A 115,343-nucleotide genomic window follows, 5' to 3' on the forward strand; every position below is an offset into this window, starting at 1 on the left:
CAGATCGCTCTTGATGGATAAAAGTTCTTCTACCCGCAAGCGCAACATGCGCAGGGTTTCATAATCGCGGCTCTCACCTGCGAGCCTATAAATTTCTTTGATCTCGTTCACATCTTTATCCGTAAGCATATTAACGGTTAGGAAAATGGGCTCATAGTCGTCTTTTACATCTTCCAATATTGTATGGCTAATTTTAGTTTTCTTGCGATTATCAATAACGATCGTGTCTGATGCGATATCGCCTAATCGCTGATTCTTGTCCGTAAAAATGATCGATAAAACAGCTGGACCAGGCATAAATGTCCATAAATCTACCAACCGCAAGACCCAACTCACTAAATAATCGCTCCATGTTGCGGGAGAACCATCAATTTTTACAACTTTAGTCTGGACGATAAATTTGCCCGGAGTCCTGCCGTTAAATATTATATTAAAGAATAATGAGTAAAAAGCAATCGGTAGAAAGAGCAGCTGGCTGATGCCCAATGTTGTGAATTTCTCAAAAATATTGTCCATCCCATCAACCAGGTATCCTATGATTATCAAGTAGATAAACATAATGATGAGGTCTATTACAAAACCTAACATGCGATACCCTAAACTCGCAACATTGTAATTAATGTTGACATTTTGAGCGGTATTGATAGAAGTGTTTGACATGCTGTAATTAGTTTTTATCTTTAGCCAAAATTTACTAAATGCGCGAGGCGGCTTTTGTCAAGCAAAATAAGGCAAAATGGATGGCATTTGAAAAAGCACTCGATGCAAATTCAAATATAAATGCAGATAGGTTAGCAGGTTTGTACATACAGCTGACTAATGACTTGTCATTTGCCCAATCTTATTATCAGGATAGCAAGACTTTACTCTATCTAAACTCGCTTGCAAGTCAAGCGCACCAGAAGATTTATGTCAACAAAAAAGAAAAGGGAAACAAGATCTTCAGGTTCTTTAAAACGGAATTCCCTTTGTTTTTTGCAGACTATCAAAAAACTTTCCTTTATGCGTTTGCCATTTTTATGGTTGCGGTAGGCATCGGGACGATTAGTTCGCTAAATGATGATTCATTCGTGAGGTTGATTTTAGGAGATTCTTATGTAAATATGACCCTCCAGAATATAAGAGAAGGAAACCCCACAGGCGTTTATCAGCAGGATGGTGCTTTCGGGATGTTTCTTGCAATTACCATAAATAACATAAAAGTGGGAATGCTCTGTTTTGCGGCGGGCCTGTTAACTTCCATAGGAACTAGTTATATTTTATTTTCTAATGGTGTGATGGTGGGTGCATTTTTCAGCATGTTTGCAATTGAAAATGTACAACTGGAATCCTGGAGTGTGATTATGTTACATGGTACGATAGAGCTTTCAGTCATTGTAATTTGTGGTGCCGCGGGTATGGTAATGGGAAATGCGATCTTGTTTCCCGGGACTTATTCTAGACGTGTTTCTTTTGTAAAGGGTGCAAAAGCAGGCCTTAAAATCCTGATGAGCACCGTACCTTTATTCATTATTGCCGGTTTAATAGAAGGTTTTGTCACTAGATATGCCTTTATGCCAGCCATTATAAAATATGCGATTCTACTAGTGAGTGCCACAATAATTATAGGATATTACGTCATCTATCCACAATACCTTAAAAAGAAGTATGAGCAATTACATAGAGCCTAGACTGCGCCGCGATTTTGGTGGGATAGTTACAGCTTTTTTCAACTTTATGAAGGCAAATATTAGAGGACTCATAAATGTCTTTATAGGCTATAATGGAGTGTTTTTCATTTTATTCTTGATTAGCGTTTACTTTGTAATCACTGGATTGGTGGATTATCTCATTCAAGAGAAACTAGGCAGTGGAGATACTGATGTGGCTGCTTTAACCATGGGTTTTGCGACGATCTTTTTAGTGTTTTTGATAGCTTTAGCAACCATTTTTAATTACGCCATAAGTAGCAGTTATCTGTCTATTTATGAACGCAGAAAAGAAAATAACCTGCCTAAGCGGGATGTTTGGTTGCTTGCAAAAAAGATGTTTTGGGGGATTTTACTGGTGGGTGTTTGTGCGATAGGTCTCTACGTGATTTATTTTATTGTTCAAATTGTTCTGGCGTTTATTCCCATTTTAGGTACCATAATTTCGCTGGTTCTTGGACTTGCTTTCAATGCCTGGATCAGTTTGACTATTTTCAGCTACGTTCATAATAAAGAGAAGAATGTTTTTGATGCTTTTGGTGAGGCTTGGCAATTGTTGTTTAGCGGGTTCTGGAAAACTTTAGGTGTCAATTTTGTCTTGGGTTTTTTAGTTCAGATCTGTTTGTTTTCCCTTCAAATCGTGCCTGCCATTATTGCTGGCGTCATCGCATTTCATGCCGTTCAAGATTCTGGTAGCTTTACAGACAGCACCTTGAGCCATATTTTAATTATCCTTATTCTGACTCTTTTATGTATCATGATCATGTTTATACAAATGATCTCTCAAATCATAAATGGCTTTTTGTACTTCAATCTGCACGAGTTCAAACACAATGAATACTTGCGCAGTCGAATTTCACAAATAGGAACTGCAGAATGAAGTTGAAAATTTTCATGCTATTCTTTTTGTGTTTCGCTTTCGCGAAAGCGCAATCCCTTCAAGATCTCGTTCCAGAAATAGAACAGCGCCCCAGACAGATAACGGACACGCTAGATCGGGACTATGATAACCGAAGTCTTACCGTAAACGAGCTTCCGGAGGATTTGAAGGAAGCTTATAATGGTGCTGATTTTGATTATGAGGAGACTACAAATGAGGTGGATAATATTTTTTCTAAATTTTTTGACTGGCTTTTAGGGAAGTTGGGATCATTATTTGGAATTGATATCAGTCCATTTTGGGCCATGGTGCTCAAATGGATAATCTATGGATTGTTTGCTGCAATAGCGATCTATTTTTTAGTGCGATTATTAGCAAATGAAAAGGCTTCAGGAATACGTTCCCGAGGTAAAACTACCAGAAACCAAATTAAAGTCCTGGAAACCCACATTGAAGAAATTGACCTGAACCAGTTCATTAAAGATGCTATTGCAAACAGTAATTATAGAAATGCTGTGCGTTACTTGTATTTGAATTCGCTCAAGAAACTAAGCGCTAGTGGTAAGATTGACTGGGACTTTCAAAAAACCAATAGTGATTACTACCGTGAACTCACCGACCAGTCGCTAAAAGAGCAATTTAAAAAAGTCTCTTATTTGTACGACTACATCTGGTATGGTGAGTTTCCTATTGACGAGCAGGCTTTCGCGAAAGCGCAAACCGAGTTTGAGATTTTGAATAAACAGGCAGCCTAATGGACAAAAGATCTAAAATCATCTTATATGCGCTGGGGGCAATTTTAATAGCATTATTTGTTTTAGAAAGCAACAGGCCTAAACCAGTGAACTGGAGTCCTAGTTACACGAGCGGAGATAAAGTACCGCTGGGTTCATATGTTCTCTATGATAATCTAGGGAAGATTTTTCAGGGATCTAATATTAAAAACATTGACAAGGTTCCTGTCGATTTTCTGATAGAAAACGATACAATTACTGACGCTACTTACATTTTCATCAATGATTATCTGTTCTTTGACAAAACAGAAACAGATTATTTATTGAAATTTGTGGAGCGAGGTAACAAGGTCTTTATCTCTTCCAACAATGCTGGTGGACCACTGGCGGATACCTTAAAGTTAGAAGTAAGTTCTAACAGTTTTTATGCAGGTGGCGGCGAGGATACCATTAGAACCCGATTGATTAATAAATCTTTTGAGGACCGCAGTTATGTTTACCATCGGGCTGGAGCTTACCGGTATTTTGAAAGTTATGACACCTTAAACACAAAGGTACTAGGAGAGGTGCTGGCCTTCAATCCAGGTTCTGGATATCTAGAATCTCTTTTTGAAGAGAAAGAAGAGATCGATGCTGTTGTGGATGAAGAGGTAGATGAAGAAAGTTATGCCTATACAAAAGCCAGAGAATTAAAAACCAGAAAGACGCCGCAAGTGGACTATGTAGAGGTAAAACGTGGTAAAGGTGCTTTTTACTACAACCTCAATCCAGTAGCTTATAGCAATTATTATATGCTTAATGGGAAACAGCAATATGTTGCAGAATCCCTTTCTTATTTAAATAAAGGTGACGTTTATTTTGATGACTATGGAAAGTCGGGTAAAAAGGTCGTGACGTCATCTATGCGATTTGTTTTGTCAGATCCATCCTTGCGATGGGCTTACTATATTGCGATAGGTGGAGTGCTTTTGTATATGATATTTGTTAGTAAACGAGAACAAAGGATAGTTCCAGTAGTTAAACCTTTAGAAAATTCTACAGTGGAGTTTACAAAGACTATTGGAAATCTGTATTTTCAAAGTGGTGATTTTACGAGCATTGTAGAGAAAAAAATCACCTTCTTTTTAGAACGATTGCGAAGCTCTTATTACCTAAACACAGAAAAATTAGACAGCGCTTTTATAAAAAGGCTGGCCACTAAATCTGGTAAATCTCTAGATCAGACTCAGGATCTCATTAATTACATTATTAATTTAAGGGCAAAACCTTTACATAACGAAAATGAATTAAAGCGACTCAATAAACGTATTGATGCTTTCTTTAAAGAAAACAAATAGATGGAAGAAAATAACAATAACACACCGGAGGATCACAAAGACAATCTTCCAGAACCAGCACAGAAGCAAAATATTCACAAAGCTACAGATGCCGCTGAACCTAAAGAAAACGTTGCTGATCAAGTAGTTTCTGATGCTGCGGCAATCTCAAATGATTCTGGTGATTTGAAATTCAATAATCGGGTAGATTTAACGGAGCTTTCCAGTGCTGTAGAACGAGTTAAAAATGAATTACGTAAAGTAATCGTGGGGCAGGAAGAAATGATGGATCTCTTGATTGTTTCCATTCTTGCCAACGGACATTCACTTATTGAAGGAGTTCCTGGTGTTGCAAAAACAGTTACTGCTAAATTATTAGCAAAAACAATGCAAGTGGGTTTCTCAAGAATCCAATTTACCCCAGATTTGATGCCTAGCGATATTTTAGGAACGTCCGTTTTTTCAATGAAGGATAATGAATTTGACTTTAAGAAAGGACCTATATTTTCTAATATCATTCTGATTGACGAGATCAACCGCGCTCCAGCAAAAACTCAAGCGGCACTGTTTGAAGCTATGGCAGAACGTCAAGTTACTATTGATGGAAAGGAATATACAATGGACAAACCATTCTTAGTATTTGCAACCCAGAACCCTATTGAGCAAGAAGGAACTTATAGATTGCCAGAAGCTCAACTAGACCGATTTCTTTTTAAGATTAATGTAAACTATCCTAATTTAGAGGAAGAGATTAAAATTTTAGAAGGAAACCATCACAGAAAAAATGCTGATCCAGAAAGTCTGATAGAAGGTGTAATGAGCGCTGAGCAGATCGTGAAGCATCAAGAAACCGTGCGTGGGATTGTGGTAGAAGACCATTTGATTAAGTACATCGCAGAGATCGTACTGAATACACGTAATAATGCCAATCTGTATTTAGGAGCTTCACCTAGAGCTTCTATTGCAATAATGAACGGTTCTAAAGCTTATGCTGCGATCATGGGAAGGGATTTCGTAACTCCAGACGACGTTAAGTATATCGCTAAAGCTGTAATGAGACACCGCATCATCCTCACACCGGAACGCGAGATGGAGGGCTTTACCGCTGACCGCGCCGTCAATCAGATTTTAGAAACGATCGAGATTCCACGATAGTGAAGAAAATTTATAAAGCTACCTTTTTAAGTAAACGATTTTTTCAGGTTCTGATCGTATTGGTCCTGTCATTTATCTTGGCGTTCTTTTTTGAACGTTTGCAAGGATATCTGATCATGGGATTTTTCATCTTATTAGGTTTACTATTTGTAGATTTCTTATTGCTGTATCGCTCTAAAAATGGCGTTGAAGCCAGTCGCGTTTTACCCGACAAGTTTTCCAATGGAGATGAAAATACAGTAGAGATCAAGCTGCGTAATAATTATGGTTTTAAGGCTCATTATAAAATCATCGATGAATTGCCTATTCAATTCCAGATGCGGGATTTTAAAATAGAAAAGCAGCTCTCGGCTTCAGAGGCGACAACCATGATGTACACGGCAAGACCTGTAGAGCGTGGAGAGTTTCATTTTGGATCTTTAAACGTATTTGTGAAATCGGGAATAGGCCTGGTATGGCGTAAATATATTTTTGATCACAATGCGATGGTTCCCAACTATCCATCTTTCCTTCAAATGAGAAAGTATGAGTTGATGGCTTTTACAAATAAGCTCAAGGATTATGGGATGAAGAAAATCCGCAGGATCGGGCACACCATGGAATTTGAGCAGATTAAAGATTACACTCTAGGTGATGATGTGCGCAATATTAACTGGAAAGCGACTGCAAAACGCAACCAATTAATGATCAATCAATATCAGGACGAAAAATCGCAACCGGTGTATTCGGTTATTGATAAAGGTCGGGTTATGAAAATGCCTTTTGAAGGATTGAAGTTGGTTGATTATGCGATTAATGCCACATTAGTCATTTCGAGCATCGCTTTAAAAAAGGGCGATAAGGCAGGGATGTTTAGCTTTTCGAGTAAAGTAGATAATCAAGTGATGGCTCAAAAAAGAGCCTCTCAAATGAACTTGATTTTAGAAACCTTGTACAACCTGGATACCGATTTTAGAGAAAGTGATTTTTCCAGACTTTATATTGACGTAAAAAGGAAAATTACGCAGCGAAGTTTATTGTTGCTCTATACAAATTTTGAGACACTGGATGCACTTCACAGACAATTGCCCTATTTACAAGCTATTGCTAAAAATCATTTGCTGGTAGTTATCTTTTTTGAGAATACAGAATTGACTGGAATGCTGGAAGAGAAAGTGGAGGATACTCAAGATATATTCACAAAGACGATCGCCGAAAAGTTTGCCTATGAAAAAAAGCTCATTGTAAATGAGCTTAATAAATTTGGTATTCAAACGATTTTGACAAAGCCTCAAGAGCTTACGGTAAATACGATTAATAAATATTTGGAAATTAAAGCTAGAGGATTATTATAGCGATTTTTTATTAAGCGTAGTTCAATACTTTTCTTGTATCCATAATTTCATCATACAAAGCTTCTGCCTTTTTGTGAAACGCACGAGCTTTTTCTCGATTGTTTAAAGAGACCTCAAATGATTTGCGCATTAGTTCGGTATACTTGCGTTCAATCATGTTTAGTTGCTTTTCCTTTTCGGCAATTTGTATTTGAGTCATTTTGAAGAGCTTCTGTAATTAGTAATAATACAAATTTAATGGAGCTGAGCAAAAACTATCCACAAGAACGTCTTAACAATTGTTAACGATTAATTAAAATATACGAACTATCTCCTTTAATCTTGTAAAGCAAAGACCCGTTTTAGTAAATCTGTAGTGCGTTGATTGACTTGGGTTCTGATTTGAGTTTCTTCTTTAGCAATCATTACAAAAATACCTTCTAAGGCTTTTTGAGTTACATAATCTCTCAAATCTGGATTTACATCATTCAATAAAGGGATGGTATTGTATTTAGTGATAGCATCAGACCATAGCTTTGTGGCACCTACTTGTCCTAAATTTTTATCTATGACCGGCGAGAATTTATCATATAGTTCTTTTTTAGTTTTTGATTGTAGGTAAGAAGTCGCGGCACGTTGATCACCTAATAGAATATTTTTAGCATCTGTAAATGTGATGTTCTTAACGGCGTCTATAAATATGGGTAGCGCTTCTTTTGTCGCTTCTTCTGCAGCGCGGTTTAGAAGTTTCAACCCTTCATCTGCCACGCTGCCCAATCCTATTTTACGCAAGCCGCTGTCCACATCTTGCAATTCTTGTGGTAGTAATATTTTAACGGCCTCATTGCGATAGAAACCATCCTTAGCCATCAAGGTAGTCACTTGTTGATTGATTCCCTTATCAAGGGCTTGACGTAAACCATTTCCTATGTCGGCTTGAGATAAAGGACCACTTTGTGGCAACTGACTGGCAATAGCTTGAAGCTCTGCACAACTTTGTAATGTGACAATGGCTATGACTAGAAGGATTACTTTTTTCATCAGGAAGTTTTTTCAAATATAGTTTATTTGAGGAGCCTGTTTTATAAGGCATTTATAAAACGGAATAAACCTTGATAAGAAATTACCAATTCATCCAACAACTTCAAATGAGAAATTCACTCTTATTAATCGCTCTTTCTATATTTACTACATCCTGTTTTAGCCATCGAGGTCTCGATCGTAAATCAGATTATACGGTGAATTCATTTTCAAATGATAAGATCAACGGTCTATACCAAAACCTAATTCCAGGAGATGATAGAAACAGTTTGTGGCAAGATCTCTATAAAAATAAATCGCATAAGGATCTTATATTCAATGCCGAAAGAACGCAAGTAGAACTTATTTTAATGTCAAAAAAAAGATTGAAAGCAAACCTTTACAGAAAGGGAAGACTAGAAGATTCTATAGAATTGAAAGGTAAAATAAGAAACGGATACTTTGTGATCAACAGGCGAGTGAGTACATTTCCATTACCTATTTTTTTCCTTTATGCAGAGAATAAGACCATCCTAGGAAATGATGATCTGGGCAATCTCATTCTTGTTCAAGGTCAAAATAACCAATTTCTCATCATGTTTGCATTATCTGGCGGTGATAGCGAGGTAATAAGTGCACGATACACCAGATTATAAAAAAAAAGTTCCGATAAAATTTATATCGGGACTTTCAATTCTGAACTTAGGGATATTCTTACTTATCTATGGATCCCATTACTTTTTGTGCAAAAGCATTTGCTGCTTCAATGCCGCTCATTCCTTGATTCACATTATTATGAACCTCTAGCGCTCCACAGATATTAGTTATCAACTCGCCTACCACGTCCATTTCCTCTTCAGATACAGATCTGTGTTCGACAAAGTATTCAAGAACTTCCAGGGTAGTTTCTAATTGCTCTGGTGTAGTTCCTTTTTGAAGGTGTCTAATTACTGGTAATTTCATTTACTAGGTCTTTAAGGTTTTCAAATTTGTTAGTCTGTACTTGATTGACAAAGCTTCCGCCCTTGAAAGTAGCAAATGTGGGTAGATTATCCACGCTAGCTAGTTTTCTAGATTCAGGGAATTTCTCTGCGTCTGCAAGGATAAATATGGTGTCCTCGTTTTCTGAAGCTAGTTTTTTAAACTTAGGCTTCATCACGCGACAGTTTCCACACCAGCTCGCCATATATTGTACTACAACTGTTGGATTGTTTGCTACAATTTCCTGTAAGTTATCTTGTTCTAATGTTTGCATTTTTCTAGTATTAAGTAGTCCATATTTAGTAGTTGGATCAAAGAAAATGTCTAGACATTTCTATAAGTTAAAACTACTAAATACTACTACAGATATTGATGATTTCTGAAATATTCAGTGCTAAATATGTAATACTTAGAAGGTGAAAATTAGCATTGTGCTAAGCTTTAAAACCTAATTATTACATTCTAACTACTGAAAATTAGTTCTGGGATAGGTATGCTGCAGTCGCTAGACGATCTGCTTTCATCGCATCTTTTCCTTCTTCCCAGTTTGCTGGACAAACCTCTCCATTCTTTTGAACGTGCGTGTACGCATCGATCATTCTTAAGAATTCGTTTACGTTACGTCCTACTGGCATATGATTAACACCTTCATGAAACACAGTTCCTTCCTCATCGATTAAGTAGGTCGCACGGTAAGATACCATGTCCCCTTTGAGTAAATAACCTTCTAAGTCGTCGTTATAAACTTCCTCTACATCAAGAATATCGAGCATATTTGCAAGATTTCTATTGGAATCTGCAAGGATAGGATAGGTTACACCTTCAATCCCACCGTTATCTTTTGAAGTATTTAACCATGCAAAGTGAACCTCTGCAGTATCACAAGATGCACCGATAACGATCGTATTTCTTTTTTCAAATTCACCTAGAGCGTCTTGAAAAGCGTGTAATTCAGTTGGGCATACAAAGGTGAAATCCTTTGGATACCAGAATAAGATTACTTTTTTGTTATTATTTTTTGCTTCTTCCAGAACGTTGATTTGGAACGTGTCGCCCATTTCGTTCATTGCATTTACATTTAAATCTGGAAATTTTTTACCTACTATGGCCATTATAATATCTTTTTTAGATTGTTTTAGTACTGCAAAGATAGGTTCCGCTTTCGCGAAAGCGAACTCATGTCAATCTAAACACTCCATTGCATGATAGAGTAAAGTTATGGTTATTTAATAAAATAATAGCTTTTGCTTATATTAATCCTCGTTAGGTTTAATCTCATTGAGCTCTGTATTCTTACTCGCCGCATAGTTGTAGCCGCTTTCCCACCATTGTGTCATCTTCTCTTGATTGAAAACGAGTGAGTTGGTCGTCAAAACAGTAGGCGTGTAATACAAATTAATAATCGCCTCTTTATTAGTGGCCACAAATTTACCGATGGATATATTCTGCTTTTCAATGCGATCCATCATAAAGCCATGTAGGTTTGTAAGAAGCGAAAATGCATTTTTAGAAGGCAGGTTATTCAAATGATTCAATTCTGTTTCTAAAACAATTACATCAACCGTTGTAGCACCGCGATCAATGGCTTCTTTTATGGGAACCATACTCCCGAAACCGCCGTCTGCATACTCGCAACCTTCTTTATAAACGATGCTCATAAATGGAACGTAATTACAGGAAATCCAGATCCAGTCGCAAAAATCCTCATAAGAAAAATCCTTGATGGATTTATACTGGGTCTCATGCGAACTCAAATTTGAAACAGTAACCACAACATCTTTATGAGATGTTTTGAGTTGGTTGAACTCTTCAATCGTCAGTACTCTACCTATTAGTTTTCTGAGGTTTTTACTTTCGCCAAAGGTCTTTTTACCTCTTATAAATCGTTTTGCAACATTCCAGTGATTGATACTGATTTGCTGGTTTCCTATTTTATCTTTTTTGATGATAAAAGGAGAGTCGTTAAAGATCGACTTCTGATTCACATGGGTATAGATCTCTCGTATTTTGTCAATTTTTTGTAAGGCAAGATGCGATATTAACAAACTTCCAGTGCTTGTTCCTAGATATAAGTCGTAATCATATTTCAATTCTTGAATGAGATATTGTGCCACGCCGCCGGCAAAGGCGCCCTTGCTACCACCTCCAGAAATAACGAGTGCTCTCATTTAAAAATCTTATTTATCTGTGTTGGGGTTTGTGAGGCTTTCATAAATGGTCGAACGGATGTTCTTAGAGTTTATAAATCCTGTGCCATAACCTAGATCATCATATCTTTTTGTGAGCTCTGTATTTGAAGCAACTTGCTCTAAACTGTTATTTCTACTAATGGCCAGTTGTATGGCAGCTCTCAAATCCTTCAACATATTGATGCTGTACTTTAAATCATCAATAGTTGCCAGTTTTCCATGACCGGGAATAATTCTAGTGTCTTCATTTATGGTATTCAAGATTAAAAGCTGCGCAGCAATATAACCATCAATAGACCCGCCAGAATTAAGGTCGATGAATGGATAGGCACCGTTAAAGAATACATCGCCCATATGAATAACATTCTTATCCATAAAGTAAACAAAACTATCGCCGTCAGTATGTGCATTATGGACATGTACGACCATGATATTTTCATCTTCTGGCAAGCTCAATTTAATTTCCTCGTCCAGGGTAATTTCTGGTAAATAACCTGGCGACTTACCCTGACTAGTCAATCTTTTTAGAACATTTTTCTGTGCAATTAACGTTGTTTCATCACTGTTGAAATTCTCATTTCCACCAGTATGGTCTCCGTGGTGATGTGTGTTGATTAAATAAGTGATGGGATTTGATGTTAATGCAGAGATCGCTTTTTTTATTTTGTTGCTAAGTGGTGCAAATTGAGAATCCACCATCAATGTTTCATCATCAGAAATTGCAATCATGATGTTCCCGCCGCTACCTTCCAGCATATAGACATTTTCAACGACTGCAGTAGTTTTAATGGTTACCGTTGATGGATCTACTTGAGCAAACGCTGCGTAGAAACTGAAGAGCAATAAGGATGCGGAGGTGATTATAGATTTCATATGAGCAGCAATTTAGTGATTTTATAAAACAAAGGTACCTGAATCTAAATCCGATTCAGGTACCTTATTATTTCTTGATATTGATGTATTATTCCTAGATCGCACTCACTCTCCAGAGTACACCACTATCATCATCATTGACTAATAAACTTCCATCTTTATGAACGGTAACACCTACGGGTCTTCCATACACATCTTTCTCTGAATCTGGATCTGTAAATCCAGTCAGGAAATCTTGTGGTTTTTGTGGTTGACCAGCCTTATCGAACGGTATGAATACTACTTTATAACCACTCAATGGTTTACGGTTCCAGGAACCGTGTTGACCTATAAACGCACCATTTTTATATTTAGTTGGAAACTGATCTGCCTTATAAAACTGGAATCCTAAAGAGGCTGTGTGATTTCCTAATGGTACATCTGGGACAATAGCATTGTCAACCAATTCTTGATGTGGGTCATCGCTCCATCGTGGATCATTAATAGCTCCATAATAGGAGTAAGGCCAGCCGTACCAACCGCCTTTCTTAACGCTTGTAGCATAATCTGGAACAAGCTCATTTCCTAACTTATCTCTTTCATTTACGGCAGTCCAGAGTTCTCCAGTAACAGGATTCCAGTCCATACCTACTGGGTTTCTCAATCCAGTAGCATATTCTATTTCTCCGGAACCATCTGGATTAATTTCTAAAATGGTCGCGCGGCGTTTTTCATATTCCATACCGTTTTCACCTACATTACTTCCAGAACCTACAGATACGTAGATTTTAGATTTGTCAGCATTGGTAATCAAGTTTCTAGTCCAGTGGTTGTTGTAACCGCCTGCTGGCAAATCGAGAATTTTAGTTCCTTTTCCAGTGATTTGATCCATCCCTTCCTTATAGGGAAACATGTAAAGACCGTCTGTGTTGGCTACATAGAAAGTGTCATCTATAATTAACATTCCAAAGGGCTGATTCAAATCTTCAATGAAAGCGTTCTTGTAATCTGCTGTACCGTCATTGTCAGTATCTCTCAATAAAACAACGCGATTTGCGCTATTGCGTGTATTAGATTCTACAACGAACACATCACCATTATCATGAACGTAAGTCCATCGTGGGTGCTGCAAATCTTTTGCGAAAGCATTTACTTTAAAACCTGCTGGTGCTTTAGGCATATTACCATTTTCCCAGCCAACTACATTACTCACCAACGCAACAGATTCTGATGCATAGGGAGGCGGTAAGGTTAAATCACCTATCGCAGTTTTTACTGTTGAATTAGCGTTGTCGCTTAGCTTTACTTTCTTTTCTTTAGGAACACTATCCTCTGCTGGTTTGCAGGAAAGTAATAATATGGGAAAAAGTAGAAATAGGTACTTGTGCATCGTATTTGGTTTAGGGTTTAAATCTAATACCTAAAATACTGAGATTAAGGATCGTTAACTACATTTTAAAAGAAATAAGTAGTTGCGTACCTACAGATTTACCCGCTCATCACTGGCAGCATTACCACTCAACTCCTTAATCTTGATGCGGAAAGCGGCAAAAATAAGTGTCATAAACGGTGATAAATAGTTGAATATGGCATAAGGTAAAAAGGAAATAACATCCACCCCCAGAGTCGTGCTATGATAAGCCCCACACGTATTCCATGGTATCAATACAGAGGTGACAGTTCCAGAATCCTCTAATGTTCTAGAAAGGTTTTCTGGTGCAAGTCCTTTGTCTTTATAAGCTTTGGCATACATTTTTCCAGGAACTACAATCGCAAGATACTGGTCACTTGCGGTAATGTTGATAGCAAGACAACTTACTACGGTACTCGCAAACAGACCGAAAACGGAATCAAACATATTCAATAGTGCTTTACTAATAGTTGCTAGCGCCCCTATCGCATCCATTACTCCACCAAATACCATGGCGCAGATGATCAACCAGATGGTTCCCATCATTCCTGCCATCCCACTCGCTTCAAATAAACCAGCAAGCTTTTCACCTATCTCTGCATTATCTGTGACGGGAGCAATCGAGGTATCTACCGTGATCGCATTCATAATGCCCTTGTAAGCCGAAACAAAATCCCATTTTTCCAGTCCACTAGCGGCGTGAACCAGTTCTGGTTGAAAAATCAACGCCGCTGCTGCTGCCAGTAATGTTCCTACTAGTAGCGCTATCAATGGAGAAACTTTTTTTACAATCATCGCAATGACAAGAACGGGAACTACAAATAGCCATGGCGAGGTATTAAATGTGCCATCTATAGCTGTTTGATAAGCAGAAATATCTGCTTTACCAGTATGATCGATTGAGAATCCGATAATTATAAATACAATTAAGGTCACAATTATAGTTGGGACTGTTGTCAAAAGCATGTATCTAATGTGAGTGAACAGGTCTGTTCCAGCCATGGCAGGAGCAAGGTTTGTAGTATCACTAAGCGGAGAAAGTTTATCGCCAAAATAAGCGCCACTGAGCACAGCGCCAGCCGTCATCCCTGCATCGATGTCTAAGGCTCCTGCTATTCCTATAAGTGCAATACCTACCGTTGCACTCGTTGTCCAGCTGCTTCCTGTAGCCACAGAAATCACTGCACAAATTACCACACAGGCGGCTAAAAATATTGTGGGGTTTAAAATGTCTAATCCGTAGAAAATCATGGTGGGAATGATCCCACTTATTAACCATGTCCCTGCTAACGCACCTACCATTAGTAATATAAGGATGGCTCCGGTTGTCGATTTTAAGTTTTGGGCAACTTCTTCCACCATGCTTTCATAAGAGATTTTATTTCTAAAACCTACTATGGCTGCTACCGCGGCACCTAATAAAAGTATGAATTGGTTGGACCCTGATAATGCATCATTACCGTAAACCAGCAACACGTTAAAGGCAAGCATACCTATTAATGCAGCAACTGGAATTAATGCTTCCCAGATGTTTAACTCTTTGTTTTCTATTATTTTTTCGTCCTCGTGGTTGATGTTTTGGCTTTCCATGTACAGATAAAGATGTCCGTAATGTTACGACATTGTTGTAGCAGTTGCAAACGCTAGGTGTGTCGCACGTATTTTTGAAGCAGTTTTTTTTCATATCCCAGCTTTCGCGAAAGCGAATAAACGACATTGAGTACTGGAAGAAAAAGTTTAAAGAACAAGGTATCTACCTGCGTATCACCCCATTTTAGTAAGATAACGGCATAAATAGGATTGAGCGGAATTTGATTTGCACCAAAAGTTTTACCAGCTGAAACCAGTCCAAAAAGTGCTGCCATAAAATTTTCAAAACCAGGCTGTCCCGGTTCTAATCGTGCACGGAATATAATAGCTGTCTGTCCGGGATTGTAAAATCTATGATTATCTCCAACGGGAACTTTAAACTTGCGACCCGGTTCTAATTGCAATTCCTTACCTAGATAATGAACCCCTAAAACGCCAGTTACCGGTTCAAATTCCTCGGTAAATTTATTATGGTAATGAATAGGATTACCGCCTTCTGGTTGCAATTCAACTTCAATATAGGTGTATTTGCCACCTGTGCCGTGACTGGTTTCTAACAAGGTTGCTTTTTCCTTAGTGATGGGATTTTTATAAATAACTGGCATATCCAAAGCTAAGTGTTGCAGCATCCATTTGTTTGATAAAGTAATAATAAATACCAATTGGCTAACTTTCTAGAAGCCGCTTTAAACCTTATTTTTGTACTCCAAAATTTTTATGATGGCAGAGCAAATTGAGAGAATAAAATGTTTGATCATAGGATCAGGCCCAGCAGGATATACGGCAGCAATCTATGCCGCTCGTGCAGACATGAATCCGGTTATGTATACGGGAATGGAGCCTGGTGGACAATTAACGACCACGACAGAGGTTGATAATTTCCCAGGATATCCAGATGGAATCGACGGTCCAGCCATGATGGTTGATTTGCAAAAGCAAGCAGAGCGTTTTGGAACCCAAGTAAGGTTTGGGATGGTGACTGAAGTGAATCTTGCTACTGAAAAAGGAGGCATTCATAAAGTTGTTGTGGATGGAAAAATCCATTTGGAGGCAAATACGGTAATTATATCTACTGGAGCTTCTGCAAAATATTTGAACATTCCCAGTGAACAAAAGTTACGCGGTGGTGGTGTAAGTGCTTGTGCAGTTTGTGACGGCTTTTTCTACAAGAACCAAGAAGTAGCGATCGTAGGAGCAGGAGATACAGCAGCAGAGGAAGCTTCATATCTCGCTAACATCTGTAAAAAAGTAACGATGTTGATCCGCAAGGATCATATGCGTGCTTCTAAAGCTATGCAACATCGTGTGAACCGACTAGAAAACATCGAAGTTCTTTACAACTGTGAGGTAGATGAGGTTCTAGGAGAGCAAGTGGTAGAAGGTTTGCGCATCGTTAACAATCAAACAAACGAAAAGCACGAGATTGAAATCACGGGATTGTTCATCGCTATAGGACATAAGCCCAATACAGACATTTTTAAAGGACAGCTGGACATGGGGTCTGATGGTTATTTAGTAACCACTCCAGGAACTACAAAAACGAATCTGCCAGGAGTATTTGCAAGTGGAGACGTTCAGGATAAAGTTTATCGTCAAGCAGTCACTGCAGCTGGAACAGGCTGTATGGCAGCTCTTGATGCAGAACGCTACCTAGCAGATATAGGCGTTGTCGACGAGGTGAAAGCTGGAGATTACAGTGTTTAAAAGTTGATTAGTTGCTATTAAAAACTTGTCGTTTTCCATAATTGATGGATATACGGAATTTAAAAAAACCTCCCTTGCTGGCGCAGCCAGCAAGGGAGGTTTTTTTTGAAACAGTGTCTAAGTTAAGTGTTGTGTAAAACAGTGAATTCAAGCATTTGACCTTACAATTTACAAATCCTAACCCTAAACTTGATTTATCCCTTCATCAACATTGCTTTATTAGCAAATTCTACCATGTTCATTTTTGGGTTATCATAAACCGTTAGCTTAGAATCACCAGATCCTTTGTATTCTAGGTTATTTCTAACATTCACGGAAGCCTCTGCATCTCTGGAGATTCTCAATTTAAGATCATTAATATCCAGTTTTTCTGAAACTAACTTGGCTCTTCCTTCCAAAACCATGGAAGAATCATCAGCATCACCCTCAATTTTAGCTTCTGCGCGGTCTGTCATCATAAAATCAATATTCTTAAATTTAAGAAGAGCTTCTGTATTAGAAGAACCAGTCAAATTAAGTTGGGCATTATCACCACTTAAATTACACTTTGATTTAGAATCTGCGGTAGCGTTAAAAATAAGTTTGCCTACACGTCCCGTCAAGAAAACCTTAGCATCGTCTTTTACGAGAACTTCTAGATCTTCCATTCTTAGATTAGTTAGTGAACTCAATTCTGCCTCATCAAAAGCTGTTATTTTTTTGAGTTGAGGTGTGTAAACAACGGTAATTTTCAAACGTTTACTTCTTCTGATGTCTGCTGTTGTTTTGATGGTTAAAACTCCACCGATAACGTCAACATTAATGTACTGATGTAGGTTTGAGTCTGTTGCAATGTCAACTTTAGCGGTTGAACCTTCTGCAAGAGAAACCTCAAAATCTTCACCTACTATGACTTCTTGAAAATCAGCTACGTCTATTATCCGAGTGGTTACATCCCGATTGCCTTTTACTTTTTGTGCTTTCGCGAAAGCGAAACTCATCAACAGTATCATTGCAATTCCTATATTTTTCATGTAGTATGGTTTAAGAACAAGAATAAACAAAAACCGCTCCACAATAGCGGAGCGGCTCTTAATGTCATGCCTAATTAATGAAGCAAGGCATCGATGAGGTAAAAGATAATTGCTATCATAATGACATGTTTTTAGAGGCCCATCGATAGGTCTTTGTTTCAGTTTTTGATGTCAACCACTTTTGATTCTTGTTTGACTTATCATTTTCCTTGTAGGAAACCCCATCGTTACCATCGTACTGCCACTCGCCATCATTTTCTGGAACGATGGTGTCGTTGTCGGGAATGCTGTCGTTCAATAGCTCTTGATTTTCTGGAGTCTTTTCAATTATAGGGCAATCTACACAAACGGCCTTGCCATCCTTAATCTGGTAAGTATATTCAATATTGTTGCCCAGATTGAAGGCATCGTTGCTTATGTACGATCTGTACCGTTCTCCAAAACGCTCATTGAACTTTGCGTTAGCACCTTCTGGTAGATAGATCATGATCTCGATATCTGGATCAATAAATCGATCTTCCTTAGGCAGCATAAAGAAGTCAGAGGCAACAAATGAGGAATCAGTCAGTTTATAATCGAACCGGATCGCTCGTGCTCGCTCTTTTGCCTCCTCAAAGCTGGCGCCTTTACCCTTGTAGGTAATCTCAACCCTCGCAACAGAATCGGTGGTGGAGCTTATGGCAAATTTAGTCTCGTAGTATTTAATCAATTCCTTACCATCAACTTCATCAAAGTCAAACTGAAAAGCTCTGCGATTACTATTAAAACGGCCAGATTCCCCAGAATCAATCAATTCTAACGAGAAGATCTTTTCTTTGTTAATGCCAAATTTCTCGGTTTTCTGTACCGTGGCTTCAATCGCCTGACTCGCTACAATTCTACCTATCATAATACTCAAGGCAATTACAGCGACAATCCATATAGCGCCTAGCGCGATGTAAACTATGGAACCTAGTGCTCTTAAATTACTAACTAATAATTTAAGTCCCAGAACGGCTAGAAGAAATAGCGGTATCCCTAAAGCAAGAATCATGGCTAGAATAAGCCAGAAGGTGGCATAATCAGAAGGAACAACCAGATCAAAAATATTAAGTAAGCTGTACCCATCAATGTTTACGGCACTTGCCGTGATCGTTGAAACAATCAACGCCACAAGAGTTATGGTGGAAGTTAAAAATAGGAGCAAACCGAAGGTTTTCATGATAAATTTCAACACTCCCAAAATGAAACGACCTATGAAACTAAAAAATCTCACGGTGCTACGTTTTTCTTTTTGACCTACAATACGGTAGTCGGCGTCAGTCTGCCCATCGACTACCGGCTCAAAACCCGACTTGAAATTCTCTTCAATGTTTGTGATATTCACTTCTTTGCCCATCATCGTCAAACGCTGATTTGTAGTTATGGCGTCTGGAACAAAAATCCATAGGATTATGTAAACGGGAATAGCCCATCCAGCGGTTAGCAATATCGCAAGAATCCATAAAACACGAACCCATACGGCTTCAATACCTAGATAATAACTTAAGCCAGAACTCACGCCGCCTATATAACCGTTGAGTGTATCCCTAAAAAGTTGTTTATTCTTTCCTTTGAAATTAGTGCTACTACCTCTAGAAGACTTTGAAGATTCCTCAAAAATTTCTTCGTTTACCTCATAATCCTCCGGTTGACCCATGATATCAATTACAGACTCAACGTGAATGATGGAAATAACCTGTTGATCGTTGGCTCTTTTTTCCAGAAATAATTCTGCAATACGGGATTCAATGTCAGACATGATTTCGTCTGCGCCATTAGTTCCAGCAAAGCTATTGCGTACAGCAGCTAAATAGCGCTGAAGACGTTTAAAAGCATCTTCATCTATATGGAAGAACAGTCCAGCGAGGTTGATGTTGATGGTCTTGTTCATGATTTTTGGTTTTTAGGTTTGGTAACTAGATTAACTGCATTTCTTAGGTCATCCCAGGTTCCCGATAGTTCGGTTAGGAAAATTTTCCCGGTTTCTGTGAGGCCATAATATTTACGTGGCGGCCCACCAGTACTTTCTTCCCACCTGTAATTAAGGAGTCCAGCATTTTTAAGTCGTGTTAACAACGGGTAGATCGTTCCTTCTACCACTAGAAGTTTAGCATCTTTCAATGTCTCAAGAATCTCTGCAACATAGGCATCTTCTTCTTTGAGAATGGATAGAATGCAGTACTCCAGTACGCCCTTGCGCATTTGCGCTTTTGTGTTTTCTATCTTCATTTTAGTTTGTATTAGTTGTTTCGCCTTCGAGAATCGCAGTATCCGGAATAAAATTGATCGTCAGCGGGTAATTATAAAGTCTACCCTCATGAGCACTGATAGCCGCTTTAATGGTGCACACTAAGTCTACAATAGCAAGAGCAAGAATCAAAGTCCCACAAATAATTCCACTGGTTACAATGGTGGAAAAGATTCCCATGTTCTCAGAAAACGGAAAATTACCATGATCAAATTGATCCCATAAAGCAGGACCACCAGAAATCATACTTCCTATAATAATACCGCCACCTACAAGTGCCAGAATCACCGTCCAAAGCGTGATGCTCAATTGAAAGTTGATTGCTTGTTTCCCATGCTTGTCAATAAAATTAGACTTCTTGGAATTTATCATCCATATTAAGATGGGTAGAATAAAGTTTCCCAACGGGAATACCCATTTTCCGAAAGTGGCTAAATGAATTGCCATAGCAATATTGCGATGGTTGAATTGTGTATTTTTTTCCATGACCTATTAATTTCTTATGCAAATATATATCTAAAAGATAGTATTATGCAATACAAAGTACCATATATTTTAAATACGCCTTTAAATGTGCCAAGTCCGCTTTCGCGAAAGTGTAATGAAATCAACTGTTCAGGAAGGTTTAGAGCAGCGTAATTTTTTTAATATTTCTGGAGGTTGAAATCGAAAATTGATCAAATTATGTTGCTTTTTATGTTGCTTTTTATGGTGCAGACAACTGTCAAATCTTATGAAAATCCTGTTCAATTGGACAGATTAGTATGATATTAGATCTATAACACCTTCACCCTATCCGTCTCCGTCGCTATCGCGCCTGGATCCACCTTTCCTATTTCTAGGAAAGGAGTTTTTTTTGAGAGCTCTGTTTACGTTAGGAGTACAAATACGGCTCCTCGCCTCAGAAGAGGAGAGGACAGATTGACTTTGCCATTCATGGCGATGCAATCAGGAGTGGTTGAAGGTGTTGTATTTTGATATTTAGCTTTACCATTAGAACAACGCCACTTCGGACTACCTTTTTTCATAGGGGTAGACTTCACTCTACTCGTAAGAAATGTCTATTGAGAAGTGGGACTATAAGTATTTATCCAAATTCACTACACCTTAAACCTATCCGTCTCCGTCGCTATCGCGCCTGGATCCACCTTTCCTTTTTCTAGGAAAGGAGCTTTTTATTGAGAGTTCTATTTACGTTAGGAGTACAAATACGGTTCCTCGCCTCAGAATAGGAGAGGACAGATTGACTTTGCCATTTATGGCGATGCAATCAGGAGTGGTTAAAGATGTTGTATTTTGATATTCAGCTTTACAATTAGAACAACTCCACTTCGGACTACCTTTTTTGATAGGGGTAGACTTCGGTCTACTCTTATGAAATATCTATTGAGAAGTGGGACTATAAGTTTTTATCCAAATTCACAACACCTTCAACCTATCCGTCTCTGCCGCTATCGCTTCAGATCTACCTTTCCTTTTTCTAGGAGAGGAGTTCTTTTTTGAGAGTTCTATTTACATTAGGAGTATAAATACGGCTCCTCGCCTCAGAAGAGGAGAGGACAGATTGACCTCGCCATTCATGACGATGTAATAATGAGTGGTTGAAGGTGTGGTATTTTGATATTCAGTATTACCATTAGAACAACGCCACTTCGAACTACCTTTTTTCATAGGGGTAGACTTCAGTCTACTCTTATGAAATATCTATTGAGAAGTGGGACTATAAGTTTTTATCAATATTCACATCACCTTCAACCTCTCCGTCTGCGTTGCCATCGCGTCAGATCCACCTTTCCTATTTTTAGGAAAGGAGTTTTTTGGCTTTTATACTATCGATATCTCTAGAATCTCATTCATCATTTAAACAAGTCTTTATTATTATCTAAAAACCAAATCGGTTAGTTTTGTTTAAAGCTCACGAACTCACGGACTCAACAATTCTCAAATGATCACGCCCTTTAAAATCAATACTTTCACATTTTTTAAACTACCCAGCTGCTGGTGGAGTGGTGTCCGGGTCAAAGAAATAGATATAGAAAAATGTGTGGTAACCGTTAAGCATAAATGGTTCAATCAAAATCCTTTTAACAGCATGTATTTTGCGGTGCAGGCCATGGCAGCAGAGCTTTCTACAGGAGCACTTGTAATGTCTTTTATTAAAGAATCTGATGCTACAGTGAGTATGCTTGTAGCTAACAATGAAGCGACCTTTACAAAAAAAGCTACCGGTAGAATTATATTTACCTGTAACGATGGGCTCGCAATTAAGGAAGCTATCCAGAAAGCGATAGAAACTGGTGAAGGCCAAACGGTCTGGATGGAATCCACCGGAATCAATACTGACGGGATTCAAGTGAGCAAGTTCAGGTTTGAATGGACCGTTAAACTTAAAGGGTAAGGATTTTAGTATATTTTCCAATTTTTCTAACAAAACCGCATTACTTCATATCCTATCTTGCTTACATGAAAGCAACCTATCAGAAACATAATCTAGAGTTCAAACAACCTGCAGGAACCTCACGTGGCATTTTAAAAACTAAGGACACCTATTTTTTAAAGCTCGACAACGGCAGTGAGAAAGGGATAGGAGAGTGCAATTTATTTAAAGGTCTGTCGAGTGATGATCGACCGGACTATGAAGAAAAACTGCAATGGGTTTGTGACCATATAGAAATGAAACCAGCCGAAATGATGGAAACTCTTCAGGAGTGGCCGTCCATTTTATTTGGTTATGAAATGGCAATGAAATCTATGCAATCAGCAGATCCATTTACCTTATTTCCATCGCCATTTACGGAGCAACAGGACAGCATTCCTATCAATGGATTGGTCTGGATGGGAGATCAGGATTTTATGATGAAACAGCTTGAAGAAAAACTAGCTTCAGGTTTTGATTGCATAAAATTGAAGATAGGCGCGATCAATTTTGAGGCAGAAATGAAGTTGTTGAAATCGATACGAGCACGTTTTCGCGAAAGCGAAATCACCATTAGAGTCGATGCAAATGGTGCATTTACGGCTGAGAATGCATTAAGTAAATTAGAGGAACTTTCTAAATATGATGTGCACAGTATTGAACAGCCTATTGCACAAGGGCAATGGGAGGAGATGGCACATTTGTGTGCTGACACTCCAGTGCCTATTGCACTTGATGAAGAACTTATAGGTATTTATAATTCTAGTCGCAGGGCAGAGTGTCTGGATGTTATCAAACCGCAATATATTATCTTGAAACCTGCGCTAGTGGGTGGTTTTGCAAATTCTAGAGAATGGATCAACCTTGCGGGTGATCGCAATATAAAATGGTGGATTACGAGTGCTCTAGAATCCAATGTGGGACTCAATGCTATTGCTCAATTTACATACACCCTAGGCTCCAGAATGCCCCAAGGTCTAGGAACTGGCGGTCTTTACACTAACAATATTGAGTCGCCCCTAGAGGTTAAGAAAGGGCATTTATACTGTAACGATGTAGCTGCATGGGACACTAATGCATTAAATTTTTAATATGTTTATAGAGAGAGCGGCTAACAAATATAATGAGGCGTGGCGGTGGTTGTTAGGGTTTATAGTGATTTTTGCTGGATGTCAGGTTTTAGGTGGGATTCCCTTCGTTATTGCCATTCTATTTAAATCTGTTGCTGAGGGTGATATGAACGTCTTAAAAGATGAAGCGGGTTTGATGTCGTATTTACCTTCAAATCTGTCTTTCTTTTTACTTATGCTCACTTTTGTTATAGGCACCATAGTCTGGTGGATCTGGATCAAATATGTTCATAATCTCACCTGGACTCAAGCTACAACCTCACGAGCTAAGTTTGACTGGAGTCGTGCAGGATTTGCATTTATGGTGGTAGGTGTTGTTTCCATTGTTACGACTATCGCAGGTTACTACTTGATGCCAGAGGATTTTATATGGAATTATAATCCTACAAATTTCTGGATATTAGTGGTAATTGCTATTCTATTAGTACCCATTCAAACAACTTGGGAAGAGCTGTTTTTCCGCAGTTATATGATGCAAGGATTGGGTCTCATGGCAAAAAATAGAGCGGTACCGTTTATCGTGACCTCTGTTGTTTTTGGAATGATGCACATTTTTAATCCTGAGATTGCAAAGCTGGGTTATATAATTATGTTTTGGTACGTAGGCACAGGATTTCTACTGGGACTTTTTACATTAATGGATGAAGGAACAGAGCTTGCCATAGGCTTTCATGCCGCAAACAATCTATTTATAGCTATACTGGTCACTGCCAACTGGACAGCTTTTCAAACTGAATCGCTGCTGATCGATATATCTGAACCCTCTGTGAATTTTGCTACATTTATCCCTTTATTCGTTTATTATCCACTGCTTGTTCTTTTATTTGCATGGAAATATAACTGGACAAACTGGAAGGAACGTTTATTCGGTAAGATTGAGCTTCCTCTTGATAACAACCACCAAGATTCAACATTTGAAAACCGATTAAACAGCTGATATGATTCCTGAAGTACACCCTAGTTTTAAACTTAATGGCGTTTCACTTGACCATAATGGATTAATGACGGTGGCGTATAGCTACGTGAAAGAGGGCGAACTATGGGAGCGTCAGGTAGGTGAATTTTTATTGAACTGGATGGACGATTTTTCATACCACACGGTTTTTTCTAGCGGTTCAACAGGCACACCTAAAGAATATAGACTAGAAAAACAACACATGATCAATAGTGCCCGATTGACGGGAGAGCGATTTAACCTGCACGCAGAAAATGATATTCTAGGCTGCTTGCCTTTGAGCTATGTTGCCGGTAAGTTAATGATGGTGCGGGCCATAGAATTAGGCTTGCATATTGATTTAGTTGCGCCATCTAAGAACCCGCTAGAGAAAGTAACTAAGCGATACGACTTTACGGCACTCACGGCATATCAAGTCAAACACTCTCTAGATCATCTTTATAAAAGTAGAAAAACCATCATAGGTGGTGGGCCAGTAGATGAAGCAATGGTGGAGAGTTTAAAAAACAGACATACCCGCGCTTATCATACCTATGGAATGACAGAAACGAGTACGCATATAGGTGTAAGGGAGTTGTACCCTAACTATGAAGAATACTTCACGGCACTTCCAGGTATTAAAGTGAGGTTGAATCGCGCTGACTGTTTGATCATCGATGCTCCTGAATTGACTAAGGAACCTGTAATTAGCAATGACCTGGCCGTTGTTAAAACAGAAAAAACTTTTAAAATATTAGGGAGAACGGACAATGTTATTAATACGGGAGGTGTAAAAATCCATCCGGAAAGTGTGGAGAACAAGCTGTCAAAACATCTAGACAGTCGTTTTTTCATCGCTTCAGAGCCAGAAAAAGATCTGGGGCAGCAAGTAATTCTTTTTGTTGAAGGAGAAGAGACCGATTTAAATTCCGCTTTCGCGAAAGCGAAATTAGATAGGTTTGAAAAACCCAGAAAAGTCATTTTTGTAAAAGAATTTGCGGAAACACACACCGCTAAAATTGACAAGAAAGTGATAATTGCAAAATACCGAAAAAATTAATTCTCTTTTGACTCCAGTTCTTTACCAATGGAAGTGGTGACTTGATCAAGCATCTTATATATATTGACAAAGCCTTGATCGCCGCCGTAGTAAGGGTCTGGAACATCTAGATCCTCGCCTGGAAAGGAAACGTCTAAAATCTTTCTAATTTTTTGACGTTGGGAATCTGTTGTTGTCATTCCCAGTACATCTGTTAGGTTAGAAGAGTCCATAACATAGATGTAATCAAATTCTTCTAAGTCCTCAACCGTCAATTTGCGACTGCGTTGTTGTGAAATATCTAGACTGTTTTTTGCAGCAATTTCAATGGATCGTTTATCTGGAGCTTCACCTTTGTGTCCACCACTAGTTCCAGCACTATCTACATTGAATTTAGTAAAGTTTAGTTTAGAACGCATCAAACCTTCAGCAAGAGGTGAGCGGCAAATATTTCCTAAACACACCATGAGTATGGAGGTTTTATCCTTCATACTAATTGGCTAATTTTTTTCTCAAATCTTCAACGTATTTATTGAATTGCTTATCGGTAGAAGCGAGGTTGTCAACTGTTTTACAAGCATGTAATACTGTTGCGTGATCCCGTTTCCCGATTTTAGAACCTATACTTGCAAGAGAAGCTTTGGTCATTTTTTTAGAGAAATACATCGCTAATTGACGCGCTTGTACAATGTGACGTTTTCTAGTTTTTGATTGAAGAGTCTCTACATCCATCTGGAAATAATCACTGACAACTTTCTGTATTTGATCGATACTGATCTCACGTTTGGTATTTTTTACGTAGTTCTCTACGATTTTTTTAGCTAGTTCAATTGTAATATCCTTGTGATTAAAAGAGGAATGCGCTATTAATGAAATGATCGCACCTTCTAATTCTCGAATGTTGGTTTTAATGTTATCAGCTAGATAGTTGATAATATCTTCCTCCATTTCTACACCATCGCGGTACAATTTGTTCTTGATGATGGAAACGCGGGTCTCATAATCTGGATGGTTAAGCTCAGCACTCAATCCCCATTTGAATCTTGAAAGTAACCTTTGTTCAATATCCTGCATATCTACAGGTTTCTTGTCACTGGTAAGAATGACCTGTTTGCCATTCTGGTGCAAGTGATTAAAAATATGGAAGAATACATCTTGAGTTCCTGCTTTACTAGCAAAGAATTGAATATCATCCACAATCAATACATCCACAATCTGGTAAAAATGAATAAAGTCATTGCGATTATTCTTACGAACAGATTCAATAAACTGCTGCGTGAACTTCTCAGCACTTATATAAAGAACCGTCTTATCTGGATAATTTTCTTTGATGCCTACACCTATAGCATGTGCAAGGTGGGTTTTACCTAATCCCACGCCGCCGAATATGAGTAAAGGGTTGAAAGAGGTACCACCTGGTTTGTTAGCAACTGCCATTCCCGCACTACGGGCAAGACGGTTAGAATCACCTTCTAAGAAGCTATCAAAGTTATACGACGGGTTCAATTGAGATTCAATCTTTACATGTCGTATTCCAGGAATAATAAACGGATTTTTAAGCTCTGGACTCTTACTGCGCACCGGTGCATCTACACTTTGTGAATTGCTAATAGATCTATTGCTACTGGGAATCTTCTCTGTAAACGGTTCCATACCATTCAAGGCATTTTCCATTTTAATAGCATAAATTAACTTAGCGCCTTCACCTAACTCTTTGGTTAGTGCGGTTTTAAGTAATTTAATATAGTGTTCTTCTAACCACTCGTAGAAAAAACGACTGGGTACTTGAATGCTTAAAGCGGTATCAGTGAGCTTCACTGCTTTTATAGGTAGAAACCAAGTCTTGTAAGCTTGTGGATTAATATTATCCTTTATAAACTCTAGACAATTTTCCCATACCGATTCTGCAGTCGATGTCATAAAACTCTTTTTTAATAGTTAGATTTGGCTCTTGTGAGTAGGAAAATATCACATAAAATGGATCCCTCAAGAGCGGTACAAATATGTGGATAAAAAACCTTAAAAAAAATTAAAAAAGGGTTTGATATTCTCCAAATATAGTCGCATGCAAATAAGGTTTTTATCTACCTAATATAAATTCACAATTTTAATGAAAACTTCCTACCTGAAAATCAAACCTAGATACTCAGAAACAGATCAAATGGGAATTATACACCATGCTAACTATTTGATATACATGGAACAAGCAAGACTGGAGTGGCTGAACGCTTTAGGATTTTCATACGAAAAAATGGAAGCCGATGGTATCCTTTTACCTGTCTATCAGATAGATATAAAGTATAAAAATCCGATCAAATTTGGGGATGAAATTTCAATCAAAACCACCCTTAAGAATATTCCTACAACCAGAGTTGTTTTTCAATATGAAATCTGTAAAAATCAGGATATAATTTGTGCTGTTGCCGAATTAACTCTGGTATTTACTGATGCCACTACTTTTAGACCCAGAAAACCAATTCCAGAATTTACTGCGATGTGTGAGAAATTGTTTACAAACTAATTCGACTGATTTCTATAATTAATAATTCTTATGCTAGACGATTACTTTTCTGATCTTAAACATGATTTGCGAGGCGCACTTAGTAAACGCAATCATCCATTCAAATACGCTTACTTATCTACGGTGGATGAAAACCTACAGCCACGGGCTAGAACAATTGTCGTTAGGGAGATTAGTGAGAACTTAGAGTGTACTTTGTTTACTGATTCCAGAACCACAAAAGTTCATCAACTCAAAAACATCCCTAAAGCGAGCTTGTTATTCTATAACAGCAAATCCTTACGCCAGATTAGAATTGATGGGGTTTTAGAACCCATCACAGATGAAAAACTAATCAAGCACTTGTTTTCTAAGGTGACCGATAAGTCCATTAAGGATTATACGACATCATTACCACCGGGATCAATTATTAAAAACCCGGATCACGTGGAATACATGGAAACTTCTGAGAATCATTTCTTGCCATTGCGGTTAGTTCCTGTTTCCATAGAATTGTTGCAGCTTAAAAGACCAAACCATTTAAGAGCACTTTACACAAGAATAGACGAGGAATGGCAAGGGCAATGGTTGGTTCCCTAAGATTTTGCAGTTATAGGGTACATTTTGTTCAATTCTACAACAATCTCTTCCACTTTTGATAACGGGACAGAAATGTCAATCTCACAATTTATCGTAAGACGCTGTTCTTTTATGGTATAATTATTTTCATCAATAAAGCGCATGACTTGGCTCATTTGAGGGTATTCAAAGAAAATATGAACGGTTCCCGTAATAACTCTCATGACAACGTCTGCTTGATCGAGGGCTTGTTTTGCGGCCTCGCGATAGGCTTGGATCAGTCCGCCTACACCCAGTTTTGTTCCGCCAAAGATGCGGGTCACTACCACTAATACATCACTCATTTCATAAGCATTGATTTGTGATAGAATAGGATCTCCTGCGCTATGACTCGGTTCGCCATCATCATTTGACCTGTAATTGTCATCGCCAGGACCTAATTTCCAGGCATAACAATGGTGATTAGCTTTTTGATATTTATTACGCAGTGGCTGGATGTAATCGGCGAGTTGTGATTCATCGGTAAATGGGAATGCAGTTGCATAGAATTTACTGCTGCGTTCTTTAAAAAGAATTTCTTCGGTAGGAGATAGAATGGTTTTGTAAGAATCTTTCATGGGAATGAAGCTTTCGCGAAAGCGATACAAACAATCGCCATCACTGCTAGCAATATACCCCAGTAATTTTGAGGAAGCAATCGCTCCTTAAATATAAGAACTCCCAAAAGTGCGGCAAATAAAACGGTACCCACGTGATTTATAGGGAAAACGACGCTGCTCTCCATATCTGTTTTTAAGGATTTAATTATAAAGTAAATGGAGAAGTAATTGGGAATGCCTAGCACCACTCCCGCAATCACAGACTTCCACTGTAAGAACCTGCCTTGAATCGCTTCATATATCAAGACTAGAAGTCCTATCCCAAAAGCCATGGAGAAACAAATCGCACTGAAAAGCGCTTCATCACCGCTGGGAACATGCAGTTTCTCTGCGTACTTGATCACGGTGTCGATCGTACCACTTCCTATAAAGAGCAGTACCGGGAGTATGAAATAACTTTTGACAAGTGGTAGTTCCTGTTTGGATTTAATGGTTACTAAATAAACAGAAATTAACGCCAATATAATTCCTATAATTTTGAGCCAATCAAGAGATTCCTCATACAACCAGATACCGAATGTTACTGGGATTACAAGGGACATTTTACTAGCAACGGCGGCAACGGAAACTCCATTGATTTGACTGGTTAAAGCAACGACATTAAAAACGCAAATGAATAGAGCTCCTAAAATAATAGAATACCAAATCCATGGGCTACTTACTATTTCAGAAGTTTGAACAGTACCTTGATAAGCAATAAATCCTGTGATGGATGCAATAAGATAATTTACAATGATTGCATGTAGCGTGTTTACCCTAAAAATGCTGAAATATTTGAAAATAACATACAGTAAACTTGAGGTGACAATGCTTAAGATCAACCAAATCATACTTTGGTAAATATTTTCAATACATCGTTTTGAATCAGCTCTCTACTTTTCATAGAGATATTAGAAGGCAATTGAGGCGCGGGAATTCCTTCTTTTAAATAAACTTGTGCACCCATATACTGGTGAATCTCGTCCCATGAACCCGCTTTTATAAATTCCTGTAAGGTTGTCAAACCACCTTCTACAATAACGGACTGTATATTCAAATGAAAGAGGTCCTCAAGAATTACCGAAACCTCATTACTTTTTCTGCGTAAGATTTGAGTTGTCGACTGATCATTAAAAACATTCAAATTTTCGGGAAGGTCATTTCTAGAATCCAGTATGATTCTGATAGGGTTTTCACCACACCAGTCTCTAACAGTTAAACTGGGGTTATCGTCCAGAACGGTTTTAGCGCCTACTAAGATGCTCTGCTCTTGAGCTCGCAGTTGATGAACGCGCTGTCGGGAGTATTCGTTAGTAATCCAAACTGGTTTTTGTTCTTCCTTCTCGAGCGGAGCGATAAAGCAATCGGCACTTTCTGCCCATTTTAGAATGATGTATGGGCGTTTGTGTCTATGATAAGTAAAAAACCGTTTGTTTAGTTCGTTGCATTCTGTCCTTAGAAATCCTACTTCGACAGCGATTCCAGCTTCTTCTAATAGTTGAACACCTTGACCTGCAACTTTTTCATGAGGGTCAAGTGTACCTACGATGACTTTTTTAAAACCTTTCTCTATAATTAGGGAAGCACAGGGTGGAGTTTTCCCGTGATGAGAGCAAGGTTCTAAATTGACATAAATGAAGGCTTTTGAAAAGTCAGAATGCCCGCAACTTTCAGCATGGGCAATAGCATTGACCTCCGCATGTGGCTGTCCTGCTTTAAGGTGAAAACCTTCTCCTATTATTTTGCCTGAAGCATCTACAATCACAGATCCCACGAGCGGGTTGGGATAACTGGTCCCTAATCCATTTGCCGCGAGCTGCAAGCAACGTTGCATGTAAATATTGTGATCCATAAGAGTTTGCAAATTTAGGTTTTGTGAATTTAAAGTGATGTCCTAATAATAAGTTTAGCTTAATAATAGAACTGCATTTTTACCGCATTGCTATCTTTGGAATATGAAGATTAGAAAAATTACTCCGCAAGATAACGCCGCTATTAAGGATATTATCCAAAGTACCATTTTGGAACACAACGCACCTAAAGAAGGAACAGCTTACAGCGACGCAGCAACTCAAAGCATGTATGCCACCTATCAAAAGCCTAGGGCGGCTTATTTTATAGTGGAAAGTGATGGAGTTATTTATGGAGGCGCTGGAGTTGCAGCCTTGGATAATTTTGATGGGAATATTTGCGAACTGCAAAAAATGTATTTTCTACCGGAAGCTCGTGGCAAAGGTTATGGAAAACAGCTCATGGAACGCTGTCTGGAAGTAGCTAGCGCTTTTAAATACAGTAAGATCTATCTTGAAACCATGGATAATATGTTTGATGCACAAGGTTTATACAAACGCGTGGGGTTCGAATTGCTCACACAACCGCTGGGAAATACGGGTCATTACAGTTGCCCAATCCAAATGATCAAAAATTTACAAGAATTATGATACTGCGACAAATCAGGGATATTTATGTAAATAGACTCCAGAATCTATATGTGGATCAGGAATCCATTTCGATTTTCAAGATTATCTGTGAGGATTTATTACACATGACAAAGTCAGAGATTATGATCAGTGGTGAAGAAAACCTCTCTCATCTAAAAGAAGGTATTCTACTTAAATCACTGGAATCTTTGACAGAAGGTAAGCCCTTACAACATATTACAGGAATCGCGCATTTTTATGGTCATCAGTTCAAGGTAAGCCCAGATACGTTGATCCCGAGACAGGAAACGGAGGAGCTGGTGCAGTGGATTCTAGATGATCATAAGAATAAATCGGTTAATAATTTGCTCGATATTGGTACGGGAACGGGTTGTATTGGGATTAGTTTAGGGTGCGCTTTAAATAATTCAAACCCTTCATCAAGTTCAATTAAGATAACGCTCATCGATATATCAGAGGAAGCTTTACAAATCGCAGCAGTCAATGCAGAGCAGATCGCCACAGGAATTCCCATCGTTTGCATGGAACAGGATATTTTAGCAACGGAATCGCTGGAAGAATATGACATCATCGTTAGCAATCCGCCATACGTGCGGGAGTTGGAAAAATCGCAACTGCATACTAATGTAATTGACCATGAGCCACACGGCGCGCTGTTTGTACAAGATAATGATCCGCTGGTATTTTACCGAAAAATTATGGAGCTCGCTTCCGCACAGGAAAAACCATTGATTTATTTTGAGATCAACCAATACATTCCGGAACAATTGAAAACACTTGCGAGCGAACTCGGCTATCAATCAGAGCAGCGCAAGGATTTGAATGGGAACTGGCGCATGATGAAATGCTGGAAGTAGCTCAATTTAAATCCCGAGTTTCGCTTTATGAATCAGCTCATTCAAGGTTTTGACTTGTAAAACACCACTTTCATTTGAAAAGCGTTTTAGGTAAATAATTTTTTCCTTGTTTGGTTCCAAGTCAAAAAAGTTATCAGAAAAATGCCCTTTGTCGCTGTAGATAACAAAAACGTCTTTAGCAAAAACATCGGTTTTCAATGTGATTTTATAACCGTCTTTTGTTTTTTTACTTTTCATTTGAATTTTTGGACTGGATAACTTCAAATCTTTTGGTTTTATGAGTATATCGATAACCTTTTTTGAAGCAAATTCGGTCACAACGTAAACTTTCTGTGGATCAAAGTCCAACTTGTCTAGATCCAATTGCATAATCACCTTACTTGCGCCGGCTTTTGCAGTTGCAGTAATCGTTTTTTTATGAATTTCTGTTCCATTGAAGTCTTTTATCGTGATGCTATAGTTTCCAGTTATGTCATTGAGATTGTCGTTTACAATGTAGCCGGAGAGCGTGTTTGCTTTTAGATGCGTACTTAATAAAACATTTTCAAAATCCCGCTTGACTTGATAATGCAAAGCTTTCCAGTTACCAAAATAATCGATGCTCGACCAGCTCACCGCCGGCCAGCAATCATTCAATTGCCAGTATAGGGTTCCCATGGACCGCGGTCTCGCTCTGCGTTGTGCATTTATCCCTTTTGAAACGCCGTAAGCCTGTAGCAGCTGGCTCACATAAACATAATCTTCATCATTATCAGGAACCGGAAAATCACGCTGCATATATTCCTGAATCAATGCTTTGCCTCGCGAGTGCTTTTGATGTGTAGAATAATCAACCGAATTAATATTAGTACTGCCATCCTCATTTATAAACCTGATCGTCTCATAGGAAGGATGCGATTGAAAGCCAAATTCAGCACTAAATCTAGGGACGTGCTCTTCATAATGTTCAAAGGGCAACCCGTCGTGCCAGACCCACCAGTCGTGGGAATTTCCATGTGTTTCATACCGCGCGTCGCCACGACCGTACATAGGTGAAGTCTCCCAGTAGGGAATGTCGCTGTATTGTTCTACGGCGTTGGGAAGGACCTCCTGAAATATGGTTTTGTAATCATTCCAGAGGTATTCCTTGTCTTCCGATGATCGTCCGTCCTGCCAGCCCCAGCGGTTCCAGCCTTCACTAATCTCATTATTTCCGTTGAACAAAACCAGACTGGAATGATTTCTCAATCGTTTTACTTGCTGTGAAGCTTCTGTTTTTACGCTTTCGCGAAAGCGTTTATCTGCAGGATACATGCCACCAGCAAACATAAAATCTTGCCAGACCATGATTCCCTTTACATCGCAGGTTTCATAAAAAATATCTTCCTCGTAATTCCCACCGCCCCAAACGCGCAGGAAATTCATGTTTGCAGCAACCGCATCTGACAACAATCGCTCATAATCTACTGGTTTCACCAGGTTTTGCATGCTGTTTTGAGGAATGTAATTGGCTCCTTTGGCATACACGGGAACGTTGTTGACTTTGAAATAGAAGGACTCACCTATGGAATCTTGCTCATTCACGAGTTCTATTGTGCGCAAGCCTTTCTTGAAATTCCAGTGATCTCGCTCAACGCCATCCTGATGAGCAACAACCTTGATGTCATATAAATAAGGGTCGCCCAGATTGTGCGGCCACCATTTTTTAGGATTCGGTATTGTAAACGGAAGATTAAAGGCTTGCGTTTTCTTAGTCGTTTTTTTAAAGTTTATAGTGCCTGATTTCGTCCCATTCACGTACACATCAAATTCCAAATCTTCATAAACATCAGACTCTACCAATTCAATCTGAGCTTCGAGCGATGCGATGGAGTCGGTCAAATTGTTTTGTTTCAAATAGACATCTTTAATCTTTAGACCGTTGTAAATGTCTAGATAAACGGGTCTGGAGAAACCCATGGTGTTCAATTCAGGTCCCCAATCCCAACCGTATTCAAATTGTCCTTTCCGTGTAAAGACGCGGTGATTGTTGTCTGCACTAGTAAGTGGTAACGTATATGGATGCGCCGAGTCTGCCGCAATTTCAAACGGAGTTGTGGGTTTGAAAGTGACTTTAAGTTGGTTGCTTTCTTTGAGAATTCTTTTAACGTTGATACGCGATTTTATGAAGGCGTTTGTGTTTTTTAGAACCAGGGAATCGTTTAAAAAAACATCGGCATAGGTATTCAACCCGTCAAAATTCAGATATAAATGATCGCTTCTTAGCTGCTCTCGACTTAAACCAAATTCTGTGGAATAAGTCCACTCTTCTTGTGCGACCCAACCCACTTTTTCTTCATTATTTGCCACAAACGGATCTGGAATAATCCCTACATCCAGCAAATCAGATTGCACTGTGGTGGGAATGCTGATATCGTCTGAAATCAATTTGAAACTTGATTCCTGAATCAAAGACCAATTTTCAGAAAGTTCCAACCTTGTGGGGTATTCTTTATTTTCAGAACAGTTGTAAAGCAACATCAAACTACTAAAAAGATAAAACAGCTTTCTAATCATTAAGGAGACTTAAAATGTTTTTGATATTGGTTTCTTTAGAAACGGCGATGCTGTTTTCTGCCATAAATTTAGGGCTGTTCATGGGGATCTTTTGGTGATCGGTCTGTTTCAAAACCTGGGTTGCTGATGCATGGATTTCTGAAAAACCTGCTTTCGCGAAAGCAGAACAATTCTCCGCATTGATTCCGCCACTTGGAAGGATCATCAATTTTTTACCCGCAACTTTCTGATATGCTTTCAAGTTATCTAGTCCATCAATGGCTTTCTCAGATTGCCCAGAAGTCAAAATCCTACTGACTCCCATCGCCGCCAATTGCTCCACAGCCACTAGCGGATTCACAGCATGATCAAAAGCACGATGAAAGGTAAACTCTAAAGGCTTTGCAGCTTCAACCAACAGTTTTGTACGCTCCACATCAATCGTGAAGTCCGAATTCAAAACACCCGAAACCACGCCGTGAAAACCTAATTCTTTACAGATCTTAATGTCTTTCAACATGATCTCAAACTCATCTTTAGAATATAAAAAATCACCAGATCGCGGCCTGATTAGTACCATCACTGGAATTTCTATTTGCTCTGCAACCTGCTTCATAAACCCATACGAGGGAGTGATGCCACCCATGGCGAGTTCGCTGCACAATTCAATGCGCTGCGCGCCAGCTTGCTGTGCATTTACAGCACTCTGAAAATTTGCGGTGCAGATTTCTAGGAGCATTATTGAATCGTGATTTCGTCGATGAAGGTCCATGCTTTATTTCCAGCGCCTTGAAGTCCGTCGGGAATGATGCCGTAGTTGGGAATTGTCAGTTTTAAAGAATTAACTAGGGTCGGCGGTATTTCTTTTTTATTATCCAAATGGAATTTTAGATACTCTTCAATGTATTTTTCAAGCGAAATAAATATTTTTTGAGCGCTATTTTTAGGATCAATAGTAATCGGTATTCTATCAATAATTGTCGCGGAATACTGTAATTCAATATAAATATCAACGTGTTTAGACACATACACCCATTGACCGTTTGCTTCAAAAAACCGCAGCTCTAAGCTCTTCAAATCTTTAGGTTCTTCAAACTCGATGTTGACCTCAATATCTTCTCCCCAAAATCCTAACCATTCACTATCACCAAATCGTGTATCACTTCCCTTAATTCCATTGATCAATCCTTGCGCACCGCTACCGGTGTAGGATGGGTGTGGTTCTTTGTTTATGGAGATCGTCGCACCCACAGCTTTATGAAGTGTTAACTCTTGCGCAAAAACATTACCTAGTTGTTTGTTGTCCTTAAAAACAGCCGCTTTAATTTTTAAGTTTTTATCAAATAGAATAGGAGCACTGTATAATTCAGAAGAGGCTGATAGCGCTGTGCCATCTATTGTAAAGCGTATTTGCTTGTCCTTCGTTAGGGTTGTAAGTGAATAGTTCTCAGCATCTGTGAACGCTCCTTTTACTTCAAATAGATGGTTTGCATAATTGATATCTAGCATATCTAGTCGGTTGTGGAAACCTTCTAAGCGTCCTATGAAATCTTCATAATTTCTAGTTTCTTGGGGCGACCAGGCGACCTCGCTCATCGCAATCATTCGTGGGAAAACCTGATATTCCACCTGCTTTTCTGATGTTACATATTCCGTCCATAGATTTCCTTGTGGGCCTAGGATGTGAGTGGCTTCTGCTTTTGATAGCTCTTTAGGAATAGGATTGAAGCTGTACACTTTTTCCAGCGGTAGGAACCCGCCTATGGCAGTGGGCTCGTCTGCGTTTTCGCTTTGATAGTAATCAAAATAGGCGTTAGAGGTAGGCGTCATAATCACGTCGTGTCCAGATTGTGCCGCAGCAACTGCACCGTCCGTTCCTCTCCAGCTCATAACGGTCGCGTTGGGAGCAAGGCCACCTTCTAGAATCTCGTCCCAGCCTATGATCTGTTTGCCTTTGCTGTTAATATACCGCTCTATACGATGTATGAAATACGACTGTAATTCCTCCTCGTTTTTCAAGCCGTTATCCTTCATGACTTGCTGTGCCACTAGACTTGTTTTCCATTGTGTTTTAGGTGCTTCATCGCCTCCTATGTGGATGTATTTTCCGGGAAACAGCGCTATCACTTCGTCCAGCACATTTTCTAGAAAGTTGAAAGTGTATTCGCTGGGGCAGAAAATATTATCAAAAACGCCCCATGTTCCCGCAACTTGTACCGGTTTGTCCGTGCAGCCCAATTGTGGGTAGGCAGCGATAGCGGCTTGTGCGTGACCCGGCAGCTCGATTTCTGGGATGATGTTGACATGTCTCGCTTTCGCGAAAGCGATAACTTCAAGAACCTCTTCTTGTGTATAGAAACCACCGTATTTATTAGTGTCATACTGCTGCGGTTGATCGTTATAATGACCGATGAGCGTGCTGTCGCGATAGGCCGCAATTTCCTGAAGTTTAGGGTATTTTTTAATCTCGATGCGCCAGCCCTGATCATCAGTGAGATGCCAGTGAAAATTGTTCATTTTGAGCATGGCCATCGCGTCGATGTATTTCTTGATGAAGTCGACATCAAACATATGACGACTCACATCCAGATGCATCCCGCGGTATGAAAACCTGGGTTCGTCCTTTATAATAAGTGTGGGAATCGGGAGGATTTGAGAGCCATTGCTGCGCTCCATTTCTGGTGAAGTGAGTTGGCGCAGGGATTGCACGGCATAAAAAGCGCCAGCATCTGTAGCTGCAATTATTGAGATTTTTTCTGGCGTAATCTTTAGGGTATAACCTTCTGGATTTGTGATGGTTTCATCCTTTTGAAACACAATTACATTTATTGTGGAAGTACCATCATGGAGTTCGATAGCAGAGTTCCCCAGAAAACTTTTTAAAAAGTCTGCGGAGATTTGAAAATCACTGGAAGCGTTCAAAACCGTATTTTGATTCAGCTCAAAAATACCGCTTGAGATTTCCTGAAAAACAGGCGCAGGAAGTATTTGCGGATTTTGAACTACCGCTATCATGGCGGGTTTTGAACAACCCGCCATTGCAGAGACGACCAGAAATATTAACGCGTACTTTACTTTCATAGAATCAAAATTAATGGATTAAGATACAAAGATGGAATTTAAGGATTGCTCATACTTGACGATGTAATCCCATTCTTAAAATAAGAGTGGTTATCTAGATTTAAGATCAATTTTTAGTAACTTGCACAGTGGATGTGCAAAATTCAAATTATGGCAACTAAAAACTTAACAATCAGACTATCAGATAAATTGATCGAGGCAAATAAGGAATATGCAAAAAATTTGGGGAAATCATTGAATGAAATAATTCGGGAATTTTTGCAGCGTAATGTTCAAAAGGAGTCATCTTACAGTTGGGTAGATGAGCTTTTAGAAGTAACCGAAGCCACCGCTAGATACGACATAGATTATAAGTTTGACCGAGACGAGCTACATGAAAGATAGAATTTTTGTGGACTCAAATGTGTTCATTTATCTCATAGATAGAAGAGATAGTTTCAAAACTAAAATGGCTGTTGCCTTTTTTAAGTCCATAGCTGAATCAGAAATAAATATTTCTACTCAAGTCGTTAAAGAATTTTGTCAAGCAGCGATAAAAAAGTTTCAATTTTCAGAGGCTGAGGTTTTAAGCAATCTTGCCGTTTTTGATCAGATATTAATCGCAGATACACCGAAAACAATAATTGAAAAAGCCATATCTCTTAAATTCAAACACCAATTATCCTTTTACGATAGTGTTATCGTTGCCTCGGCATTAGCCTCTAATTGCGATATTTTATATAGTGAAGACATGCAGCATTCGCAAAAAATAGAAGGTCTACAAATTATAAATCCCTTTGCAAATTAATGGATCCAAAAAATCAAATAGAATCCCTGCGCAACGAGCTGCGCGAGCACAATTACAATTATTATGTAAATGATGACTCTACCATAACCGATTTTGAATTTGATAAAAAACTGGAACAGCTTAAAGTTTTAGAAGCTGCACATCCGGAATTTCACGATGCTTCAAGCCCATCAGTGCGGGTAGGTGGTGAGATTACTAAAAACTTCAAAACCGTTAAGCATATCAACCGCATGTACTCGTTGGACAACTCCTATAGCAAGGAAGATCTAGAGGACTGGGAAAAGCGATTGCATAAGTCGGTTGGGGATGATTTAGAATATGTCTGTGAACTTAAATATGACGGTGCGAGCATTAGTTTGCATTATGAGAATGGAAAATTTGTTCAAGCAGTAACTCGCGGCGATGGAACTCAGGGCGATGACGTGACAGCAAATGTGCGCACCATCAAATCTGTGCCGTTGCAGTTGAAAGGCGATGACATTCCAGAAAAGTTTGAAATACGCGGTGAGATTGTGTTGCCCTGGGATGGATTTCACAAAATGAATGAAGAGCGCGAGGCGCAGGGATTGGAATTGTATAGGAATCCGCGTAATACGGCTAGTGGAAGTTTGAAATTGCAGGATAGTGCGGTGGTCGCGAGTAGACCGTTGGATTGTTTATTGTATCAATTGGTGGGTGATAACTTGCCTTTTAAAACCCAATATGAAGGACTGGAAGCTGCCAGAAGATGGGGTTTTAAAGTGCCACCACAATCAACACTGGTCAGCGGTATCGATGGCGTTTTAGGATTCGTTGATCAATGGGATGCCGCAAGAAAAGACTTGCCCTATGAAACCGATGGCGTTGTGGTTAAAGTTAACAAGCTCCAAAATCAAGACGAATTAGGTTTCACCGCAAAATCTCCACGCTGGGCAATGGCCTATAAATTTAGTGCAGAGCAGGTTTCCACTCGGTTACTAGAAATCACCTATCAAGTAGGCCGCACTGGAGCGATTACTCCGGTAGCAAATCTAGAACCGGTAGAGATTTCAGGAACCACCGTAAAACGGGCCAGTTTGCACAATGCAGATCAGATTGAAAAACTGGATGTGCGCGTGGGCGATGAAGTCTATGTAGAAAAAGGAGGCGAGATTATCCCTAAAATCGTGGCTGTCGAAATGCTCAAACGTCCAGCCGATTCAAAGCCGACGGTTTACGCCACAAATTGCCCAGAATGCGGGACCGCACTCGTTAGAAACGAAGGCGATGCAAAGCATTTTTGTCCGAACGATATGGAATGCCCACCGCAGGTAAAGGGTAGGATTGAGCATTTCATTTCCCGTAAGGCGATGGATATTGACGGCATAGGGTCAGAGACCGTGGATCAACTGGTGGAAGCCGGCTTGATCCACAATTATGCAGATTTATATGATTTGCAGTACGAGCAAATCATTCCGCTGGATCGCATGGCAGAAAAAAGTGCTAAAAATATGCTCGCAGGCATTGAGGCGAGCAAACAGATACCGTTTGAGCGGGTTTTGTTTGGGCTGGGAATCCGCTATGTGGGAGAAACGGTGGCTAAAAAACTAGCCCGACATTATAAATCTATGGATGCGCTGATGGCATTGCCAGAAGTTGCTGAAAATCCAGATACCGATTTGTTTAGTTCGATGGTCACTGAGCGGAGTCGAAGTGAAGCGGAAAAACTACAAGAATTAAGCACTGTTCCAGAAATAGGGGAACGTATTGCAGAATCTGTCGTGGAATTCATTACGGATACTGCACAGATACAACTGATCGAGCGATTGAAGGCGTCGGGAATACAGTTTTCGTTAAGTGACGAGGAACTTTCTACACGATCAGATGCACTGGCAGGGAAAAGCTTTGTGATCTCTGGAGTATTTGAAATGTCCAGAAACGACCTCAAAAAAGCGATCGAGGACAACGGTGGTAAAGTTAGCAGTTCTCTTTCTTCAAAAACTGATTATCTGATTCGTGGAGAAAATATGGGGCCGTCGAAATTGGAAAAGGCAGAAAAGCTGGAAATCGAGATGATTAGTGAAGCAGAGTTTCTTGTGATGGTTTGATATTGAAAAACACATAGCCAAAGAACAGCATAAACACAAAATCATTCAGTCCGTAAATGGAGTAGAATATTCCTGCAAGCAAATCCTGATCATAAACTTCTTGCAGACTGTTATTAGAAAACCAATACCCATAGGCAAGTACGTAAGCTAATTTCTCAAGGATAAATACTCCCACTAGCCATTTTACTTTTTCGTAAACTCTTGAAACTGCGATGTACGCGCTTCCCCAAACCGTGATCATAAAGAGTCCGAAATAGGACATAACTTCTGGATCAGTAGCAGGAATTACATCGTTTGTAAAAGCTTTAGTAAAAATGAGTACGCCTAAGGTGTTGATGATACCAGCAGCTATAAATCCTTTCGTGATGGTGTTTTTAGTCATGAATTTTTAAATTTTGGAATAACAAGGACAGTTGGTTAAGATAACCTACTATGAAGGCATTAGATAATTGAATTAAAATCACAGCGTCTTTGAGTATCTCCATCTTCTCTTCATTCACCTTTAGCTCGCGTCTCTATAAGATTTTAAAAACTACAAGTCTATAATCATCAATCCACGATCAGAATTTGTCACCTTCTAACCTCTAACCTCTAACCTCTACACTTCATAAACCACATTCTCACCACTCGCTAGTTTTCCTTTATGCATGTAGAAATCAATCCGACCTACATTGATACCATAGCAGCCTACCTGGTTTACCATAACGGTTTCTCCAGCAGCGTTAGTAACTAGATCTGGTTGATCTAGAAAAGTATGGGTGTGACCGCCTATAATCAGGTCTATCCCACTAGTCTTCTGAGCGAGCGAGATATCGCTAATTTTATCATTGCCGTATTTGTATCCTAAATGCGACATACAAATTACAATATCACAGTTTTCTTGATTGCGCAACACATTTACCATATCCTGAGTCACCGTGAGAGGATCCCGATATTTAGTTTCCTTGAACATTTCAGGAGCCACTAATCCTTCCATTTTAATTCCCAGACCGAACATTCCTATACGCACGCCATCCTTTACCATAATTTTATAAGGCTTGGTTTGACCATCCATTATGGTGTTGCTAAAATCGTAATTAGAGATAACGAAATCAAAACTAGCATTTGGAACTTGAGCATAAAGTCCGTCAATTCCATTATCAAAGTCATGGTTTCCTATAGTTGCTGCGTCATAGCCCATCATGGTCATGAGTTTAATCTCCAGCTCGCCACCATAAAAATTAAAGTAGGGAGTTCCCTGAAAAATATCTCCGCAATCCAACAATAGTGTATTAGGATTTTCTGCACGCACCTTTTTAATAAGTGCTGCGCGTCTGGCGACGCCACCCTTGCCATCATCACGACCGCCGCTTATGGGTTCAATGTGTGAATGAGTGTCGTTTGTATGAAGGATCGTGATTTTAGTCAAACCCTTTTTTTCTTCACGCTCAGAGAAAAATCCAGCGGCCAGTGCGCTATTGCTCCATAAAGCCGTACCAGCGATTAAACTTGCCGTTGTGGTATTTCTGATAAATTTTCTACGTTCCATTTTTAGTCTTCTTTAGTAAATCTATTATCGACGTCAAATCCCAGCGTGTCGTTTTCTTTAAAGTAATCGATCATGGCATTACGTATTTTGTAATCTATTCTCGTACTTGATATGGCTTTGGTAAAAAAGTCCATATTATCACCACCCGTCATTAAATAATCGCTGGTCATTACAAAATAGTTGCGGTCATAAGCAATTGGTTTTCCATCTAGAGTCACTGATTTAATTTCATCTCCTTTCAGGTGAATTTCCAGTCCATCAAAAGGATGAGCACGTTTGTGAAAAGCAAGATATTCCACGAGTTCCTTCATTTGAGCGGGAGCAAGCTCTGCTATGACCATTTCGTTATCAAAAGGCATCACTTCATAGGCAGTTCTTGTAGTCACATTTCCAGCAGGAATTCCTGCGCGTATACCACCATGATTAATAAGAACAACGTCGACGCTATTTCCAGTTCTTGATTTGAAAACTGGTTCTCCTTGAGCCCTTGATATTGCTGCCATCATGTTTCCTATGCGGGTGTTAAGCGGCGTGTCATTCTTGTACATGTCTGCTGGATTAAAGCTTAGCGGCATATCCAGCTGGGAATCCAGGCTTTTTTTATAGGGTGCGATATAGGCACTGATGCTTTCCACTTCGGCAATGGTGGAATCGACTCGGGTCTGGCTTGCAACCAGCTTTTCGGCGGTGTAGGACTCTGTCTTGCAAGAGGTTGTTATGAATAACGCTTCCGCGAAAGCGAAAACCATTAAACCTTTCCTGCAAGTAGCCGTCATAGATATTTTCATAGGTGATTGTTATACCTTTGTTGGGATAGTAAATATAAATGATTTTTAACGTTTTAAAGAGCCGGTGGCTGCGCAAACAGCAAGATAAATTGCAGAAAGGAACTCGGGATCGAAAGCCCACAACCCCTTCTTCAATGGTCGTGTTATATAATGCAGATGCAGAAAAATCTATTTTATTTCTTGAGAAATGGGCACAGGATTTAGGAGTTAAGAGACTTGTTACTTTAGGCTTCACAAGAGATGATAAAGCAGTTTCAACGGCTGATAGTATTATGATCAACTCTAAGACGATCAAGTGGTCTGGTGGTATTGCCGACGATAGTCTGTCCAAAGTTTTGACCATGCAGTTTGATCTGCAGGTGAATTACTTTGATGAGAAAGATGATTTGCATCATTATCTGGCAATGGCTATAAATGCCAATTTTAAAGTAGGTATTCCCAGACAGTCGGAAGAGATATATGATCTTGCAATAGAGGTGCGGCTCGAGCAAAAAGAAACGTTTATTAAAGAATTAAAAAAATATCTAAATATCATAACTCAATAGTATGCAGGAAATCATAGGAACAGGAGTCGCCTTAATTACACCTTTTGAAGAAAGTGGATGTGTAGATCATGCAGCGCTGACAAAGTTGGTAAATTTTCAAGTAGATAATGGTGTAGATTATCTAGTAGTTTTAGGTACTACAGCAGAAAATGTGACTCTTTCTACCGAAGAAAAAGAAGCCGTTGTTGCCACTATAATAAAAGCTAACGATAAAAGATTGCCTCTAGTGATAGGTATAGGCGGCAATGATACCAGAGTAGTAGTAGAGCAGATCAAAAACACAGATTTAACTGAGTTTGTCGCGATCCTTTCAGTTTCTCCTTATTATAACAGACCTACACAAGAAGGTATTTATGAACATTTCAAGGCGGTCGCACAAGCTACAGATAAACCCATTATTGTTTATAACGTTCCTGGACGAACGGGATCAAACATAGCTGTAAATACTATTGTAAGACTCGCCCATGATTTTGAAAATATTGTGGCTATCAAAGAAGCCGCTGGTGATATCGTTCAGGCGATGAAAATGATTCAATATTCTCCTCAAGAATTTTTGGTAATTTCTGGTGATGATATGATTGCCTTGCCTATGACACTTGCGGGTGGAGCAGGAGTTATATCAGTAATAGGACAAGCACTAGTTCAGGATTTTAGCGATATGATTCGTTATGCTTTGAACGGTGATGTGCAAGAAGCTTATGAATTACACTATAAAGTAGCTCCTAGCATAGATATGATTTTTGAACAAGGCAACCCAGCAGGAATTAAAGCGCTGTTGTCTCAATTAGATATTTGTGAGGAACACATACGTTTACCATTGGTACCTATAGACGACGACTTGCGGGATCGTTTGAAATCCTTTTTAGAAACATACGAGAATTAGAATTAACACGTTAACTATCAAAGCTCAAATGCTCTTTAAAATGTTACATTTGTGCCCCATTAAAACAATAAAATGAAGCAATTCACGATTCTAATTTTAATCGTTCTAGCAATATCAAGTTGTAGTAGCTATCAAAAAGCTATGAAATCTGAAGATAACCAACTCAAAATACAAGTGGCAGATTCTTTATATGCTGCAGAGAAGTATGGTAAGGCTATCAATCTTTTAGAAAAAATTGTTCCTCAATATCGAGGTACAGATAGTGCGGCGCCACTAGCTTTAAAATATGCAAATGCGCTATATTTTGATGAACGCTTTCCAGAAAGTGGTTATCAATTTGAAACCTATCGCAATAGTTATATAGGGGATCCTAATAGAGAATATGCAACATTTATGATAGGTAAAAGCTTGTATGAAATGGCGCCTATTTATTCTAAGGATCAGGAGCCTACTGAACGTGCAATGGCAAAATTTCAAGATTATATCAACATATATCCAAATGGTGAATATCTAGAAGAGGCTAATGCTTTTGTAGATGAGATGCGCTTCAAACTAGATAAGAAGGCTTATGAGATTGCAAAGAATTACCATAAGCGGGCACCATTTTCCCGCGGTGGTTTTGTGTCGGCGATCACAACATTTGAAAATTTCATTACAGACCATCCCGGATCAGAATTTCAGGATGACGCTCAGTTTTACCTTATTGATTCTCAGTATAGTTATGCGATCAATAGTTTTCCAAGCCTAATTCCCGAAAGACTTAAGATTGCTAAAGAATATTATGATACCTTTGCAGACCGTTTTCCGGATAGCGAGTACAAAGCTGAAGCAGACGAGTTGATGGCATTAATCAACGATTACAATAACTAAGAACACTATTTTCATGGATACTAAAAACCTTAAAGCACCCAATACTTCTGTTACTTACGATAGAGACCTATTAACGGCTCCAACTGGTAACATGTATGAGGCAATTTCCATTATAGCTAAACGCGCAGAGCAGATCAATACTGACATTAAGGAAGAATTGATCGAGAAATTAGAAGAGTTTGCAACTTACAATGACTCTCTTGAAGAAGTCTTTGAAAATAAGGAGCAAATTGAAGTTTCTAAATTCTATGAGCGTTTGCCTAAACCACACTCCATTGCCGTACAGGAATGGATGGATGGCAAGATTTACTTTAGAGACACAGGAGTTACTGAATAAATTTTCATGAACATATTCAGCGGGAAAAAGATATTACTAGGAGTTACTGGTGGTATTGCCGCTTACAAATCTACATTCTTGACGCGCCTGCTTGTAAAAGCAGGCGCTTCTGTTAGAGTGATATTGACACCCGCAGCACGTGATTTTGTAACGCCATTAACCTTATCCACACTTTCTAAAAACCCAGTCTTATCTTCATTTACAAATGAAGATGATGACAATGATTTGTGGAACAACCATGTAGATCTAGGGCTGTGGGCAGATCTTATGATTATTGCCCCAGCTACAGCAAATACCATGAGTAAAATGGTCACGGGCAACATTGATAACTTGTTACTAGCCGTTTATTCTAGTGCTAAATGTCCGGTTTATTTTGCTCCAGCCATGGATCTTGATATGTACAAACATCCATCAACGACGGCAAATTTTGAAAAGCTTGCCAGCTATGGAAACTACATGATTCCTGCTGGAGATGGTGAGTTAGCCAGTGGGCTTTCTGGTAAAGGGCGCATGGCAGAGCCAGAAGAAATCATGTCTTTTGTAGGGAAGCAACTGGAACAAGACTTGCCATTATTTGGTAAAAAATGTTTGATCACTGCTGGACCTACTCATGAATCCTTAGATCCAGTGCGGTTTATAGGAAATCACAGTACTGGTAAAATGGGAATGGCGCTGGCACATAATCTTGCTAATCGTGGAGCTCAGGTAATTTTAATTATGGGACCTAGTTCGGTTAATTCTGAGCATTATTTCATCCATAGAATTGATGTTACCAGTGCGCAAGAAATGTATGATACGGTTCATAAGCATATTGCTCATCAGGATTATGCTATTTTTAGTGCTGCCGTTGCAGACTACCGACCCGCAACTACTGCAGATCAGAAAATAAAGAAGAGTGCTGACACGTTAACTATAGAACTGGTTAAAAATCCTGATATTCTGGCAAGTGTGGGAGCGATGGAAAACCGACCTTTTTTGGTAGGGTTTGCATTAGAGACCGAGAATGAGCTGGAGCACGCTTTCGCGAAAGCGAAAAAGAAAAACACCGACTTGCTCATCTTAAACTCCATGAAAGATAAAGGAGCAGGATTTGGAACCGACACAAATAAAATAACCATGATCGATCGATTGGGAAATGCAGAAGTATTTCCGCTAAAATCGAAGGAGCTGGTTGCAAAAGATATAATTGATGAAGTTATTAAACGTACGCAATAGCGCTTTAGGAATTCTAGCCTTGCTGTTGGGAGCTGCTTCCATGGCTCAGGAGTTCAACATGACCGTCCAAGTCAATGTTCAAAATATTTCCCAGCCGGACAGAACGATTTTCAAAACATTAGAAACCTCGCTTCAAGAATTTATCAATAATACAAAATGGACAGAAACCGATTTTAGCGATGAGGAGCGTATTAATGGAGCGCTAATTTTTGTTGTTACTAATTTTGACAATAATAGATTTCAAGGCAATTTCCAATTATCTGTTTCAAGACCAGTTTATAACTCTACTTACACGTCTACCATCTTTAACTATAAAGACAACGATATCAATTTTGAATATATAGAAAACGCTCCATTTTTCTATAATGACAATCAGTTTGAAAGCAATATAACGTCACTGGTAACTTTTTATATGTACACCATTCTAGGACTAGATGCTGATACGTTTGAACTTAAAGGCGGTCAGCGTTACCATGAAGAAGCACAACAGATCGTAAACCTAGCGCAATCCTCCAGAAACATAGGTTGGAATCCTAATGATGGAAATGGGTTGATTTCTAGATATCGATTGAATAATGATCTTTTGTCAGAAACTTTTAAAGAGTATCGGGAAATTATGTATGAGTATCACATCCATGGGATGGACAGATTTGCCCTCAATCCTAAACAGGTAAAGCAGGACCTGCAAGGTTACATTATGAAGTTTGAGGATTTGAATTCCAGACGGCCTAATAGTTTATTGCAACGCACATTTTTTGATGCAAAAGCTGATGAAATTTTGAGCATTTACAGCGCGGGTCCATCAGTTAACATCGCAAAATTTAAGGAAAGTTTGCAAGGGCTTGCACCTAACCAGTCCACAAAATGGAGAAGTATTAAGGTATAAATGACTAGGCCATACAAGTCTTTTTTCATTAGCTTTGAGTACGTTCGAATAATAGGATTTGCACTCATTTAAAAGGTGTTTTGAATCGGTTATTTAAATATATTTCGCTCATCTTTTCATCAATTAATATCGAGAATTAGTATTGCTTAAAGAAATTCACATACAAAATTATGCGCTTATCGACCAGCTGGATCTTCCATTAGATTCAGGACTAACGATGATTACTGGAGAAACAGGAGCGGGTAAATCTATTCTTTTAGGAGCGTTGGGTTTAGTAACGGGAAAGCGTGCAGATTTGTCAGCTATTCGAGATACGTCCACAAAATGTGTGGTAGAAGCTCATTTTGATATTACAAAATTAGGATTAAAACCCTTTTTTGAATCTGAAGATTTGGACTATCAAGATATTAGTATCATTAGACGTGAGATACTCCCATCGGGAAAAAGCCGATCGTTTATAAATGATACTCCGGTAACTTTAGCAACAGTAGGTGAGATAGGTGGAAATTTGATAGATATACATTCCCAGCATCAAACACTGCAGCTGGCTACTGATCAATTTCAAATGGACACATTGAATGCTTTTGTGAACCAACAAACCAGCACTGCAAAACGTCCAGGAAGTTTTATTATTAAAGAATATCAAAGTAAACTAAAAGAATACCGCACTCAGGTCAAATCTTTAAAGGATTTTAAAGAAAATCAAGTGGCTCTAGCTAAAGAGTTAGATTACAATACTTTTTTATTAAACGAGCTGGAGGAAGCCCAGATAGACGGGTTAAACCAGGAGGAACTAGAGCGGGAAAATGAGCAGCTTAGTAATGTAGAGGTAATTACAGAAGCCCTAGGTTCACTAGAGCACAAACTCTCAGCAGATGCTGATGGCGTGATTGACGAACTGCGAGAGATCAAAGCCAAATTGAAAGCAGTAGAATCTTTTTCTCCAGCCTATCAAGCACTTCACGTACGTTTGACGTCAGTAATTGTCGAGCTTGAAGATATGGCCGTAGAAACAGAACGTCAAAAGGATCAAGTAGAGGTAGACCCGCAAAGACTAGAAGTGGTAGATGCTACCTTAGGGATGCTGGACAATCTTTATCGCAAACATCAAATGGATAACGTACAGGATCTTATTCATTTAAGAGATAATCTCGCAGACAAGGTTTTGAGCGCACAAAATATTGACAGTAAGATTAAAAAAATGGAAACTTTGATTGCTGTCTCCATGAAGGAATTAGATGTTTTTGCTAAAGAATTACATGGTTTACGTCAGGACTATAAGAAAGCGATGGAAAGCCAAATTCTGGAAACGGTAACATTGTTAGGGATGCCAGACGCCCAGTTTATAATCGAGTTACAACCTTCAGGTTCTTATAACGATTACGGGAAGGATGAGGTGCTATTTACATTTACGGCAAACCGTGGTTCTCAATTGTTAGCTCTAGATAAAGCAGCTTCTGGCGGTGAGCTTTCCCGATTAATGCTGGCTATTAAAGAACTTCTATCCAGGTGCAAGCAATTGCCTACCATTATTTTTGACGAGATTGATACAGGCGTCAGCGGTTCTATAGCCGAAAAAATGGCAGTAATTATGAAAAGCATGTCTCAAACTATGCAGGTTATTACGATCACGCACTTACCACAAATCGCTGCAGCGGGCGATGATCATGTGATTGTCAGAAAGAAAAACGACGGCGACCGCACGGTTTCCACCATTGAAAAATTAAACCAAAACTCTAGAATAGAAGAGATTGCACAAATGTTGAGCGGCGGTAGCATATCAGACGCAGCACGTGAAAATGCACGCATTCTACTTCAATAGATAATTTTATATTTGCCTTATATAACTAACTTATGTCTTACAACTTACTTAAAGGAAAACGAGGAATCATTTTTGGCGCATTGGATGAGAATTCTATCGCTTGGAAAACAGCAAAACTAGCACATGCAGAAGGTGCAACTTTTGTTTTGACAAACGCACCAGTCGCTATGCGCATGGGCGAGATTAACAGACTTGCAGAAGAATGTGGATGCGAGATTATCCCAGCAGATGCTACTAGCGTTGAAGATTTAGAAAATTTAGTATCTAAATCGGTAGAGATTCTAGGCGGGAAACTGGACTTTGTCTTACATTCTATAGGAATGTCAGTAAACGTGCGTAAAGGGAAACACTATACAGATCAAAACTATGCCTGGACAGAAAAGGGATGGGACGTAAGTGCAGTTTCATTCCACAAAACCATGCAAACATTGTATAAGCAGGATGCCATGAACGAGTGGGGAAGTATTGTTGCCTTGACCTATATGGCAGCACAACGTACATTCCCAGACTACAACGATATGGCAGATAATAAAGCTTATCTAGAAAGTATTGCACGCAGCTTCGGCTATTTCTTTGGAAAGGATAAGAAAGTTAGAGTGAATACTATATCTCAATCACCTACACCTACCACGGCTGGAAGTGGGGTAAAAGGCTTTGAGGGATTCATGAACTATGCAGAAAAAATGAGCCCACTAGGTAATGCTACAGCTCAAGATTGTGCAGAATATACTATGACCTTATTCTCTGATTATACAAAGAAAGTAACGATGCAAAACCTCTTCCACGATGGCGGTTTCTCTAACACTGGAGTAAGTCAGGAAGTGATCGAGAAGTTTTAAATATTACTTAATAATTAATATCTAAAAGGCTGTTTATACAGCCTTTTTCAGTTTCTAATGGAAGAGTTACAATTTTCATTTATTATTCCCGTCTACAACCGGCCATCGGAAATGGAAAAATTGCTCGGGAGTCTGAGCAATGTTCGCAGTGTGCATTCTTTTGAGGTTGTGGTGGTAGAAGATGGATCAGATATAAGCAGTAAAGCTGTTTGTAATCGCTTTCGCGAAAGCGTAAATATCTCCTACTTATATAAGGAAAACACAGGACCAGGGGATTCTAGAAACTATGGAATGCAACACGCTAGTGGAAATTATTTTATAATTCTAGACAGCGATTGTATTGTGCCGGATGGATATTTAGAAATTGTGGAACGGGAGTTGAAATCCAACTTTACGGACTGCTATGGTGGTCCCGATGCTGCTCACGAGAGTTTTACAGACCTTCAAAAGGCAATTAATTATTCCATGACCTCTTTTTTAACGACGGGAGGAATCCGTGGTGGCAGTGAGCAATTAGGGAGGTTTCAACCTCGCAGCTTTAATATGGGGCTTAGTAAGAAGGCATTTGAAGCTACACAAGGATTTAGTACAATTCATCCAGGTGAAGATCCAGATTTGAGCATCAGATTGTGGAATGCCGGGTTTGAAACCGCCCTTTTTAAAGAAGCTCACGTATATCATGAACGCCGCATTTCATGGAAATTGTTTCAAAAGCAAGTTAAAAAGTTCGGTATGGTACGAGTGATTTTAAACAAATGGCATCCATCAACTTCAAAATTAACCTACTGGTTTCCAACACTGTTTTTAATTTACGGAGTTTTTGCGATAATCAATTTCCTATTGGGAAACTGGTATTTTTTAGTTCCTATTATTTTATATTTAGGGTTGATAGCTATAAGTTCCTCTATCAAAAACGGTATAACTGTTGGGATTATGAGTGTTTATGCTGCTCTGGTCCAGTTTACAGGATATGGTTGGGGTTTTTTAAATAGCTATATTCAAATTGGTATTAAAAAAAGGAACGAACGCGAAGCATTCCCAAATCTATTTTTTGAAAAATGACAAAATCCGATTACAGCAAATTCTTTTCATTTATTGCTTTTACGCTAGCTGCTGCAATTTTGTGGTTTCTGTTCAGATACAATGATACTTATGTAGAAGATACAACGGTAAAGATTGAGTGGTCAAATGTTCCAGTTGATATCAAACTTAATGAGAAATCTAAGAAGATAAGCGTACCTATTAAGGTCCAGGCAAGCGGTTTTACTCTTTTGTGGCTCAACTATGCAAAGGCAGAAAGTACGTTGGACTTTAAACAATTCGTAAAGTCATCGAACGGTAAAATGTTATATTCCCCTGCGAACTCTCAGTCTGCGATTAATATTGCGGTAGGTGATAATATAAAAATATTAGAAATTGATAAGAAAACAATACAACTAGATTTTGAAAGGTTTGCTTCCAAGAGAGTTTCTTTAGAAAAGGAATTCAAACTCCGGTTTACTGGAAATTACCAGCAAGTTGGTGAAAATCAGTTTGATGTAGAAGAGGTAACAATAACTGGTAATGATGACTCAGTCGCATCGTTTGAAAATCTAAAGATAGATATTGAAGACATTGAAGTGAGTGATAGCCTTGTTGTCCATGAAATTGATTTAAAGAAGTTGTATCCTAAATTGAATATTAAGCCACAAAAAGTAAGTTACACGATTCATGCTGCTCAAATGACCGAAGGCTCCCTAAGAATCCCCATTACAATTTTGAATAAACCGGCAGATGCAAAGGTGAAACTGATCCCAGAGAGTGTTAATGTGATATTCTCGAGCAGGTTAAAGGATTATGATTCTATCGATGCAAGTGATTTTGCAGTTACTGTTGATATGACTGGTTTAACATCAGGAGAAGCGTCTGCGACACCTGCAATTATATTTGATAACAAGTATATCAATGAGGCACGAGTGCAACCACAATCTGTTCAAATTCTTATCATACAATGAAAGTTGTAGGTTTAACTGGAGGTATAGGCAGTGGTAAAAGCACGATAGCCAGAGAGTTTCAGAAATTAGGTGTTCCTATCTACATCGCAGATGAAGAGTCTAAAAAGATTTTAAATACTCACTCTCTTGCTATTGATGAGATTAAACAATTATTAGGAAGTGCTAGTTACACCAATGAAAATGGGACGGAAAGAGCGGATAAGGAATTTATTGCTTTAAAAGTTTTTGGGAACCCAGACCTATTAAAAGGCTTGAATGCAATCTTGCATCCCAAAGTGAAGCTTCACTTTGAGGGGTGGATGGAACAACAAAAATCAAAGTATGTTATCTATGAAGCAGCGATATTATTAGAAACCGGTGGTGATAAAAACTGTGATGTAGTACTATTGGTTTCGGCGCCAGAAAATGAAAGAATTACTAGAGTCATGGAAAGAGATAAAATTACAGAGCAGGAAGTTAGGGTAAGACTCAAAAATCAATGGAGTGAAAATGAAAGGTTGGAAAAATCAGATTTCATAATCTTAAATGATGATCTTAATGAAATCCCTATTAAAGTAAATAAATTCCATGAATTTATGTTAAATAAATAAGGATAGTTAATTTTAATCCTAAGTTAATATTGGGTTAAAGGCTATTTAACACTTTCTCTAACTGTTAAATTTGCAATGTGCAAAAAAAAATACTCTACACACTAATCGGATTGATGAGTTTATCCCTGATAGGGATTATTGTAGTCCAAATCTACTGGATTACGAATAGCATACAGTATAATGACGAGCAGTTTTCTTTTGCTGTCAAACAAACTATGGTAAGCGTTGCAAATGAGTTGGAAAACCGAGAAATTGGTAGTTATCTCGTTGCGCTCAAATCATTAAATGACACTCTAGGTGGTGATGTTGAGCCTAAAATATTGCGCCAGCAATTATTAGCACAACAAACTAAACGACTGGCTGAAAATAATAGCGCTCTCAATAACAATCCTCTTATTGAAGAATATAAACTAGATCCACATCTGGCAGATTTAGATTTAGATAGCATCAATTTTAAAAAGTTCTACGAATCAAATGGATTAGGTTCACAGTTTGGAAATTTTAAAGGAGCAATCAGTAGTGACATCAGTTATTCTGAAGTTGATATTTTTGCACGTAAGGTTTATGGTGCTTATGCCAGTGATTACTATAGTATTCTCCCGCTTCCTCAACGTGTAACTGCTCAAGAGATATCTGGACTCATTGCAAATGAGTTGAAAGATCGCCAGATAGATGCCACTTTTGAATATGCCATTTATCAGGATGGATTTGCTACGAGAGTTCAGTCGGATAATTTTGAATATTTTCCAGATGCCACTTGGGAATATCCCATCTTTAGAACCACAAACGATACCGTTGAGCCTTATTATCTCTATGTGAGTATGCCGCAGCGCAAAAAGGTGATACTGTCGTCTATTATGGGAATGGCATTGCTTTCATTAGTATTTACAACCGTCATTGTAGTTGCTTATTCCAGTGCGATTAGTCAAATTTTCAAACAACGACAAATCTCACAAATCAAAACAGACTTTATTAATAATATGACGCACGAGTTTAAAACTCCGATTGCGACCATTAATCTAGCTTTAGATTCTTTAAAACATCCTAAAATTGCCTCTGATCCAGAGAAAGTGACTAATTATTTACGAATGATTAGAGAGGAAAATAAACGCATGCATGGTCAAGTGGAGAACGTACTGCAAATTTCCAAGCTTGAAAAAAACCACCTCAATCTTGAGAAGTCGAGAATTGATATAAATGAATTGTTGGAAGATAGTATGTCTCACGTTCAACTATTATTGGAAGAAAAGAACGGCGTTATAAAGACACATTTAGGAGCACTTAGAACTGTGGTGTTAGGTAATGAAAGTCATATGACTAATGTATTAGTCAACATATTAGAAAACGCCATCAAATACACGGAGGAATCGCCTATTATTGATGTTTTTACGGAGAATGTAAAGAATAAACTGGTAATTAAGATACGCGATCAAGGAATAGGGATGGGTAAGTCTGCACAACGTAAGGCTTTCCAGAAATTCTTCAGAGAGCACACTGGAGATATCCACAATGTAAAAGGTCATGGATTAGGTCTCGCCTACTCAAGACGAATCTTAGAAGATCATGAAGGAGAAATATACGTACAAAGTGTCAAAGGAAAAGGAAGTACATTCTCAATTCACTTACCTTTAATAGTTTAAAATCAATCAATCATTAAATTTAATATTTATGGAAACCGAAAACAAAAAGATACTGCTGGTAGAAGACGACCCGAATTTTGGAACTGTTCTTAAAGATTATCTAATCATGAACGATTTTGATGTTGTTCATGCAAAAAATGGAATGGAAGGCTTTGAAAAATTTAAGAAGGACAATTATGATCTTTGTATTCTTGATGTAATGATGCCTTACAAAGATGGTTTCACGCTTGCCAAAGAAATTCGTGAGAAGAACGAGGACGTACCTATCGTTTTCTTGACCGCAAAAGCAATGAAGGAAGATGTGTTGCGTGGTTACAAAGTAGGAGCAGATGATTATTTGAATAAGCCATTTGATAGCGAAGTGCTATTAATGAAAGTAAAAGCGATCATACAACGCAAGGGACAAGACAGCATTGCTGATTCTAAAGAATTTGAATTTCAAATAGGAAGTTTCCATTTGAATTCAAAGTTGAGATTCCTTTCATATGCAGATCAAGAGCCTATCAAACTTTCTCCTAAGGAAAATGAATTATTGCGTTTGCTTGCGTTACACTTGAACGATTTAATGCCTAGAGAATTAGCGTTAACTAAAATCTGGAGAGATGATAATTATTTCACATCTAGATCTATGGATGTTTACATAGCAAAATTACGTAAGTACTTGAAACCAGATGATAACGTGGAAATTGTAAATATTCACGGTGAAGGTTTCCGTTTACTAATTAAGGATCAAGTCGATTATTAATTAAATAGACACTAAGATTCCATAAATAATTCCTGGACCTGCTGCACAATTTTTGTGTGGCTGGTCTTATAGGAAAACCAATGAACACTGGAATCTTTTCTATACCAGGTCATCTGTCGTTTTGCAAATCTTCTTGAATTGCGTTTGGTCAATCTAATAGCCTCCTCGAGATCATAAGCTCCATCAAAGTATGGGAATAATTCCTGATAGCCCACGGTTTTAAGCGATGGGAGTTCTTTGAAGTCCTTTAGTTTTTCTGCTTCTTGGACCAGACCTCGCTCTAACATATCATCAACTCTTTTATTGATGCGATCGTACAACTCCTCTCGCGATGCTTCAAGTCCTACTTTTACAACTTCAAACTTTCTTGACTTACTTTGACTGCTTCTAAAGCTGGAAAATGGTCGCCCACTAGAGCGATATATTCCTAGTGCACGTAGGATACGTCGTGGATTTGATTGATCCACTTCTTTAAAATACTCTGGATCTACTTGTTGTAATTCTGCTACTAGAAACGGTAATCCTAATGATTCTAGCTGTAATTCTAACTCTGAATTCACGCTTTCTGAGACTTCTGGAAAATCATCGAGCCCATGAGTGACTGCCTTCTCATATAATGCACTGCCACCTACCATGATTATCACATCATGATTTTTAAATAATTCATCAAGTAAACTTATAGCATCTTTTTCAAAATCGCCGACGCTGTAGGATTGCTCCACACTCATATTTTGAATGAAGTGGTGCGGTGCTTGAGAAAGTTCAAATGTAGTAGGAACGGCTGTTCCTATGCTCATTTCCTTATAGAATTGACGTGAATCGCAAGAAATTATATGGGTATTATACGCTTTCGCGAAAGCGATGCTTAGAGAGGTTTTCCCTATAGCCGTAGGACCTATAATCGTTATGAGCTTCTTCATAGTCATCTATAGAGAATATCCACAGTTGTGACAATACACGGCTCCGTCTTGATGTTTTTTAGCTAAACAATTCTGACAAACCTGAGTGTTTACATGACGGTACTCTGGATTCTTTTTAACCTGATTATCATTATTTTTTGGAGCATTAGTATATTCTGCACTCACAATTCCAGTGGGAACGGCAATGATTCCATAACCCATAATCATTATTATTGTGGCTAGAAGTTGACCTAAAGGCGTTACTGGCGCAATGTCCCCAAAACCTACGGTAGTCAATGTTACAATACACCAGTAGATGGAAACTGGAATGCTCACAAAACCACTTTCTGCTCCTTCTACTAGGTACATTAAGGTTCCCATGATGATTGATATCACAACTACAGCAAACAAAAAGACCAGAATCTTAGGCAAACTTGACTTAATAGCTTTCGTGAGCTTATCTGCCTCTCCTATGAATCTAGTAATTTTTAATATTCTGAATACACGCAATAACCTGAGGGAGCGTACGGCCAGTAAGGCATTATAACCACCTGGCAATATGAAGGTTAAATAAAGTGGAATCGTTGAAAGGAAATCAATTATTCCATAAAAGCTAAAAATATATTTAGTAGGCTTATTAATCGCAATAATGCGCAAAAAATATTCTATAGTAAAGAAAATTGTAATTACCCATTCTGCTTGTATAAATTCCTCAGAATAAAGTTTACCTAATCTAGGGACACTTTCTAGTAAAACTAATATCACACTGAAGATAATTACCACCAACAATAGGATATCAAATAGTTTACCTGCAGGTGTATCTGCTTCGTAAATTATTTCATGCAGCTTACGCCTCCAGGCGCTTGTCAGTGGAACTTCAGACTGAGACATTAAAAGTTTTTAATATACTTACTAGGTTGTGCCTCATTCATAATTTGATAAATTTTATCAAATATGTCATCAGAACTAGGTTTAGAAAAGTAATCTCCATCGGTTCCATATGCTGGACGATGTGCTTTAGCGGTTAGACATTCTGGTTTGCTGTCTAACACCTTCCACGCATTTTGTGTATTTAAGATCTCATTTAAGATAAATGCGCTGGCACCGCCTGGCACATCTTCATCTACAATCAACAAGCGGTTTGTTTTTGCTACACTTTTTACAATATCGTGTTCCAGGTCAAATGGTAATAAAGATTGAACATCTATAACTTCAACATCAATATCAACTGTTTCAAGAATTTCAGCAGCCTCCATAACGATTCGCAATGTTGATCCATAGGAAACTATAGTGATATCAGATCCATTTCTGAGAACTTCTACTTTACCAACAGGAGTTTTAAATTCCGCTAGATTGCTAGGCATCTTCTCTTTTAGACGATACCCGTTCAAACACTCTACGATAACAGCAGGTTCGTCAGACTCTAATAATGTATTATAGAATCCTGCGGCTTGCGTCATATTACGTGGTACTAAAACATGAATTCCTCTCACTAAATTAATGATCCCTCCCATAGGGGATCCACTGTGCCATATTCCTTCTAATCTATGACCACGAGTTCTTATGATCAATGGTGCTTTTTGCTTACCAGCAGTTCTATATTGAAGAGTGGCTAGATCATCACTCATCAACTGCAGGCAGTAAAGGATATAATCTAGATATTGAATCTCTGCAATGGGACGCAATCCTCGCATTGCCATTCCTATTCCCTGACCTAGAATAGTGGCTTCGCGGATTCCAGCATCTGCTACTCGCAATGCTCCATATTTTTCCTGCATTCCCTCTAGGCCTTGATTTACATCACCTATCGCACCTGCATCCTCACCAAAAATTAAAACTTCTGGGTATTTATCAAATAAGGCATCAAAATTATCACGCATAATAACGCGAGCATCGACCATTTCTGCTTCGTCATTATATTCTGGTTTTACAGCTTCTATATTTGCCGCTGCCCATTGTGACTCGCTATGAAGAAATTCTCCGTAATTTTTGTTTTGGCTTTCTATGTATTTAATGGACCAGTTTCTCAACTCAGTTATCGCAGGACTACTTTCCTTTAAGGTCATGCGTAATGTTTTGCGCACTGTTTCCATAAGTGCTTTGCGCATGGGATCCGTAGAGCCCTCAAAGTCATCGACTAGTGGGAGGATAAAGTTTTTATTTGATGAGGAGTTTGCCACTGCTTTCAAAAGTGGAAGTACGGTAGCTTTTTCTGCCTTAATGGGATTTATGAATGCTTCCCAAGCTGCTTTTTTACCTTCTCTAACGCTCTTTTTTATATCTTTTTCAGTAGCTGATAATTCCTCTTCTGTAGCAAGTTCCATTTCTAAAATCCACTCGCGAAACTTTACGTTACAATCATGCTCGCGTTCCCAGTTAAGACGCTCTTCATTTTTATAACGCTCATGAGATCCACTCGTGGAGTGACCTTGTGGTTGTGTCAATTCCTGTACATGAATCATCACGGGCACATGTTCTTCCCTAGCGATTTCACCCGCCTTTTGATACACGTCCATCAACTCTGTATAGTTCCAACCCTTAACTTCTAGAAGTTCGTACCCTTCATCATTTTCGTCCCGCTGGAATCCAGCCTGAATCTTGCTAATGTTTTCTTTGGTAGTTTGATGTCTTGCATGTACACTAATTCCATACTCATCATCCCACACGCTAATTACCATGGGAACCTGTAAAACTCCAGCCGCATTAAAGGTTTCCCAGAAATGACCTTCACTAGTACTCGCATTTCCTATCGTTCCCCAAGCAACCTCGTCTCCCTTGTTAGAAAAACCGTTGTCCTCTGCGATCTTATCGTTATGTCTGTATATTTTTGAAGCTTGTGCCAGTCCTAAAAGTCTAGGCATCTGAGCTGCCGTAGGAGAAATATCTGCACTAGAATTTTTTTGATCGATCAATCGTTTCCACGAACCGTCTTCCTTTAAACTGTGAGTAGCAAAATGGCCACCCATTTGCCGGCCAGCACTCATAGGTTCTTGAGCGATATCTGTGTTAGCATACAAACCAGCAAAAAATTGCTGAATAGTTAGCTCTTCAATCGCCATCATAAAAGTTTGATCCCTATAATAACCACTACGGAAATCGCCATTTTTAAAAGCACGTGCCCATGCAAGCTGTGGCAATTCTTTACCATCGCCAAAAATTCCGAATTTAGCCTTTCCCGTCAACACCTCGCGACGGCCTAATAAGCTACATTCCCGACTGGTGACTGCAATTTTATAATCTTTAAGAATTTCGTTTTTGAAATCTTCTTGTAATAGAGGCTGTTCCGTTGTTTCTTGTGGGTGCATAGATAAAAAATGGGTTATCTACAAAGATAATAAAATGCCCATCGAGTTCCAACCGGATCAATACCATCGTCTCTTGAAAAGATTGATAAAAGTATTTATGTCAAGAGTGACAATAAACCGGATTTTTTGATCGTAATCCTTTTGTGCTATTTCCCATCCTTTATTACTGTATAAAGGGAAATAAAGTTCAAAATAATCTTGCAGCAGGTTGACTCGTACACCGCTGTCATAAACAAACTGAGCATTTCTATCTGAATTTTTCACCAGTCCTATGTCGCCATAAGCATAAATATATTTCCAAATACTATAAGAAGCATTTGCAGTGGTAATCCATTTATTTGCAAAAGTGGGTTCTAACTGAGATTTAAAACCACCTTCTGCAACAATTAATTGTTGTGAGAAAAGTCCAGAGTCCTCAGATCTACCATAATAATTGTAATCAAAGAGATAATCTGTGGGACGGTCAAGAGCATAGGAAAAAAAGTCATCGTTTCCAGTGTCATTGTACAGAAAGGCTCCTGCAAAAACTCTAATATTAAGCTGCCGGTTGTCTTTGAAAAGTTTACGCCATTCTACACGGCCGTCAATTTTACCAAATTTTGTAGAGATTTCTGTCCCGATACCATAAGAGAAGTATCTTCTAAAATTAGGATCTGAATGCGACCAGTTGATGTTAAATACGTTGTAGTCTGGCTCTGAAACTGGATTTATGTCGCTGCGCTCCCTACTCACTAAAACGTTTCTAAAGGTTAGACGTTGTCGTTTATTACTGCGCAAATCTTCGGGTCTGTAGGATAGATTTAGATAACTTGAAAACTTACGATACAATAAATTCTGCTCGTATGAAAACGTGTTTGCCGTCAACCCATACCTCACTTCATACAACCTTTCTGATCGATCTTGTATAGGATGACTGTATGAGAACCCTACAGATCCTATCAATTTTCTAGAGGTAAAACCATAGGTAGGATTAAGACTATAATTGAAGGGCTTAGGAAGTAAGTTACCATTGTAAAATCGAGCTCCCAGACTTACCCCATCATAAAGATTATACCCTAAATCGGGTATTAAAAAAACTTCCGTTTTCGCTGGATTTTCGACATCCTTAAATAATCTGAGTTGCAACGGTCTATTTATACTGGGAAAATTCTTTAACGTTCTATAGTTGTCTCGTTGTGAAAACTCTGGAATTAGCTGTTCGTAGTTAAGAGCTAGTCGATTTGCTCGCTTTCGCGAAAGCGTAATGGTAGTATCTCTTGCAAAAGCAGGGATCCATTCTTTAGAAACAATACTATCATTGTTCAAGGTATAAAGTGGAACCGGCAGCATCCTCCCAGATTTGTTCTTTAATTTAACCGTCAAGGAATCAGCAGATTTTGAAATCGAGCGAATCTTCCAGTCCATGCGTACGTGCGATGTGATGTAATCGTCAAAAAACCAATCTGTATCCTTAGTAGTTTCTGCATTCAAGATGATTCTAAAATCTTTAGTTTCTATAGGGTTAAGCGCCTGCGGATTGTACAATTTCTTAATCGCTCGATCTAGGGACCCGTCTTTTAAATAGTCATCTAGATACAGAAAACCAACTCCCGCTTTATAAGCCAGTCCTAATTCTTGATTGTATTTGACCAGACTATCTGCTGGGGTTGTTAGCGCTTGATCAAGATTGAGTCTAGCAGTGTTTAGGAATAGCAAGGAATACTGATCATTAAATTTGAGTTTTGCTACGTTAAACCCGCGCAACCCCCAGACTTTACTAAATTTACCTACAATGTTTAAATCGGGATAGTTCATTTCCTGATATTTCATCATGGTATAAATGGTAATGGCATTATCTAACCAAAATTCCTTTCTAGAATTAAGCAAATAACCGTTTTGAACCCATTTGCGAGTCATCGCTTTTAACATACGTATCTCATAACCAAATCCATCTGGAAATGGATTAATAAAACTAGGTAGGGAACTCAATCCGTATACAGGACTTTCTTTATAAAACTCATTTGATATTAAGATCTCATCATGTGGATATGCACCTAAATGCTCTGTAAGAAATTTTGAAATCTTTTTGAGAACTACAACTTTCATTTCATCCGCTAGACTTTCCTCTTCTAGGTCTGAAACTATGGTTAATTCGGTAGTAGAGAAGCGCTTGAATTGGTTTGCCTTTTTCCTAATATACAAGTCAGCACCGTTGTAATCCGTACCTTCAAAAAGATAGCTGTTGTAATCTGCAGCAGGTGCTTCCAGCTGTATAGGTATGCTGCTGGTGGCATGAAAATTACTAGGCACATGTAAAGAAATGGTGAAATCCATGAGTGCGCCATAAAAATCATTCAAATCTTTATGGGAATAATAATCCCATTTACCATCATGATATACCGCCGGATGCAGATACCAGTATTGTAGATTGTAATCCCCTTTACTTGTTTTTCCATAACCTGTAAAGGCATTATTAGGAATCTCAACATCATATTTGAGTATAAATGTTTTTGATGCTCCTGGTAATAACGGTGTGTCCAGTAACAGTTCTACGATGTCTTTTTGATCTTCAACTCGGCTTATTTTGAAGTCTGCCGTGGGAATAGGATCACTAAATACAGTTCTTCCTCTATCCTCATCACTTGAAAACTGGAATCTGTTTTTAAAATCTTGTGCAAAACGATCTGCTAGTGCTGTTTCAACACTACTAAATGAATTTGCCCAGTCTAATAAGACAACACGATCCCAATTATCATTGGAATTATTGATAATCGTGATGGACTGTTCAATTTTTAATTGATCTTTTTCCGGATGTAGGTATGCGATTATCTTACTTTCCTGTTGGGAAAATGAAAGTAAGGGAATAAGGTAAATTACAAATCTTAAATGTTTCAAAAACAAAAATGGATTAGAGGTAACGCTTAAGATTGGAGAGTTTAGGGTATGCAATTTCAATAGCGCTGCAAAGTACGCTTAAGTTCAAAAACTATTCCCCAATGTTAGAAATTAGGACTTAGGGAATATGTTTTGTAAAATTCATTAATAATTTCTACCGCTTCTTCGCTAGTGTCAACAAGGTGTAAAAGATCGATATCTTCTGGACTGACTGTAAAAAACTTCTCGTCTAAAGTACTTCTTACCCATTGAAGTAACCCTTCCCAAAACTCGGTACCCATCAAAATAATCGGGAATTTCCCTATTTTTTTTGTCTGGATTAACGTGATGGCCTCAAACAATTCATCTAAGGTTCCAAAACCTCCTGGCATCACAATAAATCCTTGAGAGTATTTAACGAACATCACCTTGCGGGCAAAAAAGTAGTCAAAGTCAAGACTTTTATCGCTGTCGATATAAGGATTGTCATGTTGCTCAAAAGGCAATGCAATGTTTAATCCTACTGAGGTTCCCCCAGCGGTATGAGCCCCTTTATTTCCTGCTTCCATAATTCCAGGACCACCACCGGTGATGACACCATAACCATTTTCAACTATTTTCTCTGCAACTTCCACAGCAAGTTCATAGTATTTGCTTCCAGGCTTTAAACGCGCGCTTCCAAAAATAGAAACGCAAGGGCCTATGCGGCTCATGCGTTCATATCCCATTACAAATTCTGAAAGTATTTTGAAAGTTGCCCAACTATCATTGGTTTTCAAGTCGTTCCATCCTTTTTCTCTTATCTGCTTTCTCATAATTCTACTTCAATTCTTTCTTTAAAAATCTAGCCGTGTGGCTTATTTTATTTTTAGCTACCTGTTCTGGAGTTCCCGTGGCGATCACTTCGCCGCCGCCGCGTCCGCCCTCTAATCCTATATCAATAACATAATCTGCGATTTTTATGACATCCATGTTATGCTCAATCACAAGTACCGTATTTCCTTTTTCTACTAGTTCATTTAGGACCTGTAATAATACTCTAATATCTTCAAAGTGCAAACCAGTAGTGGGTTCATCTAGAATATAAAAGGTGTTTCCCGTATCTCGTTTTGAAAGTTCCGTAGCGAGTTTTATACGTTGCGCTTCTCCTCCAGATAAAGTCGTGGATTGCTGACCTAACGTAATGTAACCTAAACCTACATCTTTGATCGTTTTAAGTTTCCTGTAGATTTTAGGAATGGGTTCAAAAAAATCAGTTGCTTCATTGATCGTCATGTTTAAAACGTCGCTAATTGATTTTCCCTTATAACGTATTTCTAGCGTTTCTCTATTAAAACGTTTTCCTTGACAGGTCTCACAAGTCACATAAACGTCTGGAAGAAAATTCATTTCAATAACTCGCAAACCACCACCCCTGCAGGTTTCACAGCGCCCGCCTTTAACGTTAAAGCTAAATCTTCCTGGTTTGTATCCACGAATTAACGCTTCTGGAGTTTTAGCAAATAAACTGCGTACTTCATTAAAAGTACCTGTATAGGTGGCCGGGTTTGAACGCGGCGTTCTTCCTATGGGACTCTGATTAATGTCGATAACCTTATCACACTCGTCAATACCTTTAATGGACTTGTAGGGCATTGGAACTTTTACACCATTAAAAAAGTGCGCGTTCATTATGGGATAAAGCGTTTCATTGATCAGTGTGGACTTTCCACTACCAGAAACCCCACTGACAACGATCATTTTACCTAATGGAAAATCTACACTTACATTTTTCAGATTATTTCCAGTGCAGCCCTTGAGGCTTATTTTCTTACCATTTCCTTTTCTACGCGTTTTCGGGATTTCAATTTCCAGTTTGCCGTTGAGGTACTGAGCTGTCAATGTATTGTGTTTCAAAATCTCTTGGGGACTTCCTTCACTAATGATCTCACCGCCATACCTTCCTGCATGCGGTCCTATATCGATCACATGATCTGCACGCAGAATCATGTCCTTATCATGCTCCACTACAATGATTGAATTCCCAACATCACGAAGTGATTCCAGAGAATTTATCAATTTTTCATTATCGCGCTGGTGCAAACCTATGCTAGGTTCATCTAATATATACAGTACGCCTACCAACTGAGACCCTATTTGAGTTGCCAGTCTAATGCGCTGTGCTTCTCCACCAGAAAGTGATTTTGCACCGCGGTTTAAGGATAAATAATCCAGGCCTACATCCAGTAAAAATTGAAGCCGTTCCCTAATTTCCTTTAATAACTCTGTGGCAATAAGTTTTTGCTTTCGCGAAAGCGAGGGTTCTAAAGTATCAAACCATTCAACGAGTTCTACAATATCCATCGTTGCTAGCTGGGCGATATTTTTATCGTTCACTTTAAAGAATAGTGACTCCTTGCGCAAACGAGATCCATCACAGACCGGACATTCTACCCGATCCATAAATTCTTTTGCCCATCGCTGCAGGCTTGCACTGTCATTATTTTGATAAGTCTGATCGATGAAGTTTGCTATTCCTTCAAAATCAATTTTATAATTCCTTTTGACACCCAGTTGTTTAGCATCGACAGCAAGCGACTCTTTTCCACCATGGAGAATCATCTGAATTGCCTCCGCTGGAACAGCGCTTAATGGATCTGTAAGTTTAAAATCAAACTTTTGAGCAATGAGCTCTAGCTGTTTAAAAATCCAATTTTTCTTATTATCAGGATAGGGGGCAAGACCTCCCTTTTTAATGCTTAGACTGGGATCCGGAATGATTTTTTGATCATTCACCTGATAAAGACTGCCTATTCCATTACAATTGGGACATGCACCTTTAGGTGAATTAAAGGAGAAGTTATTCGGTTCTGGTTCTGGATAGGAAATCCCGCTGGTGGGGCACATGAGATTTCTAGAGAAATAACGACCTTCTTTTGAGCCTTCTGGCACGACCATGGCAATATCATTCCCATGATACATCGCCGTATTTATAGATTCCTCTAAACGCTTTATATCATCCTCACTGGTTCCCACTTGGATGCGATCAATAACCATTTCAATGTCGTGGATCTTGTAACGATCCAGCTTCATTCCTTTAGTAATATCTACAATAACACCATCGACGCGCACCTTTACAAATCCTTGTTTAGCAATTTGCTCAAACAACTCCCGATAATGTCCTTTTCTGGAACGAATTACGGGAGCAAGCAGATTAATGCGCTGACCTTGATATTCCTCCATGATAAGCTCGCGTATTTGCTCATCACTATAACTTACCATTTTCTCACCGGTTTCATAAGAATAGGCATCACTAGCCCTAGCAAATAACAACCTTAGAAAATCATAAATCTCTGTAATCGTTCCTACCGTACTGCGCGGGCTCTTAGAAGTAGTTTTCTGTTCAATGGCAATAACAGGCGATAATCCATCTATCTTATCAACATCGGGACGCTCAAGACCGCCTAAAAACTGGCGGGCATAAGCAGAGAACGTTTCTATGTAACGACGTTGACCTTCGGCATAAATAGTATCAAAGGCTAGCGAACTCTTTCCAGATCCTGAAAGACCTGTAATTACGACTAGTTTTTCTCTTGGTATATTAACATCAATATTCTTAAGGTTATGAACGCGAGCGCCCTGTACCTCAATCATTTCTTCAAATTCAGACATATTTTTTTACAATCCTGCAAAGTTACCTCATACCGCTTTGATGAGCCTATAATGTTTTCTCAAAAATGAGCATATCGTTCTCAACACCGACTCTTGATGAAGTTTGGAATAGCAGTTACTTTTAAACGAGTAATACGGTAAAACATCGTTTTCCCAGGCATTGAGAGATATAGGATTCGGTTATTTGCGTACCTAATTATATGTTTGCATCACTTTTGACCCCTGAAAAGTAAGAATGAGAGAATTATACAATAAAACAGATTATAGAAGTATAGGTTATGCGGTAGGTCGTATAGGCATGGGAAGTTATTTGTTATTTCATGCTATCACTAGCATTATGGATATGGATCAATTCATGGTAACGGCCTTGTCCTATTTCACTGACAATTCTCCCATTTCATTTTTAACCTATCTAACTCCTATAATTCCATTCATGGAGTTATTTCTTGCAATCATGATTTTAATGGGACTCTACACGCGTATTGCTCTAAAATGGGCCGTTGGTATAGGTGTGTTTTTTATGCTGTTTTTTCAGTTGACAGGTGATTTTGCCTCAGCACTAGAACATTCTTACGGCGTGACCGTAAAAATTTCTTTGATATTTTTAATTTATTATAATAAGTTTTCTCTGGATTATTATAATTTATGGAAAGTTTCTAGAGAAATTAAATCTATTCAACAGAGATATCGGTAATCGGAATCTCTATACCAAAAATTGATTTTTTCATAGAAAGCGGAAAATCGGCATCTGTCATTTCCCAATTATCCCATTTTGCCTCAATACCATCAAAAGGTAGAATCTCTACCCACATCTGGAAATTTTGTGGTCGGTAGTTTTGATCTAATTTCCATACATAAACGTCGCCAGGAGTAGTGCCGCCATTTGTATATCGCACCAGTAATTTTTCTTGCGCGTCCTCTTTAATAATTTCTCGCTCTGTTCCAGGGTCCATAACCTTGTAAGGTGCGACAATCCAAAAGCTGTCATTATTGAAGTTTTCTACAGCGTAGTTAATAGCATCTGATCTTTTATCTCCTGCAAGAGGTTTGTTATCTTCAAAAGCACTGCTCGAGTCTGGATTTTGAGTATCTAGCATCACCCTGTTATCATTCCAGTTTACTTCTACACGTCCTTGTTGAGGTTCCCAGCGATATTTATTTTTACCTCTGAAGGTCCACGAGATTAATTTAGCCTCCTGGAACTCTTTATATTTAATCGACTCTAGCATTTTAAGCGCCAGTTCATCTGCCGGTTTTCCAGGAATGCCCACTGGAATCTCTTCGTTGAAGGTTAGTTTTAGAGTAATAAAAATGATTCCTAGAACAGCTAATATTCCTAGCAATAAACGCAAGATCCATTTTAATAAAGTCTTCATACTAGATATTTTGATGTCAAATTTAAGTAGCGGGATTATATTACTTGAAGGAAAGTAAGGTTTTGTTTAGAAACGCTCCAGCATTCCATCCTTAACTCTTCCTAAAGGTATAGGAATTGCGATATAGCACTGATCATAATTGTGATGCTGAATTTTATTTAAAGATCAGTTTAGATTTCAACTTCAGCGTTCATAAATAAATGAGCAGCATTTGATGTGTTTATGACTGACCACATCAACCTCTATATCTTTTTAAGCAAAAAAAAATCTGCTGAAAGAATCTCTCAGCAGATTTATGAATGGGTACTTTAAAGAACTATTTGTTGAATTTCTTCTTGTAGTCTTCTATGGATTGATTAACAATTTCCATCGCTTTTTCACGACCCTGGAAATCATCCACATTTACCGTTTTGTTTTCCAGCTTCTTATAATCTTCAAAAAAGTTGCGCATCTCTTTTTTCCAAAATTCAGGAAGTTCAGAAACGTCATTAAAATGAGCGACGCTCATGTCGTTTGCTGCTACCGCGATAATTTTATCATCCATCTCGCCGCCGTCCATCATTTGCATGACACCTATTACTTTAGCCTCTACAAGGCACATAGGAACGATCTCTATTTGAGAAAGCACCAAAATATCTAGTGGGTCGTTATCATCACAATAGGTTTGCGGTATAAATCCGTAGTTCGTAGGATAGTACATGGAGGAGTAAATTACCCGATCCAGTATCAACATACCACTCTCCTTATCCAGTTCGTATTTTGCTCTTGTATTTTTAGGAATCTCAATAATGCCTACAACGCTTTCCGGCGCATTCTCGCCATAGCTTACGTCGTGCCATGGATTCATCTTATTATGTGTCATAATTTTGTAAAAACCTGCAAATTTAAGGCTTCTTCGCTTTTGTACCGCTATTCAAGTGCAGGAACTTCTTTGTCATATCGCTTTCGCGAAAGCGAACTCGTCATAAAACTCTCAACAATTTTAGAAACACCTTTGGAAAAGACCGTTGATGCTTACATAAAGCCATGTTAAATGCCCAAGAGCGTAAATTTCCTGAGCTTTTGCCGACTATCTTTAACATATGATGAGACAAGAAAGAAGTGGTTTTAAGTTTGAGCACTTTAACCCAAAGGATCTCGACCCATTTGATAAGCTTTTCGATATTTTTAAGGAGCTGATCACGCATACTTCTGGTGATTTTGATGAGGCCATTGACTGGCTGCGAGAGTTAGATACAGAGTATAAATTGACGACTCCAGAATACACCATTGACGATTTTATTGAGGACCTTAAGGAGCGCGGTTACATACGTGAGGAATTTGACCCAGAAAAAGGTGGCGATGGAGAAGGAGATGAGGAAGGCAAGGGTCCTGGAAAATATAATATCACTGCCAAAACCGAACAACTCCTGCGTAAGCATGCCTTAGATCAGATTTTTGGTAATATGCGTAAAGGATTGACCGGGAATCATAAAACCAATAAATTAGGCGCTGGTGATGAGCATACGGGTGACTTAAGAGAATATAGATTTGGTGATGGACTGGATAGAATTTCCATGACAGAGAGTTTGCGCAACGCTCAAATTAATCATGGAATGGATGATTTTCATCTCGCAGAAAGTGATTTGATTGTTGAGGATTCTCAATTTAAAGCGCAAATGAGTACGGTGTTGATGATCGACATTTCGCATTCTATGATACTTTACGGAGAAGACCGAATTACACCCGCAAAAAAAGTAGCCATGGCACTGGCGGAGTTAATTACAACTAGATATCCTAAGGATACGCTGGATATTATAGTTTTCGGGAACGATGCCTGGCCCATCAAAATAGCAGATTTACCCTATCTGAAGGTAGGTCCATATCATACGAATACTGTTGCGGGACTACAACTCGCAATGGATATCCTGCGCCGTAAGAGAAATACCAACAAACAAATTTTTATGATAACCGATGGGAAGCCTAGCTGCCTGCGTTTAAAGGACGGTCGCTATTATAAAAATTCCAACGGGCTGGATGAATATATCGTGGAGAAATGTTACACAATGGCCGCACAGGCCAGAAGGTTGCACATTCCCATTACCACATTTATGATTGCAAATGATCCTTACCTCCAGCGATTCATTGATCAATTTACAGAAGCAAACCAAGGAAAAGCATTCTTCACAGGATTACAAGGTTTAGGAGAAATGATCTTCCATGATTACGAGGCAAATAGGAGAAAGAGGATGAAATGATTTATTGATTGGTTGATTTGTTAATGTGAAGATGAGAAAATGAGAAAAAAAGTTCAAATTTTGATTCGGCTTACTTTCTCCGCTGAAGAGGTGCTGAAGGTAATGAGACCAACACAGGAACAAAAAGAAAAACAGGGAGAAGTTTAAATGAGAAGATCAGGAGATTAAATGATGAAATAAAAACGGTTCAAAATCTGAATTAACTTTTTTCTCCTTTGGAGAAATGTCCGCAGGACAATGGGGCTTAAGCAAGATTGAAACGATAACTCACGGCAGGCAAGAAAAATAAACTAAAAACAAAATTCATTGAAGTTCGAATTCAAGTTCAGCTTCAATTTCAAAATAGGATATGAATACAAAAGATATAAAAACGATAGGCGATCTCAAGAAATCGGGATGGGAATCAAAATCCATTAAAGAGGAACTGAGAGATAACCTTAAGGAAAACATCAAAAGCGGTACAGAATCTTTCAAGGGAATTCATGGTTATGAAAATAGCGTGATTCCAGAATTAGAACGAGCTATACTTTCCAGGCACAATATAAATCTATTGGGATTGCGTGGTCAGGCCAAAACGAGATTAGCACGGTTGATGACCGGTTTGCTGGATGAATACATCCCATACGTTACAGAAAGTGAGATTCATGACGATCCATTCCAGCCACTGTCTAGAACAGCGATCGAATTGATCAAGGAACATGGTGATGAAACCCCTATTTCTTGGTTGCACCGCGATGATCGATTCTATGAAAAACTAGCCACTCCAGATGTTACCGTTGCTGACTTGATAGGAGATATCGACCCTATAAAAGCAGCAAACCTTAAGCTGAGTTATGCTGATGATCGCGTGATCCATTATGGAATGATACCGCGGGCAAACCGCTGTATTTTCGTCATCAATGAACTTCCAGATTTACAGGCAAGAATACAAGTAGCTCTTTTCAATATTTTACAGGAAGGCGACATACAAATTCGCGGTTTTAAATTGAGACTTGCTCTTGATATGCAGTTTGTGTTCACTGCAAACCCAGAAGATTATACCAACCGTGGTAGTATAGTTACTCCGTTGAAGGATAGAATAGGTTCTCAAATCTTGACCCATTACCCAGAGAACATTCAGATTGCCAAAACCATCACACAGCAAGAGGCTAAAAATGATGAGCGTACCAAAGATGGCGTTTATGTTCCTGAATTAGCAAAAGATCTCTTGGAACAAATCAGTTTTGCAGCTCGCGAGAGTGAGTATGTAGATGAAAAAAGTGGTGTAAGTGCTCGTATGAGTATTACCGCTTATGAAAATCTATTAAGTACTGCAGAGCGCCGAGCGCTGATGAATGGCGATGATAAAACAACGGTGAGACTATCTGATTTTGCTGGAGTAATTCCATCCATTACTGGTAAGATTGAGTTGGTGTATGAGGGCGAACAAGAAGGAGCTGCATTTGTAGCAAACGAACTGATAGGCGAGGCAATCAAGACCTTATTCCCTGAATACTTTCCTGAATTGAAAAAGCTCAAAAAGCCAGACGAGGAAACTCCATATGATAAGTTGGTAGAATGGTTCTTTAACAGCGATGCATTAGAATTATTGGATGAGTTAAATGATTCTGATTACAAAGAGTTGATTGATCAAGTTGGGCCATTAGAAGATCTCATCCAGAAATACCAACCAGAAACAACCAAAGAAGATCGCTATTTCCTAAAGGAGTTTATCCTTTGGGCACTGGTCGAGTTTGATAAGCTCAGTAAAAAGAGATTTACAGAGGGTTATCAGTTCAATGATTTATACAGTGATTTTGTGAAGGGGATTTAACTTCAGGATTATTTAATGCTGGATTTTTAAAGAGGTTTACTTTCGAGAGATCTTCAAAGCCTTAGCTTCCTTTTCGGTAGCTAGGGCTTCTTTTTTAGAGCCTAATTTGCTAAGTAAGTTTGATTTTATTACTAAATTTTTGCTGGACTTATTAATTTCAATCGCACGATTAATAAGGGAAAGTCCGGATAGTAAATCTTGTTTATCAGTTAAATTATCGCTGATTGAAGCGGCAGTTTGAGCCAGCAGTTCATCATGGTACCATAATTTGGTCAGATTTCGCTTAGTTAATTTGGGGTGCTTTCCTGTAACCACCTTGTATTTAGTAGGCACGGGTTGATAAGCTAATAATTCCTTTGTCGCTGGTCGTTTTGCGTTTCTAGCAATAAGGGCTTTCAGGTCGGTATCATTCATAGCACCGGTGTGCTGGTCAATGACCGTTCCATTTTTAAGGAAGATGAATGTTGGAACGCCCGGAACCTTGAGAATATCGTCGGTTATGTTTTGATCAATATCCATTTTATATATTTTGCCGGGACTTTTAGGGTCTTTATCTATCGCCTCAATTGCAGGTTTCATCATACGGCAAGGTCCACACCAGGTAGCTGTGAAGTATAGTATTTTCATCTCGTTGTCAACCGCTACGGCAGTAGTGGACACCTCGTCATCCATTATATATTGCTGCGCATTCATCTGTGAAATTGCAAGTAGTGAACAAAAACTGATAAGTATGTACTTCATTTTAATGCTGTTTGTTGTGATGCTATCTAATTTTATACCAACTAAGATCGTGTGGAGATTTTGACGTAATTTATCTTGTTACTGCATTTAATTCTAATGTTTCGCTTTCGCGAAAGCGGAATTATAGAAAGATTATCTACCTCACCTCTAAACAACGAAAATACGAACTTCAAGCCTCAACTTAAATGAGAACAATGAATAATAGAAAAGATCAACTGGAAGCGCTGGATCGACTGCTAACGATCATGGATACTCTGCGAGAAGAATGTCCATGGGACCGCAAGCAAACATTGCAATCCTTGCGTCATTTAACGATTGAGGAAACCTATGAACTGGGCGATGCGATCCTAGATAGTGATATGGATGAAATTCCAAAAGAACTGGGAGACTTGCTGCTCCACATCATTTTCTACTCAAAAATAGGTTCAGAGACGGGTTCTTTTGATATTGCCAGCGTGGCTCATGGAATTTGCGATAAATTAGTTTCGCGTCATCCACATATATATGGAGATGTTGAGGTAAAAGATGCCGAGGAAGTCAAACAAAACTGGGAAGCGCTCAAGTTGAAAGAGGGAAGAAAAAGTGTATTGGAAGGTGTCCCTAACAGTTTACCAGCGCTGGTAAAAAGTTCCAGAATACAGGAAAAAGTAGCCGGAGTAGGATTTGACTGGGAACGTCCGGAACAGGTTTTAGAAAAGCTAAATGAAGAACTTGTAGAACTCAAGGTTGAGGTGGATAAAGGCGATCAAGACGCGGTAGAAGCAGAGTTTGGCGATGTGCTTTTCTCGCTCGTGAATTATGGTAAACATCTAGGCGTTAATGCAGAAGACGCTCTAGAACGAACCAATAAAAAATTTATCAAACGTTTTCAATACCTAGAATCTAAAGCTAAAGAATTAGGAAAGCCATTAAGCGACATGACTCTGGCGGAAATGGATGTGTATTGGAATGAGGCTAAGAAACTGTAGTGGGATATGCGCGCGACGCTCGTGCCAATTTGAAAAGTTCAAAACATGAGAGAACGAAAATATACTTAAATTAAAACGGCGCCCATCGGGCGCCGTTTTCTTTCTTTTTCATTGCAATTTTAGATGCTTATTTAGAGGTCACATAGAAAGCGTGAATTACTCCAGGCAAGACTCCTAAAATCGTCAGAATGACATTGATAATGAAATCTTTTCCCAACCCCTTGTTGAGAGCAACGCTCACGGGAGGTAAAAATATGTTGAGGATAATAGTTAAAATGCTCATGTTAGTTAGTTTTAATTTGGCACTAAACTAGAAGCAACCGCCGCCGCATCCCGTTAATCTAAACCTAATTAGGTAGGAATTAACTTATTAAATTCCAGTAAATGTTGCTGGAGTTATCACTCTCATTTCTTCCTTGATTGACTCATTAATATCAAGTTGTTCAATAAATGTCGCCATACTTTGAGCCGTGATTTTATCGTTAGTCCGCGTGAGTTCTTTGAGCGCTTCATAAGGATTAGGATATTTCTCCCTTCTTAAAATGGTCTGAATCGCTTCTGCAACTACCGCCCAATTTGCTTCTAGATCTGCAGCAATTTTTTGTTCATTTAATAAGAGTTTGCTCAACCCCTTAGCGGTTGATTTGAAAGCGATCAAGGTATGTGCCAGAGGAACTCCCACATTTCTAAGAACTGTAGAATCGGTTAAATCTCGTTGTAATCTAGATATGGGTAATTTTGCGGCTAGATGTTCAAATAAGGCGTTTGCGATACCTAAATTTCCTTCACTGTTTTCAAAATCAATCGGGTTCACTTTGTGAGGCATGGCACTGGAGCCTATTTCTCCTGCTTTGATCTTTTGCTTAAAATAATCCATGGAGATGTACGTCCAGATATCTCGATCCAGATCAACGAGAATGGTATTGATCCTCTTAAACGCGTCAAACAAGGACGCCATATAATCGTAATGTTCAATTTGAGTAGTTGGGAAGCTGTGCTTTAAACCCAATCTGTTTTCTACAAACTCATTCCCAAATGCTTTCCAATCGATTGCTGGAAAGGCTACATGATGAGCATTGTAATTTCCTGTTGCACCACCAAATTTTGCTGCATGTGGAATGGTTTTCAATCCTTTCAACTGCTCTTGAAGACGTACCACAAACACCTTGAATTCTTTCCCTAAACGTGTAGGTGAGGCTGGCTGGCCGTGCGTTCTTGCTAGCATTGGGATATCAGCCCAGTTTGTGGCAAGTTGATCCAGCTGCTGGATCAGCGCTTCAATTTCTGGATAATAAACTTCTTCCACAGCTTCCTTAATGCTTAATGGAATTGCCGTATTGTTGATATCTTGAGAAGTCAACCCGAAATGGATGAACTCTTTGTGACCCGCTAGGTCAAGGTCGTCAAACTTGCTTTTGAGAAAATATTCTACCGCCTTTACATCGTGATTGGTGGTTTTCTCAATCTCTTTAATGGCTTGCGCATCGTCAAGTGAGAAATCTTTGTAAAGAGTCCTCAAGGAAGTTTGAATTTTGTCGCTAAAAGGTTGCAGCTGGGAAATTCCGCTTTCGCTTAAAGCGATAAAGTATTCCACCTCAATCAACACACGATATTTGATCAGTGAGGCTTCAGAAAAAAAGGAGGCAAGGGATTCAACCTTAGATCGATAGCGGCCATCAATAGGCGATATTGCTTGTAAAGACATAGTATAGCTTTAAAGCACGCAAAAATAGGATTTTAGGGGTTAGCAATGACGGTTGTGTCAAGCAAATCTAGAGTGCTAATCGTTTAATCTTTTTAGGGTTTTCCCGCCAACGCTTTTGTAGCCTTTGCTTTCAGGATTAACGATATGTTCTTCTATAATTGCAGGCATCGCTGGATGAATCCAGTCAAATTCAGTTCCCAATAGGAACAGGGTATTAGTGGCAAAAGCTAGGTTTGCCGTCTTTCCATAAGCTGTCAGCAATTCATTAAAAGCTCCTTCCACTAGCTGATTGCGCATTTCTAGCGTCAGTATTTCTTTGATAGGGTGCTCTCGTTTAGAATAATAGGATTTGCAGAGTAACGTACCTATTTTCAATAACGAACGCATTGCTGAGTGATTAATTTTCATAGGAAACAACGCACAGATTTCTCCTAAATGCAAATAGCAATCGGCTTCAAAGAGCAGGTAGGATTGTTCTAGAGACCAGCAAGCCTGATGGGAAACTCCAGATTCTGGCTGACATAATTGAATCAATTCTGGTAATAGATCCTCCTTAACGCAATAGGTTCCTATGCGAACTCGGGAATCTTTGTAAGCTAGAAGGTTTTGTAAATCTGTATGTAACGATTCAGAATCCACAAATTATTTAGAGTTATGCAAATTAGCATGAATCATGTCGCATGCCTTTTGCACCCCAGTACCAGCATTTTCTGCGATTACAGTTAATCCGTTGCTACTTTCTAAACTAGGTTGAGGATCTACTAAATAGATGGGACATTCCTCTGGCGCATAATGCATCAAACCAGCCGCTGGATAGACTTGTAAAGAAGTACCTACTATAATCACGGCGTCTGCGGTTTGAATGGTTTCCATAGCCGCATCCATCGCAGGAACATCCTCGCCGAACCATACGATATGCGGTCGCATCTGTGAACCTGTGACAGATTTATGATCAATAGTCATGTCATCGATCCATTCCACAATATCCGATACATTATCAGACGGTCGGGCTTTGAGCAGCTCACCGTGCAAGTGCAATACGTTTGTGGAACCCGCGCGTTCATGGAGATCGTCCACGTTTTGAGTAATGACCTGAACTTCATAATTGCGCTCCAGTGCTGCAATGCAATGGTGCGCTTTGTTAGGGACGACTTCCTTCAATTGTGCGCGACGTTTGTTATAAAAATCCAACACTAATTTTGGATTAGTCTCCCAGCCTTCTGGTGAGGCAACTTCCATCACATCGTGACCTTCCCACAATCCACCTGCATCTCTAAAGGTTGAGATCCCACTTTCTGCACTGACTCCAGCACCTGATAAAACGACTATTTTCTTCATGTACTTATTTTTTCTGCCTCGATTACCACAGCACCACGACCGTTGACGCTGGTGAAGAAGAGATATTCAAATTCACTTTCGGCTAAGTTATATTTTGTGCGGATCTGTTTTACGCTTTCGCGAAAGTTTCTTGTCACTACGGCTCGTGCACTTTTTCCATACTCCCGCTTGATCGACTTGGGTTTATAATCCAGTACCTTTTTCACCTGGAATATACGGCCTGGAAATTCTACGAGTACATCAGATGTAAATAGATGAGCATCCTGATCAATTTTTTGAACCTGAAACTGACTGGAAATTTCTGCAAAAGCCTGAGTCTTCATAATCGCCGCATTGGGTTCATATAGATAGGTTCCAACTTCTATAGCTAGGTCAAAAATATTCTTGTCTTTACTGTAAGTGAAGATGGGTTGGTTTGTTTCTAGATTTACCGCTGTGATTTTTAATTCTTTTTTTTCTTTTGACAGAATCCATAGCAATTCCTTGACTTCGTTTTTAACGGCAACTACATGAATTTCGGTTACATGATTCAGTTGTTTTAGCCCAGCGGTAAGGTCCAACATGGGCGAGGTCTTGATCATGATTTTGTTTACCTTCTCAAAAAACAAATTCATGTGTTCTATGACATTCGGCTCATAATCGACTAAGAGGATGGCCTTGTTGGTAGTTTCCGTTTTACGGCTGGGGTCGAGGTAGAGCAGGTCAAAACGTTCTTCAACAGATTCTAAAAATGCTATACCGTCATTACAGTAGCTTTTTGTAGACAGTCTTAGTGCCTGAAAATTGTGGGATGCAATGTGTTGTAGCGACGCATTTTTTTCTACGTGAGTGGTCTGGGAATACGCTTTCGCGAAAGCGATGACATCAACACCCAGTCCGCCAGTGAGATCCGCCATAGCAGCTCCTTGAGTCAAACTGGCCTTGTAGTTTGCGGTAGTTTCAGAACTTGTCTGCTCTAGGTTGACATTGGGAGGGAAAAGTATCTGAGAATTCTCAAAAAGCTCTGGAAATTTGCTTTTTGATTTTTGAAATCCTACCAGTTGCTGTGCAAGATCCTTAGCATCGATGTCAAAAGGATGCGATCTTAAGATAAAACCTGCCGCAGACTCGTGAAGATGCGCCATCAAATACTCGCGCACTTGTGGCTTCAAAACTTCAGGGTTCATGATCTATAAATTTTGGGTCAGTTTCTTAACGATTTTATATTCGCTCAAGAATTCCTTAGAAATAACTTTGATCGCGGTGTAGGTAGGAATTGCCAGAACGAGCCCGATAATGCCAAAAACAAGTCCCGCAATCAAAATAATGATAAAAATCTCCAATGGATGTGATCGCACGGATTTTCCAAAAATCAGTGGCTGATTCAAGAAATTATCGATCAATTGAATGATCCCATAACCTATAGAAACCACTATTAATTTAGGAAGAATGAAATCGGTAAAATTTGCTCCTAGATTGTCACTAATAACAAACGCGCACATTAAAAAATAACCAATGGCGGGTCCTAAATAAGGTATTAGATTCAACAACGCACAGAAAAAGGCGATAATCATCGCATTTTCAACTCCTAATGATAACAAGATGGCACTATAGAGTATAAACAAAATCACGATTTGTAAAATCAAACCGATAAAATATCTGGAAAGTAGTTGCTTGATTTTGGTGAAAGCGCGTAGGAATTGTCCCTCATTCCCTTTTTTTGAGAAAACAAGAACTCCTTCTAATAGCAAGCGGCTGTCTTTCAACAAAAAAAATGCAATAAAAAGTATGGAGAACATTCCAATCATAAAACTGCCCAATGTTCCAAAGAATCCATTGACAAATTGCGGAACCAAATCCATAGTAAGATTCTTCTTGACGAATTCCAGATTTTGAAGCCGTTCTAAAACATTGACTCTACTGATTCCAAAATAATCACTAATCTGTTCATTGAGCACTTCCAGATTGCTTTTGACCTCTTCTATATCGATTTTAGAGATATTCTCCCCTTGCTCTGCAATTACAGGAATAACCATAAGAATAGCGCCGACGATGATGGTGAACAGGAAAATGAGCGTGAGAATAACGGAAAGAGTATTAGGAATTCTAACGCGGTCGCGCAAGAAGAGTACAATAGGCCTCCCAACTAACGACAGAACTGCGGCTACACCTATATAAAATAGAACCGACTGAATCTCCCAAAGAAACCAAGCAAGTAACATCACACCACCTATAATAAGTAAGGCTCTTAACAATCCAAAGGCGATTGCTCGCGATGTAGCTTTAGGTTCCATAGTTTAACTAGTTGGTAAAAACGTATTTGATAATATTAGCTCCCATATCAAGCGCTTTTTTTCTTATTTCTGGTGGATCGTTGTGAACTTCTGGGCTTTCCCAGCCGTCTCCTAAATCGGTTTCAAATGTAAATAAAAGAACCAACCTATTTTCATGAAAGATACCCATCGCTTGAGGGCGTTTTCCATCATGTTCATGGATTTTAGGTAATCCATTTGGGAAACCTACATAGGAACTAAATATGGGATGCGACGCAGGAAGTTCACGCCATTGTTTATCTGGAAATAATCGTACTATTTCCTTTTCCAGATAAGGTTTCATTCCATAATTATCGTCTATGTGTAAAAAACCACCGCTTAATAAGTAATTTCTCAAGTTCTCTACTTGAGAATCATTGAATACTACATTACCATGTCCAGTCATGTGTATAAACGGATACTGAAATATGTCAATGCTTTGTGGTTCCACAGTAGCAACATCTCTAGAAAGTGTTGTTCCTAAATTCTCATTACAATAATTTACGAGATTAGGTAAGGCTGTCGGGTTTGCATACCAATCGCCACCTCCATCGTATTTTAATAGGGCAATCTGTTGAGCGTTCACTTTGAAGCATGCTAAAATCAACCATGATATCAAAGAAAGATTGCGAATAGATATATTCAAGTTTGTATAATAGTTAAATTTTATTCTGCTTATCTTAAGTTTTGAGTTAAGTTTCATTAGTTTCACAATCACTGAAATTCCCTCAAAATGATATTTAATCCACTAACGAGAATTATTCTCCCTATAGTAAGTTTGATTCTCGCCTTTTCGGTACTTGCGTTTCAACATAAAGAAAACCATAAACAAAGTAACGAAAAACAGCTGCAAAATGGTGTAACTGTGGTTGAATTATTCACTTCTCAAGGCTGTAGTAGTTGTCCGCCCGCAGATGAGCTTCTTGCTACTATTAAAAATGAGCAAAATGTGATCGCATTATCCTATCATGTGGATTACTGGAATCGATTGGGCTGGAAAGATCCTTATTCTGATGCAGATTTTTCAAAATATCAAAGAGCATACGCAAAGCAGCTTAATTCTGGCGTTTACACGCCTCAAATGGTGGTAAATGGTCAAACGGAATTTGTGGGATCCCGTAAGTCTAGCTTACAAAAAAGCCTAAAAGCTAAATCTAACGTGACAGCTTTGAAAAATCCTAAGGTTAAAAGGACGGCGAATAAGATGAGCTTTGATTATGAAATTGATATGAATAAGGAGTTTAACTTTGCATATGCTTTACTGGTTTTAGAGGAGCATATTACCAATGTAACCAACGGTGAAAACTCTAATCGAAAATTAAAGAATACAAATATCGTCCTGCAGAAAGTGGACTTGAATAAAAAAATGGCTAAGGGCACTGGCGAATTTACGATTCCGGCAAATGCGGAAACAGGCGCTACCTATCGCGTTGCTATCATAATGCAGGATAAAAACCTAAAAATTCTAGCCGCAGGATGCTCTAGCCTTGGATAATAGAATTAAAAAGACTGACAGCGTACATGCCAGCAGTTTCAGTTCTCAAACGGGTATGGCCTAAATGAACAGGACGAAAATTATTGTTCAGTGCATTTTTTATTTCGGTAGGATTGAAATCTCCTTCTGGTCCTATAAGAATGCAGGTATTTAGATTAGGCTTCAATAGTTCTGAAAGATGGATTTTATCGGTTTCTTCGCAATGGGCAATAAGTTTCAATTCGGCTTCATTTGATGTAATAAAGTCCTCAAATCCAGTCAGCGGATTCAACATCGGTTTGTGAAGTTGTAGTGATTGCTTCATGGCACTCACAATAATTTTTTCAAAGCGTTCCATTTTAATATGACGTCGCTCGCTATTTGCACATAATATAGGCGTGATGCTGGAAACTCCTAATTCGGTTGATTTTTCCAAAAACCATTCCATGCGATCGTTCATTTTTGTAGGTGCGATCGCGATATGAAGCTGTGGGTTAGGAGCTGGAATTTTTTTGATATGCACTAGTTGCAGGTCGCAACGATTGCTGGTTAATTGGGTTATCGTACCGTCAAATAAATCACCCAGTCCATTAGTTATAGAAACCGTATCACCTACAGATTTCCTCAACACCTTAGTAATATGTCTCGTATCCTCTTTTTCTAACGAAAGAAGGTCTGTTGTTAATGTCGCTTGTGGGAAATAAAATAATTGCATTACATGGGAATTCTTGCGGTGGCGGTAATATCCAGACCTGCAAAATCTTGATCCAGATATTTATAGTATCCAGAAATACCGATCATAGCGGCATTATCTGTCGTGTATTCAAAGGGCGGTATAAATACTGTCCAGCCTTCTTTTTCTTTAGAAAGTAATTTTTCTCGGATTCCAGAATTTGCACTGACACCACCACCTATCGCTACAGATTTTATTCCTGTTTGTTCCACGGCCTTTTCCAGTTTTTGAAATAAAATATTGATAATGGTAAACTGGATGCTGGCGCAGATGTCTTCTAGATTTTTCTTGATAAACTCTGGATCTTCCTTGACATTTTTTTGAATAAAATATAAAACACTGGTTTTAAAACCGCTAAAGCTGTAGTCTAGGTTGGGAGCTTTGGGAATGGGAAATTTGAAGGTGTGGGGATTTCCCTTTCGCGAAAGCGAATCCACCATAGGTCCAGCTGGATAGTCCAATCCTAGAATTTTACCCGTTTTATCAAAAGCTTCCCCCACGGCATCATCCATCGTACTGCCTATGACTTCCATTTTATGATGGTCTGTTACCTTAACAATCTGGGTATGTCCACCGCTAATGGTTAACGCAAGAAATGGAAACTCTGGTTTTTTCTGTCCCTGATCAATAAAATGTGCTAAGATGTGCGCTTGCATATGATGTACTTCAATCAAGGGAATTTCTAAACCTAGCGATAAACTCTTAGCAAAACTACTTCCCACCAACAAGCTGCCCATAAGTCCCGGGCCACGAGTAAATGCTATTGCAGTAAGTTGCTTTTTGTCGATATTTGCCTGAGCTAATGCGGTATGAACTACGGGCACAATATTAGATTGATGTGCACGGGAGGCCAGTTCAGGAACAACACCGCCGTATTGCTGATGTACTTTTTGATTTGCTGTAACGTTAGATAATACCTTATCATTTTTGAGAATGGCACAAGAGGTGTCATCACAAGAGGATTCTATAGCAAGAAGGTAAGAGATCTGCGCTGGCATAGGTTGATCGGGCATAAAATTTGGTAATCTTTGCAAAAGTAAATGATCTGTTATTAAAAAGCTTTTTAAAATACTAGGGAGAATCCTACTGGTGCTGGTAGCGCTTTTTGTAATCCTTGTAATCGTTTTTTCTTTTCCGGCCGTGCAAACGAGAGCGGCCCATTTTTTAACGGATTATCTCAACGATACCTATGATGTAAATATTGACATTGAAACGGTAGCTATTACCTATTCTGGTAGTGTGGAACTGGGCGCGACCAGAGCACTGGACCATCATCAAGATACCGTTATTTCTTTTGAACACTTGTCCACATCAGTAATGAGCTTTTCTGAATTGGTTTCATCATCACCAGCTCTGGGAGACGTGAGCATAAATGAGCTGTACCTAAACATGCGTCGCTATAAGGGAGAAGAAAGTGATAATTTAAATATATTCCTAAACAAGTTTGCCACAGAGCCTAGTTCCCAGCAGCCTTTTACTTTAAATACGGGAACCATCAACCTCACAAATGCCCAGATTAGGATAATTGATGATAACGCAAACCACCCGCAATTATTCGTAGCTAAAAACTTAAATCTAAATGCTGATAATTTCCGGATCGATGGTAATGAGATTTTCGCTGATATTCAAAGCGGGAATTTTGAGATGTTCAATGGTGCCGTTAGCGGTCCGGACGGCACTGAAGGTTTTACTGTCAAGCAATTAAAAGCTGATTTTTACTACTCGCCCGTTCAGATAAGAGCAGGTGACTTAAATATGGAAACTCTGGGATCTAGCATCACTGGAGATTTACAAATGGACTATGAAGAGGGAGGGTTTTCTGATTTTGTAGAAAAGGTAATTTGGACGTTTGACATTAAGAAATCAAGTATCGCTACTAATGAAATCAATATATTTTATAATGAGTTTGCCCCAAATGAGACAGCGGCTATCGCTGGAAAAATGACGGGAACCTTAAATGATTTCAAAATCGCCGGCTTGTCTATGAATGCTCTAAGCGATTTGAGTATTGAGGGTGATATGCAGTTCCGTAATTTGATTAAGGAAGCGGATAATTTCTTTATCGACGGGACTTTTGACCAGTTACAAGTGAGCTATATAGATCTCAAAAAATTGCTTCCTAATATTTTAGGCACTCAATTGCCAGCAACGCTCAATCAATTGGGAACTATCAATGCTAATGGATATGCTAGTGTAGACAGGGATAATGTTATTTCAAAGCTTTCTGCTACCAGTAGACAAGGGTTTGTAGATACAGATCTTAAACTGACAGAAATCCGTTCTGGTTACATAGGTTATTCCGGAAATATCAAAGCAACAAATTTCTATTTAGGCGGAATCGTAAATGCAAAAGACCTGGGAGCTGCGAGCTTAAATTTAACAATCAACGGCAGAGGTTTTGATCCTGAAACAGCTCGCTTAACTTTGAATGGTGCGATCTCTAGATTGTCTTACAATGGTTATAATTACAAGAACATTAAGGTAAATGGAGACCTTAGAAAGCCATTATTTAATGGTAAAGTTCTCATCAACGATCCTAATCTACAAATGGAATTTGATGGTTTGGTTGATATATCTAAAGAAATCAATACGTACGATTTCAAGGCTTTCGTTGATTATGCAGACTTAAAAGCAACTAATATTTTCACAAGGGATAGCACAGCCATCTTGAAAGGAGAGATGGTTATAGATATGAACGGCACGAATATTAATGATGCTGCCGGTACTATTAACTTCTCAGATGCTAGTTATCAGAACGATAATGACACTTATTTCTTTGAAGATTTTGTAATTGAAAGCACCTTTGAAGAGGAGGAACGTTTAATTACCATCAACAGTCCCGATATCATTGAAGGTGAAGTACGAGGGAAGTTTAAAATTGAAGAAATTCCAGAGTTATTCAAGAACTCTATCGGTAATGTTTATACCAATTATCGATCAAATAAAATCACAGAGAACCAATATCTAGATTATGAATTTAAAATCTATGATAAGATTGTAGATCTATTTTTTCCAGATATCGCTTTAGGCGAAAACACAATATTGAAGGGACAAGTTGCAAGTAATGAGGCGCAGTTTAGGCTCACTTTCAGGTCACCTCAAATTAAAGTTTACGATGTAGATTTAAAACAGGTCAACATTCAAGTAAACAACCAAAATCCATTATTCAATACGTACATCAAGATCGACGATGTAGACAATGGGTTTTATGATGTGAAAGATTTCCAGTTGATAAATGTGACGCGTCAGGATACATTATTGTTTAGAACAGAGTTTACAAGTAAGGAACAAGACGATGATAAATACAACCTGAGTTTTTATCACACCATAAATGATGAAAATAAATCTGTTGTAGGAATCCGCAAGAGCGATTTGAAATTTCAGGGCAAAAAGTGGGTCATCAATCCTACTAATGAGAATGTGAAGTTGGTTTTTGATAATGATTTTAAGCAATTCGAACTGGACACACTCAAGGCACAGCATTTAAATGAACGAATCACCGTTGCGGGCTTAGTAGAGGGAACTGGAAATAAGAATGTCAATTTAAAATTTGACGGCGTCCGTATTTCCAGTCTTACTAAACCTATTGACAGTTTAAAAATGCGCGGTAGGATTGACGGAGAGCTTAAGCTGGAGCAAGTGGCTGGAAATTATGCTCCATCAAGTGACTTCACTATAAGGGAATTTGAAGTCAACAGCACGCCTCTGGGTGATTTTGACATGAAAGTAAAAGGGAATGAAGACCTAAGTATCTACAATGTCAATGCACAATTGAAGAATGACTCTAAAAGGACTTTCATCGCAGAAGGTTCTATAAATACCAAGGGAGAGTTTTCTACCATAGATGTAAATGCAGACTTCAATGAATTTAATTTACTAGCCTTGAGTCCGCTGGGTGGTGTTGTGATTGATCAAATTCGCGGGTTTGCAACGGGAAAAGCCAATGTAAAAGGAAAGTTAACGGAACCAGAAATAGACGGTAAGCTGATTTTGAACAAAGCTGGACTGCGCATTCCCTATCTTAATACTGATTTTGATTTTGAAGAAGCTGCAGAAATCGATATTAAAAGCACCAGTTTTGATTTCGGAGAGATCCAGCTGCGAGATACTAAGTATAATACTACAGGACAGCTAACAGGTAAAATCAATCATAAAAATTTCGGGTTTTGGGAACTGGACTTGGCCTTAGAATCAGACCGTCTTTTAGTTTTAGATACAGAACTCACAGAGGAATCATTGTATTATGGTACAGCATTTATTGATGGTAAAGCAACCATTACAGGCCCCACAAATGAACTATTTATTGATGTTGTCGCGACTACAGGTGATGGAACTATCTTTAGAATACCTATAAATGACGGAGAATCCTTAGGCGATACATCTGCGATTTATTTCTTAAGTCCAGAAGAAAAAGAAGCACGATTATCTGGTAAGGAAACTGAGATCAAGGAAATCTCAGGGTTAGAACTGCGGTTTGATATGGAGGTAACTCCGACAGCAACGGTCGAGGTAACTGTTGATCCTACAAACGGAAGTTACCTGCGCGGTAGTGGTTATGGGAATTTATTGCTAGAAATTAATACCACAGGGAAATTTGTAATGAACGGTGACTTTATCGTTACAGAAGGAATTTATAACTTCAAGTATGCCGGGATTGTAAATAAAGAATTTGTCATTGAACCCGGTGGAACAATTGATTGGAACGGCGATCCAACGGATGCTAATATCAACGTTAGCGCTTCTTACCTAACGAGAGCGAACCCATCTGTCTTGCTGGACAACCCCAACTTAAATGCACAGATTCCTGTAGAGGTCATCACAAAATTACAAGGAGATTTAAGCTTCTTTGACCCAGAGTTTGAAATAAGCTTCCCTAATGTCAACAGCGTTGTGAAGTCTGAGCTACAGTACCGTCTTGAGGATAAATCACAAAGACAATTGCAAGCACTATCCCTTATTACCGCTGGATCCTTTTACAATCCTAATAGCATAGGGCAAAATGCAGTGACCGGTAACCTAGTTGAAAGCTTATCAGGAATAGTGAATGATATTGTAAGTAGTGGGGACAGTCGTCTGGATTTTGGGGTGACTTATGAAGCTTCAGAGCGCAATCCTAATTCAGACATACAACGATCTGACCGATTTGGAATTACATTGACAACACAAATAAGTGATCGGGTATTTATAAATGGCAAGTTAGGAGTTCCGGTGGGAAGTACTACTACTTCAGAACGCGCAATTATCGGGAATGTGGAGATTGAGTTCCTGCTGAGTAAATCTGGGGATCTGAGACTAAAAATATTCAATAGAGAAAATGCTCTGCAGCAGATAGGCCAGCAAGAAGGATATGATCAAGGAGTAGGTCTAGAATACAGTATTGATTTCAACAGCATCAAGGAGCTTTATAAGAAGCTGTTTTATAAGAATATTACGAAGTCCCCATCACTTCAAAAAAGAGAATCAGATGAACAGTTCAAATCTGATGAGGATATAAAAGGCGGGATTTAGATTTATCTAAGAACAAGTGATTTGATGACTTCCTTACCTAAATGATTGTTCAGGTTTTCTACGATTTTACTGCGGCCATAGGAAAGTTCTTGTCTAAGTACTGAAGATGATAAGTCAATAAATAATTTCTCTCCTGTAAACTTGATTTGAGTTGTATAACTCATCACACCTGGACCCATCACTTCTTTCCAGGCCTCGTTAACATCGACTTTAATAAAACCCGAGTTCAATTTATGTTGCGACTTGAAATCCTTTAAGGCGTCGCTCATACTCAAAAAATCCTCCTTCTTATTGTTTCTCATTAGGCTCGTATGGTTGATAATAGTAAACAGTTCCGTTTTCGTGAACTAAAATTAATTCTTCTTTTGTGGCTTCCTTTAATATTTGCGTGTAGGATTTATCTCCCTCTTCAAAAATTAGGATCAGTTGATTCTCACGCATTTCCCACACAAATCGTACGGTTTCTCCATAAGAAACAAATCTACCATCAAAGGTAGGGCTCACACGACTCTTAGTTCCACCATTTTCATTGACTTCAAAGAAATCCATGTGATTTGTAAAAGGGAATATCTTCTCTTCTCCGTCTGGTTTTTCAACCCGTTCTATGTTCCAATAACCTTTTAGGTTCTCCAGTTTTACGTCTGTACTTTGATCACTGCAGCTTGTGGTAATCAAGGCTATAATGATGATCCATAGATATTTCATAACTCAAACATTTTATACGATTGGTTGACATTTTTTATGACCGCTTCAGTACGATCTCGATTTGTGTCACTAATAAATAGCTGGCCGAATTGCTCATCATTCACCATGGCGATCAATTGCGAAACCCGGTCTTCATCTAATTTATCAAAAATGTCGTCGAGTAGTAAAATGGGCACGGTACCACTTTTACTCTTGATAAACTCAAATTGGGCCAACTTTAGTGCCGTAAGAAAACTTTTTTGTTGCCCCTGACTGCCAAATTTTTTGACAGCATGTTTATCAAGAGAAAATAATAAATCGTCCTTATGAATACCCACGGTACTATATTGAACCTGTAAATCTTTTTGTTGTGCAGCTTTGAATACGGCAGCAGGGTCTCCATCATTGAAGTCTGACTTATAATAGATTTCTACAATTTCATCAGTTTTTCTAGAGATTTGAGCATAAAAATCTTTGAAAATAGGAGTGAAGGTGGTCAGGAATTCTACGCGTATTTTGTGGATATAGTTTCCTAATTGAAGCATTTGTTCATCATAAACTGCTAGGGCATCACCATCAAATTTACGATTTGCTGCAAAGTATTTGAGCAATGCATTGCGTTGTTGCAACAGCTTGTTGTATTTGATCAAGCGCGTCAAATACTGATTGTTTTCCAGAGAAATCACACCGTCCAGAAACCTACGTCTCGTGTCACTTCCCTCGATTATCAAATCCCTATCAGCGGGAGAAATAATTACCAGCGGCAGTAATCCTATATGATCACTGATTTTGTCATAAATTTTGCCATTACGTTTTGCCACTCTTTTATTCCCACGTTTAGCACTAACAACCACATTTTCCTCCTTTTCATCCTTTTCAAACTTTCCATTGATCACAAAGAATTCTGCATCATGATGGATGTTTTGAAGTGTGATGGGGTTAAAATAGCTTTTTGCAAATGCCAGGTGATAAATGGCGTCTAGAACGTTCGTTTTACCGACTCCATTGTTGCCCACAAAACAATTGATTTTCTCATCCATCACAAAATCAGCGCTTTCAAAGCTTTTGTAATTGATTAAGCTGAGTGATTTGAGGTGCATAGGTTTACTGCTTAACTAATTGTGAATGTGAAAGTTGAGGTAAGTTCGCTTTCGCGAAAGCGATATAATTTTCCTCCTGCTGCAAGTAATGCAAATTTAAGGTTTGGCGGGTAGAAGATTAAGTGTCTGCACGTTTTTTAATATAGATAAAAATGATATTTTTGCCCGTTCAATAAATTTGATAATGGCCGCATACAATAAAAGAGGTTACAAGCCTAAAACTAGTAAGGAAAAGGAAGCAGTTGAAGAAACCGACAGTGCTACAGCTGAGGTTTTTACAACTTTAGATGAAGGTGCTGGTAAAACGGAGGCATGGGTTGAAAAAAACCAAAAAATCATTCTGTATGTAGTAATTGCTATTGCGGTTATCGCTGCTTTATCATGGGTCTATACAGAATTTGTGCATGCTCCTAAAGCAGACGAAGCTCTGGAAGAATCCACACAAGCAAACTTTTTCTATGACCAAGCGATAAACGCTACAGGTGAGGAGCAAGACTCTCTTTTTAACCTCGCACTGGATGGTGGTGAAGGGAAATACGGGCTTTTAAAAATTGCTGATGAATACTCAGGAACGGATGCGGGAAATATTGCTAATTACCAGATAGGTATGGCTTATCTAAATCTAGGTGGGGTTAATTATCAAAAAGCGATCGACTTTCTAACGTCTTATGACGGCGATGGTTCTATTATGGAAGCTTATGCAAATGCAGGAATAGGTGACGCACTAGTTCAAGTAGGCCAAGAAAAAGATGCGGTTTCTTATTACAACAAAGCTGCAGATATCGTTCCTAATGAATTTACGACTCCTAAATATTTATTGAAAGCTGCACAAGCTTCCTTAAATACAGGAGATAATAGCACTGCGATCAAGAATCTAGAGCGCATTGAAGAAGAGTTTCCAGAAGCTCAAGAGGCTCAAACTGCACAAGTGCTTTTAGGTCAGGCTCAAGCTGCTTCTAACTAGACTATGGCAACGGCTGGAAAGGATTTATCTGCATACGACAAACAATCATTGCCTGATGCGTCAAAATTGCGCATAGGAATTGTTGTAGCAGAATGGAATGAAGATATAACGGAGAATCTTTTTAAAGGAGCTTTTTCTACTCTTGTGGATTGTGGTGTGGATTCTGAAGCGATTTTTAGATGTGACGTCCCTGGATCGTTTGAGTTGATTTACGGTTGTCGTAAGATGCAGGAATCTACTTATGGTGCTTCAAGACCAACTAAAGCACTTGATGCTGTTATCGCGATAGGAAGTGTCATACGTGGTGAGACGGCTCATTTTGACTTTGTTTGTCAGGGTGTCACTAGCGGTATCAAAGATCTCAATCTCAATAAGACTCGTATTCCAGTTATATTCTGTGTGTTGACAGACGATACTCGTGAGCAATCTATCGCACGCAGTGGTGGAATTCATGGGAATAAAGGTTCTGAAGCTGCTATAGCGGCAATAAAGATGGCAGCGTTGAAGAATAGCTAGTACATTCTTGAAATCCTAATACTGGTTCTATAATTTTAATTGTCAAATATTATAAGGATTTAAATCCTATCGCTCTTAAGTGTTGTTATTTTGAACTTCTATTGATATTTTCCAACTATTGAGTTCTGTCTATTAATTTAGAATTCCAAAACTGACGCTTAAACCTGTTGTTGAAAGAATCGAAAATTTTGCTCATTGTGCAAATATGATTTGAAAATAAGGAACGATATCTTCACTCTATAATTTCATAATCGATATCCAGTTTCCGCAAATCACGAAGTGCCGAACCACGATTTTTATCTTCAATTTCAATATCTACAGGATCTCCTTCCAGAAGAATACTTGTAAGTTCGTTAGCAAGGGAATCGCCTACAGTAGAAATTCCAGCAATACATTTTGATATCGCTCTTCGATCAGGTCTTTGAGCGTCGCAGGATAATAAATTAATTTTCATGAGGATATTTATTTCTGCAAGATAGTAGAGTTGTCCTACACTGGGGTTTTAATGTGTTAAGTTTAATTGAGATTGATCTGACTCCGCAAAGCTTCCAATTTGAATATCAAAAATTATAAAATTCTTTTAAGACTAGATATAGCGATCAAATATCTCAATTTTGGAAGGCTATAGTATTATTCATTATGCTTTTATAGTCCAGAGATGTCATTTGTCTGATGTATAAAAAAGCAATTCAAAGCGGTCGTTAAAGTGAGTAATACAACTAAGTTTTATGATGAGGGTCTAGGTTATTTATACAAATGCATTGATAATGCGATAATTCGGATGGTTAATTAAATACAACAGTATACTAAGATTACTCAAGAATTCTTAAGTGTGCTCAATGGCTTCTTTTCATCGACACCTACGATTAAAAAGCTTTAGAATAAAAAAGCCATAGAAGGGATGTGAATCCTAACTATGGCTATAAACTGTGCTAGTATTTCACTTACTGTACTTATTTAGTTCCCTCTATAAGTGGAGTAACCGAACGCAGAAAGGGTAATAGGTACATGATAATGATTATCTCCCTTTAATTCAAAAACTACTTCTATGAATGGATAGAAACTTTCCTGTCCCAGTTCCTTAAAATATGGTGCGGTATGATATGTCAGTTTGTAAATACCCTCGTGATCAATGTTCTTTTCTTCTTTTAAGAAATCATTGATACGTCCATTTTTATCTGTATTTTTTTCATCAATGGCAACCCATAGACCATTAGTGTCTTGTTTAGAAAGACTGATGGTAACGTTTGTCGCTGGTAAACCTTGCGAAACATCTAAAATATGACTTGATAACTGATATTTTGCTTCTTGTGCATAGGTAAATGTTGTTGCTAAAACCATTAGCATCGATAGTAAGAATGTATTTTTCATGAGGTTATTTTTATATGTATAAAAGTTGACTTTATTGCTTCATTATTTTTAATCCGGCCATAGCGATGCGTACGTCCTCACTGCCATGAGCTCCTCCTACACCTATACCACCCACTACTTTTCCATTGATATAAATAGGAACGCCGCCGTCCAAAATCAAAATATTTTCATCTAAGTAGCGGATATCTTGAGGGATTGTACCGTCTTTAACTCCTTTTGCAATTTCTGCGGTTTCTCTTTTTTGGGAGTTTGCGGTATATGCTTTTTTATAACTCGCTCTAATAGTATGTACTCCTGCATCTTGATGTCTCAATACAGACAATGTTTGCCCAGATTTGTCAACTACAGTTATGGTCACAAATAAGTTTTCTTTTGTTGCTTGCGCAAAAGCAGCTTGTACTATTCTTCCAGCCATTTCTCCAGTAAGCACCGGTTCTTGCGTAATGTTTTCTTGAGCGTAAATCATAGATGTCATAAGTGTCAAAAGAATTATAAACGTATTTTTCATAATTGTCATTGTTTTTTAACTGAAAATCCAAGAGTTTCAACTGCATCTTTAGCCACATTATGATCGGTTTCACCACCACCAGCTCCGGAGACGCCTATACTTCCGATTAATGCTCCATCTTTCCAAATAGGCACGCCACCGCCCAAAAGCAATAGTTCTGGTAATGTATTTAGATTTTCTGCTGTAAGATCGCTAGCAGCTTTTTTCATCAGTTCAAAACTTGGTGTTTTTGTTGAAAGAGCGGTAAATGCTTTTCTGCGGGAAGCTTCGGTATTATGAGGACCCACATTATCACCTTTTATAAGTAGTATCGTAACACCACTAGCATCGAGTACAGCTAGGGAAATTTGTTTGTCTAATTTAGAAGCTGTTTCAATCGCAACTCTCGACAATGCAAAAGCGCCTTCTTGTGTTAAATGATCAACCGATTTAACGTACGTATTCACTTTCGAGAATGGCTTATTAGAATCTGGTTTGATTTGAGCAAAAGTCAGTACGGGAACTAAGGCAAGAATTAATAGGCACTTTTTCATCAAAGATTTGTTTCTACAAAGTTAGGACCTGAATATTGCATAAAAGTTGTCCTATGTCAACGTTTTATAATTTTGATTTTACCCTGCTCAAAGTGGAAGGGGAAATACCTAAATAGGATGCAACCATTTTATTAGATACGTTGAGTAACAACTTAGGTTGATATTTAATAATCCACCTGACTTTATCTAAAGCATCAAAACCTTGAAATCCGTAAATTCTTTTTTGGGCCATAATAAAACCAAGCTCTAATATTTCTGTGTATATTTTTGAGAATTGGGGAATAGTATCAACTAAGTGATAAAAACCAGTTCTTGAAATGCACAGCAGTTCGGATTTCTCAATCGTTTGTAGGTATTCTTTGGCTGGCTGTTGATCTATAAAGCTAGGTAGAGCAGTAGCGAAATTCCCCTCAAACGCAAAATACCTTGAATTTTCAATGCCTTCTTTTGAATTGGTGAACAATCGAATACATCCTTTATTTATAAAATAATAATGTTTTGACACTTCATCATAATTGAGAAGTATCTCACCCCTTTCAGCATGAATCAGGCTAAAAAAGGAACAGATTTCCTGAAGCGTTTTAGGTTTAATTTCAGATTTATTTTTTATAAAATTTTCAAGTACTTCGTACATTATTGATCTGTGCTATGGTTGCTTTTTAAGACTCGCAATTTTCCTCGATTTAATATAGTTTTGACTATCCTATCTACCAATAGATTGAAAAGTGTTATCTGTTTTTAGCGTATAACATATTCGAAAATCAGTGAGCTTTCAAATAGAATGATGATTGTTTCAATTTTTAAAAAGTCATTATTTTTTAAAAACCTTAGCGCCGTAGGTATCAAAAATTAAATGAGTCTTTGCATATAAAGTTTATTGTCAAAATTATTTTATCATTTTACTTGAGAGCTTTTTTAAAACACCTTTTACATCTTGAGATCGTTGCTAAAATTTATTGATGGACAAATAATACCACTGCTAAAACCGATTTCTAAAATAAAGGGTTTTTAGAGTTTCGTTTCATGGAATGTATAGTTTTCCTCTATTGAGTTAGAATTCATAAATCATGAGTATCGATGATAATAGGATAGAAGACTATGAGTGTCTTGGGCAATGAGATTGTGTCTTTAAAGAATCTTTATTGGGACCTTATTCTCATCCATCGCAACAAAGGTGAACATACCAGAAACTGCTTTCTCTCGATAATTTGAATACATTTCTTCAACATAAATATCTACGCTCACTTTTAAACTTGTGTTTCCAACGTGCACCACGTTACCAGTTAATTCAATGATAGTTCCTGCTGGGATGGGTCTTTGGAAATCAATTTTATCACTGCTGACGGTTACCATTTGCTGACGACTGAATCGGGTTGCTGTTATAAAAGCAGTTTCATCCATCAATTGCATTGCGGTTCCTCCAAAAAGAGTATCGTAATGATTGGTAGTATTTGGAAACACTGCTTTGAAAATGGTAGTGGATGACTTCTTTTTACGCTCTTTTATATTCATGAGATGTTGTACTTGAAAATATTTTAAGACGAATGTTTAATTCTCCTTAAGATTTCTTTCGATTTATGTTATCTAAACTGATATCAAATGGGATTATCTAATATCTCGTCGATCAATTCAGTTTAAAGTTAAGGTTACTATTCTACTTATAAACAGTTTGGTTTTTGCGAGAGGAATAAACACGAGTAAGTTGGGAGTCTTCGAATTTTTATTGTCGATGTTTAATCGACGATCTTGAGAATGCTTCCAACCAAATCGGTTATAAATACGTTATTCAGATTATAAATTTCATAGCGGAGAGCTACGGCCGCGGGCAATTGGCGTGTATCGGTGCATTAACCCATGGCTTAAAAGTAAAGGTTTAATGATGACTAATAAAAACTTGAGCAGGACACACTTTCGCGAAAGCGTTGTTAAACAAAAATCCTCGCGTATATGGAAATATTTTTAGTATTCAAAATATAATCACCCAACGCTCAAAGCTTATTAACAGTATTGATTTTGTTTATGGTGTATCGCTTTCTTGACGTGCTTTCCACCATCGATATAATTGAAAAAAGCCAAAGGCAATTAACAGTCCAGCAAGTACAACTTGATAGGTTTCCATTAGTTCTACACCATAAAAATGATCATACATCTTCCAGGACCCTATACCTATAAAGGCAATGGCTAACATAAAATTATAGTTGGCTTTTGTATTTTCATTCATTTTCTACATCGTTCTCTTGAGTAATAACACTGTAAGCCACAAAAAGCCCGTAGAGCACCACCGCGCCTGAAAGGATCATTTGCCACGACTCCATAATGGTCTGCCCTGTATAGTGTAAGTAGAATCTATAACCACCAAAACCTATCATGAGCATTGCAAAAATGCCGCCTATTAATGGATTGCGTTTGCGTGCCGCCATATCTATATATTTAAAGTACAAGATAAAAAAACGCCTCGAGATCGAGGCGTTTTCCAACTTAAAACTAACTATTAACGTGAAAGCAAACCTTCACAATTTAAAAACTATAAGACATTAGACGTGAATACTTTAAAGTACTTACATTTCATAAAAAGGAGCATTTATCACGTTTAAAATTTATGATATGTATTTAGATCTGTACTTAGACGGGTTATGAAAGGGTAATGGTGCATAAAATACTATTGACGGCGTCGCCACATCCTTAAATAAACCATCAATAACTCTTAAAAATTATGCGTTAAAGTACTTACTGTTCCAGATTACGGTATTAAAGTTTTTGCCTGCTGCAAATGTGTAATACAATACCATGCTAGCAATGGATTTGAACGTAAAAATAAAAATAAGCAAGAATTGGACACCCGTAGCATCTTCTGCAAACAGACCGTTGGGAACTAGGTAAGCGACTAACAAGCTGACTAACATGGTAAAAATGGTGAGGTTTTCAAGACTTTTAAAAGGCCACGCCCATGCTTTTCTAAAAAAGTTAAGATCATTTCCCCACTTATGGATTAAATAAAAATAGCCGTTACCTATAGGAGCAAAGAGTAGGGGGTCATCTGCGTTTTCTAACTTGAACATTTTAGAAGGAGCTACTATTTTAAAACCTCTTAGGGTCATTTCATGTTCCTTCTCCAGTTGCTTAATAATAGTAAGTGCTTCTTGTGGGATCTCGTTCTTGAAATATTTAGTATCTAGAAAACGCAGTCTGTAATCTATACAAATCTCGCGTATTTGATCGACGTGAAAAATGCGATCTGTTTCTAGAAGATCAAAATTAAAGGCGTTGCGCGGTGTAGGTTTTTGAGGACTCTTCATTCTAGCAATGATCTCGTCCTCCTTGCGGTCATCCTCCGCTAGGATCGCTGCAACCTGTTCCAGAATATGGGACTCTTTGTACGACTTATTGCGCACTTGTTGCAATTTCTGTTCAATATTCGTCCGACTCAACATAAGGGTTCCTTTTAGCAATTGAAAGTTAGAAATTTCTTAAATATATTCCTACACCTTTATTATGTCGTGTCATGTGGCTTGACCTATCAAGCGGGTTATAATTTTTTTACAGGCATTAAAATATTAGTTGCAATCGACTATCGCAAAACCGCTCCTGCTTGTTTCTCTAGCTGTAGGCGCAATTTGTCCATGGATTTATCAATTTGTTTGTCTGTTAATGTCTTTTCAGAATCTTGTAGTACAAAACTTAATGCATAGGATTTTTTTCCTTCTGGCAATTGATCGCCTTCAAATACATCAAATAACTTTACAGATTTCAACAAACTTTTCTCGGTTTGGAACGCTATATTTTCTAATGTCTTAAACTCCGTTTGAACATCTACTAGTAATGCCAGATCGCGGTGCACCGCTGGAGATTTTGAAATCGCGCTTATAGGCTCGCGCTCTCGTTGGATGATTTTAACCACGTCACTCCAGTAAAAGTTAGCATAATAAACAGGCACATCAATGTCAAATTCTCGCGCCACTTTTTTCTTCACGATTCCTATGTCTACTAATTTGCTACCGCTGCTTAAGGCAAGTCCTTCGCTCAAGAAGTCCATTTTGGTTACTTTTTCGCTCACGGTTTTAATTCCCAGTCGGTTCAAGATGGCGATGACGGCACCTTTAAGGTAGAAAAAGTCCGCTTTCGCGAAAGCAGAATTCCACGAGCTTTCCTGCACATTACCTACCGTAAGGATGGATAAATGTTTCTGCTCTGTGTACGATCCTTTTTGAAACTCGTGATAGGAATTTCCAAATTCAAAGAATTTTAGATCACTCTGCTTGCGATTGAGGTTGAAAGCAACTGCTTCCAGGCCACCATACAGCAAACTCTGGCGCAATACTGATAAATCATTGCTCAAAGGATTTAATATTTTTACCTCATTCTTAGGCGAGATCTGATCTGTCAACTCGTGGTATTTGCTGGAAGTAAGGCTGTTTGCCATCATTTCAGTAAACCCTTGACCTATCAATTGCTGGGCAATAATATTTTCTAGCTTATAATTGTCCAGTTTAGAACTGGTAGCAATCGTCGCATTTAATTTTGTAGAAGTTTCAATACGGTCATAACCGTAAACGCGCAGGATTTCTTCAATCACATCCACAGGTCTGCACACGTCGTTTCTATAAGCGGGAATACTTAATCCTAAACCAGCTTCTGTCACATTTTTGACGTTGATATCGAGGGTTCTCAAAATATCCTTAATCTCAATGCGGTCGATTTCTTGACCTATTAAAGAGTCCACCTTGGCAAAAGGAAGAAATACTTCACAATCTTCGATCTTATGTGGGTATAAATCTGTGATATCACTAGCGATCTCACCACCTGCAATTTCTTTGATTAAAATCGCTGCTCTCTTCAATGCATCCTCAGTAATATTAGGATCAATACCACGCTCAAAGCGGAAAGAAGCATCTGTATTAAAACCGTGTCGTTTTGCCGTTTTCCGAATGCTAACAGGATTGAAATAAGCACTTTCTAAAAATATAGATGTGGTATTTTTAGTAACACCACTATTCTGACCGCCATAAACACCGGCGATACATAAAGGTTTTTCAGCATCGCAGATCATCAGATCTTCTTCATGCAATTCATGAACTGCACCATCCAGTGTGGTGAATGGTGTTCCAGTTGGCATGGTTTGCACAACAATTTTTTGTCCTGTAATTTTTGTTGCATCAAAAGCGTGAAGCGGTTGTCCCAGCTCATGCATTACATAATTTGTAATGTCCACGACATTATTTTTAGGAGCAATTCCTATAGCCTTTAAGCGATTTTGCAACCAGGCTGGGGAAGTAGTAATCGTGATTCCCTTAATGTTAACGCCGCAATATCTGGGAGCTAGCTCTGGATTAAGAACTTCAATGTCAAACCGATCAGCACGAGAATTCACATAGAAATTGCTGAGTGATGGCGTGATGAACTCGGGAGCCTGTTCATGAACTGATATTCCAGCACGCAAATCTCTTGCAACACCCAGATGCGACATGGCGTCAGCACGGTTAGGTGTTAAGCCTATTTCAATAACGTGATCGTTCTCGATTTCAAAAACATCAGCAAGTGGCGTTCCAACTTCTAGTGCGTCATCCAGCACCATGATGCCATCGTGGGAAGCACCCAGTCCCAGCTCGTCCTCGGCACAAATCATTCCATGGCTTTCCTCACCGCGTATCTTTCCTTTTTTTATGGTCCAGGCTTCGCCTTTGTCATCATAAAGAATGGTGCCTATAGTGGCAACCGGAACCTTTTGACCGGTAGCTACATTTTTAGCACCGCAAACAATCTGCACCGTTCCTGTTCCTATATCAACTTTGGTAAGATTTAATTTATCGGCATTGGGATGTTTGAAACATTCTATAACTTTACCTACAACAATGCCTTTCAAACCACCTTTTACACTTTCAAAGGGAGTTACACCTTCCACTTCTAGACCTAACGAAGTCAATAGGGCTGTGTGTTTCTCTAGATCTTCGGCAACGTTAAGAAACTGTCTAAGCCAGTTGTAGGAAATCTTCATAAAAGGTTGATTTAAGCCCGCAAAGATAGTGGTAATCACGCTTTCCACGAGCTTGGTAGGGAATAAGTTTCTTCAATTTACAAAGGCCCAAGAACTGCAGCATTACCATAAATTAGAATATTTGCAACTTATTTCCAGTTCAGTGTTTTGTTCTATTTAAAATTAAAATTCAAATAAAGCTCCTCGCCTCAGAAGAGGAGAGGACAGATTGGCCTCGTTTTTTAGAACGATTCAATCAGGAGTGTTTGAAAGTGTTGAGAATTAAAGACTAGTTCAGAATCTTTATCAGTTCACAGGATCTTCAACCTATCCGTCTCTGCCGCTATCACGACAGATCCACCTTTCCTCTTCTCAGGAAAAGAATTTTGAAACCGTGTTCTATCTAAAAATTAAAATTCAAATACAACTCCTCGCCTCAGAAGAGGAGAGGACAGATTGGCCTCGTTCTTTAGAACGATGCAATCAGGAGTGGTTGAAGGTGTTGCAAATCAAACTCTAGTTTTTTGGTAGAGAGTGAATTCGTGCATAAATCAACATTCAGTTATAGGTCCGGACGTTTAATATTCCCACTTCCTCAATTTGTTGAGGGCTTCCATTTCCTCGCGGGTTTCTGCAGGAATGACTTTTAGAAAGGAAACATGCTGCTCGATCGCATATTCGATTTGTTCGACGATTTTTTCTACGCTATCATTTTCATAATCAATCTCTAGGGGTTCTTTAATGACCATGGATTGGAGAATATTGCGCTTCTTTATACGCAACCCTTTCTTATCAAAACTACGGCGAAAACCATCGATAACCACGGGTACCACAATGGGTTTGTAGTGCTTAATTATATGTGCTGTTCCCTTGCGTATAGGTTTAAAAGGTTTAGTCGTTCCTTGAGGAAAGGTAATGACCCACCCGTCATCCAGTGCAACACCTATATTTTTAGTATCATCAGGATTTACGTTACGAGAAACTTCCTGTCCTTCTGCCCTCCAAGTGCGTTCCACTGTTACTGCGCCTGCATAGGCCATTATTTTTGGAAGAATGCCGCTTTCCATTGTTTCTTTTGCCGCTACATAATACATGTTGAGTTTAGGATGCCACAGATAACCCACATTTTTAATAGTGTCTTCCCTACCAGATAACGATGCGTTAAATACATGGAACATGCTCACGACATCTGCAAAATAGGTTTGATGGTTAGAGACAAAAAGTACGCCGGTAGGAGGTAGTTTTTTAATGATCTCACTACCCTCAATCTGTAATTCATTGAAACCTCTATACCGTCTGTGAGAGAGACCTCCCGCGATACGAATCAACCACAGTTTGATAAAAAGTATATGACCAAAAGGATTTCGCTTGAACAATCCCATAAATAAATTCAAATTTGAACAAGAAGCTAAGGTAATAAATACAGTGGTTATCCCGCTATATTTTATAGAGCCGGAAGTAAAAGAATCTACGTTTTACTAAGAGTTGCGCGTCTGCAAAAACATTTCTCTAAACTCATAAAGCATCATCGCCGTCGCACCCCAGACAATCTGATTCTGTAATAAAAAGCACGGAACATCAACATTTTCCATATAACTGGTTGATAGGTTATGAGAGGTTATATTTTTAGAGTCTAAAAGTTCCACCAAGGGCACTTCAATGATAGATTTCACCTCGCTGGGTTGTGGCGTGAAGGATAATTTCGCTTTCGCGAAAGCGAGATAAGGTCGCACCATATAATTACTGGGAGGGATATAAATAGGGGTTGCCGCGCGTATCAAATGTTGATCTTCCATAGCTATACCTACTTCCTCCCAGGTTTCCCGCAAGGCCGTGATGGAGAAATCTGCATCTTCCTTTTCTGCCTTACCACCTGGAAATGCGATCTGACCGCTGTGTTTGCCTTTTGAAAGCATGCGCTCGATCAAAACGAAATACGGCGCATCGTTTTTAGGGTACAATAACATCATCGTGGCTGCTTCTTTAGGAGTTTTTGCAGCCATCGTTGCACGCTGTAATTCTTCTAACCGATCGACCGCTGCCATTTCTAGCTGGGCTTTCTGGCCGGGCAAGGGCATTTTGGTTAATTTTGGAACAATATCTAAAAAGTCGCTGAATGAAGTCAAAGTGGATCTGTTTACTGATGCTAATTCTAATTACCGCATCCTGTAAAGATAATGCAGTAGAAAATAAGGAACAGGAACAAAAAGAAGAAGTGGCAGAGCCCACAAAGGAGGAAAAAACGAAACAATCGTTAGCGGAATTTTACAAACCCAAAATGAACCGGGACGGTGACACGCTGCTTAGTTACATTCCCCAGGACAGCGTCAAAGCATTTTTTACCCGCTATGGAAAGAAAAACCCGGAAACGAAAATCCGCATGTCAACGAAATATGGAGATATTGATATGGAACTTTTTAGGGAAACGCCTATCTACCGCGCCAGTTTCATTTACCTTATTAAAAACGGCTATTTTGATGAAACGGTCGTATATCGCACAGTTCCTGGATTTATTGTGCAAGCGGGAGACAGCGATAACATCATTACGGCAGAAAAACGTGGTAGCGCGGGAGATTATAAACTCGAGCCCCATTTTTTACCCAATGTAAAACACGCTTACGGAACGCTAAGCAGCGCCAAACAATGGGAAGATAACCCGGAAGACTTGCACAATCCGTTTGATTTTTTCATTTCCTTACGAGCTACAGATCATTTGGACGGTGAGCATACCATTTTTGGCCAGGTCATTTCTGGAATGGACGTCGCCGAAAAAATATCCAAAGAAAAAACCGATAGCGCCGAATGGCCGCTGGTGGATGTTTATATTAAAATGAGTGTTGTTGAGTAGATTTTGCCATTATCCAGAGTTCAAAGTATTGAGTTCTAAGTCCCTTTAGAGTTGGCCCAGATTTCTGTCTTGTTTTGAAGAAATCGCAGTTTGTCGTTTTAATTATAGATTGTAAGCAGTGATCAAGTTTAAATTTAAGTTTTGGTTTCTGTTCAAGTTTACAACATTTCACCTGTCCTGCAGACATCTTTCCAAAGGGAAGAAATTCAAAATCTATAGAAGCATTAGAAACAAACTTATTTCCTCAATAAGGTAATGCCGGAGGCAAAGGGGCCTGCACAATAGTGAATATCTTAAAATTTACAGTCTTCAACTTTAATCAAATAGTAAGGCACAACTGTTCTCGACTGCGCTCTAACTGACATTTAAAGAGCGATTCGTCTATGAAGGATAATTAAGATTTCGTATAAAGTGTAGAGAATATGATTACGAATCGTTTTGAGTGAATTGGATTACATTCCAAACATATGGAAAATTGACCAGCGAATTTTTTTAAAAAAACTTGTTTCCCAACTGGGAAAATACCGAAGATCATGGGGTTTGCTTAAGAGTGAATATCTATAAATTACAGTCTTCAACTTTATTCAAAATAGTACTACACAACTGTTCTCGGCTGCGCTCTAACTGACATTTGAAAAGCGATTAATCAATAATCGGCAATCTATTCTTGCAGTATTCAATCGCATCTAACAATTTTAGACTAAGACTAATTCTTATAAACAATGGCATTAATATTCATTCCTGCGCCTACACTAGCAAACATAACGACATCGCCTCTTTCCACTTTGTGGTCTTTCATTTTACCTTTCATCACTAGATCCATAACCGTTGGAACTGTCGCAACGCTACTGTTACCTAGTTTGTGGATGATCATAGGCATAATGTGTTGAGGCATTTCCATACCATACAATTTGTAGAAACGAGTCACGATGGCCTCATCCATTTTTTCATTAGCTTGATGAATAAAAATTTTCTTCAAATCTTTAATATCAACACCAGACTGATCTAACGCTGCTTTCATTCCTTCTGGAACTTTTGAAAGTGCGAAATTATAGATCCGTCTACCGTACATTTTAATATACTGTGTTTTACTTTCTACATTAACATTGTATGATTTTTGGTTGAAAATAAAGAAAGCTTCCTCCTCCGTAAAAGTGGCTGTAGACTGTCCTATAATTCCTCGTTCGTCTGTGCTAGGTTCTACAATAACGGCACCGGCGCCATCAGAATATATCATGCTATCACGATCGTGAGGATCAACAACTCTAGAAAGAGCTTCCGCACCTATCACCAAAACCTTTTTAGCGAGTCCTGATTTGATAAAGGAATCAGCTTGAGTAAGACCTAAAATCCATCCCGGACAACCGAACAAAACATCATAAGCGACGCACTTAGGATTCCTAATGCCTAATTTTTTCTTTACTCTAGTGGCAAGACTGGGAACCATATCACTGCTACCGCCATCTGGTTTGACGTCACCATAATTATGAGCAACAATAATGAAATCGATCGTTTCTGGATCTGTTTTAGCATCCTCGATAGCTTTTAGTGCCGCGCTAGCAGCAATATCACTGGTAAAAAGATCATCACTAATGTAACGTCGTTCTTCAATACCTGTGATAGCAACGAATTTCTTAATAATGGTCGCATTGTCACTCCCAAAGGAAGTACCGTCATTGTTGAGAAAATGATGTCCCATGAACTCTTCATTCGTTCTTACAACATCAGGAATGTAACTTCCTACTCCAGTAATTTTGGCTTTCATAATTTATAATAAAAGGTAAAAAAAGAGATAATTCCTCAAACTTCCTAGTTCCTAGCGGTTTTTTCTATGCATGCATAGTAAATTTATGTTTCTCGAGCGTCGTTCACGATACCCCTTTTTTACATATATTCCTCCATGGGTGCACAAGTACACATCAAATTACGGTCTCCATAAGCATCATCTGCACGACGAACGGTAGGCCAGAATTTATTGTCAGATACCCATTCTAAAGGATAAGCGGCTTGTTCTCTGGAGTAAGGAAATTCCCATTCGTTTGAAGTCAACATCATCATGGTATGTGGTGCATTTTTCAAAACGTTGTTAGGTTCATCTGCACTGCAACGTATAATTTCTTCTTTAATGGAAATCATCGCTTCGCAGAACCGATCGATTTCTGCTTTGCTCTCAGATTCGGTAGGTTCTATCATCATCGTTCCATTTACTGGAAAGGAAACTGTAGGGGAGTGGAAACCATAATCCATTAATCGTTTTGCAATGTCCACGACTTCAATACCATGTTCTTTAAAAGGACGACAGTCGATAATCATCTCATGTGCCGCGCGGCCTTTTTCTCCAGAATACAGACATTCATAGCTCCCTTTCAAGCGCTCCTTGATGTAATTTGCATTCACAATGGCATACTCGGTCGACTTTTTCAAGCCATCAGCTCCCAGCATACAGATATATCCGTAAGATATCAAGCAAGCTAAAGCGCTACCAAAAGGAGCCGCACTAATAGGAGTGATCGCTTGATCACCACCCGTAGGAATGATAGGATTTGTAGGTAAAAATGGAACCAATTGTGGAGCGACACAGATAGGGCCTACTCCAGGACCACCACCACCATGTGGAATGGCAAATGTTTTATGAAGGTTCAAGTGACAAACGTCTGCGCCTATATTCCCAGGATTAGTCAAACCTACTTGAGCATTCATATTTGCTCCATCCATGTAAACCTGTCCACCATTCTCATGAATCATGGATGTAATTTCTTTTATCGCACTTTCATAAACACCATGAGTTGATGGATATGTTACCATCAAAGCACTCAAGTTGTCTTTATGTTTTTCGGCTTTTTCCCGTAAATCATCTACATCGATGTTTCCATTTTCTAAAGCTTTTGTGACGACTACTTTCATACCGGCCATTACAGCACTTGCAGGGTTTGTTCCATGAGCGCTAGAAGGGATCAAACAAATATTTCTGTGATGATCACCTCTAGATAGATGATAGGCACGTATCGCCATTAATCCTGCAAATTCTCCTTGTGCACCAGAATTTGGTTGTAAAGAGGTACCTGCAAAACCTGTAGCTTCATTGAGTTGAAGCTCTAACTTTTTCAACATTTTCTGATACCCAGCCGCTTGATCGAGCGGTACAAAAGGGTGAATATTACCCCATTGCGGGTTAGATAACGGCAACATTTCTGATGCTGCGTTGAGTTTCATAGTACAAGATCCCAATGCGATCATCGAGTGATTCAAGGCAAGATCTTTACGCTCTAATTTCTTAATGTAACGCATCAATTCCGTTTCACTGTGATAGGAATTGAATACTTCATAAGTCATAAAGTCCGTCTGACGTCCTGCTCCCACGTGGGATTCTTCAAGAAGTTCTGTTATTTTAGAGGCATCTTTACTTACCGCTTTCGCGAAAGCGGAAACGATATCATTCAAATCTGCTAATGACGTGGTTTCGTTAATAGAAACCTGAACTGTATCAGCATCAGGATAGTAGAAATTCAGTTCTTTTTCAAGAGCAATTTTACGAACGGCATCTGCTGGTGTTTTAAAACTAAGAGTATCAAAATAATGTTCGTTAGTTTGATAAATACCTAATTTCTCAATGGCGTCTGCCAGAGTAGCTGTGTGTTTATGAACCTTTCCGGCAATGTATTTCAAACCACGTGGTCCGTGATAAACGGCATACATTCCAGCCATAACTGCTAGCAATACTTGAGCGGTACAAATATTAGATGTTGCCTTGTCGCGTTTGATGTGTTGTTCTCTGGTTTGTAAGGCCATGCGCAAGGCACGTTTACCATCCATATCTTTAGTGACGCCTATAATGCGCCCTGGAATCTGTCTTTTGAATTCTTCTCGAGTTGCAAAGAATGCAGCATGTGGTCCACCGTAGCCTAATGGAATTCCAAAACGCTGGGTAGTTCCCACCACTACATCTGCGCCCCAGTGTCCAGGTGCTTCTAACACTACTAATGAAAGAATATCTGCGGCTACTGCTATACGGATTCCTTTATCTTGACACGCTTTCGCGAAAGCGGAATAATCAACAACCTTTCCACTCGCACCAGGATATTGCAGTAAAATCCCATAAAAAGAATCGTCCTTATCAATCTCCTGCGGGTTTCCTTCTACCAACTCGATTCCCAGTGGGATCGCGCGGGTTTTCAATAATTCCTTAGTCTGTGGCATTACATCTTCATCAACGAAGAATTTTATGTGATCATTTTTCTTTTGATCTCGATCACGCACGGAAAAAAGAAGCGTCATAGCCTCTGCAGCAGCAGTGGATTCATCCAGTAAAGAAGCGTTTGCAAGCTCCATTCCTGTCAGGTCTGTAACCATCGTTTGATAGTTTAACAGCGCCTCAAGACGGCCTTGAGCAATTTCAGCTTGATACGGAGTATAGGCAGTGTACCAGCCTGGATTTTCTAATACATTACGTTGTATCACCGCTGGAACTATTGCGGCATTGTAACCCAGGCCTATAAAACTGCGGTACTGTTTGTTCTCTGCACCCAGCTTATTGATGTGGGAAGCAAATTCATATTCACTCATGGCGGCATCTAACTCTAGATCGTTTTTCAAACGAATTCCAGAAGGGATGGTTTCATGGATGAGTTGATCAATGCTGTCCACACCTATAGTGTCAAGCATAGGTTGTAAATCTGCGCGGCGTGGGCCTATATGTCTGAGGGCAAAACGGTCTGTATTCATAGTGCTTATGTGGTCTATTTTAGAGGTTACAAAAGTAGTCGATTAGGGTTTAAAACCTAACAAGATCACGACCAGTTAGCGGGTGTTTTTTCAACGTAAATGTGTAAGTTGTTAACGATGCGAACTACCTTTGTATCATGTCCCATATCAAGCGATGTTTTGAGTTTTACATCAGTAGCAGTTTGCACGTGAGCTTTTGCTACGTTGCATTTTATACCATAGTTGCTTTTTACGGAGGTTTTACACCTGGATACGTTGAGTTCATTGCGGTGGGAACAGCAACTCTAGCGGGTTATAACGTGGCAAAATATATTCATCTTATAGGAAACCGCTTTCGTTTTCATTATCCCATAAAGATTATTACAGTCATTTGTGGTGTTGTTGCTTTAGTGACAGTGATTGACCTAGGAATGTATGCAGTACTGTTGTTCGGCTTTTGTGCGGTGCTGACCAGTCTCTATTCTTTGCCAGAAATTCTAGGCCGAAGCTTCCGGCAGATTCCAATCATCAAGTTGGTCACCATTGGAATTTCTTGGTCTGTTATGGCAGTGGTTTTACCTAGGATTTTAATGGATGTAAGTGCATATGGACCTGTGTTTTATGAGAAATGGAGCATCGGGCTCATGTTCTGGGAAGCTCTAGAATATTCGCTATTTGTAATTGCATTATGCATCCCATTTGAAATAAGAGATCTAAAATATGATTCTCCACAATTGCGCACATTGCCTCAATTAATAGGGACTACATATTCTAAATGGGTTGGCTTTGTGTTGTTGATCCTTTGCGGGCTCATTGAGTTTGTGCAATATAACGACAGCCCATTGCAAGCCATTGCTACCTTGATTGCTCTAACCATTACCGGCTTTGCTGTTTCTAGAGCTGGTGCGTTTAAGAGTGACTATTATGCTAGTTTCTTTGTGGAGTCTATTCCTATTTTATGGCTAGGGATTTATATGCTTTTGAATTTTTAGCGAGACATCTGTTCTTTCAAACGGGATTTTATCGTTTCCTTCTGATCATTAGAAAGTTTGATCCATTGCAAATTGCTCATCCTTTTTGAAAAAGTATGATTTTTCTTATCGAACTGACGGCACCCGGGACAATGTGAGGTGTGCAGTTTCAATCGAAATTTCTCCTTAGGGTTGAGATCCCGATATTGATCGCGTGTGCTCAACACGTGCGCTTCATTACAATTTAAAAATACTCTAGCTATCATTTCTCATTCTCATTGAACCATTTGTCTTTCAGGCATTCCATAAGTTGCACTCTGGCGCGGTGCAAGATTACCCATAAATTTGACGCCGTGATATTATGTTCCTTACAAATCGTTTCTGTTTCTAAATTATCTATTGATTTTTGTATAAATATTGTGGCGTATCGTTCTGGTAATGAACTAATACAAGCATTTAGAGCCTCGCCTAATTCTCGCTGCTCAATCTCATCTTCAATCGTGGGATTGCGCAAATCACTCACTCTTTCTTCTAGCCAGTCACCTTCCTGGTCACTCGTTTCCATATAACTGACGCGAACTTCCGCTTTTCCCTTTTTACTGTTTTGCTTTCGGTATTGATCGATAATTTTGCGTTTCAAAATTGAAATCAACCAGGTTCTTTCTGTACTATTTCCTTGAAATCTATGGGCACTCTTCAATCCAGCTAAGAAAGTTTCAGACACTAAATCTTGTGCCAGATCAGAATCATTGATTCTTGTAATGGTATAATTAAACAAGTAGTCACCGTAGCGATCTACCCACTTTTCTGGAACTAATTTTACTTCAGGCATCTTTATTTTAAATCACTAATTTCAAATCATAAAATCACAATTGGCAAATCTTGACTTGCTTTGCAAATCGTGAATCTAAATTGCCAACTTTTTAACTTCCTGCTTTGAGCTCACATCAAAACCTTTAATCTCAAAACGTTCTCGGCTTTACTCGGAAGTAAATTGAAAAATTATCAAATCTTCATTTGCAAATTACAACTTCGTTATTTGTGTATCGACAGGAATACGTCTTATCTCTCTTCTTTTTTGTTTTTGTTCTCTGTTCCTTTTATTTTCTATAACCACCTCAACACTTAAACTCTTCTCGACTGCGCTCGAACTGACATTAGAAAAATCTGAATTTTAAAATCCAGAGCTCGCGAGTCGTTCTAGTTTAATCTTTTCTGCTTCTTTTGTCAAAATTTCAACTCCTAAACTGTTCTCGACTGCGCTCGAACTGACTTTTTTAATAATTACTAATTAATAACAAGACCCGCTCGTTTCAATAGAGCGTCAATCTTAGGTTCATTACCACGGAATCTTTTGTATAATACCATAGGGTTTTCAGTACCTCCTCTGGAAAGAACATTATTTTTAAAACTTGTAGCGGTTTCTTTATGAAATATTCCTCGTTCCTGAAACAACTCAAAAGCATCTGCATCTAATACCTCTGCCCATTTGTAGGAATAATATCCAGCACTATAACCGCCTTGAAAAATGTGTGCAAATGCAGTACTCATACAGCTATTTTCTACATCTGGATACAAATCGGTTTGATCAAATGTCTTGCGTTCATGTTCTTTCACATCTGCTATTCCTGTAGGGTCGATTCCATGCCAGTCCATATCTAACATTCCGAAAGACAACTGTCTCAAGGTTTGTAATCCTTCATGAAAATTTGATGCTTTCTTGATCTTGTCTATAAATTTTGCAGGAATAACTTCGTCTGTTTCATAATGACGGGCAAACAATTCCAAAGCTTCTTTTTCATAACACCAGTTTTCTAAAATCTGGCTGGGCAGTTCCACAAAATCCCAAAAAACAGAAGTTCCCGACAAACTGCGGTAATTGGTATCGGCTAACATGCCGTGTAGCGCATGACCGAATTCGTGAAATAATGTAGTAACCTCGTTAAATGTTAGTAACGATGGCTTAGTAGCAGTAGGCTTGGTAAAATTACAAACGATAGAAATATGAGGTCTGCTATTGTTCCCATTTTCCACATATTGATCTTTGAAGCTGGTCATCCATGCACCGTTTCGTTTTCCTTTTCTAGGGAAAAAGTCGGCGTAAAATATAGAGTTTAAGGATTCATCTTCATTTTTTACCTCATAAGTCATCACATCTTTATGATAGGTCTGTATGTCATTCGTTTTATGGAAAGTCAACCCATAAAGTCTTTGTGCTACTTCAAAAGCACCGTTTATAACATTTTCAAGTTTGAAGTAGGGCTTGAGCAATTCATCATCCAGCTCAAAATACTCCTTTTTCATTTTTTCAGAAAAATACCCGCCGTCCCATTTTTGTAATCGGTCAATGGGATCAAGGTTGTTCTTTGCTAAATATTCATCAGCGTATTCCTGTAGCTCACGGAATTCTTTCTCGGCCGCTGGTTTCGCTTTTTCCAGTAATTCTTCAGAAAAAGTGGTCACTTTTTCCGGCGTCATTGCCATGCGTTCTTCCAGCACAAAATGAGCATGCGTTTTGTACCCCAATAAGTTAGCGCGCTCAAAACGTAACTGGGATATTTTTAAAACATTTTCCTCATTGCTCAGTTTTCCTTTATATGCTCTTGCGCCGAAGGCTCTGGACATCCTTTCCCTCAGGCTGCGATCATCAGCATAGGTCATAAAAGGGATGTAACTGGGGTAATCTAGGGTAAAAACATACCCTTGCTTATCACGACTTTTTGCTTCTTCTTGAGCCGCTTCAAGCGCTGTATCTGGAATTCCAGACAAATCTTTTTTGTCAGTAATGTGAAGCTCAAATTCTTGAGTCGCAGCGAGAACGTTCTCGCCAAATCCTAAAGACAATTGCGAAAGCTCTGCATCAATTTCTCGCAGTCGTTCTTTCTTATCATCGGCTAGGTTTGCACCGTTGCGGGAAAATTGTTTGTATTGCTTTTCTAAAAGTGTGGTTTGCTCTGGATCAAGAGAAAGTTCCTCCCGACTATCGTAAACCGATTTAACTCTGGCAAAAAGTTCTTTATTTAAGGTCACATCATTACCAAATTTTGAGAGTTGCGGACTTACCACACGGGCAATACGCTGGATCTCATCATTTGTTTCTGCACTGTTTAAGTTGAAAAATATAGAGCTAATTCTACTTAGTTTATCGCCACTTCGGTCCAATTGCTCAATAGTGTTTCCAAAGGTTGCCGGATCGTTGTTGCTCGTTATCAGATCAATGTCTGCTTGTGCTAGCGATATCGCTTTCGCGAAAGCGGGCTCAAAATGGGATGTCGTAATATCAGAAAAAGGAGCCGTTTGAAATGGCGTATCAAATTCCTGTAATAATGGATTGTTTTCTATGCTCATAAATGTAAAAATACGAGCCAGAAATCTTAGGATTTATAGGGATTTGTTAAATGCAAGCCATTTTAGAACTGAAAATGCCCATATGCGAAAAATAGCACGGCGGCAACCACATGAATCCACCCCAGATAGTTAATATCCTTTTTAGTATACTGACGGTTGATGATGATCGCCATAATAAAATGCACAGCTCCCGTAACCAGAAAATGCCATTTTACAAAATGATGTAGTGTCAATTCATAGCCTAAAAGGAACACCGTAAGCCCGATAATTATTAAAGAGGAAAACAAAAATGGTCTACTCACCAGATTTCATTTGTAGGGCTGCATCCATCACTTTGTTCTTTAGAGAATCTTTGTATTCTATGATCCGTTCGCGCACGTCATCTTGAGTAGCTCCTAAAATTTGTGCCGCGAGAATTCCTGCATTTTTAGCGCCATTGAGGGCAACCGTTGCAACAGGAACGCCACCAGGCATTTGCAATATCGATAAAACACTATCCCAACCATCGATAGAATTGCTGGATTTCACTGGTACGCCTATGACCGGCAATGGCGATAAACTGGCAACCATTCCTGGCAAGTGAGCAGCACCGCCGGCACCCGCAATAATAACGGCAATACCACGCTTATGTGCATTCTGACCAAATTCAAACATTTTTTCAGGGGTGCGATGGGCGCTTACCACATCCACCTCTATTTCAATTTTTAATTCTTTTAGGATGTCGATAGCGTCCTGCATTACCGGCAGGTCGCTGGTGGATCCCATAATGATGGCGACTTTATTATTCATGTGGTAAATTTATGAAACTGTGGAATACGGAGGGACAATACAGCGCTAAAACTGATATCCTTTTCTTTACGTATATAGAGTTAACATAGCTGCAACACATTGTGGAATGGTTGTGGATTAATTTTAACCTATAAAATAATAATCATGATAAAGAATATATTTCTAGGAATGCTTGCCATTGCAGCAATCTCCTGTAAGTCAAATGCACAAGAAAATTCTACTGATGGAGAGCCTATGGCAGCTGCATCACAAGAGTATAAAGTATTGAAAACTGATGCAGAATGGAAGACCGTTTTAACGGCGGAAGAGTACAGCATCTTGCGTGAGGCCGGCACAGAGCGACCTTTTTCTAGTCCGTTAAATGATCAAAAAAGTCCAGGAACTTTAGTTTGTGCAGCTTGTAAAGCACCGGTTTACGATAACGCCCATAAATTTATGTCAGGAACTGGATGGCCTAGTTACGACCGCGCGATAGAAGGTCAAATTGTCTTGGATAGCGATATGAAAATAGGCTACAAAAGAGATGAGGCAAAATGCGCTACTTGTGGCAGTCACTTAGGTCACATTTTCAATGATGGTCCAGAAGAAACTACAGGTAAAAGACATTGCATTAATGGAGTTGCGTTAGAATTTGTGCCTGAGGGACAAGAGCTTCCAGCATTAAGAAAGTAAAACAGTAATAATTCATAAAAGCTCTCGACTTAGGTTGGGAGCTTTTTCGCTTTCGCGAAAATTGAAATTATATGTTTACCTTACTTAAATCGATATTTTCGATAATAAAGATTACCTAAACAAAAAGCCATGACAGAACAAGAATATAAAGACAAGCTAACTCCAGAACAATATAGAGTTTTAAGAGAAAAAGGAACAGAGCGCCCTCATACTGGTGAATATAATACCCATTATGAAGATGGTGTCTACAGTTGTGCAGCCTGTGGAAATGCCTTGTATAAATCCAAATCTAAATTTGAAAGCGGTTGCGGTTGGCCTTCTTTTGATGAAGAGATTGAAGGTGCGATTGAACGTAAACGAGACACGACTCATGGAATGATGCGCACAGAAATTATGTGTGCCAACTGTGGGAGTCACCTAGGTCACGTTTTCAACGACGGTCCCACGAACACAGGAATTAGACATTGTGTGAATAGTGTGAGCCTTGATTTTGAGAAAGAAGCGTAAACTGAATTTAAACTCAAGCCTTAAACTTAAATCTAAATCAGTTTTGTCGCCATTGACGTTTTAAGTTTTAGCACCTATTTTAATGATAGATAGGATCTTATCATAATAAAGACTTAAGAAGCAGTATTCCAATTGTGAATCACACTTGACTTCAGAGCATAATTAAAGCTCCAATTCTATTTTCCTATTAATTATGGAAAAAGGATTGGAGCTTTTCTACGATTGGTAAGTACTGATGAATTAAGCTCGTTTTCTCAAAATTTGTAACCAACGCAATTCGAGGTGTATTTTCTCTAATTATCAGATCTAATCCTCTTTTTTTATTTTTGATTTTTTTCAGGTTTAGTTCGACTTTCAACCTGCCTAACATCATCAGAATAACCTTCTATAAGTTAGGATGTAGTAACTTTGCAAAACCAACTATCAATTATGAGTTTTTTCAAGAAAATATTTAATAAAGAAAAGAAGGAAAGCCTGGATAAAGGGCTGGAAAAAACTAAATCCAGCTTTATGGACAAGCTGGGAAAAGCCGTTGCTGGAAAGTCAAAAGTAGATGATGATCTTTTGGACGACCTGGAAGATGTTTTGGTTTCCAGTGATATAGGAGTGGCAACCACCATTAAAATTATCAAACGGATTGAAGAACGTGTCGCCCGTGATAAATATCTGGGAACTGAAGAACTAAACAAGATCATGCGGGAAGAGATTGCCGGATTGATGAGTGAAGTGAATAGCGGTGATGCTACAGAATTTGTGATACCTAAGCAGGATGGGCCATATGTGATTATGGTGGTAGGTGTGAACGGCGTGGGTAAAACCACGACCATTGGAAAGCTGGCGCATCAGTTCAAGAAAGCAGGTTTAAAAGTTGTAGTAGGAGCAGGAGATACCTTTAGAGCTGCCGCCGTAGAGCAATTACAAATATGGGCAGATCGTGTGGTCGTGGAAATCGTTAAACAAAAAATGGGTAGTGATCCCGCCAGTGTTGCCTTTGACACCTTACAAAGTGCCGTTGCAAATAAAGCAGATGTTGTTTTACTCGACACCGCTGGAAGGTTGCACAATAAAGTCAACTTAATGAATGAGTTGACTAAAATCAAACGGGTCATGGAAAAAGTGATCCCCAATGCACCTCATGATGTCATGTTAGTTCTCGATGGCTCTACTGGTCAAAATGCTTTCGAACAAGCTAAACAATTCACTGCTGCTACAGAAGTAACCTCTCTTGCGATTACAAAATTAGATGGTACCGCAAAAGGTGGTGTTGTCATAGGAATTTCAGACCAATTTCAAATTCCTGTTCGTTATATAGGTGTAGGAGAGAAAATGGAAGATCTACAAGTGTTCAATAAAATAGAGTTTGTGGACAGCTTCTTTAATTAATTCACGATTATAAATAAATAAAAAGCTCTCGCCAGAACATAGTTCGCCCGAGAGCTTTACTTTTAAATAAACATTTTTCCAATGAAGCACTTGCTATTTATTTTCGCTTTAAGCGTGATGATTTCGTCTTGTAAAACAGGTAATGACTCTAAAGTTAATAGAATTCCAACTGCTCAAGTTCAGACAGATTCTATAGAGGAACTTGATCTCAAAGTTCTGGATTCTAAATATATCAATCGCGATAGTGTTTTTGCAGGTTTAGAGGCAGACGTATTGAATTTTAGTACAAGCTCTTCTAACGGCACCCGTAAAATAGAGCTGTTAAACAAGCTGGTTCAAAAGAAAAGCATACCTGAAATCCAACAAAGTATTTACGATGGGAAGTTTAGTTACGAAGATTTGTCGCTGTATTACTTGTACAGAATCTATACTTATGATCGCAATAATGAGAAATCCTTAAATGCTGTGATCGCATTAAACCCGAAAGTTCTAGAGCAAGCTCGTCAAGCAGATGTGAGACTCGCTCAAATGAAAGATTACGGCGAGACTTTAGACCCATACAACATTACTGGAATGCCCATTTTATTAAAGGACAACATTAATACTGCGGATATGCCTACTACAGCAGGAGCGGCGGTCATGATGGATAATCAAACATCAGATGCAGTAATAGTAACAAATTTAAAAAATGCCGGTGCTCTAATTCTAGGTAAGGCAAACCTGAGTGAGTGGGCCTACTTTTTTTGTGGAGATTGCCCTAGCGGGTGGAGTGCCGTGGGTGGTCAGACTTTGAGTCCCTATGGTCGAAAGGTTTTTGATACCGGCGGATCGAGTAGTGGTAGTGGTGTTTCTGTAGCTGCTAATTTTGCCGTGGCAGCAGTCGGTTCAGAAACTAGTGGTTCTATTCTTTCTCCAGCCTCTCAGAATTCGATTGTAGGATTGAAGCCTACTGTGGGAACACTTTCTGGAAACGGAATTGTACCCATTTCCAGCTACCTCGACACCGCTGGACCTATGGCCAAAAATGTTGTGGATGCTGCGATCCTTTTAAATGCCATGCGAGGTGCAGAACAAGATGTGATCGAAGCAGAGTTGATCCCAAAACTCAACAGCTACAGCTTAGCGGGAAAACGATTTGGTGTTTTCAAGGATTTCATGGAAAAGCCGTTATATGCGGCGGCTATTCAAGATATTAGAAATCAGCGGGCAATAATCGTTGAACTAGATCAAAAAAATATCCAACTCAGCGGCTTTTTAAAACTCTTAAATGCCGATATGAAACAGGATTTACCCAAGTATTTTAAGACTGCGGCAAATTCCAAATACAAAAATTGGGACGTTTTTAAAGTGATGCAGGAAAATAGAAAGGATTCTATAAACGCAATGCCTTACGGGCAAAAGCTTTTTCAGGGAATTCTAGTTGAACCAGAAATGACAGATGCTGAATTTGACGCTTTCAAAAAAGACATGACTCAAAAAGCTCAAGATCACTTGAACAGTTACTTTGAAAAAAACAATCTGGACGGTTTATTGTCTATCAATAATTATACAGCAGGTGTTGCTGCAGCTGGGTTTTTCCCTGCTATGACAGTACCTATGGGTTACGATAAAGATGGAAAACCATTTGGTTTGACTTTTATAGCTCCTACAGGAAAGGACCGTGAACTTTTTGGATGGGCAGCCGCTTATGAGCGCGTAAGTAAAAGGCGCAAAATGCCGACAGACTATCAAAAGTAGTTCATGATAGAAAACAATAAACCACCATTATTTACCGCTAAAAGCCTCCGCATATTTACGAGAATCGTT

The 115,343-nt window shown here is 38.8% G+C and carries 112 protein-coding genes (2 of these 112 running past the window's edge); 47 read left to right on the forward strand and 65 right to left on the reverse strand.

Annotation, left to right across the window (positions count from 1 at the left end):
- Nucleotides 1-660, reverse strand: partial view of an RDD family protein gene (locus IQ282_RS11655; RefSeq protein WP_194852051.1) — the 5' portion only. 63 nt of this gene lie to the left of the window's left edge; only the first 660 of its 723 coding nucleotides appear in the window; its start codon is at nt 658-660; the stop codon falls past the left edge of the window.
- Nucleotides 661-698: 38 nt separating this feature from the next.
- On the opposite strand from IQ282_RS11655, the gene IQ282_RS11660 reads away from it, so the two are divergent.
- The 6 genes from IQ282_RS11660 (at nt 699) to IQ282_RS11685 (ending at nt 7,107) form a co-directional block, all read left to right on the forward strand.
- Nucleotides 699-1,670: a stage II sporulation protein M gene (locus tag IQ282_RS11660; RefSeq protein WP_194852052.1), complete on the forward strand. Its 972-nt coding sequence runs from the start codon at nt 699-701 to the stop codon at nt 1,668-1,670.
- Nucleotides 1,648-2,568: a cation-translocating P-type ATPase gene (locus tag IQ282_RS11665; RefSeq protein ID WP_194852053.1), complete on the forward strand. Its 921-nt coding sequence runs from the start codon at nt 1,648-1,650 to the stop codon at nt 2,566-2,568. The genes IQ282_RS11660 and IQ282_RS11665 overlap by 23 nt, the downstream gene beginning before the upstream one ends.
- Nucleotides 2,565-3,323, forward strand: a complete 759-nt coding sequence (locus IQ282_RS11670) for a hypothetical protein (RefSeq protein ID WP_194852054.1) — start codon at nt 2,565-2,567, stop codon at nt 3,321-3,323. The genes IQ282_RS11665 and IQ282_RS11670 overlap by 4 nt, the downstream gene beginning before the upstream one ends.
- Nucleotides 3,323-4,639 (forward strand): DUF4350 domain-containing protein, encoded by a 1,317-nt coding sequence (locus IQ282_RS11675; protein ID WP_194852055.1) that lies wholly within the window; start codon nt 3,323-3,325, stop codon nt 4,637-4,639. Before IQ282_RS11670 ends, IQ282_RS11675 begins: the two co-directional genes overlap by 1 nt.
- A complete protein-coding gene (locus tag IQ282_RS11680; protein ID WP_194852056.1) occupies nt 4,640-5,773 on the forward strand; it encodes an AAA family ATPase in 1,134 nt (377 codons plus the stop codon).
- A 116-nt stretch (nt 5,774-5,889) separates the two neighbouring features.
- The gene (locus IQ282_RS11685) at nt 5,890-7,107 is read left to right on the forward strand and encodes a DUF58 domain-containing protein (protein WP_228547316.1); all 1,218 of its coding nucleotides are present in this window, start codon (nt 5,890-5,892) and stop codon (nt 7,105-7,107) included.
- 10 nt (nt 7,108-7,117) lie between these two features.
- Here IQ282_RS11685 and IQ282_RS11690 read toward each other — a convergent pair whose 3' ends face one another.
- Entirely contained in the window at nt 7,118-7,306 is a 189-nt protein-coding gene (locus IQ282_RS11690) for a Lacal_2735 family protein (protein ID WP_194852057.1), read from the reverse strand.
- Between the two features lie 116 nt (nt 7,307-7,422).
- Nucleotides 7,423-8,127 (reverse strand): DUF4197 domain-containing protein, encoded by a 705-nt coding sequence (locus IQ282_RS11695; protein ID WP_194852058.1) that lies wholly within the window; start codon nt 8,125-8,127, stop codon nt 7,423-7,425.
- Between the two features lie 107 nt (nt 8,128-8,234).
- Here IQ282_RS11695 and IQ282_RS11700 point away from each other — a divergent pair, with 107 nt between their 5' ends.
- Nucleotides 8,235-8,762 (forward strand): hypothetical protein, encoded by a 528-nt coding sequence (locus IQ282_RS11700; protein WP_194852059.1) that lies wholly within the window; start codon nt 8,235-8,237, stop codon nt 8,760-8,762.
- A gap of 58 nt (nt 8,763-8,820) precedes the next feature.
- On the opposite strand, the gene IQ282_RS11705 is transcribed toward IQ282_RS11700, so the two are convergent.
- The 8 genes from IQ282_RS11705 to IQ282_RS11740 form a co-directional block, all read right to left on the reverse strand.
- A complete protein-coding gene (locus tag IQ282_RS11705) occupies nt 8,821-9,069 on the reverse strand; it encodes a DUF6952 family protein (protein WP_194852060.1) in 249 nt (82 codons plus the stop codon).
- Complete coding sequence (locus tag IQ282_RS11710) at nt 9,050-9,361, reverse strand: thioredoxin family protein (RefSeq protein ID WP_194852061.1); 312 nt, start codon at nt 9,359-9,361, stop codon at nt 9,050-9,052. The genes IQ282_RS11705 and IQ282_RS11710 overlap by 20 nt, the downstream gene beginning before the upstream one ends.
- A gap of 202 nt (nt 9,362-9,563) precedes the next feature.
- Complete coding sequence (locus IQ282_RS11715; RefSeq protein WP_194852062.1) at nt 9,564-10,199, reverse strand: peroxiredoxin; 636 nt, start codon at nt 10,197-10,199, stop codon at nt 9,564-9,566.
- Nucleotides 10,200-10,340: 141 nt separating this feature from the next.
- Entirely contained in the window at nt 10,341-11,255 is a 915-nt protein-coding gene (locus IQ282_RS11720; RefSeq protein ID WP_194852063.1) for a patatin-like phospholipase family protein, read from the reverse strand.
- A 9-nt stretch (nt 11,256-11,264) separates the two neighbouring features.
- Nucleotides 11,265-12,149 carry an MBL fold metallo-hydrolase gene (locus IQ282_RS11725; RefSeq protein ID WP_194852064.1) on the reverse strand — a complete coding sequence of 295 codons (885 nt, stop codon included), beginning with the start codon at nt 12,147-12,149 and terminating at the stop codon, nt 11,265-11,267.
- Between the two features lie 94 nt (nt 12,150-12,243).
- Nucleotides 12,244-13,518 (reverse strand): PQQ-dependent sugar dehydrogenase, encoded by a 1,275-nt coding sequence (locus IQ282_RS11730; protein WP_194852065.1) that lies wholly within the window; start codon nt 13,516-13,518, stop codon nt 12,244-12,246.
- A 90-nt stretch (nt 13,519-13,608) separates the two neighbouring features.
- Complete coding sequence (gene nhaC / locus IQ282_RS11735) at nt 13,609-15,129, reverse strand: Na+/H+ antiporter NhaC (RefSeq protein ID WP_194852066.1); 1,521 nt, start codon at nt 15,127-15,129, stop codon at nt 13,609-13,611.
- Nucleotides 15,130-15,182: 53 nt separating this feature from the next.
- Entirely contained in the window at nt 15,183-15,758 is a 576-nt protein-coding gene (locus IQ282_RS11740) for a cupin domain-containing protein (RefSeq protein WP_228547317.1), read from the reverse strand.
- A 91-nt stretch (nt 15,759-15,849) separates the two neighbouring features.
- Between IQ282_RS11740 and trxB the strand changes: the two genes are divergently transcribed.
- Nucleotides 15,850-16,833 carry a thioredoxin-disulfide reductase gene (trxB, locus tag IQ282_RS11745; protein WP_194852067.1) on the forward strand — a complete coding sequence of 328 codons (984 nt, stop codon included), beginning with the start codon at nt 15,850-15,852 and terminating at the stop codon, nt 16,831-16,833.
- Between the two features lie 194 nt (nt 16,834-17,027).
- On the opposite strand, the gene IQ282_RS11750 is transcribed toward trxB, so the two are convergent.
- From IQ282_RS11750 to IQ282_RS11765, 4 genes are all read right to left on the reverse strand, one after another.
- Nucleotides 17,028-17,846, reverse strand: a complete 819-nt coding sequence (locus IQ282_RS11750; protein ID WP_194852068.1) for a GIN domain-containing protein — start codon at nt 17,844-17,846, stop codon at nt 17,028-17,030.
- 115 nt (nt 17,847-17,961) lie between these two features.
- Nucleotides 17,962-19,758 (reverse strand): PspC domain-containing protein, encoded by a 1,797-nt coding sequence (locus IQ282_RS11755; RefSeq protein ID WP_194852069.1) that lies wholly within the window; start codon nt 19,756-19,758, stop codon nt 17,962-17,964.
- Nucleotides 19,755-20,096 (reverse strand): PadR family transcriptional regulator, encoded by a 342-nt coding sequence (locus IQ282_RS11760; RefSeq protein ID WP_194852070.1) that lies wholly within the window; start codon nt 20,094-20,096, stop codon nt 19,755-19,757. Before IQ282_RS11760 ends, IQ282_RS11755 begins: the two co-directional genes overlap by 4 nt.
- A gap of 1 nt (nt 20,097) precedes the next feature.
- Nucleotides 20,098-20,601, reverse strand: a complete 504-nt coding sequence (locus IQ282_RS11765) for a DUF4870 domain-containing protein (protein ID WP_194852071.1) — start codon at nt 20,599-20,601, stop codon at nt 20,098-20,100.
- A 1,459-nt stretch (nt 20,602-22,060) separates the two neighbouring features.
- Between IQ282_RS11765 and IQ282_RS11770 the strand changes: the two genes are divergently transcribed.
- The 4 genes from IQ282_RS11770 (at nt 22,061) to IQ282_RS11785 (ending at nt 25,655) form a co-directional block, all read left to right on the forward strand.
- Nucleotides 22,061-22,513: a DUF4442 domain-containing protein gene (locus IQ282_RS11770; RefSeq protein WP_194852072.1), complete on the forward strand. Its 453-nt coding sequence runs from the start codon at nt 22,061-22,063 to the stop codon at nt 22,511-22,513.
- 65 nt (nt 22,514-22,578) lie between these two features.
- A complete protein-coding gene (locus IQ282_RS11775; protein ID WP_194852073.1) occupies nt 22,579-23,622 on the forward strand; it encodes an o-succinylbenzoate synthase in 1,044 nt (347 codons plus the stop codon).
- Between the two features lies 1 nt (nt 23,623).
- Nucleotides 23,624-24,598: a CPBP family intramembrane glutamic endopeptidase gene (locus IQ282_RS11780; protein ID WP_194852074.1), complete on the forward strand. Its 975-nt coding sequence runs from the start codon at nt 23,624-23,626 to the stop codon at nt 24,596-24,598.
- A 1-nt stretch (nt 24,599) separates the two neighbouring features.
- Nucleotides 24,600-25,655 carry an AMP-binding protein gene (locus tag IQ282_RS11785; protein WP_194852075.1) on the forward strand — a complete coding sequence of 352 codons (1,056 nt, stop codon included), beginning with the start codon at nt 24,600-24,602 and terminating at the stop codon, nt 25,653-25,655.
- Here the strand turns inward: IQ282_RS11785 and IQ282_RS11790 are convergent.
- The gene (locus IQ282_RS11790; protein WP_228547318.1) at nt 25,652-26,125 is read right to left on the reverse strand and encodes a low molecular weight protein-tyrosine-phosphatase; all 474 of its coding nucleotides are present in this window, start codon (nt 26,123-26,125) and stop codon (nt 25,652-25,654) included. The two genes, IQ282_RS11785 and IQ282_RS11790, sit on opposite strands and share 4 nt — an antisense overlap.
- Nucleotide 26,126: 1 nt before the next feature.
- The gene (gene dnaA, locus IQ282_RS11795) at nt 26,127-27,554 is read right to left on the reverse strand and encodes a chromosomal replication initiator protein DnaA (protein WP_194852076.1); all 1,428 of its coding nucleotides are present in this window, start codon (nt 27,552-27,554) and stop codon (nt 26,127-26,129) included.
- Between the two features lie 190 nt (nt 27,555-27,744).
- Here dnaA and IQ282_RS11800 point away from each other — a divergent pair, with 190 nt between their 5' ends.
- Both IQ282_RS11800 and IQ282_RS11805 read left to right on the forward strand, forming a co-directional pair.
- Complete coding sequence (locus IQ282_RS11800; protein ID WP_194852077.1) at nt 27,745-28,155, forward strand: acyl-CoA thioesterase; 411 nt, start codon at nt 27,745-27,747, stop codon at nt 28,153-28,155.
- A gap of 30 nt (nt 28,156-28,185) precedes the next feature.
- Entirely contained in the window at nt 28,186-28,734 is a 549-nt protein-coding gene (locus IQ282_RS11805; RefSeq protein WP_194852078.1) for a pyridoxamine 5'-phosphate oxidase family protein, read from the forward strand.
- Here the strand turns inward: IQ282_RS11805 and IQ282_RS11810 are convergent.
- The 3 genes from IQ282_RS11810 to ribD are packed head-to-tail and all read right to left on the reverse strand — an operon-like array spanning nt 28,731 to nt 31,203.
- On the reverse strand, nt 28,731-29,330 hold the full coding sequence (locus IQ282_RS11810; protein WP_194852079.1) for an IMPACT family protein: 600 nt from the start codon (nt 29,328-29,330) through the stop codon (nt 28,731-28,733). The two genes, IQ282_RS11805 and IQ282_RS11810, sit on opposite strands and share 4 nt — an antisense overlap.
- Entirely contained in the window at nt 29,327-30,202 is an 876-nt protein-coding gene (locus IQ282_RS11815; protein ID WP_194852080.1) for a DMT family transporter, read from the reverse strand. The genes IQ282_RS11810 and IQ282_RS11815 overlap by 4 nt, the downstream gene beginning before the upstream one ends.
- On the reverse strand, nt 30,199-31,203 hold the full coding sequence (gene ribD / locus IQ282_RS11820) for a bifunctional diaminohydroxyphosphoribosylaminopyrimidine deaminase/5-amino-6-(5-phosphoribosylamino)uracil reductase RibD (protein WP_194852081.1): 1,005 nt from the start codon (nt 31,201-31,203) through the stop codon (nt 30,199-30,201). The genes IQ282_RS11815 and ribD overlap by 4 nt, the downstream gene beginning before the upstream one ends.
- Nucleotides 31,204-31,306: 103 nt before the next feature.
- Here ribD and IQ282_RS11825 point away from each other — a divergent pair, with 103 nt between their 5' ends.
- Together IQ282_RS11825 and prmC are read left to right on the forward strand one after the other, a co-directional pair.
- Nucleotides 31,307-31,792: a GNAT family N-acetyltransferase gene (locus tag IQ282_RS11825; protein ID WP_194852082.1), complete on the forward strand. Its 486-nt coding sequence runs from the start codon at nt 31,307-31,309 to the stop codon at nt 31,790-31,792.
- A complete protein-coding gene (gene prmC, locus IQ282_RS11830; protein ID WP_194852083.1) occupies nt 31,789-32,649 on the forward strand; it encodes a peptide chain release factor N(5)-glutamine methyltransferase in 861 nt (286 codons plus the stop codon). Before IQ282_RS11825 ends, prmC begins: the two co-directional genes overlap by 4 nt.
- A gap of 6 nt (nt 32,650-32,655) precedes the next feature.
- On the opposite strand, the gene IQ282_RS11835 is transcribed toward prmC, so the two are convergent.
- From IQ282_RS11835 to IQ282_RS11845, 3 genes are read right to left on the reverse strand one after another with little or no spacing between them, the layout of a single operon-like run.
- Nucleotides 32,656-35,184, reverse strand: a complete 2,529-nt coding sequence (locus IQ282_RS11835; RefSeq protein ID WP_194852084.1) for a beta-mannosidase — start codon at nt 35,182-35,184, stop codon at nt 32,656-32,658.
- Nucleotides 35,177-35,902 carry a copper homeostasis protein CutC gene (locus tag IQ282_RS11840; RefSeq protein ID WP_194852085.1) on the reverse strand — a complete coding sequence of 242 codons (726 nt, stop codon included), beginning with the start codon at nt 35,900-35,902 and terminating at the stop codon, nt 35,177-35,179. The genes IQ282_RS11835 and IQ282_RS11840 overlap by 8 nt, the downstream gene beginning before the upstream one ends.
- Nucleotides 35,902-38,244 (reverse strand): beta-N-acetylhexosaminidase, encoded by a 2,343-nt coding sequence (locus IQ282_RS11845; RefSeq protein WP_194852086.1) that lies wholly within the window; start codon nt 38,242-38,244, stop codon nt 35,902-35,904. The genes IQ282_RS11840 and IQ282_RS11845 overlap by 1 nt, the downstream gene beginning before the upstream one ends.
- A gap of 150 nt (nt 38,245-38,394) precedes the next feature.
- Here IQ282_RS11845 and IQ282_RS11850 point away from each other — a divergent pair, with 150 nt between their 5' ends.
- From IQ282_RS11850 to ligA, 3 genes are read left to right on the forward strand one after another with little or no spacing between them, the layout of a single operon-like run.
- On the forward strand, nt 38,395-38,628 hold the full coding sequence (locus IQ282_RS11850) for a DUF6364 family protein (protein WP_194852087.1): 234 nt from the start codon (nt 38,395-38,397) through the stop codon (nt 38,626-38,628).
- On the forward strand, nt 38,618-39,031 hold the full coding sequence (locus IQ282_RS11855; RefSeq protein WP_194852088.1) for a PIN domain-containing protein: 414 nt from the start codon (nt 38,618-38,620) through the stop codon (nt 39,029-39,031). Before IQ282_RS11850 ends, IQ282_RS11855 begins: the two co-directional genes overlap by 11 nt.
- A complete protein-coding gene (gene ligA / locus IQ282_RS11860; RefSeq protein ID WP_194852089.1) occupies nt 39,031-41,097 on the forward strand; it encodes an NAD-dependent DNA ligase LigA in 2,067 nt (688 codons plus the stop codon). The genes IQ282_RS11855 and ligA overlap by 1 nt, the downstream gene beginning before the upstream one ends.
- On the opposite strand, the gene IQ282_RS11865 is transcribed toward ligA, so the two are convergent.
- The 3 genes from IQ282_RS11865 to IQ282_RS11875 form a co-directional block, all read right to left on the reverse strand.
- On the reverse strand, nt 41,066-41,479 hold the full coding sequence (locus IQ282_RS11865) for a hypothetical protein (RefSeq protein WP_194852090.1): 414 nt from the start codon (nt 41,477-41,479) through the stop codon (nt 41,066-41,068). The two genes, ligA and IQ282_RS11865, sit on opposite strands and share 32 nt — an antisense overlap.
- A 216-nt stretch (nt 41,480-41,695) precedes the next feature.
- Nucleotides 41,696-42,625: a bifunctional metallophosphatase/5'-nucleotidase gene (locus tag IQ282_RS11870; RefSeq protein ID WP_194852091.1), complete on the reverse strand. Its 930-nt coding sequence runs from the start codon at nt 42,623-42,625 to the stop codon at nt 41,696-41,698.
- A 2-nt stretch (nt 42,626-42,627) separates the two neighbouring features.
- On the reverse strand, nt 42,628-43,413 hold the full coding sequence (locus IQ282_RS11875) for a 5'-nucleotidase C-terminal domain-containing protein (protein ID WP_194852092.1): 786 nt from the start codon (nt 43,411-43,413) through the stop codon (nt 42,628-42,630).
- A gap of 38 nt (nt 43,414-43,451) precedes the next feature.
- Between IQ282_RS11875 and IQ282_RS11880 the strand changes: the two genes are divergently transcribed.
- From IQ282_RS11880 to IQ282_RS11940, 13 genes are all read left to right on the forward strand, one after another.
- The gene (locus tag IQ282_RS11880; protein ID WP_194852093.1) at nt 43,452-43,958 is read left to right on the forward strand and encodes a DUF6913 domain-containing protein; all 507 of its coding nucleotides are present in this window, start codon (nt 43,452-43,454) and stop codon (nt 43,956-43,958) included.
- 1 nt (nt 43,959) lies between these two features.
- Nucleotides 43,960-44,841, forward strand: coding sequence for a 4-hydroxy-tetrahydrodipicolinate synthase (dapA, locus tag IQ282_RS11885; protein ID WP_194852094.1), 882 nt, complete (start codon nt 43,960-43,962; stop codon nt 44,839-44,841).
- Nucleotides 44,842-44,913: 72 nt separating this feature from the next.
- Nucleotides 44,914-45,711 carry an outer membrane protein assembly factor BamD gene (locus IQ282_RS11890; protein ID WP_194852095.1) on the forward strand — a complete coding sequence of 266 codons (798 nt, stop codon included), beginning with the start codon at nt 44,914-44,916 and terminating at the stop codon, nt 45,709-45,711.
- A 13-nt stretch (nt 45,712-45,724) separates the two neighbouring features.
- On the forward strand, nt 45,725-46,048 hold the full coding sequence (locus IQ282_RS11895) for a DNA-directed RNA polymerase subunit omega (RefSeq protein ID WP_194852096.1): 324 nt from the start codon (nt 45,725-45,727) through the stop codon (nt 46,046-46,048).
- 6 nt (nt 46,049-46,054) lie between these two features.
- Nucleotides 46,055-47,263 (forward strand): bifunctional phosphopantothenoylcysteine decarboxylase/phosphopantothenate--cysteine ligase CoaBC, encoded by a 1,209-nt coding sequence (coaBC, locus tag IQ282_RS11900; protein ID WP_194852097.1) that lies wholly within the window; start codon nt 46,055-46,057, stop codon nt 47,261-47,263.
- A complete protein-coding gene (gene porD, locus IQ282_RS11905; protein ID WP_194852098.1) occupies nt 47,238-48,149 on the forward strand; it encodes a type IX secretion system protein PorD in 912 nt (303 codons plus the stop codon). Before coaBC ends, porD begins: the two co-directional genes overlap by 26 nt.
- 142 nt (nt 48,150-48,291) lie before the next feature.
- Nucleotides 48,292-49,971 carry a DNA repair protein RecN gene (recN, locus tag IQ282_RS11910; RefSeq protein WP_194852099.1) on the forward strand — a complete coding sequence of 560 codons (1,680 nt, stop codon included), beginning with the start codon at nt 48,292-48,294 and terminating at the stop codon, nt 49,969-49,971.
- Nucleotides 49,972-50,003: 32 nt separating this feature from the next.
- A complete protein-coding gene (locus IQ282_RS11915; protein ID WP_194852100.1) occupies nt 50,004-50,810 on the forward strand; it encodes an enoyl-ACP reductase FabI in 807 nt (268 codons plus the stop codon).
- A 57-nt stretch (nt 50,811-50,867) separates the two neighbouring features.
- Nucleotides 50,868-51,872, forward strand: coding sequence for a glycosyltransferase (locus IQ282_RS11920; protein ID WP_194852101.1), 1,005 nt, complete (start codon nt 50,868-50,870; stop codon nt 51,870-51,872).
- Nucleotides 51,869-52,804, forward strand: coding sequence for a YbbR-like domain-containing protein (locus IQ282_RS11925; RefSeq protein WP_194852102.1), 936 nt, complete (start codon nt 51,869-51,871; stop codon nt 52,802-52,804). The genes IQ282_RS11920 and IQ282_RS11925 overlap by 4 nt, the downstream gene beginning before the upstream one ends.
- Complete coding sequence (gene coaE / locus IQ282_RS11930) at nt 52,801-53,394, forward strand: dephospho-CoA kinase (protein WP_194852103.1); 594 nt, start codon at nt 52,801-52,803, stop codon at nt 53,392-53,394. The genes IQ282_RS11925 and coaE overlap by 4 nt, the downstream gene beginning before the upstream one ends.
- A gap of 77 nt (nt 53,395-53,471) precedes the next feature.
- Nucleotides 53,472-55,034: a sensor histidine kinase gene (locus IQ282_RS11935; RefSeq protein ID WP_317174204.1), complete on the forward strand. Its 1,563-nt coding sequence runs from the start codon at nt 53,472-53,474 to the stop codon at nt 55,032-55,034.
- A 28-nt stretch (nt 55,035-55,062) separates the two neighbouring features.
- The gene (locus IQ282_RS11940) at nt 55,063-55,779 is read left to right on the forward strand and encodes a response regulator transcription factor (protein ID WP_194852104.1); all 717 of its coding nucleotides are present in this window, start codon (nt 55,063-55,065) and stop codon (nt 55,777-55,779) included.
- 11 nt (nt 55,780-55,790) lie between these two features.
- On the opposite strand, the gene miaA is transcribed toward IQ282_RS11940, so the two are convergent.
- From miaA to uvrA, 6 genes are all read right to left on the reverse strand, one after another.
- On the reverse strand, nt 55,791-56,699 hold the full coding sequence (gene miaA, locus IQ282_RS11945; protein ID WP_317174205.1) for a tRNA (adenosine(37)-N6)-dimethylallyltransferase MiaA: 909 nt from the start codon (nt 56,697-56,699) through the stop codon (nt 55,791-55,793).
- Between the two features lie 6 nt (nt 56,700-56,705).
- Nucleotides 56,706-57,569 carry an ion transporter gene (locus tag IQ282_RS11950; protein WP_194852106.1) on the reverse strand — a complete coding sequence of 288 codons (864 nt, stop codon included), beginning with the start codon at nt 57,567-57,569 and terminating at the stop codon, nt 56,706-56,708.
- Nucleotides 57,569-59,983: an alpha-ketoacid dehydrogenase subunit alpha/beta gene (locus tag IQ282_RS11955; RefSeq protein ID WP_194852107.1), complete on the reverse strand. Its 2,415-nt coding sequence runs from the start codon at nt 59,981-59,983 to the stop codon at nt 57,569-57,571. The genes IQ282_RS11950 and IQ282_RS11955 overlap by 1 nt, the downstream gene beginning before the upstream one ends.
- 57 nt (nt 59,984-60,040) lie before the next feature.
- Nucleotides 60,041-62,857 carry a gluzincin family metallopeptidase gene (locus tag IQ282_RS11960; RefSeq protein ID WP_194852108.1) on the reverse strand — a complete coding sequence of 939 codons (2,817 nt, stop codon included), beginning with the start codon at nt 62,855-62,857 and terminating at the stop codon, nt 60,041-60,043.
- Between the two features lie 104 nt (nt 62,858-62,961).
- On the reverse strand, nt 62,962-63,651 hold the full coding sequence (locus IQ282_RS11965) for an LOG family protein (RefSeq protein ID WP_194852109.1): 690 nt from the start codon (nt 63,649-63,651) through the stop codon (nt 62,962-62,964).
- A 4-nt stretch (nt 63,652-63,655) separates the two neighbouring features.
- Nucleotides 63,656-66,487: an excinuclease ABC subunit UvrA gene (uvrA, locus tag IQ282_RS11970; RefSeq protein WP_194852110.1), complete on the reverse strand. Its 2,832-nt coding sequence runs from the start codon at nt 66,485-66,487 to the stop codon at nt 63,656-63,658.
- A 235-nt stretch (nt 66,488-66,722) separates the two neighbouring features.
- Here uvrA and IQ282_RS11975 point away from each other — a divergent pair, with 235 nt between their 5' ends.
- A complete protein-coding gene (locus tag IQ282_RS11975; protein WP_194852111.1) occupies nt 66,723-67,181 on the forward strand; it encodes a DoxX family protein in 459 nt (152 codons plus the stop codon).
- On the opposite strand, the gene IQ282_RS11980 is transcribed toward IQ282_RS11975, so the two are convergent.
- Both IQ282_RS11980 and IQ282_RS11985 read right to left on the reverse strand, forming a co-directional pair.
- Entirely contained in the window at nt 67,159-67,863 is a 705-nt protein-coding gene (locus tag IQ282_RS11980) for a hypothetical protein (RefSeq protein WP_194852112.1), read from the reverse strand. The genes IQ282_RS11975 and IQ282_RS11980 overlap by 23 nt on opposite strands.
- Before the next feature lie 316 nt (nt 67,864-68,179).
- Nucleotides 68,180-68,725 carry an inorganic diphosphatase gene (locus IQ282_RS11985; RefSeq protein ID WP_228547319.1) on the reverse strand — a complete coding sequence of 182 codons (546 nt, stop codon included), beginning with the start codon at nt 68,723-68,725 and terminating at the stop codon, nt 68,180-68,182.
- 220 nt (nt 68,726-68,945) lie between these two features.
- Between IQ282_RS11985 and IQ282_RS11990 the strand changes: the two genes are divergently transcribed.
- Complete coding sequence (locus IQ282_RS11990) at nt 68,946-70,100, forward strand: vWA domain-containing protein (protein WP_228547320.1); 1,155 nt, start codon at nt 68,946-68,948, stop codon at nt 70,098-70,100.
- Nucleotides 70,101-70,449: 349 nt separating this feature from the next.
- Nucleotides 70,450-71,913, forward strand: a complete 1,464-nt coding sequence (locus tag IQ282_RS11995; RefSeq protein ID WP_194852114.1) for a MoxR family ATPase — start codon at nt 70,450-70,452, stop codon at nt 71,911-71,913.
- Between the two features lie 36 nt (nt 71,914-71,949).
- Here the strand turns inward: IQ282_RS11995 and IQ282_RS12000 are convergent, their stop codons facing one another.
- A complete protein-coding gene (locus IQ282_RS12000; protein ID WP_194852115.1) occupies nt 71,950-72,654 on the reverse strand; it encodes a thioredoxin family protein in 705 nt (234 codons plus the stop codon).
- A gap of 194 nt (nt 72,655-72,848) precedes the next feature.
- On the opposite strand from IQ282_RS12000, the gene mazG reads away from it, so the two are divergent.
- The gene (gene mazG / locus IQ282_RS12005; protein WP_194852116.1) at nt 72,849-73,622 is read left to right on the forward strand and encodes a nucleoside triphosphate pyrophosphohydrolase; all 774 of its coding nucleotides are present in this window, start codon (nt 72,849-72,851) and stop codon (nt 73,620-73,622) included.
- A 127-nt stretch (nt 73,623-73,749) separates the two neighbouring features.
- Here mazG and IQ282_RS12010 read toward each other — a convergent pair whose 3' ends face one another.
- From IQ282_RS12010 to IQ282_RS12040, 7 genes are all read right to left on the reverse strand, one after another.
- Complete coding sequence (locus IQ282_RS12010; protein WP_194852117.1) at nt 73,750-73,905, reverse strand: YqaE/Pmp3 family membrane protein; 156 nt, start codon at nt 73,903-73,905, stop codon at nt 73,750-73,752.
- Between the two features lie 87 nt (nt 73,906-73,992).
- Complete coding sequence (purB, locus tag IQ282_RS12015; RefSeq protein WP_194852118.1) at nt 73,993-75,327, reverse strand: adenylosuccinate lyase; 1,335 nt, start codon at nt 75,325-75,327, stop codon at nt 73,993-73,995.
- A gap of 75 nt (nt 75,328-75,402) precedes the next feature.
- Nucleotides 75,403-75,966: an adenylosuccinate lyase gene (locus IQ282_RS12020; protein WP_194852119.1), complete on the reverse strand. Its 564-nt coding sequence runs from the start codon at nt 75,964-75,966 to the stop codon at nt 75,403-75,405.
- Nucleotides 75,967-75,969: 3 nt separating this feature from the next.
- A complete protein-coding gene (locus tag IQ282_RS12025) occupies nt 75,970-76,665 on the reverse strand; it encodes an SIR2 family NAD-dependent protein deacylase (protein ID WP_194852120.1) in 696 nt (231 codons plus the stop codon).
- On the reverse strand, nt 76,662-77,831 hold the full coding sequence (locus tag IQ282_RS12030; RefSeq protein ID WP_194852121.1) for a THUMP-like domain-containing protein: 1,170 nt from the start codon (nt 77,829-77,831) through the stop codon (nt 76,662-76,664). The genes IQ282_RS12025 and IQ282_RS12030 overlap by 4 nt, the downstream gene beginning before the upstream one ends.
- Before the next feature lie 3 nt (nt 77,832-77,834).
- Complete coding sequence (locus tag IQ282_RS12035; RefSeq protein ID WP_194852122.1) at nt 77,835-78,938, reverse strand: AI-2E family transporter; 1,104 nt, start codon at nt 78,936-78,938, stop codon at nt 77,835-77,837.
- A 7-nt stretch (nt 78,939-78,945) separates the two neighbouring features.
- Nucleotides 78,946-79,542, reverse strand: a complete 597-nt coding sequence (locus IQ282_RS12040) for a DUF4159 domain-containing protein (protein WP_394355203.1) — start codon at nt 79,540-79,542, stop codon at nt 78,946-78,948.
- A 147-nt stretch (nt 79,543-79,689) separates the two neighbouring features.
- Here IQ282_RS12040 and IQ282_RS12045 point away from each other — a divergent pair, with 147 nt between their 5' ends.
- Nucleotides 79,690-80,451, forward strand: coding sequence for a DUF1223 domain-containing protein (locus tag IQ282_RS12045; RefSeq protein ID WP_194852124.1), 762 nt, complete (start codon nt 79,690-79,692; stop codon nt 80,449-80,451).
- On the opposite strand, the gene IQ282_RS12050 is transcribed toward IQ282_RS12045, so the two are convergent.
- Nucleotides 80,438-81,145: a 16S rRNA (uracil(1498)-N(3))-methyltransferase gene (locus tag IQ282_RS12050; protein ID WP_194852125.1), complete on the reverse strand. Its 708-nt coding sequence runs from the start codon at nt 81,143-81,145 to the stop codon at nt 80,438-80,440. The genes IQ282_RS12045 and IQ282_RS12050 overlap by 14 nt on opposite strands.
- A complete protein-coding gene (tsaD, locus tag IQ282_RS12055; RefSeq protein ID WP_194852669.1) occupies nt 81,145-82,161 on the reverse strand; it encodes a tRNA (adenosine(37)-N6)-threonylcarbamoyltransferase complex transferase subunit TsaD in 1,017 nt (338 codons plus the stop codon). The genes IQ282_RS12050 and tsaD overlap by 1 nt, the downstream gene beginning before the upstream one ends.
- 91 nt (nt 82,162-82,252) lie before the next feature.
- On the opposite strand from tsaD, the gene IQ282_RS12060 reads away from it, so the two are divergent.
- Nucleotides 82,253-86,671, forward strand: coding sequence for a translocation/assembly module TamB domain-containing protein (locus tag IQ282_RS12060; protein ID WP_317174206.1), 4,419 nt, complete (start codon nt 82,253-82,255; stop codon nt 86,669-86,671).
- Nucleotides 86,672-86,673: 2 nt separating this feature from the next.
- Here IQ282_RS12060 and IQ282_RS12065 read toward each other — a convergent pair whose 3' ends face one another.
- From IQ282_RS12065 to recF, 3 genes are read right to left on the reverse strand one after another with little or no spacing between them, the layout of a single operon-like run.
- Nucleotides 86,674-86,973: a DUF721 domain-containing protein gene (locus tag IQ282_RS12065; protein WP_194852126.1), complete on the reverse strand. Its 300-nt coding sequence runs from the start codon at nt 86,971-86,973 to the stop codon at nt 86,674-86,676.
- Nucleotides 86,960-87,376, reverse strand: a complete 417-nt coding sequence (locus IQ282_RS12070; protein WP_194852127.1) for a lipocalin-like domain-containing protein — start codon at nt 87,374-87,376, stop codon at nt 86,960-86,962. Before IQ282_RS12070 ends, IQ282_RS12065 begins: the two co-directional genes overlap by 14 nt.
- The gene (gene recF / locus IQ282_RS12075) at nt 87,373-88,455 is read right to left on the reverse strand and encodes a DNA replication/repair protein RecF (protein WP_194852128.1); all 1,083 of its coding nucleotides are present in this window, start codon (nt 88,453-88,455) and stop codon (nt 87,373-87,375) included. The genes IQ282_RS12070 and recF overlap by 4 nt, the downstream gene beginning before the upstream one ends.
- 184 nt (nt 88,456-88,639) lie before the next feature.
- Here recF and IQ282_RS12080 point away from each other — a divergent pair, with 184 nt between their 5' ends.
- Nucleotides 88,640-89,419, forward strand: a complete 780-nt coding sequence (locus IQ282_RS12080; RefSeq protein WP_194852129.1) for a tetratricopeptide repeat protein — start codon at nt 88,640-88,642, stop codon at nt 89,417-89,419.
- Nucleotides 89,420-89,422: 3 nt separating this feature from the next.
- The gene (gene ribH, locus IQ282_RS12085; RefSeq protein WP_194852130.1) at nt 89,423-89,935 is read left to right on the forward strand and encodes a 6,7-dimethyl-8-ribityllumazine synthase; all 513 of its coding nucleotides are present in this window, start codon (nt 89,423-89,425) and stop codon (nt 89,933-89,935) included.
- Between the two features lie 232 nt (nt 89,936-90,167).
- Here ribH and IQ282_RS12090 read toward each other — a convergent pair whose 3' ends face one another.
- The 12 genes from IQ282_RS12090 to IQ282_RS12145 all read right to left on the reverse strand — a co-directional run bounded on the left by IQ282_RS12090 (nt 90,168) and on the right by IQ282_RS12145 (nt 100,396).
- On the reverse strand, nt 90,168-90,389 hold the full coding sequence (locus IQ282_RS12090) for a hypothetical protein (RefSeq protein ID WP_194852131.1): 222 nt from the start codon (nt 90,387-90,389) through the stop codon (nt 90,168-90,170).
- Between the two features lie 503 nt (nt 90,390-90,892).
- Nucleotides 90,893-91,306 (reverse strand): hydroxyisourate hydrolase, encoded by a 414-nt coding sequence (uraH, locus tag IQ282_RS12095; RefSeq protein WP_194852132.1) that lies wholly within the window; start codon nt 91,304-91,306, stop codon nt 90,893-90,895.
- Between the two features lie 31 nt (nt 91,307-91,337).
- Complete coding sequence (locus IQ282_RS12100; RefSeq protein ID WP_394355204.1) at nt 91,338-91,823, reverse strand: GlcG/HbpS family heme-binding protein; 486 nt, start codon at nt 91,821-91,823, stop codon at nt 91,338-91,340.
- Nucleotides 91,820-92,347 (reverse strand): GlcG/HbpS family heme-binding protein, encoded by a 528-nt coding sequence (locus IQ282_RS12105; RefSeq protein WP_194852134.1) that lies wholly within the window; start codon nt 92,345-92,347, stop codon nt 91,820-91,822. The genes IQ282_RS12100 and IQ282_RS12105 overlap by 4 nt, the downstream gene beginning before the upstream one ends.
- 64 nt (nt 92,348-92,411) lie before the next feature.
- Complete coding sequence (locus tag IQ282_RS12110) at nt 92,412-92,981, reverse strand: Crp/Fnr family transcriptional regulator (RefSeq protein ID WP_194852135.1); 570 nt, start codon at nt 92,979-92,981, stop codon at nt 92,412-92,414.
- A 494-nt stretch (nt 92,982-93,475) separates the two neighbouring features.
- Entirely contained in the window at nt 93,476-93,859 is a 384-nt protein-coding gene (locus IQ282_RS12115; protein WP_194852136.1) for an acyl-CoA thioesterase, read from the reverse strand.
- Nucleotides 93,860-94,364: 505 nt separating this feature from the next.
- Nucleotides 94,365-94,568 carry a hypothetical protein gene (locus IQ282_RS12120; protein ID WP_194852137.1) on the reverse strand — a complete coding sequence of 68 codons (204 nt, stop codon included), beginning with the start codon at nt 94,566-94,568 and terminating at the stop codon, nt 94,365-94,367.
- On the reverse strand, nt 94,561-94,767 hold the full coding sequence (locus tag IQ282_RS12125) for a hypothetical protein (RefSeq protein ID WP_194852138.1): 207 nt from the start codon (nt 94,765-94,767) through the stop codon (nt 94,561-94,563). The genes IQ282_RS12120 and IQ282_RS12125 overlap by 8 nt, the downstream gene beginning before the upstream one ends.
- A 291-nt stretch (nt 94,768-95,058) precedes the next feature.
- Nucleotides 95,059-95,778 carry a hypothetical protein gene (locus tag IQ282_RS12130; RefSeq protein WP_194852139.1) on the reverse strand — a complete coding sequence of 240 codons (720 nt, stop codon included), beginning with the start codon at nt 95,776-95,778 and terminating at the stop codon, nt 95,059-95,061.
- A 137-nt stretch (nt 95,779-95,915) separates the two neighbouring features.
- Nucleotides 95,916-98,339 carry a phenylalanine--tRNA ligase subunit beta gene (pheT, locus tag IQ282_RS12135; RefSeq protein ID WP_194852140.1) on the reverse strand — a complete coding sequence of 808 codons (2,424 nt, stop codon included), beginning with the start codon at nt 98,337-98,339 and terminating at the stop codon, nt 95,916-95,918.
- Between the two features lie 557 nt (nt 98,340-98,896).
- Complete coding sequence (locus IQ282_RS12140) at nt 98,897-99,700, reverse strand: lysophospholipid acyltransferase family protein (protein WP_194852141.1); 804 nt, start codon at nt 99,698-99,700, stop codon at nt 98,897-98,899.
- 96 nt (nt 99,701-99,796) lie between these two features.
- On the reverse strand, nt 99,797-100,396 hold the full coding sequence (locus IQ282_RS12145; RefSeq protein WP_194852142.1) for an NUDIX hydrolase: 600 nt from the start codon (nt 100,394-100,396) through the stop codon (nt 99,797-99,799).
- 38 nt (nt 100,397-100,434) lie between these two features.
- Between IQ282_RS12145 and IQ282_RS12150 the strand changes: the two genes are divergently transcribed.
- Nucleotides 100,435-101,166 carry a peptidylprolyl isomerase gene (locus tag IQ282_RS12150; RefSeq protein ID WP_194852143.1) on the forward strand — a complete coding sequence of 244 codons (732 nt, stop codon included), beginning with the start codon at nt 100,435-100,437 and terminating at the stop codon, nt 101,164-101,166.
- A gap of 706 nt (nt 101,167-101,872) precedes the next feature.
- On the opposite strand, the gene IQ282_RS12155 is transcribed toward IQ282_RS12150, so the two are convergent.
- Entirely contained in the window at nt 101,873-102,931 is a 1,059-nt protein-coding gene (locus IQ282_RS12155) for a 3-oxoacyl-ACP synthase III family protein (protein WP_194852144.1), read from the reverse strand.
- 119 nt (nt 102,932-103,050) lie between these two features.
- On the reverse strand, nt 103,051-105,888 hold the full coding sequence (gene gcvP / locus IQ282_RS12160; RefSeq protein ID WP_194852145.1) for an aminomethyl-transferring glycine dehydrogenase: 2,838 nt from the start codon (nt 105,886-105,888) through the stop codon (nt 103,051-103,053).
- 137 nt (nt 105,889-106,025) lie between these two features.
- On the opposite strand from gcvP, the gene IQ282_RS12165 reads away from it, so the two are divergent.
- Nucleotides 106,026-106,859, forward strand: coding sequence for a hypothetical protein (locus IQ282_RS12165; protein WP_194852146.1), 834 nt, complete (start codon nt 106,026-106,028; stop codon nt 106,857-106,859).
- Nucleotides 106,860-107,100: 241 nt separating this feature from the next.
- Here IQ282_RS12165 and IQ282_RS12170 read toward each other — a convergent pair whose 3' ends face one another.
- From IQ282_RS12170 to purE, 4 genes are all read right to left on the reverse strand, one after another.
- Complete coding sequence (locus IQ282_RS12170) at nt 107,101-107,670, reverse strand: sigma-70 family RNA polymerase sigma factor (RefSeq protein WP_194852147.1); 570 nt, start codon at nt 107,668-107,670, stop codon at nt 107,101-107,103.
- 455 nt (nt 107,671-108,125) lie between these two features.
- Nucleotides 108,126-110,186, reverse strand: coding sequence for a M3 family metallopeptidase (locus tag IQ282_RS12175; RefSeq protein ID WP_194852148.1), 2,061 nt, complete (start codon nt 110,184-110,186; stop codon nt 108,126-108,128).
- 62 nt (nt 110,187-110,248) lie between these two features.
- Nucleotides 110,249-110,488, reverse strand: a complete 240-nt coding sequence (locus IQ282_RS12180) for a hypothetical protein (protein ID WP_194852149.1) — start codon at nt 110,486-110,488, stop codon at nt 110,249-110,251.
- A complete protein-coding gene (gene purE / locus IQ282_RS12185; RefSeq protein WP_194852150.1) occupies nt 110,481-110,975 on the reverse strand; it encodes a 5-(carboxyamino)imidazole ribonucleotide mutase in 495 nt (164 codons plus the stop codon). The genes IQ282_RS12180 and purE overlap by 8 nt, the downstream gene beginning before the upstream one ends.
- A 147-nt stretch (nt 110,976-111,122) precedes the next feature.
- Between purE and msrB (IQ282_RS12190) the strand changes: the two genes are divergently transcribed.
- The 5 genes from msrB (IQ282_RS12190) to IQ282_RS12210 all read left to right on the forward strand — a co-directional run.
- Nucleotides 111,123-111,647, forward strand: coding sequence for a peptide-methionine (R)-S-oxide reductase MsrB (msrB, locus tag IQ282_RS12190; RefSeq protein ID WP_394355207.1), 525 nt, complete (start codon nt 111,123-111,125; stop codon nt 111,645-111,647).
- 129 nt (nt 111,648-111,776) lie between these two features.
- The gene (gene msrB, locus IQ282_RS12195; RefSeq protein WP_194852152.1) at nt 111,777-112,154 is read left to right on the forward strand and encodes a peptide-methionine (R)-S-oxide reductase MsrB; all 378 of its coding nucleotides are present in this window, start codon (nt 111,777-111,779) and stop codon (nt 112,152-112,154) included.
- A gap of 429 nt (nt 112,155-112,583) precedes the next feature.
- Nucleotides 112,584-113,537, forward strand: a complete 954-nt coding sequence (gene ftsY / locus IQ282_RS12200) for a signal recognition particle-docking protein FtsY (protein WP_194852153.1) — start codon at nt 112,584-112,586, stop codon at nt 113,535-113,537.
- 81 nt (nt 113,538-113,618) lie between these two features.
- Nucleotides 113,619-115,274, forward strand: coding sequence for an amidase family protein (locus IQ282_RS12205; RefSeq protein WP_194852154.1), 1,656 nt, complete (start codon nt 113,619-113,621; stop codon nt 115,272-115,274).
- Between the two features lie 3 nt (nt 115,275-115,277).
- Nucleotides 115,278-115,343: the beginning of a hypothetical protein gene (locus IQ282_RS12210; protein WP_194852155.1), read on the forward strand. The gene runs 264 nt beyond the window's last position; only the first 66 of its 330 coding nucleotides appear in the window; the start codon lies at nt 115,278-115,280; its stop codon lies beyond the right edge, outside the window.

Origin of the sequence: Nonlabens antarcticus (assembly GCF_015356755.1) — a bacterium.
Taxonomy (GTDB): Bacteria; Bacteroidota; Bacteroidia; order Flavobacteriales; family Flavobacteriaceae; genus Nonlabens; species Nonlabens antarcticus.

Coding starts and splice junctions, on each gene's coding strand:
- IQ282_RS11750 (WP_194852068.1), bottom strand. CDS start 17,846: ATGAAAAATATAGGAATTGCAATGATACTGTTGATGAGTTTCGCTTTC.
- IQ282_RS11765 (WP_194852071.1), bottom strand. CDS start 20,601: ATGGAAAAAAATACACAATTCAACCATCGCAATATTGCTATGGCAATT.
- ligA (WP_194852089.1), top strand. CDS start 39,031: ATGGATCCAAAAAATCAAATAGAATCCCTGCGCAACGAGCTGCGCGAG.
- IQ282_RS11760 (WP_194852070.1), bottom strand. CDS start 20,096: ATGAAGATAGAAAACACAAAAGCGCAAATGCGCAAGGGCGTACTGGAG.
- IQ282_RS11880 (WP_194852093.1), top strand. CDS start 43,452: ATGATTTTTAACGTTTTAAAGAGCCGGTGGCTGCGCAAACAGCAAGAT.
- IQ282_RS11680 (WP_194852056.1), top strand. CDS start 4,640: ATGGAAGAAAATAACAATAACACACCGGAGGATCACAAAGACAATCTT.
- IQ282_RS12080 (WP_194852129.1), top strand. CDS start 88,640: ATGGCCGCATACAATAAAAGAGGTTACAAGCCTAAAACTAGTAAGGAA.
- IQ282_RS11715 (WP_194852062.1), bottom strand. CDS start 10,199: ATGGCCATAGTAGGTAAAAAATTTCCAGATTTAAATGTAAATGCAATG.
- IQ282_RS11995 (WP_194852114.1), top strand. CDS start 70,450: ATGAATACAAAAGATATAAAAACGATAGGCGATCTCAAGAAATCGGGA.
- IQ282_RS12205 (WP_194852154.1), top strand. CDS start 113,619: ATGAAGCACTTGCTATTTATTTTCGCTTTAAGCGTGATGATTTCGTCT.
- IQ282_RS12175 (WP_194852148.1), bottom strand. CDS start 110,186: ATGAGCATAGAAAACAATCCATTATTACAGGAATTTGATACGCCATTT.
- IQ282_RS12165 (WP_194852146.1), top strand. CDS start 106,026: ATGTCCCATATCAAGCGATGTTTTGAGTTTTACATCAGTAGCAGTTTG.
- IQ282_RS11690 (WP_194852057.1), bottom strand. CDS start 7,306: ATGACTCAAATACAAATTGCCGAAAAGGAAAAGCAACTAAACATGATT.
- IQ282_RS11980 (WP_194852112.1), bottom strand. CDS start 67,863: ATGAAGACTTTATTAAAATGGATCTTGCGTTTATTGCTAGGAATATTA.
- IQ282_RS12170 (WP_194852147.1), bottom strand. CDS start 107,670: ATGCCTGAAGTAAAATTAGTTCCAGAAAAGTGGGTAGATCGCTACGGT.
- IQ282_RS11710 (WP_194852061.1), bottom strand. CDS start 9,361: ATGCAAACATTAGAACAAGATAACTTACAGGAAATTGTAGCAAACAAT.
- nhaC (WP_194852066.1), bottom strand. CDS start 15,129: ATGGAAAGCCAAAACATCAACCACGAGGACGAAAAAATAATAGAAAAC.
- IQ282_RS11870 (WP_194852091.1), bottom strand. CDS start 42,625: ATGGAACGTAGAAAATTTATCAGAAATACCACAACGGCAAGTTTAATC.
- IQ282_RS12145 (WP_194852142.1), bottom strand. CDS start 100,396: ATGCCCTTGCCCGGCCAGAAAGCCCAGCTAGAAATGGCAGCGGTCGAT.
- gcvP (WP_194852145.1), bottom strand. CDS start 105,888: ATGAATACAGACCGTTTTGCCCTCAGACATATAGGCCCACGCCGCGCA.
- ftsY (WP_194852153.1), top strand. CDS start 112,584: ATGAGTTTTTTCAAGAAAATATTTAATAAAGAAAAGAAGGAAAGCCTG.
- IQ282_RS11720 (WP_194852063.1), bottom strand. CDS start 11,255: ATGAGAGCACTCGTTATTTCTGGAGGTGGTAGCAAGGGCGCCTTTGCC.
- IQ282_RS12125 (WP_194852138.1), bottom strand. CDS start 94,767: ATGGCGGCACGCAAACGCAATCCATTAATAGGCGGCATTTTTGCAATG.
- IQ282_RS11940 (WP_194852104.1), top strand. CDS start 55,063: ATGGAAACCGAAAACAAAAAGATACTGCTGGTAGAAGACGACCCGAAT.
- IQ282_RS12115 (WP_194852136.1), bottom strand. CDS start 93,859: ATGAATATAAAAGAGCGTAAAAAGAAGTCATCCACTACCATTTTCAAA.
- IQ282_RS12000 (WP_194852115.1), bottom strand. CDS start 72,654: ATGAAGTACATACTTATCAGTTTTTGTTCACTACTTGCAATTTCACAG.
- IQ282_RS11985 (WP_228547319.1), bottom strand. CDS start 68,725: ATGACACATAATAAGATGAATCCATGGCACGACGTAAGCTATGGCGAG.
- IQ282_RS11805 (WP_194852078.1), top strand. CDS start 28,186: ATGCTAGACGATTACTTTTCTGATCTTAAACATGATTTGCGAGGCGCA.
- miaA (WP_317174205.1), bottom strand. CDS start 56,699: ATGAAGAAGCTCATAACGATTATAGGTCCTACGGCTATAGGGAAAACC.
- IQ282_RS11675 (WP_194852055.1), top strand. CDS start 3,323: ATGGACAAAAGATCTAAAATCATCTTATATGCGCTGGGGGCAATTTTA.
- IQ282_RS12105 (WP_194852134.1), bottom strand. CDS start 92,347: ATGAAAAAGTGCCTATTAATTCTTGCCTTAGTTCCCGTACTGACTTTT.
- uraH (WP_194852132.1), bottom strand. CDS start 91,306: ATGAAAAATACATTCTTACTATCGATGCTAATGGTTTTAGCAACAACA.
- recF (WP_194852128.1), bottom strand. CDS start 88,455: ATGCACCTCAAATCACTCAGCTTAATCAATTACAAAAGCTTTGAAAGC.
- IQ282_RS11660 (WP_194852052.1), top strand. CDS start 699: ATGCGCGAGGCGGCTTTTGTCAAGCAAAATAAGGCAAAATGGATGGCA.
- IQ282_RS11855 (WP_194852088.1), top strand. CDS start 38,618: ATGAAAGATAGAATTTTTGTGGACTCAAATGTGTTCATTTATCTCATA.
- IQ282_RS12025 (WP_194852120.1), bottom strand. CDS start 76,665: ATGAAGAAAATAGTCGTTTTATCAGGTGCTGGAGTCAGTGCAGAAAGT.
- IQ282_RS11865 (WP_194852090.1), bottom strand. CDS start 41,479: ATGACTAAAAACACCATCACGAAAGGATTTATAGCTGCTGGTATCATC.
- trxB (WP_194852067.1), top strand. CDS start 15,850: ATGGCAGAGCAAATTGAGAGAATAAAATGTTTGATCATAGGATCAGGC.
- IQ282_RS11800 (WP_194852077.1), top strand. CDS start 27,745: ATGAAAACTTCCTACCTGAAAATCAAACCTAGATACTCAGAAACAGAT.
- IQ282_RS12030 (WP_194852121.1), bottom strand. CDS start 77,831: ATGAACCCTGAAGTTTTGAAGCCACAAGTGCGCGAGTATTTGATGGCG.
- dnaA (WP_194852076.1), bottom strand. CDS start 27,554: ATGACATCGACTGCAGAATCGGTATGGGAAAATTGTCTAGAGTTTATA.
- IQ282_RS12155 (WP_194852144.1), bottom strand. CDS start 102,931: ATGAAAGCCAAAATTACTGGAGTAGGAAGTTACATTCCTGATGTTGTA.
- purB (WP_194852118.1), bottom strand. CDS start 75,327: ATGTCTTTACAAGCAATATCGCCTATTGATGGCCGCTATCGATCTAAG.
- IQ282_RS11685 (WP_228547316.1), top strand. CDS start 5,890: ATGGGATTTTTCATCTTATTAGGTTTACTATTTGTAGATTTCTTATTG.
- IQ282_RS12090 (WP_194852131.1), bottom strand. CDS start 90,389: ATGAAAATTAATTTATTATCCTGCGACGCTCAAAGACCTGATCGAAGA.
- IQ282_RS11695 (WP_194852058.1), bottom strand. CDS start 8,127: ATGAAAAAAGTAATCCTTCTAGTCATAGCCATTGTCACATTACAAAGT.
- IQ282_RS11725 (WP_194852064.1), bottom strand. CDS start 12,149: ATGAAATCTATAATCACCTCCGCATCCTTATTGCTCTTCAGTTTCTAC.
- IQ282_RS12150 (WP_194852143.1), top strand. CDS start 100,435: ATGAAGTCAAAGTGGATCTGTTTACTGATGCTAATTCTAATTACCGCA.
- IQ282_RS11845 (WP_194852086.1), bottom strand. CDS start 38,244: ATGAAAGTAAAGTACGCGTTAATATTTCTGGTCGTCTCTGCAATGGCG.
- IQ282_RS11895 (WP_194852096.1), top strand. CDS start 45,725: ATGGATACTAAAAACCTTAAAGCACCCAATACTTCTGTTACTTACGAT.
- IQ282_RS11815 (WP_194852080.1), bottom strand. CDS start 30,202: ATGATTTGGTTGATCTTAAGCATTGTCACCTCAAGTTTACTGTATGTT.
- IQ282_RS11670 (WP_194852054.1), top strand. CDS start 2,565: ATGAAGTTGAAAATTTTCATGCTATTCTTTTTGTGTTTCGCTTTCGCG.
- IQ282_RS11780 (WP_194852074.1), top strand. CDS start 23,624: ATGTTTATAGAGAGAGCGGCTAACAAATATAATGAGGCGTGGCGGTGG.
- IQ282_RS11775 (WP_194852073.1), top strand. CDS start 22,579: ATGAAAGCAACCTATCAGAAACATAATCTAGAGTTCAAACAACCTGCA.
- IQ282_RS12100 (WP_394355204.1), bottom strand. CDS start 91,823: ATGACAATTATGAAAAATACGTTTATAATTCTTTTGACACTTATGACA.
- coaE (WP_194852103.1), top strand. CDS start 52,801: ATGAAAGTTGTAGGTTTAACTGGAGGTATAGGCAGTGGTAAAAGCACG.
- IQ282_RS11990 (WP_228547320.1), top strand. CDS start 68,946: ATGATGAGACAAGAAAGAAGTGGTTTTAAGTTTGAGCACTTTAACCCA.
- IQ282_RS12130 (WP_194852139.1), bottom strand. CDS start 95,778: ATGTTGAGTCGGACGAATATTGAACAGAAATTGCAACAAGTGCGCAAT.
- IQ282_RS11700 (WP_194852059.1), top strand. CDS start 8,235: ATGAGAAATTCACTCTTATTAATCGCTCTTTCTATATTTACTACATCC.
- IQ282_RS12110 (WP_194852135.1), bottom strand. CDS start 92,981: ATGTACGAAGTACTTGAAAATTTTATAAAAAATAAATCTGAAATTAAA.
- IQ282_RS11840 (WP_194852085.1), bottom strand. CDS start 35,902: ATGCTCCTAGAAATCTGCACCGCAAATTTTCAGAGTGCTGTAAATGCA.
- IQ282_RS11975 (WP_194852111.1), top strand. CDS start 66,723: ATGAGAGAATTATACAATAAAACAGATTATAGAAGTATAGGTTATGCG.
- IQ282_RS11740 (WP_228547317.1), bottom strand. CDS start 15,758: ATGCTGCAACACTTAGCTTTGGATATGCCAGTTATTTATAAAAATCCC.
- IQ282_RS11925 (WP_194852102.1), top strand. CDS start 51,869: ATGACAAAATCCGATTACAGCAAATTCTTTTCATTTATTGCTTTTACG.
- IQ282_RS11810 (WP_194852079.1), bottom strand. CDS start 29,330: ATGAAAGATTCTTACAAAACCATTCTATCTCCTACCGAAGAAATTCTT.
- IQ282_RS11915 (WP_194852100.1), top strand. CDS start 50,004: ATGTCTTACAACTTACTTAAAGGAAAACGAGGAATCATTTTTGGCGCA.
- porD (WP_194852098.1), top strand. CDS start 47,238: ATGAAGTTATTAAACGTACGCAATAGCGCTTTAGGAATTCTAGCCTTG.
- ribH (WP_194852130.1), top strand. CDS start 89,423: ATGGCAACGGCTGGAAAGGATTTATCTGCATACGACAAACAATCATTG.
- IQ282_RS12010 (WP_194852117.1), bottom strand. CDS start 73,905: ATGAGCATTTTAACTATTATCCTCAACATATTTTTACCTCCCGTGAGC.
- IQ282_RS12035 (WP_194852122.1), bottom strand. CDS start 78,938: ATGGAACCTAAAGCTACATCGCGAGCAATCGCCTTTGGATTGTTAAGA.
- IQ282_RS11890 (WP_194852095.1), top strand. CDS start 44,914: ATGAAGCAATTCACGATTCTAATTTTAATCGTTCTAGCAATATCAAGT.
- IQ282_RS11825 (WP_194852082.1), top strand. CDS start 31,307: ATGAAGATTAGAAAAATTACTCCGCAAGATAACGCCGCTATTAAGGAT.
- uvrA (WP_194852110.1), bottom strand. CDS start 66,487: ATGTCTGAATTTGAAGAAATGATTGAGGTACAGGGCGCTCGCGTTCAT.
- tsaD (WP_194852669.1), bottom strand. CDS start 82,161: ATGCCAGCGCAGATCTCTTACCTTCTTGCTATAGAATCCTCTTGTGAT.
- prmC (WP_194852083.1), top strand. CDS start 31,789: ATGATACTGCGACAAATCAGGGATATTTATGTAAATAGACTCCAGAAT.
- IQ282_RS11755 (WP_194852069.1), bottom strand. CDS start 19,758: ATGAACAAGACCATCAACATCAACCTCGCTGGACTGTTCTTCCATATA.
- ribD (WP_194852081.1), bottom strand. CDS start 31,203: ATGGATCACAATATTTACATGCAACGTTGCTTGCAGCTCGCGGCAAAT.
- pheT (WP_194852140.1), bottom strand. CDS start 98,339: ATGAAGATTTCCTACAACTGGCTTAGACAGTTTCTTAACGTTGCCGAA.
- IQ282_RS12070 (WP_194852127.1), bottom strand. CDS start 87,376: ATGAAATATCTATGGATCATCATTATAGCCTTGATTACCACAAGCTGC.
- IQ282_RS11730 (WP_194852065.1), bottom strand. CDS start 13,518: ATGCACAAGTACCTATTTCTACTTTTTCCCATATTATTACTTTCCTGC.
- IQ282_RS11850 (WP_194852087.1), top strand. CDS start 38,395: ATGGCAACTAAAAACTTAACAATCAGACTATCAGATAAATTGATCGAG.
- IQ282_RS11835 (WP_194852084.1), bottom strand. CDS start 35,184: ATGATTAGAAAGCTGTTTTATCTTTTTAGTAGTTTGATGTTGCTTTAC.
- IQ282_RS11665 (WP_194852053.1), top strand. CDS start 1,648: ATGAGCAATTACATAGAGCCTAGACTGCGCCGCGATTTTGGTGGGATA.
- IQ282_RS11770 (WP_194852072.1), top strand. CDS start 22,061: ATGATCACGCCCTTTAAAATCAATACTTTCACATTTTTTAAACTACCC.
- IQ282_RS12050 (WP_194852125.1), bottom strand. CDS start 81,145: ATGCAATTATTTTATTTCCCACAAGCGACATTAACAACAGACCTTCTT.
- IQ282_RS12065 (WP_194852126.1), bottom strand. CDS start 86,973: ATGAGAAACAATAAGAAGGAGGATTTTTTGAGTATGAGCGACGCCTTA.
- IQ282_RS11790 (WP_228547318.1), bottom strand. CDS start 26,125: ATGAAGGATAAAACCTCCATACTCATGGTGTGTTTAGGAAATATTTGC.
- IQ282_RS11785 (WP_194852075.1), top strand. CDS start 24,600: ATGATTCCTGAAGTACACCCTAGTTTTAAACTTAATGGCGTTTCACTT.
- IQ282_RS11875 (WP_194852092.1), bottom strand. CDS start 43,413: ATGAAAATATCTATGACGGCTACTTGCAGGAAAGGTTTAATGGTTTTC.
- coaBC (WP_194852097.1), top strand. CDS start 46,055: ATGAACATATTCAGCGGGAAAAAGATATTACTAGGAGTTACTGGTGGT.
- IQ282_RS11965 (WP_194852109.1), bottom strand. CDS start 63,651: ATGAGAAAGCAGATAAGAGAAAAAGGATGGAACGACTTGAAAACCAAT.
- IQ282_RS11705 (WP_194852060.1), bottom strand. CDS start 9,069: ATGAAATTACCAGTAATTAGACACCTTCAAAAAGGAACTACACCAGAG.
- msrB (WP_194852152.1), top strand. CDS start 111,777: ATGACAGAACAAGAATATAAAGACAAGCTAACTCCAGAACAATATAGA.
- IQ282_RS11955 (WP_194852107.1), bottom strand. CDS start 59,983: ATGCACCCACAAGAAACAACGGAACAGCCTCTATTACAAGAAGATTTC.
- mazG (WP_194852116.1), top strand. CDS start 72,849: ATGAATAATAGAAAAGATCAACTGGAAGCGCTGGATCGACTGCTAACG.
- dapA (WP_194852094.1), top strand. CDS start 43,960: ATGCAGGAAATCATAGGAACAGGAGTCGCCTTAATTACACCTTTTGAA.
- IQ282_RS11950 (WP_194852106.1), bottom strand. CDS start 57,569: ATGTCTCAGTCTGAAGTTCCACTGACAAGCGCCTGGAGGCGTAAGCTG.
- IQ282_RS12120 (WP_194852137.1), bottom strand. CDS start 94,568: ATGAATGAAAATACAAAAGCCAACTATAATTTTATGTTAGCCATTGCC.
- IQ282_RS12140 (WP_194852141.1), bottom strand. CDS start 99,700: ATGGGATTGTTCAAGCGAAATCCTTTTGGTCATATACTTTTTATCAAA.
- IQ282_RS11920 (WP_194852101.1), top strand. CDS start 50,868: ATGGAAGAGTTACAATTTTCATTTATTATTCCCGTCTACAACCGGCCA.
- IQ282_RS12045 (WP_194852124.1), top strand. CDS start 79,690: ATGATATTTAATCCACTAACGAGAATTATTCTCCCTATAGTAAGTTTG.
- purE (WP_194852150.1), bottom strand. CDS start 110,975: ATGAATAATAAAGTCGCCATCATTATGGGATCCACCAGCGACCTGCCG.